Origin of the sequence: Paenibacillus maysiensis, assembly GCF_000520815.1 — a bacterium.
In the GTDB taxonomy this organism is placed as follows: domain Bacteria; phylum Bacillota; class Bacilli; order Paenibacillales; family Paenibacillaceae; genus Paenibacillus; species Paenibacillus maysiensis.
Genome location: NZ_ASRY01000201.1, coordinates 1 through 91333 on the forward strand (window position 1 = coordinate 1; position 91333 = coordinate 91333).

Here is a 91333-nt window from a genome sequence, read left to right on the forward strand (position 1 = left end):
CAGCGCTGATTTTGCGCTACATGATTGGCTAACGGGAAACGTTAGTTGAATGACAACAGAGGCAGACGCAAGACTTTATTTATCAAGTCTTGTGTCTGCCGCTGCTCCTTTTAATGGATCAGTCTAAAACTTATTTTTCAAAAGCTAACGATTCTTCAATTCTAAAATCGCGCTAAATCAACGACTCCAGTCTAATACTTTATTTTCTTCTGACAACCGATGCGTTAATTCAAACTTTTAGGACCTTTATGGTTGTGTTTCGCCGAGCTTAAGCCGCAGCAGCCCTTCTCTTATTGTAGGAGCTTCTCGGCTAGGCAGCTCCTTCCGCTCCTCGGCTACCGGGATCATGGGCTCCCATTTGTTTTCATCCGTCCGACTTCTTTCAAACCAGGTCCACTCTCCGGAGGTCAAATGCGGCGTCGGCATGATGATACGACTGGCATCGGGCGTTCGCTCAAGTACAGTTGTAAGGACAGGTCCGACCCGGAAGAAGACTTCCATTCGTTGTAACGCTTGAGTATAATATTTTTCCGGCAAGTTCAGTGCTTTGGCTGGAACCACGTCTGTATAGGAGAAAATCGATGCACTTGGATCAAAAAGCAAAGTCGCATAGATCGGTCTGTTCGTCAGTGGTAACTCAAAAAAAGAAGCTTCACCAATCTCCTCCAGATATGGAGAATTAGCTCGATTGGATTTGTGAACGCAATAGAACTTTGTATAATCGTCGTTTAAATAGTAACCAATTAACCCATCCTTGGGAGAGTACAGGTTGCCCAGTTTTACTTTGAATTTCTTCTTTACATAATCTGGGCGGTGGCGAAACAGTGGGAAGTATTTAGGATGAAATAAGTCTTCTCCATCCAACTCTAAAGATAACTTGACTCTGGCCAGAACAAGGGGCCTGCCAATTATGACGCTTAACGATTTGTCGAATGAACGCTCCTTTGGGTTAATCACCCACAACGTCTCATCAATCGCTGGCAATAATGCGCTTAATGCTCCGCCCTGGTCCGGCGCATGGGTCAGACCATGGATGAAACGCTCCAAATGCCGGTTGCGCTCGCGCCAAGCAAGATCAGACAAGGACTCAACTTCAGGAGCGGGTTCCCAAACAGTCGTTCCCAAAGATCCCACCCGTCCATTTAACCTCACTTCCCCGAGGATTTTACCGTACGGGTCATATAATGTCAGCCCCCTATCCAAATGGTTCGGAAGCACCCATCCACAAATGGGCTGTGCCTCGGGAGACGTGTTCAACTCATCTTCATCACGTTCGGACGACACCCAATGAAACTGAAGCCGGGCGCCCTGATCAATACGCGGCTTCAGTTCTACAATGCCCGGAGTATCGCTTTCGGTTCGCAAGGATTCGGCAATAAAGGTCGGCGTTAAGGGCATCTCAATCTCCTCAACTTGTCCAAAAGCATCGACTATTGCCAGTCGTTTCAGCTTAAGGTGACCGCTGCGGATCGGTTGAAACAAAGACTCCGGACTTCTGTCCGAAATACTGGCTGCAAAGGGCATGGCTGTGCTTTGGTTTTCCAGCAGAATGGCCATATCCTCCGCCTCCTCCCCAATGGGGATGGGATGCATTCGGGGATCGTGTTGCAAAAGTTGACGATGCAGCCCACCAAGTGTCTGTGACAGAACATCCCACTCTTTCATACCTGCAATGAATTCTCTAAGCTTTAGTGGAATGCTGATCGGTTCCGGATGATGGTCCACATAGTGTTGCAGCCGGTCTCTGATTGAGAATGCGGAGTGTGCTCCTAAATAGGTACGGCCGCTAAAGGTTTGAGCGGGTTGCATTGTTGGGTGATCGGCGCAGCGTAGCTCTCGTCCGTCGAATTGCCAATTGACGCTTGTGTATGGTATCGCTGTCCACTCTGCCTCCCACTCCAAAAAAAGCGGTTTCCAGGGTTGCTCCCAAATCTGCTTTGTATCATCGGGGATGGGGAGCAAGAGACCCTCGGACACAAATTCGGGCAACTTTCCTGCTGATGTTTCGGTAAAGTTTTCGCTAAATTCATAGACCACGCAATTGATATTTGGACGCGCGGGCAGATTCAATTGTTTGTGGTAACCGGAGATCAAAACCACAGGATCACTCGGTGACCAAAAACGGGGCATATCCTCACATGTCAATTGCTTTGTGCTCCCTATTTGAGTCAGATGGTCGTTGATTATAGCCACGAATTTCTCAACATCTTCAGACTGCCGAGTGCGCTGCCCAAGCTGGTGGCTTAAGATTTCAATAAACCTGGATAATTCAGCCGCCTCCGCACATCCGTCTCTACGGCATTTCTTCTTCCACTTCCACCAGGCTTCGTAGAGTTGCTGCTGTCTGGTAGATACGTTGCGGTATGTCTCGTCCAGTCCAAGCTGAAGAACATTAAGCTGTGCTAACAAATGACGAAGTTGAAAGCCATCATCCGTCTGAGCAACGGCTGCAGAAGGGCGTAGTTCTGGAGACTCCTTTCGGTCAACCAGTTTCCACACAATACCACCGCGTGAGCTGCGGAAGCCCGATTTATGAATAACATCATCAATCGTTTCCTCCCCTCCTGCCTCTTCCAGTGCGTCCAACTGTCCATACAGAAAGACCTCCAGCAGTTGACTAAATGACTGGGAGTTTGATCCACTGATACTTCCCATTAACTCACATATTGCGTCGGTTGATGTCATACCAATCGTCACCGTATGGTTGGGGTTATTATTACGTGGCGTACGGGCAGGATCGCCTGATCTGACCCACCGGACCTGCTCAATGTTTCCCTTCAGCAAGGTTCGGCGAGGGAGTTGACCGGAATCATCGATCTTCCATTGATACCTATTCAATATCAACAGTAGCTGCTCCCGCGAACGAACATGATGTAACGGATCTTCATGAGAACTGGAGAACCACCCCAGCACCGTATAATTGAGATCGACTTCAGTATCTTCCGGAATACCCTCCAATCGATCATGGATAGAGAAAACATTTTCATTACCCGGTTGAAAAGCCGAGAAGGAGAAGTCGCCGCAACCGTCGGCTGTTAAAAATAAGTCGGCGGGAAAACGCAGCTCCTCCCAATCTTCTAACCGCTTTTTCTCTCCAATGGAATTAAACCTTTCAAAATCCTCATTGAAGGTTCTATAGGGACTGCCCTTTGACGAAATACGCCATAATTTATCGCTAACAACAATCCACGAAGCGTCATACGGGGAGCTGTCAACTCCATGCAGCTTACGAGTAATCAGCCAGCGGTTGGGAACCAGCGGATAACGAATATCCGACTTGTCCTTTGATAAAATAACTTGAGTGAATCCGCTTGGCAATTCCCACTGCAAATAAATCCCGTTATTGTCCGGATTATTGCGGAAGTCGTCTTCCAGATCTCCGAAAGGAAGCGGCTCAGGAGAGTCCCACCGATCCAGCATAGCATAATCCATTCGATGCCTCCGAAAAGGCCGGTTTTGCCGGATATAATCGTTCACTACAAGCGCATCCAGCAGCATAGGCACGCACAATCCATTCTTCAACATGGCACAAGCACTCCTTTCAGGGTTGAATTTCAAATACGCCTTGATCGGCTCCGTTCAGTAATTGCAGGTTAAAGTGAGTCGGCATCCACTGGTCATCATCTGTGGCCTCGGGGATGTTAAGAATCAGCTCAGACATACATTCATTAGCTTTCAGGACTCCATTGTTTGGATTAATATAATTATTGATGGGGACTTTCACCGGTTGTCCTGTGCTATCATTGACAATGTCTCCGATCTGACCGGGTTCAATATGTCTGACCGTGATAGTTCCTTCATCATTCATCCCGTAGCTGAGTCCTTCATGGGGTTCCGTAATTGTGATTCTCTTCGGGACTTCCCGAAAAATCGTCAACATAACTTGCTCCTGTAGCCGCAGAGGGTTTTCCGTGCCGGCATCACCATGATCGTTATAGCCCTTAATCTGCAGAGCAGGCCAGCCGGAAACCAGCGCGGATCTTAACAGCATACCAAAAAGATGTTTTGTTCCAGGCGTCGCTACATTCCGAATCCTCTGATTCACAAATACATCAAATTTGGTTTGCACGCCGATACTTGTCGCTCCCTCGATAAAAAAACGGATCCAGGACGAATCGATCCGAAACACTCTCATATGTTCGGTGGGTAGCATCTGATCCATAGGCACCATGTGTGAGAGCGGGATATCCACATGTTCGGCCGCTTCCCTGATCCAATCAGTAACCTTCTTTTGTTCCTCACTCGAACGTAAGGTGTTAAAGTATGAAAGATCCCTGCGGTCCATTATCCGTTCGATGACTTTAATTGGGTTAGGTCTGTGCCTGCGGCGTTCCCTTCTCCAAGCCACTCGCTTTTGAGTCAAGACAGTTTGTTCGGTATTATATTTGAGCGCTTTCTGTACATTGTTAGCCCACTCTGGATTAAAAAATATGTCTTCAAACCGATCGCTGATTATGGTATCATCATCGTCCGTTAAGTAATGTTTGGCAAATAAAGAGGTCAGATTTTTCCTCCATTTCATGAGGTTGACCGTAAACTGGGTATCGGCCAGAGCCATTAATCTCCCCAATTCGAAAGCTACGGCATAGGAAAGATCGAACGTCCCGTACTCACCGTCATAAACCATCGCTTCTTGGGAAGTATAGCTGGAAATAATATCTGGCTCCGGCGGATTGCTTACGGGAACGAACGGTCCCCGGTACCAAGCAAGCGTCTCCTCTCCCGATCTCGTATGATAAACAAGCGGCACATAACCATCGTTTAATCTGTTCTTGATATGCTCAACGCCGCTTGTCGGCATAAGCTGCGGATATCTCAGCCAGGTGTCGTTTCCGGAAGTATGTTGAAGCAATTGTTCCATCAATTCATGAAAACTCTCACCATTGCTGGGGAATGAAGTGAACGACCAGTGATACAAACACAGCATTCGAACCTTTACTATCCCTGAAGGCCAATTATTTTCGAGACAAGGCTCCAAGCCTTCGAGGGAAACTAGGTATACTCTGAACTGGTTACCGTCGTCCTGATCGACCAGCGGGAAGCGGTGCGCCGTGATCACAGACATTCCCTGAGATTCATCCGTTTGATTAGTACGTGCTCCGACAAAATAACGGAGGCCTCGGGACTGGATGTCCGGCATGAGTTCCTGGAACTGCTGGACCGTAATTTCGATATATTGACAGAGTGTATCCGCTTCTTCCGGAAGCACATCTTCTAGCTGAGGGATGTAGAGAGTTGGATCCGAACTATGCTGAAACTGATTGACTGTTCCCTTCAGCGGCTTACCGTCTCCAGGCCATTCGCTTTCCCTGAGCATAAGCAGAGCAAGCCAAGGCAGGTTCTCCCCGGCGTTGTCACGAAGATTAAGCTTCTTCTGCCACAGCATACCCGGCCTGGTGATGGTCAAATGCGGCAGGATATTTCCAAATTTTCCTTTACTGTTATTAGGCGGGTGGATTCGGATTTCATTTTGATCCAGGGAAAACGGAGAACCTTTGACATGAAAAAATTGAGTGGCACTAGCTGGGATATTCCCAGTTGTGTGATACCTGACATCCTGTTCAGCGGTTAACTGATATTTTCCGGCATAAAGTCTGGGCCGACGTTGGTCGTAGAGATGCACCTCATCTGAGGTCAAAATCCGGGTTCTTAGCTTATACATATCAGCACATCTCCTCTCTTTAGGAAGTCCTAAGCATCATCGGCGGTTCTCGAAACAGTTCGGGGGCATGAACTGCAAGTCTGGACATCGAGTCATCGTGATTGTCGGGGTAGATTCCGGCATGTACCAAAGCTTCAATGATATGTTTACGTTCTTGAGGTGCTTGCCCTTGACTGATGGAATCTTTTATTAATGTGATACTATTGTTATTCTCTCTCGGAATCCCGCGTGTCTGTGTGGGAACGATTGCTGCAATATAAGCGGTGCCCATCAGTTCCATCTCATACTTCTGTTGAAGGTTGATGCTTGCCCGTGGCTGATCGGAAGGAGGCAGCGGAACTCCGGTGACACCCATAATATGTTGCATAAGTGTGGAGCCGGGCGATTCGCTTCCTCCAATTCCCCAGAGTGCTTGAGGTACACCGCTCTGTATTTTTATTAGATCAAAATTATTAAGCGGATCTGCATCTCCGGTACTATCGAGTGTTAAAGACAAAACGGATTCATCCATCTTGTTAACGCCCATTGGTTGAATTCCGGGCTCATCGCTGATCGCCGGCACCACATATTCTTTAGTCATATTTGCGCGCTGAAGATGTATTAGTGGGATACCTGTGGACACAGTAAATTGAAATTCTTCGGGTTGTACAATCCATTCCCCATTGGGCAGCTCACGAAGAAGCCCCTTTGAGGGTTGAATACGTACGAAGTGTTCTTTACCTGGCAGCATCGCTTTAAATTCGTTTTCGCTGATCGTGTCTGTACTGCTAGGTCTGTCGTCGCCAAATTCTATCGTAATGCCAAAATGTTTGTACCCCAAATACACCTGGCCGCCTGTGGGTTGACCCCATAATTGAAAATCCGCCCCAAACTCAACTTCGAGTGTGTAAGAGCCGATCCATTTGTGATGAAGCCGTACAGAAGCGCCGACATTCACTCGGAAGGAGGCATCAAAATAGAATGGCTTCCACTTTACAAGCACATCTGCTTGAGCGGTGAGCCAAGCTTTGATATCGCCGCCGCCGTAACTCAGTTCTAAGCTACCGCCGCCCATCACACATGAAGGCGTTAAGGCAAAATAGGAGTCCCCTTTGATCGTTCCCCATCCAAGCGGCCAATTCACAGAGATTCTTGACAATGAAGGATAGTGATCCGGCTTATGAAACTGCGGATGATAGCCTCCGGCCGATATGACAAAATCCCCTTTGTATGGCTCCTTGTACCAGAACCAAGCCGCATAACCGCCGGTAATGGTGCTGTCCTTACTAAAGAGGAATGAATTGTCCGTAATCTTGCCGGTGATGCCCACAAATCCTTCGGACGGCCGCCAATTGCCTTTGAGAACTGTTTCGATGAACACAAAACGGTTGTTAGCATCCGGCAATTCGAGAGTGGATTGACCCAGGAGAAGTAATTCGAGTTCTTTACCGAACTGTCCGATCAGCAGAACTTTGGATCGGATGAATTTAAAAGTGGTAAATTCCAGTCCGACCGCCAGCCAATTGGTGCCTATTTCATCCCGAAGCCATGGGCGGTGTGAATCTTCCAGCTCCTCCAAGGCATCATCAATTTCCTTCCCCTTTAACAACGGGAGCTTGGCCACATCTTCAATCGGTGGCTCCAGGAATCGTTTGTTGAGCCCAAAACCCAGACCAAGACTCTCAACATAAAAATAGGGGGGGCCTCCCAAATCCCCATTCGTTCTTACATAAACAAATAAAGAGGGAACGCCTCCCCGTTCAGAATATGACCCAATGGCACTGAAGCTGCGCCCAAATGCTTCCATGACTGCAAATCCGCTGTATCTGCCTGTGGCTGAGTTCTCCAGGAGCCCGCCGCTGATAAGCATGGGTGAAATGTTATAGGAAAGTTTCATCCCGCTCAAATGATAATCCGGTGTCCATTCCCAGATTGATGTGCTTACAGCAAGACCTTCCAGGTCGAGCTCAACCCCAGAGATCGCCAGCAATGCGTCAAGCATCAGATATAGCTTGCCTCGACTGTACTTCAACCCAATCCGGCGGAATGTAAGTGGGCCAACAGGGTATTGGAGATCGTACCATTGCTCTCTCCGATAATCGGTCTCCTCCAGTAAACGCCCAGGAGACCATAGCATTGGAGCGAAAGCGGCTGAGTCGTCACCGAAACCGAGGAAGAGATTAACCGAAATACCCTTTGGTCCGAGGACGAGTTCCCCCCTGATTCTAACACCGTGATACATCGTTTCTTCGGGAAAAAGCAGACTTGGGTCATGAGTAACCTGTTCAATCTCTTGGTTCCAACGACTTACCGAAGCGACCTCTCTATCTGCAAAAACAATATGCTGAAAGGTAAACGAGATAAAACCCAATTCAGGTATCTTTTTTCCAAAAAGCTCCATCTCGCCTAGCGAAAATGTGGAAGTGCCATTTGTCTGAAGCATCCAAGCATACGTATATCGACCGGAGATGAGTTCCGCATATAGAAGAAACTTTCCACGACCGTTCTTTTCTTCCGCTGTAACAATCCAGGTTGAACCAGGATGTTCAGGATATGCCTGAATATTCTTTAGTGGTATTCCGGCGATTTCCGACGGCATCTCAGGTATTTCGCTCGAATTCAAAAGCTGAGCCAGAATTTCCAAAATTGTTTTTTCCGCAGTGGCAATCACTATACCCATTACGATCCTCCCTAGCATACTTTAGTTGCCCGTATTATTCGATATTGATCGAGAAATATGCAGTATCACAAAAATTATGAACCGTATTTTTAGAGCTTTATTTAACGATCAGATGTGAGTAATGCTAAACCTTCTTTCACTGGACCTTTTCCCTCGCAAAATATAAAACTGGAAAGTTTAATTCGGCTGCCAACTTGGCCCACGCCGGTTGCAGGTAACTGGCAGCAGTCCTGAAGCCCACGTACTAATCCAGATAAGCTCTTGTGACGCATGATCATTTGCTGCCGACTGCGAGGAGCCTCTCTACCCCACGACTTCGTCAAGCACTTCCGGATCTGCCGCCATGTTTTACCGCGGCGGCCGGAGGGTGAAGCAGTTGCGACGAAGGAAATGTGAAGGCGGTCTCCTTGTTCTCCTCCTTCTGCGGAGGCCCGTCCGTCATCCAGCTTTTTCACCGTCCCGGTGCTTCGCTTCTGTTGCATGAACTTCAGGCCAATTGCCGTTGAAATTGTCTCGGTGTTGATGCTCCAGTTGGCCGAGACATGCTCTGGACGACAGAAAGTACTGCGACCGGCTGTTCGGCGGCGAACCACTCCCGTTGACAAAGAGGACGTTGTCACTTGGCACGCCCTTCTACCGCTATCCAACCGTTGTCGGTCTCTACCGTCATTTGCGGTTCCTTGGCTGCGCGTTGTTTCCTTCCTCATTCTCCCGTGCATCGCTGTTGATGCTGCTGGCAACGCACCGGTATACTGGTGATCCGGTCAGCCGGAAGATGTTCCCCGGATGCCCAGCAGCGTCCGCTGAAGCGCTGCTGGGATCAAGAGGACATAGCCATGCCCCACTCCTTAATATGAGGGTCTATCCACCACCCAGCTCTAAGCACCCTTTCTCGTTTCTCCTCCCTCTGCGCCTTTATCGCTTCTATTTCCTTTTGGGCTTGGCTTTGACGGTCAGAATACGCACTCCTTACCGATCAGTTAAATTCAAACATTTATGACTATTTCTTCATTAAGTAACGGGCAGGTTACTTTAGGATATAAAAGGAAAATATATTTTAGATAACGAACATTATATTGATAATTATAATTATGAATGTGAATTTTAAAAAAAGAGGGATTGTAATGGCTTCAATTGTTCAAATGATACTTAATGATTCTTATAAAATTCGTGACATCGACCGTTTGGAAACAATCAAATTGACGTACAAATTAAAGAACGGGGTACTAGAAGAAATAAAATCACCACATGAAATCTCCCAGATGGGAAGAAGATATTTATCTAGAGATAATATCCCGATATGAATATGAACTCACCAACGGTGGTACGGCTTTTGGAGCATTTGACGGGGATAAATGGGTCTGGTTTGGTGTCTTAGCTCGTAAGTTCAGGGGTTATGATAATGATAGGCTTCAGATTGGCCTCATGTATGTGACACGGGAATATCGAAGAAGAGGAATCGGTAGCCTAATTATGGAATCACTGAGTACAGTAGCAATTGAAAAAGAGGCAAAGTACTTATATATATCGTCTACCGAGACTGAATCTGCAGTGAAGTTTTATACTAGTCATGGTTCAGCTATTACATCAGAGATTGATTCGGAATTATTTGAAAAAGAACCTAATGACATTCACATGCTAAAGAAATTATAATCACCAGATTACAGTTGGTTATTTAGCTCTAACAGGAAACGTTAGTTGAACGACAACAACGGCGGCAGTCTAAGACTTTATTTATCAAGTCTTGGTTCGCCGCTGCTTCTTTTAATGGATCAGTCTAATACTTATTTTTCAAAAGCTGATGATTCTTCAATTCAAAAACCGCGTTAAATCAATGACTCCAGTCTAATACTTTATTTACTCAGTCTACAACTTTATTTGTCGAGTCTAACACTTTATTTTTCAGTCTAAAATTTTATTTTCTTCTGACAGCAGATTTCGGAAGTAAGAAAATGAAGGCTTTTTACGAGAAAATTTCTAAAGAAAACCTAACAAAGTTGCAAGATAACCTGCGTGAACAAGCAAAAATAGAGTCGATGGGCGAGAAAGTTGGATAGTGTTTCGTGAACAACGGTATACAAATACTTGACAACAGAATTGATGAGCAGTTTCTGGACGTAACCGGAAGTCTCTCCCTGTTCGGAGATCCGGTGAGCATCGCAAGTGAAATTCAACAAAAAGTAGTGTCACAAACAGGGATATGGATTCGTATCGGTATCAGTTCCAATAAAATGCTCGCTAAAATGGCGACAGATATATGGGCCAAGAAGAACGAAAGCGGCATTTTTGTCCTTCCTCCATCCGACATTGCAGCGTTGCTATGGTCTCAGCCGATTCGCAGTATGTTCGGTATTGGCTCGCGCATGGAACGGCATTTGGAGAGGCTTGGATTGCATACCATTGGAGACATCGCACGTACTCCCTTACCCCGGCTTCAGGACAAATTCCGGTCTCATTTCGGCAAGCAGTCAGATATTCAGGCAGAAGTTTTATGGCGAACTGCTAACGGTCTGGATCACAGTCCGGTCAAGCCGGAAACATTGGATACGCCCCCAAAATCCATCGGTCATATGATGACCCTGCCTCGGGATTATGTCCAGCCTGCGGAGGTGGAGACTATCCTGCTTGAGTTGACAGAAGAGGTATGCCGGGACTCCCGCCGCAAAGGATATATGGGCTCGGTTGTGACCGTTCATTGTATATGCAGTCCGCACGAGGCACCGACCGGGTTTTCCCGCCAGATGAAGCTGCCCGATCCTACAAACCGTACCGAAAAGATATATGAAACCGTAAAAAAAATATTTTATACCTTTTGGAACCATATGCCCGTGAAGCGTGCGGGTGTCACTTTAAGCGGCTTGATGAATGATCAGCTGTATCAGCTTGACTTTTTTGAAGATCAGGAGCGATCCCGGGCTTTGGAAAAAGTAACAGACACCTTAAGGGATCGATATGGTCAGGCGATCATCATGCGTGCATCGTCGTTAACAAACGCGGGGCAGGCTCTGGAGCGATCCGTCAAAATTGGCGGTCATTACAAATAAAATCTCTCTATTAACACCCAGACTATTACCCGGGGAATTAAATACGAACGAAGGCTACGGAATACACTATACTGAACAGAAAACAATCGGGAAATAGAGGAACAAGCAGAAAAGGACCGCCTGACATCAGGCAATCCTTTTCCAGCTTGGATGAGCATCGAGCATTCAGAGAGATTTTAGAACATCCTACGTATGTCCGGTTAACGAAACATCCCCCACAACTTGATCAGATGAAACGTGTTCGACGGATCGATTTTTTGCGCCAGCACGAAGGCCGTCAATTGTTCTTCCTGTGCAGCCGTCAGCCGCTCGTTCAAAATAGCAGAAGTGGACTTCACAAGTTGACGTACCTTGGCTTTGTTTTGCAGGTCCGCCTTGGTCACGCCTTCGATCTGCTGCTTAACCCGTTCCTTAAGCACACGATTTTTCATTTTCAACTTAATCCGCTCCACCAATTGCGGACTGATTCCATATTGCTGATAGCTCAATGTTACCGCACCTCCCATATCATTCGGTCATTCCCAAATATATGACGGCCAGCCTGTCCATTGTGCCTATCTGTTTAAAACTATAAAAACAGCCTTATGATTCAAGGTGTATTAGTCGATAAGATCACCCTGGAAAATCTGCTCTTTTTGCAAATAGCCACGCAATGCTTCATACTGCGGAGATGTCCAAAAGGACGAGTCCGCGATCAGAGCAGTCGCATCTTCACGGGCCTTTTCCAGCACCTCAAAATCCGCTACCATATCTGCTAACCGAAACTCGGGCAGCCCACTTTGCTTGGTACCGAAAAAGTCACCCGGCCCCCTCAAATCCAAGTCACGTCTAGCTACCTCAAAACCATCGTCCGTATCGGTCATAACCTTCATCCGCTCCTGACCAACCTCCGACTTAGGATCAGCGATCAGTACACAATACGAGGCATGTGCTCCCCGTCCAACTCGTCCACGTAATTGATGTAACTGGGATAACCCAAAACGATCCGCATCCATAATGATCATTAGCGTCGCATTGGGGACGTCTACCCCCACCTCCACAACCGTCGTTGAAACGAGCAACTGAACCTCATTCGCATAGAAAGAACGCATAACTTCTTCCTTTTCTGCGGGAGTCATTCGTCCATGTAGTAGCCCAACGCGGTAATGCGGAAAAGCCTGCTGCATTTGAATATGCAAATCGATGGCATTCTGTACATCCAGCTTCTCCGACTCTTCAATCAACGGACAGATCAGATAAGCCTGCCGTCCCTGATCCACCTCACGGGAAATAAGTCCGAGCACACGATCCATCAGATCATGCTTTACCCAATACGTAGAAATCGGAATACGCCCCTTTGGCCGCTCTGACAACGTAGAAACATCCATATCGCCAAACACAGTGATCGCCAGCGTACGCGGGATCGGTGTGGCCGTCATCGTCAGCACGTCGGGATTATAGCCCTTACGGCGCAGTACACTACGCTGGTTCACTCCGAATCTATGCTGCTCATCCGTTACAACAAGCCCAAGCTGGCGAAAATATACATCCTCCTGAATAAGGGCATGCGTGCCCACCACAATATCCAGCAGACCCATCTGGAGCGAAGCCAGTAGCTCCTTACGCTTCTTCCCGGTCGTACTGCCCGTCAACAACCCCACACTAATCCCAAACGGTTCAAATAACTTGTGAAGCGACCGCATATGCTGTTCAGCCAAAATTTCCGTTGGCACCATCAGCGCCCCCTGAAAACCGGAACGCACCGTAGCAAACAAACCAATGGCGGCAACAACGGTTTTACCTGACCCAACATCCCCTTGAAGCAGACGGTTCATACAATAAGGCGAGCGCAGGTCATGCAGTATTTCAAGCTCCACTTTCTTCTGAGCATCCGTCAGCTCAAACGGCAAGGCCCTCACAAATTCGCGAACCGTGGCATTATCCACTGTATGTACAACCCCATCTGCCCGGCCGCGGTTCAACGCACGGAATGCCTGCATTTTCAACTGAAATAAAAACAGCTCTTCATACACCATCCGGCGGCGGGCCTCTTGTCCCTCTCGATTGTCCTGAGGCTGGTGTATACCTGCAATAGCCTGCTTACGCGGCATTATACTGTATTTACGTACAAGTGACTCCGGTAAAATTTCGGGAATCATTTCACCAAACTGCTGGAGTGTCTGGTTCATCGTCTTGCGCATCCAGGTCTGCGTAATCTTGCCGCCTACGGAATACACAGGCTGAAGCGTCCCCGAACGAGCGACTCCTTTATCGGGAAACTCAGAATCTGCAACAGTCATTTGCATCCGTTTGAGGTCCCATTTACCAGTCACCACAATTTCACGACCTGAGGTTAGCTGCTCCTTCATGAAATGCCGATTAAACCACGTTGCTGTAAACATCCAATCCTCGGCCATCAATTTACAAGTCAACCTTGATTTGCGCCCGTAACGCTGAAGCACCGGAATGCCCATGATTTTAGCCTGCACTGTAATTTTATCTCCGTCCTTCACTTCGCTCAGCGAACGCAGACGGTAATCCTCATACCGGAACGGATAGTATTCCAGCATGTCCTGCACGTTAGAAATGCCAAAAGCGTGAAGCTCTCCTTCTTTGAGAGCACTCACGCCATGTATTTGTTTTAAAGGTATTTGATCCAAATGCAGCATATTACCTCTCATCTCCGGCCGGCCATACAAAAATGCCAATCGTTCCTGGTCCTACATGGGTCCCAATAACAGCGCCAAGTTCAGTATATATTCGATCTCCCAGCTCAAAGTGTTCTGCCAACTGTGCCTCGAACGCTTCTGCTGCCGAACGATCTGCCGTATGGCCTACAGCAATATTAATTTTTTGGCCCTTTAAATCCCGCTCCAGCAATTCAATGATTCTTGCTGTCGCTTTTTTATGTCCTCTTGCCTTGTCTGCCGAATAAATGATACCTTCCTTGTCCATCGAGAGAATCGGCTTAATATTGAGCAGGGTGCCAACCATTGCCGCTGCCTTGCCAATACGTCCGCCTTTTTGCAAGTATTCCAGGGTATCCACCAGGAAATACAAACAACGACGCTCCCCACGACGTTCCACAGCCCGAACAATATCAGCCGGGGATTGCCCGGCAACCGCCAGCTCTGCCGCATAAACCACTAGCATGCCGTATCCGTATGAAGCTGATTTGGAATCCACCACGGTCACTCTATGTTCATGCTTCTCCAGCATGGATTTACCCAGCAGAGCAGACTGATACGTTCCACTCACGCCGGAAGACAAATGGATGGAAACGATCTGGCTCTCGGGATGTTGCTCCAACAGCGTCGTAAATGTCTCCAAAAAGCGGGCTGGTGAAGGCTGTGACGTCGTAGGTAGCTCATCAGCCCGTACCAGTTCGCTGTAAAATTGCGCAGCAGACATCTCAATGCCGTCAAGGTAAGTCGTGTTTCCAAACATCACCGTCAGCGGCACAATGACTATCCCGAGACGGTCTACCAGTTCCTGTGGAATATCAGCCGTGCTGTCGGTCACAATGATGGTGTTACTCATCGGTCAGACCTCCTTTTGTGGTGAGCTTCTATGGACGCTCTACAGCCCATCAAGTTTCCACCGAAAACAGGTAAGGATAAATCGGCTGACCACCTTCATGAACTTCCACTTCAGCATCCGAATAATTTTCTTCAAGCCATGCAACGAGCAGCTCTGTATCTTCTTGCTTCGCATCCGAACCTGTGAGAATCGTAACAATCTCATCACCATTCACCAACATTTTGGTCAGCAAAAGACGAGCCGTTGCGATTAATTGTTCTTCAGTCGCTACAATTTTGGAATCCTGAATACCGATATAATGGCCGGCCGTAATGTGCAGGTCATCAAGCGTCGTATCCCGTACTGCATAGGTTACCTGCCCTGATTTCACGCGGTTGACCGCGTCCCGCATGCTGTCCTGATTGGCCTCAAAGGCTTCTTCCTCCTGAAAAGCGAATGCCGCAGCAATACCCTGAGGAATCGTCTTGCTCGGAATAACCGACACCAGGCGCTCCATCTCCAGTAGCTCACGGGCCTGCTCTGCCGCCAGAATAATATTGGAATTATTCGGCAGGATAAAAATGTGCTGAGCCGCAATCGAGCGAGCCGCATTAACAAAGTCTTCCGTACTTGGATTCATCGTCTGACCACCGGAAAGGACAACATCCACACCTAAGCTTCTGAAAATATCAGCAATCCCTTCGCCTGAAGCCACTGCTACGAAACCATAGGGTGCCAGCTCATGAGCCGGTGGCTCAGATGGCTCCTCCACACGTGCAGGCTCTGTCGGTATTTCAGCAAACCACTCAGGCTCAGGAGCGCCATCCATACCCGCAGACAACAAATCACGATGCTGCTCGCGCATATTCAGAATACGAATCTGTGTAATTTCCCCGTAACGTAGCGCCAGATTCAACACTTCGCCCGGAGCCTTGGAATGAACATGAACCTTAATAACATCATCGTCAGAAATAACAATGATAGAGTCTCCATCCACAGATAATGCTTTCCGGAAGGCTTCCTCATCAAAGTCCGTACCTTGGGCTTCTCCCAATTGTCGATTAATAAAAAATTCCATATCATATAAAAATTCAATATTTTCCGTTTCAAGCTTCGCCTGCGCCGAAATCGGTGCATCCGGTGAAGGAGCAATCACTTGCGCCGTCGGACTCTCAGATACATGAGGAGCATAAGCAGTGCGTACATTCTCCCCTTTTACAATTGGAACTGTCACCAATCCGCTTCCAAGCTGCTGCATGAACCCTTCATAAATATACACAAGTCCTTGTCCACCCGAGTCCACAACCCCTACTTGCTTCAGTACCGGAAGCATGTCCTGGGTCATGGCAAGCGTTTCCTTCGCTTTGGCAAGCACTTCTTCCATCAGTTCAGTAATGTCATTTGTCCGGCGTGAGAAAAACACAGCATGCTTGGCCGCTTCCTTCGCCACGGTAAGAATTGTACCCTCCACCGGCTTAACCACCGCCTTGTAGGCTGCATCCACCCCGCTCTGCAATGCCGATGCGAACTGAAGGGTATTCAATTCCTCGTATGGGGCAGCGTAACGGCTGAAGCCACGAAACAACTGAGACAGGATAACCCCTGAATTGCCGCGGGCTCCCATCAGCAAACCTTTGGATAATATGCCGGACATGACACCGATGGAGGAAGAATCCCCCCTCTTTAATTCTGTTACGCCCGCGCTCATCGTCAAATTCATGTTAGTTCCTGTGTCACCGTCCGGCACCGGAAATACATTAAGTGAATTGACGTGTTCCGCATGCTGCTGTAATTGTTCCGCCCCGGCTAAAACCATTGCGGTAAAATCTGTTCCATTCAAAGAACGATTACTCAAGAGAATTCCCCTTCCTAGCTTAATACACTTGTTTTGCTATCAACCTTCCGCATCGTCATGTTCATCTGTGCGGACAGGTTCAATTGAATTATACTAAAGCCAGACGACGAATACGAATGTCACACTTTCGTAAGCTTATCGTACCCACGGCCTGATCGGCCTTTCACAGGTCTATATATGAAAAACCAGTCAACCACCCGACACTGAAACATCGGCTGGAATGATAAATATGGTTCCGCCTCTGATCTGTCCGGCATGACTGGAATAAGAATTCACATTCCAACTATTACAAGAATATTCACAGCAATAGCTATCCCATATTGTACTATAATGCGTAAGAGAAATAAATAAAGTTTTTGAATCGGTTGACGGAGCTTTTTTGACTATGATATTATATATAAGTATTGTTTTGTTCAGGTTAGTGACTTACAAAGTCCGACTGACCCAGTCGGCCTGAAGAGCGACCCGTTCCATACGGAACTTGGTTATTTTCAGAATAGGAGGTGGAATCATGTCTCGTAAATGTTCTGTAACAGGCAAAAAGCCTGGCACCGGTAACCACGTATCTCACGCTAACAACCGTAATCGCCGTACTTGGGGCGTCAACGTACAGAAAGTTCGTATTCTCGTTAACGGTAAACCGAAACGCGTTTATGTCAGCACTCGTGCATTGAAGGCCGGTAAAGTAACTCGCGTGTAGTCGCAAAAAAATAACGTTATAAACAAAAGGCACCTCGTTTTAAACGGGTGCTTTTTTGGTTATTCAAAATGTTACATCCATCTGGTCCATGATGTCAAAATGTCAGGCATCTTCCCGCGCGTTCCTGCCGTTTGCTGTCGAGCTACCTGTCTGTCGTTGTGCCCGGGAAGCATGCCCTGTGTACCTTGCTCTTCATTTTGCATCCTGTGTGTACGTTACGTGCAATTCAGCTTTTCTGGAATGTATTCAGAATGGCTTTGACGAATCCACCCAGAAATCTTGGTAGCTTGATTGTATAAAACTTCATGCTTCACCCTCCCCATCATCCTCGTGCATCCGTTCTCTGTAGTTTATGCAACCTGTCAAGGGTTGTTGCCATACAAAAAAAGGCTACATGAGAATCCCGCTCATGTAACCATATTTATGCACATCTATCCCATGCTATACCATTAGACAAGTCCACGAACATACAGATATGCTGAGAGTATGAAAATAAAACAGCACAATCAGAACGGCAACGAGTGAAAGAAGAGCGTTCCAAGGAGCCTTCACCAGTGAGAAGCAACTTAGGATCTCACCTGTCACCATACTCGCTACCGTCATCCACAGCGCTTCGCTCAGCTTCACTTGGACGAATGAGCTGCACTGTCCCGAATAGCCGCAATAGCCGCTCCACGGTCCGCTCTGCCGAATACCGCACTACCAGCCACCAGAACATCAGCCCCTGCTTCAAATACGGCTGGTGCCGTCTCCTCCGCAATGCCTCCGTCTACCTCAATATGTACATCCGGACGGCCGATTTCATTCAACCATGTGCGAATCTGTCTGATTTTATCCAGCGTCTCCGGAATAAAAGACTGACCCCCAAATCCAGGGTTAACTGTCATAACCAGAATCATGTCTACATTGGGCAGCACTTCCTTGATCGCATATGGAGAAGTGCCCGGATTAAGGGCCACACCCGCAAGAGCACCTTGCTGCTTGATCAAATGGATGACCCCGTGCAGATGAACACAAGCCTCGGCATGAACGGTGACGATATTAGCTCCTGCCTTCACAAAATCGCCAATGTAACGTTCAGGATGCTCAATCATCAGATGAACGTCCAGAGGAAGACTCGTATGCGGACGAATAGCCTGAACGATAGGAGGCCCTAAGGTAATGTTGGATACAAAATGACCATCCATGACATCCACATGAATCCAGTCTGCTCCACCTGCTTCAGCTTCCGCAACTTCACTGCCCAAGCAGGCAAAATCAGCTGATAAGATCGACGGTGCTATTTTTAACATATGCTCAGTACCTCCGTTTTTTTTCTTTTAATTCCTGATAGAACTGCAAATAGTTATCATATCGGCCCTGCGAAATATGTCCTTCTGCCAAGGCCTCTCTCACTTTACAGCCAGGTTCGTGAATATGGGTACAGCCCCGGAACTTGCATCCTTCTGCATACGACTGGAATTCACGGAAACATGGAGATAACTCATCCACACCCAGCTCCAGGAAATCCAGTTGGCTGAAACCCGGTGTATCTGCTACAAAACCGCCATTGTCGAGTGGAATTAATTCTACATGACGAGTCGTATGCCGTCCCCGGCCCAGCTTATTGCTAATGGCGCTCGTCTCCAGCGTTAAGCCGGGTTCCAACGCATTAAGCATGGAAGACTTCCCAACACCTGACTGCCCGGAAAACACGCTGATTTGACCAGCCAACAGCTTCTTAAGCTCAGCCGTACCTTCCCCGGTACGGGCACTGGTCACCAGCACCTCATAACCAATCTTCCTGTACATTTCCTGAACAGCCAAAACCGTCCCATCCTCCGAAGGACTGCCCTCATACAAATCGCGCTTTGTCAGACAGATAATCGTATCCAGCCCGGCGTGCTCAATATGCACCAAAAATTTGTCCAGCAGCGGCAGATTTAAATCCGGCTCACGCAGGGAAAACAACAGTACGGCAAGCGTAGTGTTAGCCACTGGCGGGCGAATAAGCTCCGTCGTGCGCTTCCTAATCTCATTAACCATACCTTCCCCGTTTTCAGTCAGTTCGTAAACGACCCGGTCGCCGACAAGCGGCGTAATCTCTTTTTTCTTAAAAATTCCGCGTGCTCTGCATTGTACCGTAGCTTCGCCGGATACAGGCCGCCCATTCTGATCCAGACTGGAGACATAATAATATCCGCTGAGCGCCTTGACGATCAGACCTTCAGGCATGTGTAAGCCGTCCTCCTTTATATGTTTAAGTTCCAAAATTCGAATAATGAAAGCGAATAACGGACAGTATACTGACCTCCGGCAAGATTACTGGTGCTTTACAGCCTCAATGACTTCACCCTATTTTTTGTAAAGGCCCGTTTCCTTACCTGAATGGTTTGTGTGTTTAACGGCAAACTCACCACGTGTTACGCCCGTGGAGCCCGTTTCGGGGGCAAGAGCGGACGGTTCACCATTACCTTCGGTGCCATCCTGATTGATCGAGTCCTCCCCGTTATTACCACTATCATTTGAAGTATCCTCGCTATTCCCTTGTTCGCCGCTTCCACTGCCATTCTGTGGAGAAGTACCTTCTGGCGTATCCGTCGGTGTGGTCCCAGCAGGCGGAGCAATTTGAGGCATCGTCACCGTTCCATTCTTCGCGTCAATATAAGAAACGGGATACGTATCGACAAATTGTCCATCTTTGTATACAGAGACAACACTGTCCTTGTTCGGAGCCAGCAACAGATTAATAGTGAACACTTGTGTCGTATTAATCGTACGGCTTCCCCATTCCTGGTTTTCTCCACGTGCATCCGTATAAGTGATACGAATCTTGCTGTTTTTACCCTCTTCCTTCGGCGCAACTGGCACATTAAATGGCAGTGTAATCGCTTCTGGCGGATAACCAGTGCTTACATAAAACGTAATTTCCGTATTTGGAGGCAAATCACTGCCAGCCTCTGACGGCCACTGCTTGGTTACTTTGCCTTTTTCCTGCTCATAGCTGAATTCCTCTTTGACCGAGCCAACCTTCAATCCAGCACTTTTGACCTCATTTTCCGCTTCTTTCTGCGTCTTGCCCACCAGATTTGGCATTTTCACGGTAGCAGCGCCCTTGCTGACCGTTAGCACCACCTGTACCGTATCTTTATCAAAGGACTCATTCGCCGCTGGTGTCTGACTTAGGACGGTTCCCACCGCCTGATCACTGAACTGCTCATTCCGCTGAATCTGTGTCTCCTTGATCTGCTGGGAGGTCAACAGCTTGACAGCAGCATCATAGCTCTGTCCTTTGACATCCGGCATCGGAGTCAGCGGCTTGGCAACCCCGACTTTCAGTTCAATTTCTGTTCCCTTCTTAACCACAGATTCCTGTGGATAGCTCTGATAAAAAACAACTCCGGGTGCAACCCCGTCCTTATATTCATGCTTAATCGGGTCCTTAACGGTCAACCCGGACTGACTGATCAACAACTTGGCCTGGTCCTCGGTCTTGGTCAACACATTCGGCACTACAACGTCAGGAACGACGAGCAAATTTTGCACATAGTACACTACGCCACCCATACAAAGAAGCAACACAAGCACCAGCGTGATCCACAAGATCGGCTTCTTTTTACTTTTTTTAGCCGTTTGCTTGCTCTGAAGCTTTTCAGAATCGCCGGATCGAGCAGGCTCGTCGTCTCCACGGGAGGACATTCCCATTTGCTGAGGCTTAATAGCCGGAATAACCCGCGTTTGATCCTCGTCATCCAAATGTGTAAATTCCAGTTTCGATTCATTACGGCGTCCCGGCAGCAGACATGTCTCTAAATCTTTTAGCATTTCATCCGCAGATTGATAACGTTCCTCCGGATTTTTACGCATGGATTTTAAAATGACGTTTTCTACACTTTGCGGAATCAACGGATTAATTTTGCGCGGTTCCTCAAATTCCTCTTGCAGATGCTTGAGCGCCACACTGATCGGACTTTCTCCCAGAAAAGGAAGCTGCGCCGTCAGCATTTGGTATAAGACAATCCCTAGAGAATATAAGTCCGATTTCTCGCCGGTGACGACTCCCTTCGCATGCTCAGGTGAAAAGTAATGGACAGAGCCCACCACAGAGCCTGTCTGGGTAATCGTCGTTGACGTGACAGCTCTAGCAATCCCAAAATCGGTTACCTTGACCCGTCCGTTGCGCCCGATCAATATATTATGCGGTTTAATGTCCCGGTGAATAATCTGATTTTGGTGAGCGTGCTCCAGTGCATCACAAATTTGAGAAGCGATCCGTACCGCTTCATCCACTTGCAGCGGGGCACGTTCCTTAATAATTTCGTTCAGATTTTTGCCTTCTACGCACTCCATTACAATATAATGGATTTCATCCTCTTGGCCGACATCATAAATACTGACCACATTCGGATGGGAAAGCGAGGCCGCAGACTGCGCCTCACGCCGAAACCGGCGAATAAATTCATCATCATGGACAAATTGCTGACGCAGCACCTTGACCGCCACATTACGATTCAGCAGAATGTCTTGAGCCTTGTACACCAGCGCCATACCGCCGCCGCCGATGCGCTCAATAATTTCGTATCTTCCCCCAAGCAGGTGCCCGATCATGCGTCACACCCCTTTTCACTCAATGAAGCTGTGTCATCGGGCAATTCAAACAAAGCTACCGTGATGTTGTCGTCGCCTCCGGCAAGCAGCGCCAGATGCAGCAGACGATCCGCTCGTTCCTCCAGAGGGTTCTCGGCGGCACCTACTACTTTACTAATTTGCTCCTCCGTCACCAGATTACTCAGCCCGTCGCTGCACAGTAACAGCACATCTCCTTTTTCCAGGGAAATGGAGTCAATATCCACCTGCACCTCGGAATCAGTGCCCAGCGCCCGTGTTAACACATTGCGGCGGGGATGGTTCTCCCGCTCTTCCTTGCTGATCTGACCGTTTTTGAATAACTCATTGACCAGTGTGTGATCTTCTGTAATCTGACGTACCACTCCATTAGAAATCACATAGGCACGGCTGTCCCCGATATGTCCGATAATCCCGGAGGCATCGTTTAGCAAAACGGCTACAACCGTTGTCCCCATATTATGATACTTGTCATCGTGGGCAGCCGTCTGGAAGATAACTTCATTAGCATGCAAAATAGCGTCGCTAAGCGCCGCTGTCAAAGAATGCGCGGATAACCCGCTCTCCAGCGTCGCCAAATCAGCGGCAAGTGTTTCTACCGCGAGGCGGCTGGCCGTATCACCGGCCAAATGCCCGCCCATGCCATCGGCAACAATTCCCAGAATATATCCCTGCTCCAAGTGCCTGATCCAGGCAGAATCCTCATTCACCGAACGCACACGTCCGACGTGGCTGACATGAACTGTTTTGATCAAATGGTCTCACCCCAACTCCATATGCTTTGCACGCAACTGGCCGCACGCAGCGGCGATATCATGACCCTGCTCACGCCGGATCGTCACATTGACGCCTTTCTCGGCAAGAATGCGCTGGAAATTGAAAATATCGCTGCGCGATGTGCGCACATACTTGCGCTCAGGTACATGGTTAACCGGAATCAGGTTGACGTGGCACAGCATGTCCTTCAGCACGTCCGCCAGTTCTTCGGCATGTTCCGCCTGATCATTCACTCCGCCAATCAAGGCATATTCAAACGAAATTCTCCGGCCTGTTTTAGCAAGATAGTAACGAAGCGATTCCATAACATCCTGAAAAGGATAACGCCGGTTTACAGGCATCAGCTTCGAACGAAGCGCATCATTAGGCGCATGAATGGATATTGCCAGATTAATCTGGGTATCCTCGTCCGCGAATTTGTAAATATTCGGCACGATACCGCTAGTCGACACCGTAATGTGACGCTGACCAATATTGAGGCCCTTTTCATGAATCATTGTACGTAAAAATGTCATGGTCGCTTCATAATTTTCAAAAGGTTCACCCGAGCCCATAATGACGATGCTGCTCACACGCTCATTCGTCTTATCCAAAATTTTCTGTGCCTGAACGACCTGCGCGGTAATTTCACCGGCGGTCAGGTTACGTTTGAGTCCCCCAAGCGTCGAAGCGCAGAATGTACAGCCGATTCGGCAGCCCACTTGAGTCGTTACACAAATACTGTTTCCGTAATTGTGTCTCATAATAACTGTCTCGATAGCATGATCATCATGCAGACCAAACAGGAATTTTACCGTACCGTCCTTCGACTCCAGCTTTGTAATTTCATGAAGCGTCACAAAGCTGAACTGGTCCTCGAGCTTCTCTCTTAGCGACTTGGACAAATTCGTCATCTCACTGAAATCATTGACCCGCTTTACATACAGCCAGTCAAAAATTTGTCCTCCGCGAAAAGCAGGCTCGCCATTACGCTTGGCCCAGTCCTGCAACTCCTCCAGAGTTAAATCATATATAAAAGGTTTCATCAATGTTTGCACCCGTTCCTTCTTCATTAAGTTCTGTTTAATTCTCACAGACAGTGTTTTTCATTCTTCCTATTTTAGCACAAATCCCGGAGGGGGTAAAAATTTTTCATCTCAATGCAAAAACCGCCGGATGATATCCGGCGGAATGTGGAAATGTTGGTGGTTGACTGCCTGCGGGATTCTTACGAACTACTTCACCCGGCGCAGACGTGCGATATAAAATCCGTCGCTGTGAAAATGCTGTGGCAATAGCTGTACCGAGCCTGGCTGAGTATGGTCCATGCCATCAGTTACGTCCGGGAAGGAATGTCCTTCTGCCAGCTCATACTCGGGATGCTCACTTAAAAAGCGAGTGATTTGTCCCTCATTTTCATCCGGTTCAATTGTGCATGTACTGTACACCAGAATACCCCCCGGCTTCAAAAGCTCAGCTACGCTGTCCAGCAGCTCATACTGGAGCTGTGTGATGTCGCGGACATCCTGTGGAGTTTTACTCCAGCGCAAATCAGGCTTGCGGCGGATCACTCCAAAACCGGAGCATGGCGCGTCGAGCAAGACGCGGTCAAATGACGCCGGAGCATAACGAGTTTTCAACTCAAGTGCGTCCCCGGTGACCGTTTCCACGGCATCCAGTCCTAGCCGATCTGCCTGTTCCTGGATTAGCCGATGTTTGTGAGCATGCAGATCGTTGGCGATAATCCGGCCCTGATCCTTCATTAACTCAGCCATATGAGCTGTTTTGCCGCCCGGAGCAGCGCAGCAATCCAGTACCAGCATATCCGGCTCAGGTGCAACCGCCTCGGCGACGAGCATAGAGCTTTCATCCTGCACGGACAGCAAGCCGTCCGTATACCAGGAAGTGAGCGCCATATTTCCGCCGCTACGAACGACAATTCCGTAAGGGCTAACCGCCGATGGAACAGCATCCAACCCTTTCGCAAGCATCTCGTTCAAGAGTTGATCACGACTGGTCATTGTCGTGTTCACCCGTACGCTGACCGCAGGTGGCTCATTATTAGCGCGGCAGATGGCTTCCGCAATATCCACACCGTATTGCTTGATCCAGCGCTTAACCAGCCACTGCGGATGGGAATGCTCCAATGCAATCCGTTCCTCGGCTGACAGCCCGTCAGGAATGCGAAGCTTGTCCGGCTCACGCAGCATGCTGCGCAGCACGCCGTTGACCATCCCCGAAATCCCCTGGTGTCCACGCCGCTTGGCAATGGTAACTGCTTCACTAACGACTGCATGATCCGGAATACGATCCAGATATACGATCTGGTACACACTCATTCGCAGCAACGAACGTACCCAAGCCTGAAGCTTGGCCGTTCCTTTCTGAACAAACTTGTTCAGAAAATAATCCAGCGTATTTCGGCGTGCAACTGTACCGTATACAAGTTCCGTCGCCAAACCAGCGTCACTCGCGGACAAGCCCGCCTGTTGAAGCCGACGGTTCAGCTCAAGGTTGCTATATGCACCCTCCTGCTCAACTCCCGTCAGCACGTCCAACGCAACTTCCCTAGCCGTCTGTTTACGAGTCTTGCCTGCTCTGGCACCAGCCTCCCTGCCTTGGCCTCCCTGACGGGAGTGACCGCCGCTCACCCGAGCACCGTGCCCGGCTTCATCTGGCCGCCACGCGCAAAGTTCCCGGCTTCCATAACCTTCTTGCCTGCCGGCTGCACCTGTGTTAGCCAGAGCGTGCCCTTGCCCGTCTGTACTTCAATGCCACGGGCAGTCACTTGCAGAACTGTCCCGGGTGCCGGAGCATTTGCACTAGCTGCTTCACTATGGATGGAAGGCTGCTCAGCCGCCCATATTTTAAAAACATTTTCTTCCCACAGCGTAAATGCACCGGAAAACGGAACCAGCCCGCGAATCCGGTTGTATATTTGCTGCGCACTATCATTCCAAGGAATACGCTCATCGTCGCGGTTCAGGTTCGGGGCATAGGTTGCCTCATCATCGTTTTGCGGTGTACGACCCGATTGCCCTGCCAGCAGCTTGGGCAGCTCATCCTGTAAAAGCTTCGATCCAGCTATGCTCAGCTTCTCAAAAATCGTACCGGATGTATCCTCCGGTTCAATAGCAACCTCAACCCGCGATATCATATCGCCAGTATCCAGTCCTTCCGCCATATACATCAGCGTCACGCCCGTAACGGTTTCGCCGTTAATAATGGCACGCTGAATTGGCGCCCCTCCCCGATAACGGGGAAGCAGCGAACCATGCACATTCAGGCAGCCAAAACGGGGCAAGTCCAATACGGATTTAGGCAAAATCTGCCCATAGGCCGCTGTCACGATCAGATCAGGATGCAGCTCCGCCACCTGAGCCACCGCTTCCGGCTGGCGCAGGCGGGTCGGTTGAAGCACGGGCAACCCGCGCTTCTCCGCTGCTTCCTTGACTGGCGTAGGCGTCAATATTTTTTTCCGTCCCTGCGGCTTATCCGGCTGCGTAATAACACCGACTACGTTGTAGCCATTGTCCAGCAGCATGTTCAACGAAGGCACAGCGAAATCCGGCGTGCCCATAAAGACGATACGAATGTCTTGACTCATCGAACCTCACTCTCCTGTCTGACGGTTCGGTCCTGGCTGTTCCGGAGCAACCTCATATACTTTTTCCGCAATATCCGTGAACAAAACTCCGTTCAAATGGTCAATTTCATGTTGAAAAGCACGAGAAAGCAATCCTGTCGCTGTCACTGTAATCGCCTTACCCTCGCGGTCCAGCCCCTTGACGGTAACCTTCTCGGCACGACGCACATCACCATTTAACCCAGGAATACTCAGGCAGCCCTCAGCACCAAATTGCTCGCCTTCTTCGGACACAATTTCAGGATTAATCATTTTAATTAAACCGTGCTCATCCCCGGCATCCACAACGATTAGACGCTTCAAAATACCTACCTGTGGAGCAGCAAGACCCACTCCCTCAGCTTCATACATGGTATCTGCCATATCGTCGAGCAGCTTTTGCACATTAGGCGTAATTTTAGTAACTTCCTTTGCTACTTTGTGCAGCACATCATCCGGTTCCAACACTATAATTCTAATTGACATGACAATAGAACACCTTCCTCTTTATCCTTCATTTAAGCTTCGTCGTATTTACAACAAGCGCGACTGCTACATTATCCTATGTACGGACGGCTTGTCCGCATTAACTATGCCGAAAACTTTTGCGCATACACTACATAAGCATTTGCGGATCAACATCCAGACTGATCAGCAGCTTTTGGGCCTGTGCGGATTCCGCCATTTCATCAGCCACCTGCTGAGCCAGACCAATCGCGTCTATATTTCCACGCCATTTTATCATACATTGAAATCGGTATCTATTCTTGATTCTCGAAATCGGTGAAGCTACAGGTCCCAAAATGTCAAGCACATCCGATGTAAGCCGATCCATATTGCCGAACCAGCCCCTTTGTCTCGCCCTTCCCTGTAGAGTGGCTGAATAGTTCTCAGCCAGTCGAACCAGTACCGGGAGCTGTTCATGAGAAAAGGTCACCAAAATGAGACGGCAATACGGTGGATAATGCAGATTACGGCGGTGTTTCAATTCTTCCCTGACAAAAGAACCGTAGTCGTGCCGACTCGCGTGAATAACCGAATAATGCTCCGGTGTATAGGTTTGCACGAACACTTCTCCAGGCAATTGATGCCGTCCGGCGCGTCCGGCTACCTGTGTTAACAACTGGAATGTCTTTTCCGCAGCCCGAAAATCCGGTAAATTAAGCGCCGAATCCGCTGTAATGACACCTACCAGCGTCACATCGGGAAAATCCAGTCCTTTGGCAACCATTTGGGTGCCGAGCAGTACATCCGCTTTTTTATCACGAAATTGCTTGAGCAGCTTTTCATGGGCATTTTTCTCCGTCGTTGTATCGACGTCCATCCGCACGACACGTATACCGGGAAACAGCTTTGCCAATTCCTCTTCCACTCGCTGAGTACCTGTGCCAAAGTAGCGAATATGCTCACTACCGCATTCCGGGCAGACCTGAGGCACGGGCTCAGAATAGCCGCAGTAATGGCAACGTAAATTATTCGAACGCTGATGATATGTGAGCGAAATATCGCAATGCGGGCAACCCGCCACATAGCCGCAGCTACGGCACATGACGAACGTGGAATGTCCGCGCCGATTCAGCAGCAATACTGTCTGTTCCTTGCGCTCCAGCCGCTCTGCGATTCCGTTATGCAATGCACGGCTGAACATGGAACGGTTGCCAGCACGCAGTTCCTCACGCATATCCATGATATGCACCTCGGGTAATGAGTTCCCTAGTGCGCGAGTCGGCATTTCAAGCAGCAGCGGCGCAAACTCGTCACTGCTTTGCGAGCGAGCCGCATAATAGCTTTCCAGCGACGGCGTAGCCGAGCCAAGAATAACCACTGCCCCATGCTGATGGGCTCTGCGTACGGCCACGTCACGCGCGTGGTATTTGGGTGTCTCTTCCTGCTTATAGGAGGTTTCATGTTCCTCATCCATAATAATAAGACCCAGTTCACGAAAAGGCGCAAACACAGCCGAGCGAGCGCCAATCGCCACCTTCACACGACCCTCGCGTATTTTGCGCCACTCGTCGTAACGTTCGCCCCCGGACAGTCTGCTGTGCATCACCGCCACCTGATCGCCAAAGCGACCTTTAAAGCGTTCTACCATTTGTGGTGTTAACGATATTTCCGGAACCAGTACAATCGCCTGACGATTCTGCTCGATACAGCGCTGAATCGTCTGTAAATAAATTTCCGTCTTACCACTGCCCGTAACTCCATGGAGTAAATAAGCTCCTTGCTCACGCGTATCCAACTGCCGAATGATCCGTTCATACACGTATTGCTGCTCTTCGGTGAGCGGCAATGGCTGCGTAGGTTTGAAGTTTCTACCACGATAAGGATCGCGGAACACCTCTACATCCTCAAGCACCACATAGCCCTTATCCTCAAGCGCCTTGACCGTTGCAGCTGATACACTAAGCGAAGTCATGACTTCCTTCAGCGGCAGAGGCAGAAACTCGCTACGTTCCAGCAAAAAAGCAAGTATCTCCCGCTGGCGCTGCGCTTTGGCCGAAAACTGTTCCAGCGCCGCTGATGCCTCTTCTATGCTGATAGCCAAATCCACGGCTTTCATGGTCTTCTTGCCAAGCTTGTCTTTAATAACCTGACTCTCCTGAAGCACACCCCTGCGCAACAGCGATTTAATAACCTCCGCTTCTTCGGGGAAACGGCGGCTTAGCTGCTGAAGCGGGACTTGCTCCTTCTCCTGAATAAAGCTGACAATCTGGCGTTCAGCCGGGTCGCTCATGCCATCATCGGTAAGGAGAGCCCATTCGGGTTCTCCCCTCATATCCGGCCGCATGGCTCGATGTGTATCCGCTTCTGAACCGTAATTCAAAACGTCAGCAGCAGGCGAATGATCTGTGAACTCATGCTGCTCAGCGATAGAAATATAACGTTCGGCCTTGCCCTTTAACGCTGTAGGAATCATCACTTGCAGCGCCATAATCTGATTGCAGGCATAGCGTTCGCTCATCCATTTACCCAGTTCTACCAGATCCGGAGACAAGGGCGGTACCAAATCCAGCAGCTCCTGTATCGCCCTCATCCGATATTTCGGCGGCTCCTCAGCAGGTACTACCGAGATGACAAAAGCCTGCACCGTCCGTTTGCCGAACGGCACTGCAACCCGGCTACCCGGCTCAATCCATGGCCGCACCGACTCCGGGATCAGATAATCGAAAGTACGATCCGTATCCTTGGCGGGCACATCGACAATAACCTTGGCAACTAAATTGCCCATCTCCATTAATGCAACACCCCGCCCATACGTTCAGCCGCAATCGCAAGCAGCTTACGCGCTACTTCTTCCTTCGACTGCACAGGAATACGTTCTACCATCCCGCTGCGGTCGTAAATTTGTACAGCATTCGTATCGACGCCAAAGCCTGCTCCATCAGCAGTTACATCGTTAGCTGCGAGAAGGTCACAATTTTTCCGTTCCAGCTTATCCATGGCATACGTCTCCAGGTTCCCGGTTTCTGCAGCAAAGCCGATTAAAAATTGATGCTTCTTGCTGCGTCCGAGTGACTCCAGAATATCGACATTCTTCACTAACTCCAGCGTAAATGTACTATCTTTCTTTTTGATCTTGGTTTGTGCAGCCTCACGCGGTCGATAGTCTGCAACCGCAGCAGCCATCACGACCAAATCGCTGTCTTTCCACTCTCTGAGCACAGCGCTATACATGTCGTCAGCGGATTGAACTCTCTCAATTGAAATGCCCACAGGAGGCTCCACGCTTGTATTTGCAGCAATCAAATGCACATCGGCACCCATCGCCTCAGCCACTTTTGCAATAGCAAAGCCCATTTTACCGGAAGAATCATTCGTAATATAACGGACCGGATCAATTCTCTCGATCGTGCCTCCAGCAGTTACAATCACTTTTTTGCCTGACAACAGCCGTTCATCGCCATTCAGCAGCGAACCTTGCAATTGTCCACCCGAATCCACAGCTTCTCCGCCAAACCAACGTGGCTCCGGCTTGTTGGTGACGCCCTTACTTTCCTGCTCTTGCTGTTCAAAATATCGTTCTACCGTCTGTACGATGGTTTCAGGCTCTTCCAGCCGCCCTTTGCCAACATAACCACAAGCCAGCAATCCTTCACCCGGCTCAATCATCATGACACCGCGGGATACGAGCGTCTCCATATTTTGCATTACTGCGGGATGAGTGTACATATGCACGTTCATAGCAGGTGCTGCCATAATAGGTGCTGTCGTAGCCAGCAGCGTTGTAGACAGCATATCATCGGCAAGCCCATGCGCCATTTTACCGATGATATTCGCAGTTGCAGGAGCAACCAACACCAGATCCGCCTTGTCCGCCAGATGAATATGGGATACGACGGACGGTTCTCTTTCATCAAACGTGTCACTGTATACCGGATTACGAGAGAGCGACTGAAGCGTAAGCTCAGTAATAAACTCCTTCGCGGATGCCGTCATAATCACATGAACCTCGGCTCCCTTTTGCGTTAGCTTACTACACAGCGCAGCCCCTTTATAAGCGGCAATACCGCCGGTAATACCAAGAATAATGACTTTCCCCTTCAACATCGTTAACTCCCCCTGACCGAAAAAAATAACAACCTTGCGGTTGTCAAAGGAATTGGCATTGCGCCCGGTTATAATAATTGTCTATAATTCTTATTCGTCTTCGCCGCTTTCAAGACGCAGATGACCCTCGTAAATCTCTTCCAACGCCACTCCAACTTGCTTGTGGGATTTAGGATTCTTGAGAGTCGTCTTTTCACCCTCGCGCAACTGTCTGGCACGGCGTGAAGCCGCTACAACCAACGAATACTTACTATCTGCCTTTTTCATCATTTCATCAATGGAAGGATACAGCACGAATAGACACCTCTTCATGTAGTTTTGGGACTATACAAGCTGAACTCCAGTGTACATTTTCGAGTTCAGCTTGTATAGTAACTTTCTCTTTAAATACGCTTGGCATATGTAAAGCCCTCGTTTATGGATGGACCTTACAATGTTCGGCGATAATAATGGATTCTATTCGTTTACAAGCGAAATCAATCTCATCATTGACAACCGCATAATCATAGTGACGCAACAGATTCATTTCATCCACAGCTACCGACATGCGGTGATCAATGGTTGCCTGAGTTTCTGTACCCCGTCCCCGAATCCGATCCTTTAATTCATCCAGCGAAGGCGGAAGCAGGAAAATGAAAATGCCATCAGGAAATTTCTCCTTCACTTTGAGCGCTCCCTGAACCTCAATCTCCAGAAAAATATCTTTTCCCTGCGCAAGCGTCTGATCTACAAAATCACGCGGAGTGCCGTAATAGTTACCGACGTACTCTGCATGCTCCAGCAGCTCATCCCGTTCAATCATGCCCAAAAACTGTTCACGCGACTTAAAAAAGTAGTTAACTCCGTCCTGTTCACCCGTGCGGGGCGAGCGGGTTGTCGCGGAAACGGAGTATGTCAATTCCGGCAGTTTTTCACGCAGTGCGTTGCCTACCGTTCCTTTGCCGACACCCGAAGGTCCGGATAATACAAATAATAATCCCTTAGCCATAGTACACTCCATTTTTATTCGTCATTGTCATCATCTTTAGTGGATAGTCGATGAGCGACCGTTTCCGGCTGCACCGCAGACAAAATCACATGATCACTGTCCGTTATAATAACAGCCCGTGTCCGGCGGCCATAGGTAGCGTCAATCAACATATGACGGTCCCTGGCTTCTTGTATAATCCGTTTGATCGGAGCAGACTCCGGACTGACGATGGAGATAATTCGGTTGGCCGACACGATATTGCCGAAGCCAATATTGATCAATTTGATTGCCATATTCAGGTCTTTCCCCCTATACATGTGACTATTGCAGCCGTGCCGCTACCAGGTAGCTACTCGATGTTTGCAGCCTGCTCACGAATTTTTTCCAGCTCCGCCTTCATCTCCACGACTAAATTAACTAGCACAAGATGGTTGGCCTTGGAGCCGATCGTGTTGACTTCCCTGTTCATTTCCTGGATTAAAAAGTCTAATTTGCGGCCGGCTGGCTCGTCCGACAGCAGCAATCCCCTGCATTGCCCAAAGTGACTTTGAAGCCGGGTAAGCTCCTCATCAATACTGCTGCGATCCGCGAATAAAGCAATCTCCATTCCGAATTTATGCTCATCAAGCGTAAATGAACCGTCCTGAAGCTCAGTAAGTCTGTGTTTTAGCCTGTTACGGTAGTCGCTCACAACATGAGGAGCCAGCACCGTCATTTCATGATGCAGGGATTCCAGACGCGAAATGCGGGATTCCACATCCTGCGCCAAATGCCCGCCTTCTCGCCTTCTCATGTCCAGCAGTCCTTGCAACGCTTCATTCAAAGCTTGCTGAAGCTGCTCTTCCCAGCCCTCTTCCTCTCCATCGCAAGCCTCACCGGGCTCACCCAGAACGTCAGGCAACGCAAGAATATCGCTTATACCCAACGTTCCCTTCACACCGTACCGATCCGCCAGCTGCTCCGCTGCATGCAAGTAAGCCTGCACTACAGTGTCATTCAACCGTGCGGCGGGTATCTGTTCTTCATCACGTTCCCTGTGAATGAAGACGTCGACACGGCCGCGCTTGATCTGCTGTTGAACCGTTCTTCTCAAGCCATCTTCATAACGAGTCCATTCGCGTGGAATCCTCATCATCACTTCGCAATAGCGGTGATTCACCGATTTCAGCTCCAAGCGCACTTTATAGCCTTCATAATGAAGGATGGCTTGACCGTATCCGGTCATACTCAATGACATCGGCATCACATCCATTATACTATTGTAATTGATTATTATAGTCGAAACAAGGGGGCCTGCACACGGCTGGATTTTTGCCATACATAAGAAGTCAGCTCCGCCGTCATTTCATAGAACATAAATGGAGTCATTAAATAGATACCGTTAAAATGCTCCATCGCCGTATCAAGCAGCTCCTTGGCAATGGTTACGCCCATTGCTCGGCCTTCTGCACCCTCCAGACCAGACATACGCGCACGAACCTCGTCGGACAACTGAATCCCGGGTACCTCATTGTGCAAGTACTCCGCATTGCGCCCGCTGGCCAGCGGCATAATACCGATAAAAATCGGCACCTCTAAATGACGAGTCTGTTCCGCCATGGATATAATCAGTTCGCGGTCGTAAACGGGCTGGGTCATAATGTAATCCGCACCGGAAGCAATTTTCTTCTCCAGCCGCTGCACAGCTTTACCCAAATGCTTGACATTGGGATTAAAGGCGGCCCCCACCACAAAATTAGCTTTTTGCTTGAGTGGCTTGCCAGAAAAAGCGATACCGTCATTCAACTGCTTGATCATACGTATAATTTCAAAAGAAGTCATATCATACACCGAGCTGGCACCCGGCAAATCACCAAACCGCGCCGGATCTCCCGTAACGGCCAATACATGATCAATGCCCAGCGCATCAAAGCCCATCATATGGGACTGGGTACCAATCAGGTTACGGTCACGGCAGGCAATATGAATTAACGGGCGCAAGCCCGTTTCAAGGCTCACCAGATGTCCAAGCGCCATGTTGCTCATGCGAGTAACCGCAAGTGAATTGTCTGCGAGCGTAAGCGCATCGGCCCCGGCCGCTTTCAACGCCTGTGTCCCTTGCATGAACCGCGTAATGTCCAGATCGCGCGGAGGATCAAGCTCTACAATGACCGTATGCCGTTCCTTGACCAATTCCACAATGTTGGGTTCGCTGGCGTTTCTACCGTTGCCCTGTTCCCCTTCACGTGCAATCTGTTCCGGCTCAGCCACAATGACTGGCCCATCCAGCAGTAACTCTCTTGGAGCCAGCGGAGGAGGCTGCAAACCATTCAAAGCTTTAGAAATGGCTGAGATATGCTCTGGTGTGGTACCGCAGCAGCCACCGATGATTCTCGTACCCAGCTCTATGAAGGAAGCGGCGCATTCCCCAAAATATTCAGGCGATGCACCATACACATAGTGACCATCCACATAATCCGCCAGACCCGCATTAGGATATACCGACAGCGGTACAGACAGCGGACCATCCAGTTGCTCCATCACGCTCATAATCCCCTGCGGACCGGAGTGGCAGTTAAATCCGAGAATATCCGCCCCCTCATTACGCAACACCGTAAAAGCCTCCGCCACCGAAAAGCCTTCCTGTGTACGACCAACCTGATCGACCGCGAACTGACAAATCACCGGAATACTACTGTATTTACGTACACCACGAAGCGCAATGCGCACTTCATCCAGCGAATAGAACGTTTCGCACAAAATGCCGTCTACCCCTTCGGAGAGAAGTGCATCAATCTGCTGATCATAGTTACGTGCCAGCTCTGCCTTGGATATATTAAGTCGTTTGCCACCGCATATGGAACCTACCGCACCCACCACATAATGCTCCGGGTCAGCCGCTGCTCTGGCAATTCTCACCCCGGCACGGTTAATTTCTTCCACCTTGGATTCCAGCCCGAATCGGGCCAGCTTATAATCGTTTGCAGAAAACGTATTGGTCTCCAGCAACCGTGCTCCCGCTTGTAAATACTGACGATGCACGTCTGATATGACGTCAGGCGACGTTATATTCAGCTCTTCGTAAGAAGTATTTACCGGAAATCCAAGCTGATATAAAAAGGTTCCCATTGCGCCGTCTCCGACAATAATTTCACGATCCAGTACAGTACGCAAATCCGGTTTCATATCCTCTTCTCCACCCCGCTCTTTATTTTCATACTAATGTAACATAAAGAGACTGCAAACATAAGCCAAAAACAAAAAAAGCCACCCCGCTCCCCATTATTATGCGATCAGGAGCGAAGCAACTTGACTCATCATTGCTATTTTCTACTACATTTATTGCAATTTCCCACCAGAAGAATGAAGAGAGAATGCGTAAAAAGTTCCTTTTTTATTCACTTTACCCACAATAGAGGGCGTTCCCTTTTGCTTTTTGGAAAATGTATATGCATTTCCTTGGATTCCCACATTATAATCGGATAAATCGATGTTAAATAACAGCTGAACCTTGGGCTTAGCCAGCTTCAAAGCTTCAGAGGCCGTATATTTCGGGCTGGCAAACGACTTTTTGAAATCCGCGTCATCGTTCCAGTCCACCCCAAAGGTGGATACAGCCAGCACTTTGCCGGTTACTGCGCCAATTTTGACCTCACTCGCCTCGTTTGCATCCTCAAACGACCAATAAGAAAGCCCCTTTGCCTCGTCCTTGTAACGCGAAGCATGCTGCACCGTGATACGCTGTCCGCTAACGCGCTTGAAGCTGTTCGCCGCACGCTTTAGCAACATAGGGTCCACCTGCTTCAGCGGGTAGTCGGCATTAATGGTGATGCTGTTGCCGCGATCCACATCAACGTACAATGAGGAAGCCTTTTCCCCTGCACCCCAGAATACCCAATAATTCGAAGGCTTGTTAGATTGGAAAGGGGATTTAACCCGCCAGAATGCCTCAAATTGCATAGGACGCTTGCTATCAAACGCTTTGGCGCTGTTCAGCACTTTAGTTTTGAGTGGCGCGTCCATCGCCTTTGCCAAGCTGCTTATTTTATATCGAACGGTTGTAGAATCCACTCTGTTTTTTTCCTTATTATATTCCGTCTGAAACGTAGCTGTTCCATCCTCCAGTCCGCCCTCGACAATCCAGGTTTTACCCATATCCGTCACATCGTCAAATTGAAATGCCGTCTTCGTACCGATGAGTTCCTGTACTGCCTTTTCCAAACGTTTCACGACAGTAGGGGTTAGCGAGCCGACCTGCTTATCAGTCGTTTTTTCCGCAGTAGCAGGAACGATCGCGGCCTGAGCCGGAAGCGCGGCGACTACAAATAAAAGGGCTGCAAACGCTGAAATCCAACGAAATTTCCGCACCATGAACGGCCTCCTTATCGTTTTCTCATTTTCTATATTATACATGGTTCAGACGTCAAAAAAAGACAGAATATTGCTTCGCTCCCCGTATTCCCTTCATTTCACACGAAAAAAGGCAAAAAAAAGAAGACCCGCTAAGGTCTTCATCACACTTACCTATATCATTCTTTATCGCACACTGTATTCGCTTATTTCAGGACAAACGACCATCGTACACAACCTCAGCCGGACCTGTCATATATACATGATTGTCATTCTCGTTCCATTCGATATCCAGATCGCCGCCCTTTAGGCTGACAATCGCGCGGCGGTCACTGTATCCGTTCAGTACAGACGCTACAAGCGTAGCACAGGCTCCAGTTCCACATGCCAACGTAGGCCCGGCTCCCCGCTCCCATACTCTCATGTCAATTTGGTCCCGGCTTCGTACCGTAGCGAACTCAACATTTGTTTTTTTGGGGAACAACGGATGGCATTCCAGCTTCGGCCCCCAGGCTTCCAGATCAAAGCTTGGCGCATCTTCAACATAAATGACACAGTGCGGATTGCCCATAGATACAGCTGTAAAACGAAAGCCATTGCCTCCAGCTTCGATGGACTGGTTGATGACACTAGCCAGATCCAGCGTAGTAGGAATTTTCAAACCCTCCAGAATCGGCTCTCCCATATCTACCTTCACCATACGTACAAGTCCGTTCTCTACAGTCAGTTCAACCTTCTGCACACCTGCACCCAGCGTCTCGATCGTAATCTCTTCACGGTTGATATGCTTGCGGTCATACACATATTTGGCTGCACAACGGATGGCATTTCCACATTGCTCAGCCTCCGAGCCGTCCGAATTGATAATGCGCATGCGGAAATCCGCTTTTTCAGATGGCAATATATATACCAGACCGTTAGCGCCGACACCAAAATGTCGGTCACACAGCCGAACAGCCAATTCCGAAGCGTCAGAAGGCAATTCCTGATGCCCAAACCAAACGATAAAATCATTACCCAATCCGTGCATTTTTGTGAATTCCATAGCTTCCCCCCGCCATTGCTGCTAATCTCATGCTCCTTTATGAAGCTTTGATTCCATGATAGCATACAGAGCAAAAAGGGAAAAGTGATACATGGGTGTCTGTACCCGAGTAGAGCCGGAAGCTTAAGCCGAAAACTTCGTACGTCCCGGAGCTAAGCGGGTATGTCCGCCACGACGATGGTTGCGTCTGCCGCCCCATACGCTTCCCGCCCCCATCAGGAAGGTCGGAATACCGGCAGCGACAATGGAAAGCGCCCATTCGCGGAAGCCGAGCGGCACCGTTTTGAAAATAGGTTGCAGCACAGGTACGTACATAACCACCAGCATTAGTACCACCGATGACAGCACGGCAAGTACGAGATAACTATTTTGAAACGGATTACGGTGGAAAATAGAACGGGAACTGCGGCAATCGAACACATGAATGAGCTGTGCCAGCACCAACGTAGCGAAGGCGACCGACTGTGCCTTGACCAGTTGTCCTGCGTCATCAGGCGCGATACGCAGCGTCAGCCAGAAAGCCGCAAGCGTACATAAGCCGATCAGCAGGCCGCGACTAATGATTTTCCACCCGAGACGGCGGGCGAAAATATTTTCCTTCGCGCCGCGTGGCTTGTGCTCCATGAGATCCTTTTCCGGCTGATCCACACCCAGAGCCATCGCCGGAAGCCCGTCGGTCACCAGGTTCACCCATAAAATCTGAATCGGAAGCAACGGCAACGGCAGACCCGCCATCATTGCGAAAAACATCGTCAAAATTTCACCGACATTGGAGGCAAGCAGATAACGGATAAATTTACGAATATTTTCGTAAATGTTCCGCCCTTCCTCAATCGCCGCTACAATCGTCGAGAAATTATCGTCGCTGAGCACGAGCGCAGCCGCTTCCTTGGTCACGTCCGTTCCCGTAATGCCCATCGCAATACCGATATCCGCCGCCTTGATCGCTGGCGCGTCATTCACGCCGTCTCCAGTCATGGCTACGACATGCCCGCGTCTTTGCAGCGATTTGACAATCCGCAGCTTGTGCTCCGGGGACACCCGCGCATACACGGAGACAATGTCAACTGCTTTGTCCAGCGCCGCATCATCCATCACAGACAGCTGCTGTCCAGTCAGCACATGCGAGCCGCGCTGAAAAATGCCTAGCTGCTGCGCAATGGCCTCGGCCGTTGTACCGTGATCGCCCGTAATCATCACGGTGCGGATACCCGCACGTCGGCACTTGCCAATGGCTTCGCGGGCCTCTCGGCGCGGCGGATCAATCATGCCTGTGAGGCCGATGAAGATGAGCTGATTCTCAGCCTCTTCCACCGAGACGACACGCTCATGCGAGCGGATATCCCGGTAAGCGACGCCGAGTACACGTAGTGCCTCTGAGGCCATTCCTTCGTTGGCTGCCAGCACCTTTTGGCGCAACGTGCCTGTCAGGGGAACGACATTTCCTTCCCATAAAATGTAGGAGCACTGACCCAACAGCACATCCGGCGCGCCTTTGGCAAAGACGATCTGCCCTCCCTGATGCCGTACAAGTACAGACATCCGTTTCCGCTCCGAGTCAAAAGGAAATTCGCGTTCCCGTGTATACAGCTCATACAGCCCTTGGCGCGTAACCCCGCCCTTGGCGGCTAACGTGACAAGCGCCCCCTCCGTCGGGTCGCCTTTCAGCTCCCAAACAGCGGTCGGCGTCACCTCCTTGGCTTTCTTTTTCGAACGCAGCTCATCCATGTCGGCTTGAACAATTTCCGCGTTGTTGCATAGCACGCTTGCTTGCAGCAGTCTGCGAAGTGATTGTCCGTTTTTGAGATCCGCAGGAGTATCCCTGTCCATAATATGTCCGTGCGGGTCATAGCCCTCTCCCGTCACTCCCCAGAAGCGACCGTCCACCCATAGCTTGGTAACCGTCATTTTGTTCTGGGTCAGCGTACCCGTTTTGTCGGAGCATATGACAGACGCACATCCGAGCGTTTCAACGGAAGGCAGCTTACGCACAATCGCCTTGCGTTTGATCATACGCTGCACGCCCAAGGCGAGCGCAATCGTCACAATGGCAGGCAAGCCTTCCGGTATAGCCGCTACAGCCAAGCTCACCCCGGCCAGGAACATACTCATCGCTGGCTGTCCATGCAGGATACCTGCAACGACGACAAGCACCGTTAACGCCAGTGCTACGATGATCAGAATTTTGCCCAGTTGCTCCAGTCTGTGCTGTAGCGGGGTCTCCTGAGACTCCGTATTTTGGATCAAGTCTGCGATTTTGCCCATTTCCGTATTCATGCCTGTACGAATAACGACCCCCTGAGCTGTACCTCTGGTTATCATGGTGCCCATAAAGCCGATGTTCTTTTGATCTCCCAGCGGTACCTCGGCAGCATGAATAGGGCGGCAATGCTTGCTCACTGGAACCGATTCGCCAGTCAGGGCGGATTCCTCCACATCGCAGCCGTTCGTGCTCAGCCATCTTATATCCGCGGGAATACGATCGCCGCTTTCCAATAGCACGATATCACCCGGTACCAGCTCTCTGGCCTGAATCTGAATCCGTTTGCCTCCCCGCAGTACTTTAGCGGTCGGAGCGGACAGCTGCTTCAAAGCTCGAAGTGAACGTTCCGCTCTAAACTCCTGCACAAAACCAAGAATTCCATTCAGCACAACAATAGCAATAATGGTAATCGCATCCAGATATTCACCGAGCAGGCCGGATATCAGTGTGGCTCCCATCAGTACGAGCATCATAAAATCCTTGAACTGATTCAGCAGCAGCAGGATCGGCGAGACACGCTTCCCCTCACTCAGCTCATTCCATCCTGACCTTTCTCTTCTTTCCGCGAGCTGTTCCTCCGAAAGACCCTGCTTCGGGTCGACTTCCAGGCTTGTTGAAAGCTGTTCATTGCTTAATTGGTGCCAGTGTGTTTGTTCCATTCTCCCCAATTCCCTCCCGGTCAGATAGTCCGTTTCCGTCGGTAGTGCGTAGGATGGCTGCCCGTTATTGCGTTTTTGTGCCCCGAATGCTGATAAGCTGGACAGACTTTCTAGATTCAATCTATTCGGACAGGACCTGAAATATCACAATGCCGCTTAAGTTTTGTCCCAAAGTTATGTATCATAGAAGGAAGGCAAAAATATTTGCTTCAAAGGAGAACAGACATTATGGCATTGGACGGAATCGTAACCCGCGCTATCGTACACGAGCTGCAAGGCATCCGGGGCGGGCGCATCAATAAAATACATCAGCCAAACGATCACGATATCTTACTGAATCTGCGGGCTCAAGGTGGGAGCGTCAAGCTGCTGCTGTCGGCCAACCCGACATTCCCGCGTGTACATTTTACAGAACAAAGCTTTCTCAATCCGACGGAGGCCCCTATGTTCTGTATGCTGCTTCGTAAGCACTGCGAAGGTGGTATCATCGAGAAAATAACTCAGGTAGGTATGGAACGTATTATTCACATGGATGTGCGTCAGCGCGATGAGCTGGGGGATATTTCACTCAAGCGGATTATCATTGAGCTGATGGGCAGACACAGCAACATTATTTTGCTTGACCCGGAAACAGGCGTTATGCTGGACGGCATCCATCATGTCACACCGTCCATCAGCAGCTATCGGATCATCATGCCAGGCTTTCAATACACGGAGCCTCCTGAACAAAACAAGCTGAATCCGCTGGAAACGGAAGAAACGGCTTTTGCATCCTCATATCAGACAGCTATCGAAGCCGAAGAAGCTCCCAAACGCTGGATCGTGAACACCTTTACTGGACTGAGTCCCCTCATTGCCGAGGAGATGCTGACCCGAGTTTCCAACGAAGCACCTGCTGACGATTATCGTCCGCTGTGGAATACATTCAGTCACATCATGGACGACGTGCGGAATCATCGTTTTCAGCCGGTATCCGGTCTGAACGCACAGGAAAAAGTGATATTTTCAGCCATTCCCCTCACGTTGATTCAAGGAGAGCGCAAAGAATACACTACGATCAGCGAGTGTATGGAGGACTTTTTCGGTGAAAAAGCAGAACGGGATACGGTCAAGCAAAAGGTCAGCGACCTGCTGCGCTTCCTGCAAAACGAACGGACCAAAAACGTAAAAAAACTCGACCATCTGCATCAGGATTTAGCTGAGGCGGAGGATGCCGATCAATTTCGCATTTATGGGGAGCTGCTGTTCTCTTCGCTGCATGAAGTGAAGAAGGGCGACAAGGAAGTGACGCTCACTAACTTTTATGATGAAGAACAGCGTCCGATGACCATCCCGCTGGACCCGTTGCTGGGCCCATCGGATAATGCGCAACGGTACTTCAAAAAGTACAATAAATATAAAAACAGCCTGGCTGTCATTGATGAACAACTGGAGAAAACACACGAAGAAATTCGGTATATGGACAATCTCCTACAGCAACTGGCTCATGCCTCCATGAACGATATCGAGGAAATACGTGAAGAACTGGTTCAACAAGGCTATCTCAGAGACCGGGTCAAAAAAGGGAAGAAAAAGAAGAAAACTGACCGTCCAACCTTACACGTATATACGTCATCCGAAGGCATCGAGCTGCTGGTCGGCAAAAACAACTTGCAAAACGAATATGTAACGAACCGACTAGCCGGGCCTAATGACACGTGGCTGCATACAAAGGATATTCCGGGGTCACACGTCGTTATTCGCGCCGAGCAATTTGGAGATGCAACGCTGGAGGAAGCTGCTCAGCTCGCTGCCTATTTCAGCCAGGCCAAACAGTCCAGCAGCGTGCCCGTAGACGCCACCTTAATCCGGTATGTGCGCAAGCCTAGCGGAGCCAAACCCGGCTTTGTCATCTATGATCATCAGCGTACGCTCTTTATCACACCCGATGAGAATCTGGTCAAAAAGCTGCCGAATCGCATCAAAAACGGCTGAGAAAAACCGGGAAATATTGTAAACCATTATCCATTCAGGAACGCCCGCCTCGAAACACAGCATAGCGGACAAGTCCCTTGAATCGACCCAAGGCCCCTTATCTTGTGCAAACCACACTTCATGTGTGCAAGCACAAGATAAGGGGCTATTAGTGTTAGCCAATATGTGCACTTACTTTTGTCCAACAGCAGCCTTTCTCAATTCCTCCACAACCTGACTCTCCACAGTGCGGCTGCCCAGATCACCGTGAAAAATGACGCCTTGGCGCGCACCATGAAAATCCGAGCCACCAGTCGGGATCAGCTCGTAATGTGCCGCCATCGCGGCGTATCGACTCTCAGCCTCCGCATCATGGTCTGAATGTCGCACCTCCAGGCCCGCAGGCTTTGCCTCCTCTACAATGGAGCGAACCAGCTCATCATTGCCATACAATCCAGGGTGAGCCACCACAGGTACCCCGCCTGCTTCCCGAATCCAGCTTATGGCCTCCGCAGGCCCCACTCGGGGCACAGACACATAACCGGGCGCTCCCTCTGCCAAATAACGGTCAAACGCATCCCTCATATCCTTCGCATAGCCTTTTTGTACCAGCGTATCCGCCATATGCGGACGTCCAATGCTTTCATCCGGGGCCAGCGGCCTGCCCATCGTAGCTACCACCTCATCGAGTGTGATTTCCACACCCAGGCTACGCAGCCGACTCAAAATCAGATCATTGCGAGCATCCCTCGCCTGACGCAGCTTTTCCAACCGCTCCAAAAAAACTTCATTACGGTAATCCATAAAATAACCGAGTATATGAATATCCTTACCGCCTGCCCGTGTGCTAATTTCCACACCCGGCACCACTGTAATGCCCAATCGCCGCCCTTCCTCAAGAGCTTCCTCCAGCCCGGCTACCGTATCGTGATCCGTAATTGCAACCCCTGCCAGTCCTTTTTCCTTGGCCCAACGCACATTGTCCGCTGGTGGCTGCATTCCATCAGATGCCTGAGTGTGAGTGTGCAAATCGTATCGTCCCGAATTCGTATGCTCCTTCATTACGCATTCTCCTCCTCTTTCATCTCTGCAAGCTCGTTCACCGTATCCCCGGACACATCCGTTCCCTGATCATGACGACGCAAGAATGACAGAAAGGTTACCACCGGAATCGGCAGCAGTGCTGATTTCAGATGGATGGCATAAAACTCGCGTTTGAAGGTGATATCGGAAATATTTACAATTTTAAGCAATCCGAGTGTAACCTCATGCTTCACCGAAGAAGGCGATAGCATCGTAATGCCTAATCCAGCCTCAACTGCCGATTTGACCGCTCCAGTGCTGCCCATCTCCATAACGATGGAAAGTCGGGACGCATCAACACCGCGGCCTTTCAGCTCATCCTCTATCACCTGCCTTGTACCTGACCCCTTTTCTCTTGCTACAAAAGGATGCTTAAATACATCCTCCAGAACTACCTTCTTGGCCTTGGCCAGTACATGTCCCGAAGGAACAATCAGCTTCAGCTCATCCTGCATCACAGGCTCCACCACGATATCTGGGTGCTGAATCGGTGCCTCAATTAGCCCCAAATTCAACTGATGCTTTAAAATATCATCCATAATTTGAGTCGTATTCATTACATTCATCGCCATACGTATATGAGGGTACTCCTGACCAAACGGCCCCAGCATTCTCGGCACAATATACTCGCCAATCGTAAGACTTGCCCCAATATGTAATCTTCCCTCCAGCATGTGAGTAAAAGCAGACATCGCCTCATCAGCTTCGCGGATAAGCTGCATGCTTTTTTTCGCAAAAGGCAGCAGTGTCGCTCCTGCCTCCGACAGCTCGATTTTTTTGGTGGACCGATGCAGTAGCTTCGTACCAAAATAATCTTCCAAAGACTGAATTTGCATCGTCACGGCAGGTTGCGTCATATGCAGCGCTTGTGCCGCTGCCGAGAAGCTCCCCCGCTCCGCTACCGTATAAAAAATATGTAGCTGATGAAAGTTCATACTGACAGCCCTCTCCCCTCTGATGTTCTTATTTTAACATAAGAATAACGTCTGTCGAAGAATTTCCAAGAAAACACACTGAAATTAGGGGTTTTTTATTATAGATACTATACAAAAAAAAAGTATGCAGTTGATTCCTGCATACTTCTGCTAGATAAAATACTTGACGATATGCCTTCCGCCAAATCAACGTCTATTTCCGCTTGCGAGTGCTTTTCATCAGTGTCATACGCCGCGAATGGCGCAGCCAGGAATAGTATGACTTCAAATCCCGCAGTTCAATGGTCTCTGACATCCGACCCAAAAAGGTAATGACAATCATTTTGTGGAGCGGGTTACCCGCAATATCCATTTCGCCAGGCAACTCACCAAACTCGGCCACGACCACCAGGTCACCATCAATTAAATATACATCCTCTTCGTTGTGATAATAGGACTCCATCCTGTTTTGCTTTAGACATTCCCAAAGCCAGGCGGCGATATGATTCGTTTCGGACTGTTTCTGTTCTATACGGTCTAAGTAGCGTGTTTTCGCATGATTTGTAATCACAATATCGGCGACCTTCTTGTCGCCCATCTCTACGTAGAACGGCTCGTATGTACTCCATCGCTGCATTGCCTTGTCACGCACGGGATCACTCTCCCCACCAGATAGGTCTTTATATCTACCAATATATTCATATGTTACCTCAATAGACCCGGGACTACAAGTTACAAAATTGAAGTTTATCACTAATTTTTAAAGATAATTTTAGGTCTATCAGCATTAAGACTATTATGCAAAAGTCCTGACTTTATAAAAAAAAGCCAGCCCAAGGGCCGACTTTTTTAAGAAAAATCGAAATTCACACCATTTAAAGATTATATTTCATACTCTTTTAATTTTTCCTTATCGTCGTTATACTCCGTCCTGATCTCATTTCGGAAGGAGCGTTCGACCTTGCGCACATAGGAAAGCCTGCGAATATTTTTAACGGTATCCTCTGCCCGATCTGCATTCATATAAATGACAACATAATGCATACGCCTCGAAATATAGTGGACATTCCCGTATTTCTCCAAATTGCGGGCAGCCTTGATATCGCTTACCCAAATGATGTACCCTGTCCGCTCGGCAAACATTCGCTTCATCTCCCCTCCATTCGATATCATCCCTGTGGCCTATCCGCAGGAGCACTTGCCTCCGCTACCGCAGCCACCCTTTTTCACGTTCGGATCATTGCTCGGCACCTTAATGGTGTCAGACACAGAATAAGCAATCGTTTCGGACATGGCATGGAGCATATCATCCAACGCCCTTTCTGCCCGTTTGAACTCCTGAACCTCCTGAAATTGTTCAAGCTCCAGTTCGACAGCCTGCACTGCATCCTTCGCTTCATGAAAGTTTGGGTGAAAATGCCCAAAGCGTTCCGTTTCCGCGAACAGCTCTTTTTTGGCATCCAGCTTGCGTACACACGCCTGAATCGACGGATTCAATTCCACACGCTGTTTCCAATATAAATAATCCGATACCTCAAAGGACCGGTTGACCATATCGCCCAATTCATAGGCGTTAATAAGCACTTCTGCCATATTGACCGTATTCAATTCGGCTACGCTCATGAATGTTCATCTCACTTTATATAAAGTTCTACTGGTAAAGTAGACTCATTTATCATACCACATCCTTCTTTTGAGAAGAAGGAGTTTCATGCACATCCTGGCTCTTCTATGTAAAAGGAACCAGCAGGCGCATATCCGACCATTCCCCCGGCTGTAAAGTCGTGCGGGGCAACGTTTCACCGTCCATTCCGGTAGCATACCAGCCAGTCACACTCCACGGTTCACCGGAAACCACCGCTTCCGGTATCCATTTGACCTCTTTTTCACCGATTCGCAGCCCTACCGCCGCTTGCCAGCGAATTGCCTGTTCCATAAGCTGCCGGGCAGTGGATGTATGGTAGCTTCTCCATTCCTTCGTCCATGACGCAGGTACTGCCGATTTCTCTGGAAAATAATCGGCTGGGTCGGGTAGCGTATGCTCCCGTTCATAAAAATGTAACGTTCGGCCCGTGTAAACCAAGCCAGCCCTTCCCTCTTGTGAAAACATCGGCCATTCCTGATTCGAGGCCGCCACCATTGCGCCAGCCGTTTCGCTATTCGTCGTTTCTGTATCCACCGCCCTGAATGTGCTGTCGGAGCTATCCGGACAAATTCCCTCCGTTTCCGCAACCAGCGGATAACGGTGAACCAGCTCGTCTCCCCCCTCCGGCTCCCGGCGCGGACTTAACCCAATCGTAGCAAGCGTCTTGCGGATTTGGGCAGCCGAACGTGCCGGAATGATAAAGTCCCTTTCGCCGATCCGTTCAAGCAATCCAGCCAGCCCGGGGTGCCGTGCAGCAGTGTCTGCGTCTTCTCGGGTACCACAGCGCAAAAGTGTTACCGTTGCAAACGCTGTCCGTCCCACATCCCCTGCCCACTGCTCCACTGCCACGCGCACATGGTCAGGCACGCCTGTCCGGCTATACTTATCCAGAAGTGCAGGAATGGCTTTAGCCTCCATCCCCAGCTCGATCGCCTCTGTAACACTTTCCTGGGTGATCCGATATACCACCATACGGTCCCCCGTCACACGTTCACAGAAGCATCCCAGCTTCCAGCGCACATCATAAGCTACATCCGGCGGCACCAATATTTCAAAATCCGGCTGTACATAAAAGGTACCTCGCTCCTGAACCGCATCCTTCTCATCATCGGAACGAAGCATATCCAGCGCTGGTACGTTCCAGCGAAAACACAGTTCTCCCGACGCGGTCAGACCCCAATCACCCATTCCAAAGGCGGTCAGCGCTGTCACCCAGCCCCTAACCATATCCATGTATTGTCCGTTAAGATTGAAATTAGATGCCGTGTTTTCCTCAATCCTTACGGGGCTTGCATGTATAGCAGAAAATTCCAGATAATCACCGCTTTTACGGTCCGATCCGCTCAGACTCTCCTGCGAAATCAGTCCTGTCTGAGTCATCCATTGGAGCAACGGCCCGATATGAATCCAGCCTTCTGATCCCGCGTGAGTGGAGGCCACACACAGCATATAACGAAAATGCTGCATAGACGCTTCGGCCTTGCCGTACCTTTCCATGAGCGTGACAAGAATATGCTTGCGCATTTGCCAAGCGGACAAGCGAACCCACGCTGCCAGCTCAGCTTCCTGAACATGAAAAGAAGCAGCTTCCTTCACCAGCAGACCTAAGCTGAGCAGCAGGTCCATCATCACCACCGTTTGCACCGGATACAGCTCGGCGTACGCATATTGTAGCCCAAGTCCAGTCAAATCTTTCGGATGAAAGGGAGTCAGCTCATTTAGCTTTTGCAGCGACCGTTTATGAATAGTCCCTTTCACTGTCAACGGAACTCCTTGCACTGCAATACGTGATAACGCATGCAACAGCTCCGCTTCCAGTCCCGTCATCGCTTCATGCACCGTCACCAGTTGATCCGAATCCATCGCTTTCATCGTACTTTGACGTTGCTCCAACAGCATTTCGTACAGATCCGGCAACCGATGAACCGGAATATATAACATTCGTTCGCCCCACGATTTGGTAACCGCCTCCAGCCAGCCCCGGTCGCGCAGTCCGTGCAGTGCCAGCTTCGTTTCGGCTCCGCTCAGCGCTCCCCTGGTAAGCCGTAATGGCTCTTCTTCCTTCATGGGCTGTCCCGCGTGCCGGATAAAACATCGACGTAGCACTAACAGCTCATCCGATGCAAGCTCCTTCCAGCCGCCTTCCGTGTTCGTTACGCCCATTTTTTTGATCACGCCTCCCTTTTCTTTCCGCCAGCTTCAGCCTCATCACCCAGGTTCCCGATAAACTCCCCCGAGCTAAATCTGTAAATCGCATATTCATAGCCCTGCTCAATCAAAAACAGTTGACGGCGGGCTGCAAAATCCGTCTCCTTGCTGTTCTCTGTCACCAGCGCATAAAAATAAGCCTTATTTTCACCAGTCTTGGGTCGCAAAATGCGGCCAAGCCGCTGTGCCTCCTCCTGACGGGAACCGAAGCTGCCCGATACCTCAATAGCCACGGCCGCATCCGGCAGATCCACAGCAAAGTTCGCCACTTTGGACACCAGCAGGGTCCGAATCGTACCATTGCGGAATGCATCGAACCACCGCACTCGTTCTGTCTGGCTCATTGACCCGGTTATCAACGGCACGTTCAGCTCCTGAGCCATTGTACGCAATTGATCCAAATATTGCCCGATAATAAGCGTGGGCATGTCCTTGTGCTGCTGCATCAGGCTGCGCACCGCTTCCAGCTTGGCCGGATTTTCGGCGGCGATCCGGTACTGCTGCCTGCCTTCAGCACGCATACTGCGCTCCAGAAGTGCAGCCGACATGGGAAGCCGCAGCTCCACACAATCGACCTGAGCGATCCAGCCCTGTCGCTCCAGCTCTTTCCATGGCATGTCGTACCGCTTCGGTCCGATCAAGGAGAACACATCCCGCTCACACCCGTCCTCCCGAACCAGCGTCGCGGTTAAGCCCAAACGGCGGGTAGCCTGAATATCCGCCGTTGCTCGAAATACCGGCGCGGGCAGCAAATGCACCTCATCATATACTATCAGCCCCCATTTGCGCTCGCTCAGCAGCTTCATATGCTCAAATTCCCCATCTTTGGTACGGCGGTGCGTCAAAATCTGATAGGTCGCCGCCGTAATCGGACGCACTTCCTTTTTCTGCCCACTGTATTCTCCAATGGAATCAACAGGAATATCCGTCTTTAGCTTTAATTCCTCAATCCATTGCCGAACAGATGTCGTATTAGAGGTTAAAATAAGCACCTCGCATTGGAGACGCTCCATCACCGCCATACCGATCACGGTTTTTCCCGCTCCGCATGGAAGCACCAGCACACCGCTGCCACCCAGACCGTCAGTCCCCTCAAACGCATCAGCCGCCTCCACCTGATAATCACGAAGCCTCAGCTCCGTTGGTCCCTGACCCAAAGAAAAATGGAGCTGATTCCCCTCAAGATAGCCTGCCGTATCAATGACCGGAAATCCAAGTCGGGTCAGTTCCTGCTTGAGCAGTCCCCGATTTTCTGGCGGAACCGACACGGTCACTTCACTCTCACGAAGTAAATCAAGCTTCCCAAGATCCTGCTTGAGCAGCAGTTCATCCAGTAAAGCCGGGCTGTCCGCCGTCAGTATCAAGCGGTCGACCGCTGTAACCCTGTAAGCTGTATCCGTCTCCATGCCTATAGTTACATCTTTCTCTATACTGTTCAGATCAGCAGTATCTGTGCTGTAACGCCCCTCTTTTTCTGCTCTCGCCCGTGACAGCGTCAACGTCCCGTAACGGGAGACGAGTTGTTCAATATCCTTTAACAAATCACGGGGAATATCCCAGCGTGACATGGAATGTAGACTATTTTGAACATCCGCGGCACTCCACCCAAGGGCAGCCGCATTCCACAGAGACAATGGAGTGATGTGATATGTATGAAAAGCGGACGGGCTTTTAACCAGCTCCGCATAGACCTGCAACTGTGAACGTGCATGCTCCGAAGCGGGCAGTCCGATTTCCAGCAAAACGGTAAAATCGCGTTGTACAATACAAGGGTGATCCGGATTCATAATTACCTCCCGTCAATCTATAACGCATCATCTTAAATTCTATATAACAAACAGTTTATCCGTTTATTCGCAGATCAACCGGAATAGCAAGAAGTCCAACCCCTATGCGGGTTGAACTCCTTGGTCATTCATGCTAGGCTTGCTTTTTTAACCTAGTGAACCTGCTCGGAAATATGGCTAAGCGCCTCTCCAGCATTGTCTGCAAAAATATTACGTACGGCCAGATCGCCAATCGAAACAATCCCGATCAAACGATCCCCTTCCGTTACGGGCAGACGACGGATTTGCTGCTCCGCCATCAGCTCGGCTGCTTGATCCACCGACATGTCGGCTTGAGCTGTACGGATACCTGTCGTCATCACTGCGTCGACCGAACTAGAGCCGGAATGCTTGCCCGCATAACCGCGAACGACAAGGTCACGGTCTGTTACCACACCGATAAGCTTGTCACTGCCTTCGCTCTCTACAACCGGGATAAAACCGGTGTCGTTATCCTTCATTTTGAGCGCAATTTCATAAATATTGTCTTGCGGGGTAACTGTTACACATTTTTCAGTCATAACTTCCTGAACCTTTTTCATGGGTACTCCCTCCTTTTCAAGAGTAGGGTACCCCATTTCATTCTGCTCATACGCCGAATCAGCTCATCCAGATTCAGCTCACGTTAGCTGTTAGCGGATGGAATTTTCTATTTTTCGCTCCGCAGCATATCCGGTAGACATCGCAATAAACAAACGAACCGCCTTAATCATCGCGTCCTCGTCAAAATCAAACTTAGGATGGTGATGCGGATAAACGGCTCCTTTAGCAGGATTACCCGCTCCCACAAACATAAAGCAGCCTGGCACACGTTCCAAATAATAAGCAAAATCTTCGGCAGGCATCAGCTTCGACGCTTCCTGAACTTTTCCCTCTCCGAAAACGGGTCCTGCTTCCTTAAAGAAACGCGAAGCTTCGTGCGCATCATTTACAACAGGCGGGTAACCCATAATATAGCGGATATTGGCTGTTGTTCCGTAAGTTGCCGCTGTAAGCTCCGTAACCGCATGCAGCCGGTCCTTCATCACCGTCCGGGTTTCCTCGTCAAACGTACGGATCGTCCCACTCAGGCGGCATGTTTCCGCAATCACATTTTGTGCAGCTCCCGCTTGAATTGTTCCCACCGTCAGCACAGCAGGCTGCAAAGGGTCCACTGAACGGCTCACGATGCTTTGCAGCTGCATAACAAGAGCTGATCCCGCTACCACACTATCATGGGTGGACTGAGGCATACCGCCATGACCACCCTTGCCCGTAATTTCAATATAAAAATCGTCCGCCGCCGCCATCAACGGTCCTGCGCAACTCGCAGCCGTTCCGACCGGGAACGGTGTCCATAGATGAATGCCATAAATAACGTCCACTCCTTCCAGCACGCCATCCTTTAGTACATTGACCGCGCCACCAGGCAACAATTCCTCCGCAGGCTGGAACAACAACCGTATTTCTCCTTCCAGCTCATCCTGATGCAGACTGAAATAGTAAGCCGTTCCGAGCAAAATGGACGTATGTCCGTCATGTCCGCAAGCATGCATGGCTCCGTCTACGCTGGAGCGATATTCGCATTCTTTCTCATCCTGAATGGGAAGAGCATCCATATCCGCGCGCAGCATCACAACAGGCCCGGGCTTGGAACCACGAATGGTACCGACAACACCGTGCCCCCCTACATGACGGCGAACCTCAATACCCCAGCTCTCCAGCTTGTCCGCTACAAAGGCTGCGGTTTTGCTTTCCTGAAAAGAGATTTCGGGATTTTTATGTAAATATCTGCGCCATTCCACCATATGGTCTTGTAGCTGGTCAAACCAGGTTTTATCTGTCGTGTGTTGTGTCATATTGCTCCACCTCTCCTTTTAAAACACTGGGCAGCTCCCCGATAAATCTCGCAGATTCATAACGAATGTGCCACTGCTCTCAAACCTTATTTGTATTCTATTGTAGCAGATATGGAATTGTTGCGATATCCATTGCAGTATGGAGGTTGCAGAAGCCCTCCAAACATACTATGATTAAATGGATAAACGATAAAATAAAAATGATAAACGTCTGCGAGGCATACCTTGCGGCGAATACCGGGGGAAGCTGATATGAGAAATACGAAGCCGGAGACTCGAAGAAGAGGCACACCGGATTTCCAATTGCTGATCCTCACCTTGTTGCTGGTTGGATTCGGTGTAATCATGGTATTTAGCTCCAGCTCCAGCGTAGCTCTGCTGAATAAAGATTACAATTTTGACTCTTTATATTTTGTGAAGCGTCAAGCTGCGTTTGCTATACTTGGACTTTTCATCATGTTGGTAGCTATGAATATTAGGATGGAAAAATATAAAAAGCTGTTTGTACCTTTATTTTTCATTACTGTTTTACTGCTGGTCATCGTTCTTTTTACAGGCTCTCTCAACGGCGCAAAAAGTTGGATTAGACTTGGTGGCGGCCTTAACTTCCAGCCAACCGAGCTTGCGAAAATATCCATTATCCTGTACTTATCCGCGCTGATTGTCAAAAAAGGGGATCGCTTTAGAGATTTACGAACCGGCTACATACCCGTGACCGTCATTGTAGGCTTTGTTGCAGGACTCATTATGCTTCAACCGGATTTTGGCTCCTGCTTCATTCTGGTAGCCACCAGTGGCCTGATTATTTATGCCGGGGGAGCCAGTGTGAAGCATATTACGGCTTCGATTGTTCTGCTCTTACTGGGCGCCGCCCTCGTTTTTGGTGTAGGCTCGTTGTTTGGAGGAAATTCTGAAACAACAGATGGACAAGCCACAGCCAAGCAAGATTATAAAATCGGACGTTTTCAAGCCTTTCTAGATCCTACGGAAGATAAACTGGGGACTGGATATAATCTGATGCAATCCTTGCAAGCTATAGGGGAAGGCGGAATAAGTGGGTCTGGATTTGGCAAGGGCATTATCAAGCTTCACTATCTGCCTAACTCGTTTAATGACTTTATTTTTTCCGTGATTGGTGAAGAATTTGGATTCATTGGAACCGCGATATTCCTGATGCTGTATCTGTATTTTATTTGGCGAGGGATGATCATCGCCTTGCGTTGTCATGATCCGTTTGGGACATTGGTAGGTACAGGTATTATGGGACTGATCGCTATCCAGGCGTTCATTAATATCGGCGGTGTAACCCAGACTATTCCGATCACCGGGGTCACGCTTCCTTTTATCAGTTTTGGTGGATCGTCCCTTCTTATTACGATGTTCTCCATGGGAATTATGCTTAGCATCTCCCGCGAAAACACCAAGCAGACAGTACAGGAACGTACTAAAGGAGTAGCAGTTCGGACCGAAGTCCCTAATCGTTTTCAAACCCGGAGAGCCAACCGTTCCCGTTAAAAAAAGAACTTCCCAGATCACCGATAACGGTGGTTTTGGAAGTTCTTTTGTATATGTATATACATGCGTTCAATCTGGCGGTATAGGCTGCAACTTATCTACAAACAAAAACTGGCGTTTCTATAAAATCGCCAGTTTTTGTGTTCTCATCCATATCTTCGCGGGGAAATCCCCTTCATGTATAAAACTGGCGAAAAACGTCGATGTACCCACCTCGTCTTTTTTACACCGCGTCGTCCTTGAAAGCGACACCCTCTACTTTTACGTTCACTTCCACAACCCGCAGACCTGTCATGCTTTCGACAGCTTCCCGCACATTTTGCTGAAGAATTCGGGACACCTCATGAATTGGTGTTTCGTAGAGCACAATAATGCGAAGATCAATGGCAGCTTCCAACTGTCCAACCTCCACTGATACGCCTTTTTGCACATTTTTACCACTCAGTCTTTTGGCCCAGCCTTCGGATAAGCCGCCTGACATTGCAGCAATACCGGGCGTCTCCAGTGCGGCCATCCCCGCAATTTTACCTACGACATCGTTAGAAATCTTGATGTTTCCTGCTTCCAGTTGTTGAATTTGCTCTGCCATGACCTATGTCCCCCTTCATCCATCCTCTATTTGTATTGTAAAGCCTCTGCCACTGCAAATGCAAACCTTACGTATGAAAAACAACTTTCGTTTACAACCTATATCATTTTGGGTATATTAATTTAGAAAATCAGTACAAGTGACAGCATTCATCAAACTTGTACACATCCATTGATATCGAGGTGCTTTTCATTGAAAAAATGGTTATCTTCCAGCTTGCTTATCGCAACCTTTGTCCTTAGCGCAGTTGCACATTACACACATTGGAACGCGATCGCCCAATTCGTCATTTGCGCAATCTCTGTTGTGTTCGTAGCCGGGTTTCTCGGCAGAGCCACCGAAAGCGTAGCACATTATGCAGGCCAACGTCTGGGCGGATTTTTGAATGCCACCTTTGGCAACGCAGCCGAACTGATCATCGCCATCTTTCTCGTCAAAGAAGGTCTTTACGATATGGTGAAGGCGAGTCTGACCGGCTCAATCATCGGCAATCTGCTGCTGGTGCTTGGAGCAAGCCTGTTCGCTGGCGGATTGAAATACAAAGTGCAAAACTTTAATGTATCGCTGGCTGGTTTAAGCGGTTCGTTGATGATTGTGGCGGTCATTGCCCTGTTCGTTCCGGCTGTATTTCTAAATACACATGTCATTACGGATAGTGAATCGGATACGCTCAGTCTGATTGTCGCGGGCACACTGATTGTGGCTTATATTGCGTGGCTTATTTTTTCGATGATTACGCACAAAGACTACTTATCTGACGTGACTGAACAAAAGGACGAAGAATTGCCGCATGAGCATGCTCCCGTGTGGTCCAGAAACAAATCCATTAGTTACCTGGTAATCGCTACCGTCATGGTTGCCTTTGTCAGCGAATGGCTTGTTGGAACACTGGAGGTATTCACGACCCAGTTCGGACTCAGCGAATTGTTCGTGGGTGCATTCCTCGTTGCCATTATCGGTAATGCGGCTGAGCACAGCGCAGCCATTTTGCTGGCGATGAAAAACAAAATCGGCGCATCTGTCGAAATCGCAGTCGGCAGCAGCCTGCAAATTGCGTTATTCGTTGCACCTGTGTTGATTTTTGTCAGCTACTTCATGGGAAATACAATGAATATCGTTTTTACTACGATTGAGCTGGTCGCCATTGCTGTCGCTGTATTTATCGCCAAGTCCATTACCCAAGACGGCTCAACCAACTGGTATGAGGGATTGATGCTGCTGGTTGTGTATGTTCTGTTAGGCGTATCTTTCTTCCTCGTGTAAACACCTTTCAAGGTTTTAAAATGTACATTAGGATGGTAGTGACCGCTTCACGTTTCATTTGATCTTCTGATCACTGTTGCCCTTGAATTTTTTAAGATGATATAACTCCTTAAACGGTTAAAATTCAAGGGCAAAGGTGAACGCTTACGCTTCTCCAGATTCAAATGAACCGCTACGCTGCTGCTATCTCCTGAAAGAACATTTTAAAAGATAGGTCGACTCGTTCCCATTTCATATGTAAAGGCATCAAAAAAAGCATGCTCTCAGACTCCGCATGCTCTCATCAATTAAACCGTCTTCCTAATTGGCCTTATTGTTCATGGCCTCATATAGAATAGCCAGATTGCGTTCCAGCTCACTGACCAGCTGTTTACCTACCATTTCCGGAAGAAGGCCGACGCGAACCGCGAAATCCACTTCCTTGGAAAATCCGTACATCTGAGTATCCAGCACTTCCTCATAGAGAGGGCAATAACGGGTTGCCAGATTCTCCATCTGTACTTCAATAAGCTTCTTTATTTTATCTGCGTCATCTTGAAGCAGATTAATAGCCTTAATATTCAATTGTTCCTGTAAATCAGATGAAGTCATGGATTCTTCCCCCCTATCTCTCAATGTCGCACAAGACGTTCTAACCTTAATATTAGACCAAATTGCAGGCTAATACAAGAACCTGACAAAAAAAGCATCCCTACAGTTACAGGTAGGGATGCTTTTGATCCAAGAATATAGTCAGGAGGCTACCGATATGTGTAGCCCGTGCTTCTGGAACACTTCAGTGATCGCTTTCTTGGCTTCCTCCGCGTCAGGTCCATGAACGTGCAGCTCATAGCTGTGGCTGCTGACTAATGTCGTAAACAAGCCAAGTATACTTTTCACGTCAATATACTTATTTTCGGAATGAAGGACGATGGAAGAAGTAAACTTGCTCGCTGTCTGTGCAATTTCAACAATCGCCGCGTTACTATTAGACATAGAGATCCCTCGCTTTACTGGATTATCATGTATCATTACTCATCCATTATAATACATTGAAATCGTTTTCTCAGCAAGGATAGATATCGTTATTTTAAGTTCTCGGGATTTAACGGCTCCAGCTCAGGCAGTAAAAAAATGCCATCCTTGCGGATCAGAACATCATCAAAATAAATTTCACCACCACCGTATTCCGGACGCTGAATCAAGACCAAATCCCAATGGATCGAAGAACGGTTGCCGTTATCTGCTGTTTCATAAGCCTGACCCGGCGTGAAATGCAAGCTGCCTGCGATTTTTTCGTCAAACAGAATATCCTTCATCGGATGCAAAATATACGGATTGAACCCAATTGCAAACTCGCCAATATAGCGTGCTCCCTCATCGGAATCCAAAATATCGTTTAACCGCTTCGTATCATTACTCGTTGCTTCTACAATTTTACCATTCTCAAAGCGGAATTTCACATTTTCAAAGGTGATACCGTTGTACAGCGTTTGTGCATTATAGCTAATAGTTCCATTAACGGAATCTCGAACAGGGGCACTATATACTTCGCCATCTGGAATATTGCATTGACCGGAGCATTTGATGGCGCCGATTTGCTTAATAGAGAAATTCAGATCTGTGCCCGGTCCGCTAATCCGAACCTTATCTGTCCGGTTCATCAGGTCAGCCAGCGCATCCTGCGCCTTATCCATTTTCGCGTAATCCAGATTGCACACATTGAAATAAAAATCTTCGAACGCCTCTGTGCTTGTATTCGCCAATTGCGCCATGCTGTCATTCGGATAACGCAGCACTACCCATTTCGTATGCTTCACCCGCTGCTCGCTATGTACCGCATGCTGATAAATCGAATTATACAATTTCATCTTGTCTTCCGGCACATCTGACAAATCATTGACATTTTCACCAGCGCGAATCCCGATGTAGCAATGCATTTGTTTCATCCGGTTGAGGTCTATTTCAGCCCAGGTTTGCACCATTTCCTTTGTCGCATGACGAAGCATGGCGCTCTGTACCTTACGATCCGTGAGCTGAACGAAAACGTTGCCGCCTTTTTTGCCTACCTCATGAATAATGGCGTTAAGCAGGTCCCGCTCTGTACCGATCATTTCAACCAGCACGTTCTCACCCGGCTGTACTTCAACAGAGTAACCTACCAGATTTTCTGCCAGTTTAAGTATTCTGGGATCTTTCATTTGTTGTCTCTCCTTCTCTGTTACATTCTTTTTGAACAACGGTTAATTCGTAGTCCATTGTATCATGCCCGTTGCGTTACTTGTAGCCCTCAAAAGCAACTCTGGTAATCAGAGCTTCCTCATGCTCCTCTCCATTTGCCTCCTGCCGCGAAATTTTGCATTCCGACGACAACTTCAGGGGCACGCCTGTTTGGCGATCTATCGTCAGATGATACACGGCATGCACATCAGAATGTTCTAATTGGCTACTCATATTCTCGCAGCTCTGCGCCCATATTCGATTCAGCTTTTGCTGCACCTCTTGATTCTTCCCGTTCTGCTTCATGTTTGCTTGCAGGAGTTGAGGGTTTATGGCATCCATTTCTTTCATTAAACGGTCTTTCAACCATCGCTTGGCTGAGGACGATTCTGGCTCAATCCTCACTACCCAGGTCCCCCGCGCGGCCCCGGCCTCTATACGAATGGTTTTATTCAGTGCATTCAGTTCCTCCAGCTCCTGAATCGGATTAAAACGATTTAACATCCCTACTCCATTCATAGCTATACGACCGGGCGTCACGGCAATCCATTTTCCATCCAGACGAAGAAAACGCTCCTGTGTTACCCCATCCCCGGATGCGCCTTGTTCGAGTGCAGCATAGCTTGACTGCTTGTTAAAAGCCCCCGCAGTACCCCAATGCATGGTCAGTTCATCGTGATTGCTCACCTTACCATGATATGCGAACTGTTTATCCACCAACATACCATTTCTAGTTATGACACCAGCCTGACCTTTGAACGTTAACGTTTCTTTGCCCGCTATCCCCGCAACGGCTCTTTTAAAAATCTGATCCGGCGCATTTTGCTGTTCTGCAAGTGTACATCCACTTAACGAGCACATCATGAGCAACATACAAACCAGCATACTCCACTCTCTTCTCCAATGCATCCAATCATCCGCCCATCATATCCTGATATAACCCCTTGAGTTTGTTATTGATATAGGGTTTCCTGACTACAAAAGGTTATGCACAGCAAAAAAAGAGAACATTCCATAAGGAACATTCTCTAGGCATCGCCCACATGATCAATAACAATCCGGTTGCGACCTTCATTTTTCGCCTCATACAAAGCCATATCCGCCCTGTAAAATAAAGATTCAATGCTGATCTGCTCATCCAGCCAGTTCCATTCAGCAATCCCGCAGGAAACGGTCACCTGAGGCTGGGTTTCATGTTGTACGCGATAGCGGATTTTTTCCGCATACTCCAGCGCCTGCTGTACTCCAAGTTGTGGCAAATAAATTGCCAATTCCTCACCGCCCCATCTGGCACATACATCCTCGCTACGGGTCGCCGAACGAACAATATCACTGACGCTTTTCAATATTTGATCACCTGTCTGATGCCCGTATGTATCATTCACCTGTTTGAACTGATCAATATCCACCAAAATGAGAGAACCGCAAAAATCTTTCTCCTGATGTCGCTGAATCACCTTGTCCACATAATGACGTACATACAGACCTGTTAGCATGTCCATATTGGCCAGACGCCGTACCTCAGCATGCAGCATGGCATTTGTTACCGCCAAACCGATATGGGGGGCCAGCATTTGCAGCATTTTGTAATTATCGTACGAAAAAAAGTGAGGGAGCTTGCTCGACAATAAAATAGCCCCTCTCGGTGTACCGCTGGTTTTCATGGGTACCGCCATCAAAGAAAGGGAATCGGTCATATCCATAAAATCGGAGGATATCTTCCCTTCCATTCTGTAATCTGACACGATGACGGGCTCTCCTGTTCTGCGTATCAGCTCTGCAAACCCATCCTCGCCAGAGTAACTGTGCAGCCCCAAACTTTCTACGTTGCTTGACGTGACCTTAAAGCAATTTCCTTCCTGATCGAGTTGCACAATACAGCAAAAGTCAGCCAAGAACATTTTCAATAATTCCTGCACAGCAAACTCGAATATTTCATTCAGCTTAAGGCTTTGATTCAAGCGCTGAACCAGTTCATTAATGAGACGCAACTCATGGATGAGCACATTGGATTGCTCCAGCAGCTTTGCATTTTCAAATGCGGTGCCTGCTGTGTCCGCCATCATGGCGATCAGCTCCACATCCACTTTCTTCATGCTTTCGGCACCTGATGGAAGAATCATATGAAACACACCATATACGCCTTGCTTGCCACGTAAAGGAATGCCGATTTCGGTCACTTCTCCTTCTGTACCTAGAGGCTCATTTACAGCCATTTGGCCTTTCATAAATGCACGCACACATACATCCTCGTCCCGCTCGTGCAATAACAAAGGTTTGACCTGCGGATTACGACTGTGCCGATCCTGGCTCATATACAACGTGATATCCACATGCGGAAACAAGTAAGCTATGCTGCCAAATACCTCGTCCAGCACGCCTTCAACATCAATCTTGTCATGCATCCGCTTTACAATCTGAAATAAAATAGAGCGTCGCCTGCCTTCGCGGTCGCTCCGTTCCTGCATCCCGAGGATATCTTCCATAAATATATACTCAAATCTCGTATAAAAGCAGGATCTAAAATGCAAAGTTGCCGCCAATAATGCGTCCTGCTCGGAAACTGAATGTTGAGCAGACAGTGTAAAACGAAGAGCAGCAAAAGCCTCGCCCTTATGATTACGGCGAAATACAGGAACCATGTACACAAATGCAAGGCTTCCGTCCCGAAGTTTGCGTTGACTTATTTTCATTTTTCTGGACAAGCAGCAACGTTCGACCAGCTCCAAATCCTCGTCATCATCCTCTTCCCTACCTGCAACCCGAACACCTGTAAAATTAAAAACGGCGGATTGTTCTTCATTAATCCACGATATACCATTGCTCTGCTGCAACCAGTTCCGATATCCTTGGACAAGAAGCTGATTAATATAGGGGAAATCAAATGGTGTCATATCCATGTTTTGGAGCCAGGCAAAAGATGTATATTCTTTATCATCAAACAGCGGAGCACTACTAGCCTTGGCTGTTTTACCGTCAAGCGTTTGCTGATCCGTTGTTGAAAAGTCCGACATATTAAGGCGCTCCTTTACAGCAAAGTTAGCTGTACCAAGACAGCGGCTACACACCACTATAGCTTATAATATGACCTATTTTACTCTTAACTCCAGAAATTTGCATCCATTTTTCAGAAATTCGTCCCCCTTTTTTAGTTCTAAAGCCCTATCGACAAATTTTGACGTTTTCATTCTTTTTCTCTTCTTGACATTGACCCACTATTACATATAGTATATATTAATGAAAAAGACTGTACGGCAGAACTATCTACTGTGCGGATCTTAAATTTTGGGCGTAACAGTTTGTGTCACCCTCATCTTATTTGTTGCTAACAGGACAGCGGCTGAACTTTTCTGTTAGTAGTGCGCATCACCTTGATTGGTAGCGCCGAACAAATTGGAGCGCAAAGAGAGCCCCAACTCAAATTTTAATTATGAAGGAGTTAACTCTATAATGGCACGTTACACTGGTCCTAAATTTAAATTGAGCCGTCGTCTGGGGATTTCCCTGAGCGGTACAGGTAAAGAATTGAAACGCCCTTTCCCTCCGGGACAACATGGTGCAAACCAACGGAGAAAAATCAGCAACTACGGTATGCAGCTTCAAGAAAAACAAAAGCTGCGTCACATGTACGGCTTGGGTGAAAAACAATTCCGCACTCTGTTCAACAAAGCTCAACACATGCACGGTATCGCTGGTGAGAACTTCATGTTCTTGCTGGAAAGCCGCCTGGACAACCTCGTGTTCCGTCTTGGCTTTGCTAACTCCCGTGCAGGCGCACGTCAATTGGTAGCACACGGTCACGTTACTGTGAACGGTAAAAAAGTTGACATCGCTTCTTACCAAGTAAGCCTGGGCGACGTGATCGGTCTTCGTGAAAGAAGTCGTTCCCTGTCTTCCATCAAAGAAGCTTTGGAAAACCGCAACCACTTGGCAGCTTACCTGGAGTACAATGACGCAGCTCTGGAAGGCAAATACATCCGTTTGCCTGAGCGTGGCGAATTGTCCCAAGATATCGACGAAAAACAAATCGTCGAATTCTACAACCGCTAATCCTTGTGATAGCATCGAAAAGCACCCGAACCTCGTTCGGGTGCTTTTTTCGTGTTACTGTAGCGTGCAGCTTGCAACATTTTATTCGATCGGTATATATACCTTAATATCCAAATGATCGGGAAAGGAGGAATTCATCACGTCAGTGATTTCAAAATCAGGTCCTTCCCTACGCTCAAAATTAGAATTCGGGAGCCATGTACCGTAGATATAGTTTCGCACATCCTGGACCCGACCATTCGGACCTGAAGCGTTAAATTCGGCATACTTTCCTGCAGGAATCTCCATATAGATAAACCCCTCTGCCAAATCTTCCGATTCTCCCTCAACTTCCTCGCCAATCACAAATGAAAACTCACCATTATCTTGAAAAGAGCAAGCAATACCGTACGACATCCCCGGTGCAATTTTATTCGGAATACGCATAAAATGCTCATTCGTTCCAAAGTGTTCATAAAATCCTGGAATCTCATTATAATGCTGCTCATGATTCAGGTTTGTTTTGTACTCATGGCCTATGACCTTAATCGTATCGAATTGCAGCATTACCGGCTTATTCACATCCAACTCCCCTTTGGTGTTTTTTTGATAATCCAGAAAATTAATCTTGTGTTGCTGAGAAATATCTATATCACCGTTCCGGTATTTTCCCGGGGTGACACCAAAACTTTTTTCAAAAGCACGTGTAAACGCTTCTTGCGAACTGTACTGGTATTCAAGAGCAATATCTAATACCTTTTGATTAGACTGTTTCAGCCCTACAGCCGCCTCCGATAATCTTCTCTTCCTTATATACTGTTGAACCGTAAAACCCGAAATCGCCTGAAAAAGCCGCTGAAAATGAAAGGCTGAAAAGCAAGCTTGCGAAGCAATTTCCGTAATTTTCAACTCCTCCCGAAGGTTCATTTCAATAAACTCAATCGCACACTGTATTCTTTTAAAGTAGTCCATACGATTCTTCCCCTTACTTGTCATGGTTTGACGATTCATTCGCCAAGCGAATTTAGCAAGACTTCGTAATCCATTATGTACAATCCTGCACATGCCTGTTTGATCATTTGTGCTAAGTTTACCACGGCCTGCCTTTTTACTTCAGTAGAAATAAAAACAACGCAGAAACACTATGCATGTCTCTGCGTTGTTAAAATAAAGGTGATTAACGGCAGGCAACAACGAAGCGGCCTGATTTGAATCTGGAGAAGTCCAGCGATGTAGACTAAATCGAACGCAGGACTACCTCTCTCCCACCATGTATCTCACATTTTTATCAGCCCAGCTTGATTTTGGCGAACTTACGTTTACCCACTTGCACAATATCGCCTTCCTGCGGCGTGTATGCTTCGTTTACATCGGTCCATTTCTCTTCATTAATTTTGACCGAGCCCTGTTGAATGCTGCGTTTGGCTTCACCATTGGAAGCCGCAAAGCCCAAATGAGTCAGCAATTGGATGACACGGATGCCGCCATCTTCCAAATGATCGGCCGTCAAAGTGAACTCTTCAATATCGTCAGGCAGCGCTCTTTGCTGGAATACGGTCACAAAATGCTGCTTCGCTGCTTCCTCTGCTTCCTTACCGTGGTACATACGTACCAGCGTTCCAGCCAGCTTCATTTTGGCGTCACGCGGATGCACTGAACCGTTCTTAATGCCTTCCGCCAGCTCAGCCAGTTCCTCATTGTTCAAATCTGTTGCCAGCTCAAAATATTTAAGCATCAGTTCATCAGGAACCGACATGGATTTTCCGTAGATTTCGTTCGGCTCCTCATCAACACCAATGTAGTTGCCCAGGCTTTTGCTCATCTTCTGCACGCCATCCAGCCCTTCAAGCAGTGGCAACATAATGGTGGCCTGGGGCTCCACTCCGTATTCCTTTTGCAGAGTTCTGCCCATCAGCAAATTGAACTTTTGATCTGTCCCCCCCAGCTCGATGTCGCTTCGGAGTTCCACAGAATCCATCCCTTGCATCAACGGGTAGAAAAATTCATGGATGCTGATCGGCAAGCCGTTTTGGTATCTTTTCGTAAAGTCATCCCGTTCCAGCATACGTGCGACAGTTACTTTAGCGGCCAGCGTTACCACATCGGCAAAAGACATGGGAGCCAACCAATGGGAATTGTAGTATACCTTTGTTTTTTCGGGGTCCAGAATTTTGAATATCTGCTCCTTATACGTCTGCGCATTGCGCTGGACATCTTCCTCGGTCAGTTGCTTACGAGTTTCCGATTTGCCTGTCGGATCACCAATCTTGCCCGTAAAATCACCGATGATAAGTTGTACCTGATGACCAAGCTCCTGAAACTGGCGCAGCTTATGCATAACGACCGTATGCCCGATGTGAATATCCGGCGCCGATGGGTCAAGTCCTAATTTAATTTGGAGCGGCTCACCGCTAACGACCGATTTTATAACCTTACGCTTCAGCTCGTCCTCTGGTACAATTTCCGCCACACCACGTTGAATCACATTTAATTGGCGCTCTACCTCTGCCTGCTGCCCAGGCTTCATCTCTTCCCACTTCATCCTGTATACCTCCTGTTTTCATCCAAAATATTACATATTAAAAAAAACAAAAAGCCCCTTTCATCCCAAGGGACGAGAAGGAGCTGCTCGCGTTACCACCCTAATTAAAGAAACGTATGCCAAAGACAAGCGTTTCTTTCACTTCATTCCTATAACGGGCCTACACCCGGTACTGGATTACTATGGTCAGCTTCGCAAATCTGCAAAAGCTCTACCATTCATCCAGACAGCTCCAGACGGTAATTCAAAGGAGGGTCGTTACCGATTCGCACCAACCATCGGCTCTCTGCACAACGTGATTCCACCTTCTACTGAAGTCTTTCTCTGCTTTTCACGATATTTACTTTGACCTATTTATAACACACCACTTTTATAGAGTCAACGACACCAAAAGACAGGCTTTTTAGCATATGGGTTCATTTTGTAATTTTATGCTATAATAATGGCTGTTATAAAGGAGGAAGACTTAATGGTTGAAGAAAAAAACAATGTGTCAGAGCCAAAGCCTTCCCGCTTACGGACAACCATGCGGAGGCTCGGCCGTGTCATAAAGTGGGTCGTCATCATCGGTTTTATGGGAGCGCTGTTCGTAGGAGGAGCCGCAGCCGGCTATGTAGCCTCTATCGTGAAAAGCGAGCCTGTACGCTCCAGATCCATGATTGAACAGGAAATAGACAAAAATGCAATTACAGGCTTTGCTTATTTCAATGATGGCTCCCCTATTGGACAGCTCCGGACAGAAGAAGACCGACGTCCTGTCACGTTTAAGGAGATTCCGCAACTCGTCATTAACGCAGTCATTGCTATTGAAGATAACCATTTTTACGAGCATAAAGGTGTCGATCTGTCGGGAACGCTGCGGGCTATAAAACAAAAAGCGCTGCATGAATCCGTACAAACCGGGGGAAGCACCCTGACCCAGCAGCTTGCCCGTCGTGTCTTTCTAAATCTGGATCGCACGGATGACCGCAAGGTCAAGGAAATTTTGCTCTCACTGCGCCTTGAGCGATTCCTGAGCAAACAGCAAATTATTACGGCCTATCTCAATAAAGTACCTTTTGGTAACGGGTCTAGTGGTTATAACGTCTTTGGGATCAAAGCAGCTGCCAAAGGTATTTTTAACGAGAATGATCTGAGTAAGCTGAATGTGGCTCAAGCCGCCTATCTGGCAGGTCTGCCACAGCTTCCTTCCTCTTATTCCGCTTACAACGGTAAGGGCGAATTTAACGAGTCCGGCTTTAAAAGGGCGATCAACCGCCAGCACCTGGTACTCAGCCGAATGCTGGAGGAGAATAAAATCAATCAGTCACAGTATGATGAGGCGATGGCTTTTGATATCAAAAATTCGCTTGCTCCACGCACCGTTAAAGCCTATAACACGTATCCGTATCTTATGATGGAGATGGAACGTCAAGCTGCGCAGGCACTCATGTCGGTCACAAATCCGGGTCAAGCGGCCAATGCCAGCGCAGATGCCAAAACCAAGGATGATAACGATTTGTTCAAAGAAGCTGAACAGCAGCTTCGAACAGGTGGTTATATGGTATACACCACTATTGATAAAAGCATCTACAAGTCGATGCGCCAAATTGCAGAGAATAAGAATAATTTCTCTGCCACAAGTAAAACCAAGGGTGACGAGCAAGCAGCCGCGATTCTAATCCAGCATAAAACAGGCGCGATTCTCGGTATGATGGAAGGCCGGGATTTCCAAAAGGAACAGATGAATTATGCTACCCAGATGGTACGCCAGCCGGGATCGGCTATGAAGCCGATTGCCGCCTATCTCCCTGCATTGGACAGCGGTCTCGTGCAGCCTGGCAGCATCGTGGATGATGCACCTATTATTTTGAAGGATGGCAGCAACGGGTATCATATCCCTAAAAACTCCAATAACCGCTATCAAGGGCTGGTTACGGCCCGTTACGCGCTGAATCAGTCACTAAATACGATAGCACTCAAGTTGTTTAACGAAAAAGTAGGTATCAGCAAAGCTTGGGATTTTGCCAAGAAGCTAGGCATTACCACCTTGGAACCAAGCGATAACAATGCCCAGACGGGTGTACTCGGCGGCTTGGCCCACGGGGTCACAGTCGAGGAACTGACGAATGCTTATGGTTCGATTCCAAATGGCGGTGTATTTAATGACGCCTACATGATTGAAAAGATTGTGGACTCGCAAGGCAATATTGTTTATAAGCATCAGCCTAATCCTGTACAAGCCTTTACACCACAAACCGCCTATCTGATGACGGATATGCTGCGTACAGCCGTGTCGGAAGGTACAGGCAGACTGGTGAAGCGTAATTTCGATCAAGCTGGCAAGATTCCGATTGCCGGTAAAACAGGCACTACACAATCCTATACCGATGTATGGTTCGAGGGCTTTACTCCTGACGTCACACTAGGTGTATGGGTTGGTTACAAGCAACCTGTCAATAAGCTCGAAACAAAAGCACAAAAAGAGCGGGCACGTCGCCTGTGGGCGCAAATCATGAATGAAGTAACCGCAAAGGAGCCAAATTTGTTCCAAACCGACAGCTTCAAGCGACCAGACGGTATTGTAACAAGAACAGCGTCCGCATACGGCTCGGATATTTACAACAGTAAGTATCCACCCAAAAACAGTGAAAATGGTGTCACTCGTGCCAAATATATTACCTACCAAGGTGTGAATTATATTCCACGCGATGGTACACCGGATGATATGTTGTATGAACGGACCGTTAGGAGACGGGAAAAGCCAATCTCAGAATTGATTAAAGAGCTTCAGCAAGCCTTTAAGGTGATGAGACGACATAACTCGTTGTCCTACTATCTGCCTCAGGATGCAGATAAGACGGCTCCTACCCGGATTGATCCGCGTAAAGACGATGGAGCCGATCCTAGTGCTCCGTCTAACGTTAGCGTAAGCTATAGTGACGGCAAAGCTATGATCAGCTTTAGCCCAAGCGGAAACAGCGATGTCGTAGGATACCGCCTATATCGTTCTACGGATGGGGGCAGTTTTCAACGGCTTGGTAAGGTCGTCATGGCTGACGGCTCTAAAGTGTTCTCTGACAGCCCGGGTGGCAGCAGCTCCAGCTACTACGTAACCGCCGTTGATGTAGGTGGACATGAGTCAGGGCCAAGCTCCCATGCAAGTGCAGCACCTATAGTGGCCCCTGTTGATCCTGGGAATCCAGTTGTACCGGGTGAAGGAGATGGAACGGGTGCGCAGCCTACGGAGATTCCTACCGCTCCAGGGCAGCCTCAAGCAAAAGCAGCAGGCTCAGCCGTAGTGCTCCAATGGAGTGCAGGAAAGCCTGCTGATGCGATTACAGGCTATAAAGTGTATTATAGTAAAAGCGGTGCGGAGCCTTTTACAAACATCGGCTCCACCGCATCCACCAGCTTTCAATATAAAGCGGGCAGCAAACCGAAGGGTTGGTTCCGCATCACTTCCATGAATGCCTTGGGGGAATCAGCTCCTTCCGGAGCCGTTCGTCCATAACAGCTCACAACAGCAACAAATACTGATATTTGGTGAAAATCCACTTTATCAGCTCAACAAAAAGGGAGTCTCTCAGCCATCACGGCTTTGGAGACTCCCTTTTTTGTATCTTACTAAATGAGCATTTCAATCCTCTATGGTAGACAAATCTCCTGTAGGAAGATTAAGCTCCCAGGCTTTGAGTACACGTCTCATAATTTTACCGGAACGGGTTTTGGGCAGCTTTTCCTTAAACTCAATTTCGCGTGGTGCAGCATGGGCAGACAGCCCTTCTTTGACAAAGCGATAAATATCCTGCTGCAAGGCTTCAGAGGGGGTGTAGCCTTCACGGAGTGCGATAAAAGCTTTAATGATCTCTCCCCGCACAGTATCCGGCTTTCCGATCACTCCAGCCTCCGCTACAGCGGGATGCTCCAGAAGCTTGCTCTCGACCTCAAATGGACCGATTCGCTCCCCGGACGAATTAATGACATCATCAATACGCCCCTGAAACCAGAAGTATCCGTCCTCATCCATATAGGCAGAATCACCGGACACATACCAGCCGGAAAAACGGAAATACTCCTGAAATTTGTTCGGGTTGTTCCATATACGGTTCATCATAGAGGGCCACGGTGTACGTATCGCCAAGTGCCCCATTCGATTAGGGGGTAGCACTTGCCCTCTGTCGTCCAGAATAGCCGCCTGAATACCAGGCAAGGGCTTTCCCATCGAGCCGGGCTTAATCGGTAGCTCAGGGTAATTACAGATCATTTGGCCACCCGTTTCCGTCATCCACCAGGTATCATGAATACGCTGCTTGTATACCTGCCAGCCCCAGCGCACCACCTCGGGATTTAGCGGCTCTCCTACGGATAGCACATGCCGCAGGCTTCCGAGATCATATTTGTCAACGATATCCTCCCCTGCGCTCATAAGCATCCGAAACGCGGTAGGAGCGCTATACCATACGGTCACCCCGTGGCGCTCAATAGTGCGGTACCAGTCCTCGGGGCTAAAACGACCGCCACGGATCACATTTGTTGCTCCATTCAGCCACGGGGCGAAAATGCCGTAGGACGTTCCTGTAACCCAGCCGGGATCGGCTGTACACCAATACACATCATCTTCACGCAAATCAAGCACCATTTTACCGGTATAATAGTGCTGAATCATCGCGTTTTGGACATGATATACGCCTTTAGGCTTCCCCGTTGAGCCTGACGTGTAATGAATAATCAGCCCATCCTCACGACTCAGCCATTCCGGTTCAAGTTCCTCGGAGGACGTAAGCATTTCCGTTTCAAAATCAATAATCCCTTGCTCCCGTTCGTCCACATCGCCAACCACAAAAATATGCCGCAGCTCCGGAAGTTCCTCACGTTGTACGCGCGAGAGAAGTGCAGGCGTGGTCACCAGCGCCACCGCCCCGCTATCTTCCAGCCGATCCTTGACCGCCGTTTCCATAAACGCCTCAAACAAAGGCCCGACGACTGCTCCTACCTTCAAAATGCCAAGCAGACTAATGACCAGCTCAGGTGAACGCGGCATGAATATAAATACCCGTTCCCCTTTGCCAATTCCGTATTTACGCAGCACATTGCCAAACCTGTTGGAGTTGGCACGCAACTGAGAAAAGGTGTAGGCTTCATGGCGGTTCGCGTCATAATACAACAGCGCCGTTTTATCACCTCTCCCTTCCTCTACATGCCGGTCAATCGCTTCGTGCGCCATGTTCACCTTGCCTGATTCATACCACGTAAAATGACGCTCTGCATCTTCCCACTGAAAGCGGTTGTAAGCTTGTTCATATGGGCCCATGTTGGATGTGGGAACTACAGCCTGGAGTTCTTCAATCTTCATGCGTTCAGCCTCCTCACGATATAATGAGAATAATACAGAACATGATAACGCTTACAAATTCAATACAAGCCTGTCAATTCCTTTGTTTAACATCTGATAAAAGCGACTAATTGTGAACAATTTATGTCTAAAACAGTATATCATAGGTGAGGATGTGACGACCATCCTTTTCATTTATTTGTTTTTTTGCTATAAGTAGGGGATATGGAGAGCTAGGTCACGGTAAACAAGGAGGCGCATGTATGCAGCATTTAAAACTGCACCATTTGGACACGCTGAGTCATAACGGACAAAAGATCTACGTAGAAGGCCCCGTATCCGCTGATCAACTGCGTTCATTTCAAATGCATCCACAACTGGACGCCTTTCGCAAGCCGAAGGAGCAATTCGACGCGCTGGTGGATATTTCGGGACTGCCGGAAGGCAGGATTATCATCGCTCATGATGGGGAAACCATTCTCGGATACGTGACTTTTCACTATCCGGATGAGATGGAACGCTGGTCGGAAGCCAGAATGAAGGACCTGCTGGAGCTTGGAGCGATTGAGGTAGCCGACGAATATCGCGGACTGGGTCTGGGAAGCCAAATGATTCGGGTCGCCTTTGAGGACGGACAACTGGAATCCTATATCATTTTTACGACCGAGTACTATTGGCATTGGGATTTAAAAGGCAGCGGTCTCTCCGTATGGGAATACCGCCGCATGATGGAACGTCTGATGAAAACGGTGGATATGGTCTGGTACGCTACGGATGATCCTGAAATATGCTCCCACCCGGCGAATTGCCTAATGGTCCGAATGGGAGAGGATGTCCCCCTCACATCACGGGAACAATTTGACCGTATCCGGTTTGTGAGAAGGTTCATGTATTAAATGTTACACCACTAGCCATTTAACCCAAATGCTTCAGCATATACTCCACAATTCGATGCGAACGATGGGAAGATGCTACTGTAAATTCGCCAAAATTAACGTGAGCAGATCCGTCTGCCTTATCAGACATAGAGCGGAGGACAACGTAAGGCACAGCGTTCATATGGGCTGTCTGAGCCACTGCTGCGCCCTCCATCTCGGTACAAGCACCGTCCATCTCCTGATACAATGCAGCTACCAGTTCACGGCTGGCGATAAACTGGTCACCAGAGAGCACCTTGCCGATAATATAATGATCGCCGATGGATTGACAGGCTTGCTCAGCCAGACGAACAAGAACAGGATCAGCCGCAAACTCCGAGGTATCCTGATAAGGAATGACTCCTCTGGCATAACCCAAAGGCGTTACATCCATATCATGCTGCATACACGTCGAGGAGATCACGATATCTCCAATATTTAAATCCGGATGCACGGCCCCTGCCACTCCTGTAAATATGATTTGTTCCGCTCCAAAGCTATCGATAAGAATTTGTGTCGTTACCGCAGCATTGACCTTACCTACACCAGACTTGCATACGACAACCTGTTGACCGTGAATGACTCCCTTTGTATAGGTGATTCCAGCCTTGACCGACTTACTAGTTTCAGTCATTGCAGCAAGCAGCAGCTCAATTTCTTCATCCATGGCGCCAATTAATCCATAGATTCGACTCATCTCAAATCCCTCTATTCTTTGTTTAATGATGTGCATTAGACTATGTATTCACGAAAAAAGCTCCATTAAAGGAGCTCATCGAAGGTCTATCCTGTTAACAAATCTGTCTAGTCTAGATAATTAACCGACAACCGCAAAATCGTTTCATGCGGCAAAATGACGCGAGGATTTTCCACGTTTTCCTTCTTCATTAGCTTGGTCAGCAAACGCATCGCTACTGCACCCAAATCGTACATCGGTTGCGCCACCGTCGTAAGCTGCGGACGAACCATGGAAGCCATACGAATATTGTCCACACTGATGACAGAAAAATCGTCCGGTACTTTCAAGCCTTCATCCTGAATGCTATGAATCGCACCAATCGCCATTTCATCTGTAGCCGCAAAAATCGCGCTTGGCTTCTTCTTGAGGCCCAGGAAATACTTCATTGCCTCCACACCGGACTCATAACGATAGTTCCCGATGCGCACGAGATCTTCCTGATACTCAATTCCTGCTGCTTCCAGCGCTCTCTTGTAGCCTTGGAAACGTGCATAGCCGTTCGCAGGGTCCTGAAGCGTACCACTAATCATCGCGATTTGACGGTGCCCGTGGCGGATCAATGTATTCACTGCATCAAAAGCAGCGGCTTCATGATCAATATCAACCGAAGGGTAGCTGCCTTTCTCATCACTCGTTGCGCACAGAACGATAGGAACCGCAGCCGTATGAAAGGCCTGAATATGCTCATCCGTTACTGTGCCACCCATGAACAGAAGTCCATCAACCTGCTTTTCGAGCAGCGTATTGATGACACGAATCTCTTTTTCTTTCCTCTTATCGGCATTACACAAAATAATGTTATAGTGATACATATTCGCAATATCCTCAATGCCCCGCGCAATCTCTGCGAAAATTGAGTTTGATATATCAGGGATAACCACGCCGACGGTTGTTGTCTTCTTGCTGGCCAGACCTCTAGCCACCGCATTAGGCCGATATCCCAATTGCTCAATCGCTTCATATACCTTCTTGCGTGTCTGAGGTTTTACGTTAGGATTATTGTTAACTACACGGGACACTGTCGCCATTGAGACACCAGCTTCGCGAGCTACATCATAGATCGTTACCGTCAAATTCCTTCTCTCCATTGCCAATAAATTTTCAACCGAATCCAAGAACAACTAATTAGAACCATGATACGACAAAATACTACTTTATGCAACGACAGCGCTCATTCTATCTATACCAAATGATCGTGAAGCGCACGCGCAGTGATATTCGAATGGGATGTATGCCAGACAACCTCTCCGCCCTTGATCAAAATGGCCTGCGGTGATTCATGCTGCAGCTGGAGCCTGTTGGCAGCCTCATTGGACACTGGCCGGTCTTCTACTACATAAATGATACCGTATTCAATATTTTCGTTGGGAGTGCCTTGCAAATAGGACTCCAGTTCCTGATGTGCGCCAGAGCTAATCGGACAGCGCGTGCTATGTTTAAAAAGAAGCAATGCCTTGTCTGATGACGCTTCCAGCGCCGCATTTAATTGTTGAACAGTAGCCACTTTTGTCATCGTCGCCATTGGATATACATTCCTTTCCGCGTATTGTCGTATGTCCTATTCACATCCTAACAAAAAGAACATGTAAAATCCAATGGTGACCATGAAAATTTTCATTTTTTTAGTTTTTTGTATTCATAAACACCGATTCACTGGTAAAACCGGATAATTGCACCAATCTTTTCTGTACATCGTTCATCCAATCCTCATCTCCCAGACTTCTCGCATAACGATAAAGGTCCAGCAGCAGGTTGATTCGAAACTCCATTCGCTCCTCCAAAGAGGATTGCCAGTCCACATTGGGATTGTCCGCTTCCTCCAGTACCAGCTTGCGAATAATTTCAGCCAGCTCGTTGTTACGGGCAAAGGAAATGCGCCGAGCCGTAGGCTTGCTCCCCAAATTTTGCAATAGCTCCTTGATATCCTTCGTTACATGCTGCAAAACCTCACTGGAGAAGCATGAAGGGCATGAAAATACGGGAACATGTAAAATTTCAACCTTGTCCGCATATATCACATTTCTCAACTCCAGCCCCATCGGTTTACCACAATGGCATTGCTTATGCATTTAACCACCTCATTACGTAGGATCAAGCTATATGAGGATTTCATCAGAATCCAGATATATCTATCTACTAGTCTATAAAAGATTTGTTAACTCTATAAAATTTTTCACACCCTTTTTTATTTCGACTTTGGGACCTCAAATCCTTCCACAGTTTGCAGCTATGAACAAATTATCAAAGGTTTAGCAGGTTACGAGAAAGGTGATGCTGGCATTGAAGGAGCTTGTCATTTACCAAGAACGTACAGAGGAATGGACTTCCGGCGATCTTTTTCTTAAGATGTATAAGGTACAGATTATAAAACAGCAGTGTCATCAAGTGACGCACGAAAGGATGGTTAGATGTCGAGACTTGCCGGAAAAAAGGTTATCGCCCTGGTAGATGAGGAATTCGAGGATCTGGAGCTATGGTACCCCGTGTACCGTGTTCGTGAAGAAGGCGCAGAAGTGCATTTGGCCGGTGCTGAAAAGGGTAAAAAATATATCGGAAAATATGGCGTACCTGCTGAAGCGGAATATGCCTTTGAAGAACTGAACAGCCGCGATTATGACGGGATTCTTGTCCCCGGAGGCTGGGCGCCGGATAAACTGCGCCGCTATCCCAAGGTGATTCAACTCGTACAGGAGTTTCACGCCGCCCAAAAGCCTATCGGGCAAATCTGCCATGCAGGCTGGGTGCTGATTTCCGCCAAAATTTTGGACGGTGTCACTGTAACATCCACACCGGGTATCCGTGATGATATGGAAAACGCAGGCGCCATCTGGAAGGACGAAGCTGTCGTGACGGACGGACATATCGTATCTGCCCGCCGCCCACCTGACCTTCCGCCATATGGAAAAGCGTTTTGCGATCTGTTGGCAAACAATGCTCAAAAATAAGTCAGTTCCAATAAAATGAGCAAAAGCACCTTCAAAACCATGGCTAATGTGGTTTTGAAGGTGCTTTTTTTATTTCCAAACAAAATGCACAGCTAGTGCATGATTACTGGCTTCCTGGCCCGGCCGGAATATAGCCGACATTAACTGCGGTCAGCTTATCTTCGATCGCCGCGCCGGTAGACATGCTGAAGCACGCCTGGGCAACCAGCGTTGCCTCTGCTGCGGACGTGTTCAGTACACGATGCTTGACTCGCAGCAAGGACTGGGGAGACATGCTAAGCTGATGTATTCCGAGCTCCAGCCACAGGGGAATGGAACGTTCATCTCCTGCCATTTCACCGCACACACTCACATCAATCCCTGCCTGATGAGCAGCCTGCGCCGTCATACGCAGCATCCGCAGCACCGCCGGATGGTATGGATGGTACATATGCGCAATCTGCTCGTTCATGCGGTCTACGGCCAGCACATACTGTACCAAATCATTCGTGCCTATACTGAAAAAATCCGTTTCAGCCGCCAGCAGATCGGCAATCATTGCTGCCGCTGGCACCTCAATCATAATCCCTTGCTTGATATGCGGGTTATAGGCAAGTCCTCTCGCATCCAAATCCGCCATAGCTTCCTTCAAGATCGCATCCGCCTGACGGATCTCCTCCACCGATGAAATCATAGGATACATAACCTTGATATTCCCTGCCGCACTGGCACGTAAAATAGCTGTCAATTGAGTCTTGAATAATTCCTTCCAATCGAGACTGATACGTATAGCGCGATAGCCTAAAAACGGATTTTCCTCCTCCGGCAGTTGAAGATAGTCCAGCGGCTTATCCCCGCCGATATCCAATGTACGGATAACAACGGAGTGGTTTCCTGCCTTTCCTGCTACCAGCCGATACACTTCATACTGCTCATCTTCATCCGGTGCGGAGTTTCGATCCATATATAAAAATTCCGTGCGGAACAGTCCCACACCCTGCGCTCCATGCTTCAATGCCACCTCCAGTTCCTTGACAGAGCTGATGTTGGCTGCCAGCCTCAGTTCAGTTCCATCCTTGGTCACGGCTTCCACGGAAGCGAGCACCTGAAGCTGTTCTTTTCTGCGGCGCTGCTCATCACGTAATGCCGTATAATGATCAATAATGGATTTTTCTGGGTTCACGTAAACCTTCCCAAAGTCTCCGTCGACAACCATCATATCTCCCGTCTGGACAGGCAAATTGAGGTTGCTCTCCAGCCCCGAAACGAGCGGAATGCCCATCGCACGGGCCATGATCGCGGAATGCGATGTTTTACCCCCATTCATAGTCACAATTCCTAATACATAGCTTGGATTCAAGTGGGCCGATTGAGATGGAGAAAGCTCCTTGGCTACCAGAATGTAAGGCTGTGTGTCCTTCGGAAGAGTTACTTCCGGCGCACCCAGCAAATGCTTGAGCAGCCGATTCCCCACATCCTTGATGTCGATCGCCCGCTCCTTCATATACTCATCATCCAGCAGATCAAACATCGTCACAAAATGGTCAATTGCTTCCTTAACGGCCACCTCGGCTGCTTTGTATTGGCGCTCGATGATTCCACGAACCTCGTTCATGAATTCAGGGTCCTCCAATATAGCCAGATGCGCATCAAAAATGCTGGATTCCTCCGGTCCCACCATTTCCCGAAACTCATCCTTAATAAACTGGATTTCACTTTTGGATGTGCGTATCCCTTCATACAACCGTTCAAATTCCTTTGCGAGATCTACCGCATCCATTTTTTGATCAGGTAAATCCCACTCCCAGCTCGGCAGGACAAATGCCTTCCCGATTGCCACACCTGCTGCGGCGCCGATGCCTTCTATCATGTCTCTACCCCTCCAACATTCCTGTCATGCAGCACAACGGACATTACCGAGGCCTGACCTTTTTTCACTGTTTTAAACGGAGCAAAGCTCCATGACTTCACGCGATCCGGGTTCGTAATGACCATAGGGGTCACTAACGATGGAGCTTGTTCCCGCAGTGCCTGCAAATCAAATTTAATCAGCAATTGTCCCGGTTCCACCGTATCGCCTGCTTCTACCATAGCAGTAAAATTCCCTTTTAGCTGTGAAGTATCAATCCCTATATGAAGCAGAACTTCAAGTCCCTCTCGTGTAGAGATGCCTAAAGCATGCATGGTCGGATACAGATGCATAACCGTACCATACACCGGAGACACAAGTTCACCTCGTTCGGGAACAAAAGCAACTCCGTCCCCGACCAGCTTCGTTGCAAAAATTTTGTCCGGTACCTCGTGAATCGGCAGCATTTTTCCATGCACCGGGGCGTTGAACAACACTTGAGGAAGATCGCGCTCCATAAGCTTCGCGATTTCCTCACGAATCAGCTCCGAATACGTCCCAAACACAACCTGCAAGTTGCCCCCTCCCAGGTTGATGAGTCCAGCCGAGCCCAAAGCTTTTATCGCTCCGGTATCAATCAGCCGATCATTGTGGACGGTGAGGCGCAGCCGTGTAATGCAGGCTTCCACCCGAACAATATTTTCCTTCCCTCCAAGCGCCTCCAAAATGAGCGGTGCGCTGTAGGGAATATTGCCTGCCCAATCCTCTAGAACCGAACCTTCCTCGCGGCCTGGAGTGGGAATACGGAACCTCCGAATCGCCCAGCGGAATAGCACATAATACACCAGCCCATACGCCACGCCTAACGGAATCAACAACCAGGCGTTATGTGACAGATGGAAATTGAGTACGTAATCTATAAAACCCGCTGAATATGAAAAACCGTGATGTATATCCAGCTCAAAAGTAAGCCACATGGCCAGACCTGACATGACTGCATGAACGAGGAACAAATAAGGAGCAGCAAACAAAAATGCAAACTCAATTTGTTCTGATACACCAGTAAAAAAGCAGACGAGTGCAGCAGTCAAAAACGTCTTTTGCACCTTTGGTTTCAAATCTTCACGCGCTTCCTGAATAATCGCCAGCGCAATGGCTGGAATCGCAAACATCATAATCGGAAACAACCCTGACATAAAATAGCCCGCCGTCGGATCGCCAGCAAAAAAACGGGGTAAATCCCCCTGCACTATGTCGCCTGACGGCGTTTTATATGTACCTAGTTGAAACCAAAATATATTATTAAGCAGATGATGAAGGCCAAAAGCAGCCAGCACCCGATACAAAATACCGTAAATAAACAATCCGAAGCCGCCCAGACTCAATTCCAGACCTGCTATAAATTGTAATCCTCTCTGAATGAGTGGTGCCACTATCAGCATCAGTCCTGCGAACACGGCGGAGAACAAGCCAATCAGCAGCAAAACAAATCGAGTCCCTCCAAAAAATTGGAGTACCTCAGGAAGCTTAATGCTTTTGAAGCGGTTATACGCCACCCCTGAAATGACACCCAAAATGATGCCAATGAGCGTCGCGGGATGAATGAGTCCGTTTCCAAATCTCAATGTGACCTGATCATATATAGCCATACCAGCCAATGCCGCCAGTCCTGCCTGACCTGCCTGATTCGACATGCCGAGTGCTACACCAACCGCAAACAAGTACGGCAAAAAATAAAAAATCCCACGCCCTGCTGCATTAGCCATTTCAGACACCATTGGAAATCCCCACGTGGACCAGGGAAGGCTTCCGAGACTTAGTAATATAGCAGCAGCCGGTAACACCATCGTCGGGAGCATGACAGCCCGACCAAGCTGTTGTAAGGATCCGAGCCAGTTCATGGCATTCCTCTCCTTTCTATCCCTGATGGTAAGTCGAATAAATACTTTTGTCAAAGCGATTCTCTTGCTTGATAAAAAATACTATTATACGCTTTTCAGGTCTGAATAGCTCTATTCAAACGTCTTATTTAAGTTATATTTTGCGTGTTTATCAGCTTGGACCATATTATTCTGAAACAAAAGGAGATGCAGCATGAGTGAAATACTTTTTAAAAAAATATGGATCAACGCGCTTTAACAGCACAGACACTCGCCTCGACAATATGGAGCAGCGGTTCGACATCATGGATTCACGTCTGGATGGTATGGAGGACTCTCCACTTGAGGGTATAGATCACAATACTGTCGATTGAGCTCATTCACCAAGATAATATCACAAAAATGGCATACATACATTATATGGATTCCTGTAAGCATAATATAGCCCAATTTCCACACACCAAAAACCTTCTCCCCGTATTTCATAGGGGCGAAGGTTTTTTTCTTCATGTCCAGATTATCCTTTACGTACTGCTTGGGTTATGGAATCCTCTACCTTGATGCAACGATCCATAATAACCGTCATTCCATGCTCCTGCGCAATGTCAGCGGCTTCCTGGCTGATAATGCCCTGTTGAAGCCACAAAACCTTCGCACCTATAGCAGCCGCCTCACGAGCAACCTCCGCGCAGTACTCACTGCGACGGAATACATTGACCAACTCGACAGACTCGGGCACTTCTTCGAGACTTGCATAGCAAGTTTCTCCTAAAATCGTTTGCCCCGCTGCCGCAGGATTAACCGGAATAATACGGTATCCCCGCTTTTGCATCGCATAAGACACCATATGCGAGGTCCGGTCTGCTTTATCAGACAAACCTACAACCGCAATGTTGCCCACTTGTTCCAAAATGTTTTTGATCTCTTCCCTTGACGGATTTTCAAAAGCCATCCTTTTCCCTCCTGTCCACTTTTAGAACTTACTTTTATTTTACCCACTCTACAGAGGCGCCAAGCGTCGTCAGATGGTCAAAATATTGCGGATATGATTTGGCAACATGATGCGCATCCTTGATCACCAGCGGTTTCTGTGCCCGCAGACCGACAACTGTCAAAGCCATAATAACACGGTGGTCAAAATGCGCGTTAATTTCAACACCGCCTTCAACCCCCTCCGGTCTGCCATATACGATAATTTCAGCCTGACGTTCCTCCACCCGAGCTCCGGCCTTGGTCAGTTCGTTCAAATAATCGGTAATGCGATCACATTCCTTGTACCGCAAATTTTCCACATTATAAAAACGGGACGTGCCGTCAGCAAATACAGCCGCAGCCACCATCGCCAGCACCGCATCGGTTGCAGCATCACCGTCAAATTCAATGGCCTTCAAACGGCCATTCCCCTTCACGACAACGGTGTCGTTCTCGTGCGTCAGCGGTACTTCCATCATACGAAGTACATCTACAATAGCACGTTCTCCTTGCTTGCTCTGCTCCTTTAGCCGATGGATGGTGACATCCGAGTTCGTGACCGCAGCCGCCGCCAGCACCGCGGCGCTGCCCGGATAATCGCCCTGCATGGTATATGTGCGTGGCTGATAAGATTGTCGTCCGGGCACACGGAAAGACATATAATCATCACTTGCATGAATGATAATGCCTGCCTCTTGAAGCACCTCCAGCGTCTGACCAATAACCACCTTGGATTTCAGATCATGCAGCACCTCAATTTCGCTATCTTCCTCCAATAACGGCGTGAGGAATAGCAAAGCGCTCAAATATTGCGAGCTAACCGAACCGGATACCTGGATTTTGCCGCCTTTGGGCTGACCGCCCTGAATGCGGATCGGAAGCTTACCTTCACGATGATCTACCTGTACACCCAGTTGACCCAATGCGTCGATCAAATCATCATGTGGTCGTTTTCCCAGCGAATCGGGATATGTATTGACGAAAGTAACATCCGGGCACAGCGATGCGATCCCCATCAAAAAACGAAGCACTGCTCCAGCGTTACCTACATTGAGCTCCTTCACAGCACGAGGATGGCTGCCAAAGCCCGTGATGACTATTTTTTCATCATCCTCTTCCAGCACTGCCCCCAGATCAGCGATACAACGACGCATAGCATCACTGTCCTCACTGTGTGCCGGAAAATAAATGGTACTTTGTCCATCGGCAAGCGCTGCTGTCAGCAAATAGCGTGTAGTGTAGTTTTTGGAGGACAAGGCCCCAATCTCCCCTTGCAACGAAGGGGTAGGTCTAACGATAACATCCATAATGTACATGCTCCTTTTCGGATTTTAACCAACTCGTTTTACGTTAATTATACAAGCTGTGATGTTCATTTCTCCACCAGAAAAACACTGAATATCAAGCAAAGCCTGCCCGAGTTTCATCCCGGCGATTCATTAATCTATACCCGCCTTTAGGATTAGCCCGATTGACAGCTTGCAGATAGCTTGGATATCATACATAGAGTGTATAAGAGGTTTGGTATAAGCCATTAACACACGAGTCACCTATTTTATATTCAGAAAAGAGGTCCGGCCATGACGCAAATCGCCCTGATTGAACCTTCTGAGCTTCGTGCACGCCTGCAAGCAGGCGAACAATTGCAACTGATCGACGTTCGTGAGGCAGAAGAAGTAGCGGAAGGCATGATTGACGGTGCCAAGCATATTCCGCTCGGACAGATTCCAAGTCGTCTTGAGGAAATTGAACGTACCGGTGAAATTATCTTTATTTGCCGGAGCGGTTATCGCAGCCAACGAGCCTGCGAATATTTACAACAACTCGGTTATGAAGGCTGCACTAACATGACCGGCGGCATGCTGCAATGGTCACAAGAGCAGTAAAATGCTGCACACCAAATGAGACGGGATCTTCCCGTCTTTTTTGTCGTGACTCAAAGCTTAGACGCGGTGATGTATTAAAATAACTATTCCTATCATACCACAGTGCCGAAAGCTAAGACAATCCACTAAAAAAAACGGAAGCTTCCTCCGCCACAGAGGGCAAAAGAAGCTTCCGTTGTATTACATTGCTGTTATCCTAGCATATTCGCCATTTCCTTAGAACCATTGGTGATGGAATACGCCTTCTTTGTCCACACGTTTGAACGTATGCGCACCGAAGTAGTCACGTTGTGCTTGCAGCAAGTTTGCTGGCAGACGCTCAGTACGGTAGCTGTCATAGTATGCAAGCGCACTGGAGAAGCCTGGCACTGGAATACCTTGAGATACAGCTACGGAAATTACCTGACGCCATGCGTTTTGGTAAGTTTCTACTACATTTTTGAAGTAGGAATCCAGCAACAGGTTTTTCAGAGCAGGATCGTGATCATACGCTTCCTTGATGTTTTGCAGGAATTGCGAACGGATAATGCAACCGCCGCGGAAGATCATAGCGATTTTTCCGTATTTCAAATCCCAATTGTATTCATCGGAAGCTGCACGCATTTGTGCGAAGCCTTGAGCATAAGACACAATTTTACTTGCGAACAATGCTTTACGTACGCTTTCGATAAATTCTTTTTTGTCGCCGCTGAAGGATTCAGCATTAGGACCGCTCAGCACTTTACTTGCCGCAATACGCTCGTCTTTCATAGCAGACAGGAAACGGGAGAATACGGATTCGGTGATCATGGACAATGGAACGCCCAGATCCAGCGCGCTTTGGCTTGTCCATTTACCAGTACCTTTTTGACCCGCAGCATCCAGAATAACGTCTACCATTGGTTTGCCTGTTTCGGAATCATATTGGGAGAAGATGTCAGCCGTGATTTCGATCAGGTAGCTGTCCAGCTCGCCTTTATTCCATTCTGTGAAGATTTCATGAAGCTCTTCCGCATTCACATTCAGGACCGATTTCAACAGGTGATAAGCTTCACCGATCAATTGCATGTCACCGTACTCGATACCGTTATGCACCATTTTTACATAGTGACCAGCACCGTCAGGACCGATATATGTGCAGCATGGGTCGCCATTCACTTTAGCAGAGATTGCTGTCAGAATCGGCTCTACCAGCTTGTAGGCACTTTCTTGTCCACCCGGCATGATGGAAGGACCGTTCAAAGCGCCTTCTTCACCACCGGATACGCCTGTACCAATAAAGCGAAGTCCTTTTTCCTCCAGCTCCTTACTGCGGCGCTGTGTATCAGGGAAGTAGGCATTGCCTCCGTCTATAATAATGTCGCCCTTGTCCAGATGAGGCACAAGCTGCTCAATCGTAGCATCTGTTGCTTTACCCGCTTGAACCATGATCAGGATTTTACGGGGTGATTCCAGAGAGTTCACAAATTCTTCAATGGAGAAAGTACCCGTCAGTTTTTTACCTTCTGCTTCTTTGATAAGATCGTGCGTTTTTTCTGGAGAGCGGTTAAAAACCGAGACGGTGAAGCCTCTGCTCTCAATATTAAGGGCCAAATTCTTACCCATTACTGCCAGACCGATCACACCAATCTGCTGTTTTGCCATCTGGTTCCTCATCCTTTGCAACATATTTTTATTCTAAATCGCCGCTTTACCGCATTACACTTTGAGTGAATCGGAACACGTGCAATTCTATTTTAACGTTTTTGGTGTCAGAAGTGAACCCCTGTCTATTCGCAGATCAAAACACCCCATTTTCATGAGGTGTTCAGTTATACTAAATCTACATCATTATGCTTCCATCATCAGTAGTTGGCGGGATAGCGCTTGCAGGCGTTCATGGCAGTTCCCGGCTCTGGCCGTATCTCCCTCTGTCATTGCCGTGAAAAGCCTCTCCAATTCAATATCCACTTCCATTCTGAGCAGCAGCAGTCGGGTCTCTCCCTCATTGGAAAAGTACATATCCTCCATCTCCTGCGCTGACAGCACTGGTCCCTTCTGATAAATAACGCGTTGCTTAAAACCGGTAACCTCGACCAGACGAATGACCTCACCGAACAAAATATTTTCCACCAAAATATGATGGTCCTTAACTCTTTTGACAATGGCATGGCCTCGGGTGCTTCCGATCAGCTTTTCCAACCACTCCGCCAGCTTGGCGTCGCGGATCACATAATCTCCGGCCAACTTGTAGTGCCCTGTACGCAATTGTTGAAAACGAAGCTTCACCAGCTTGCGCCCGGTTCTTACCGACAGCACCAGGTACGACTCATCCTCGCTCCAGTACAGCGAATACCCTTCCGATATCAAATCCTTGATCAGATTATGGATATGCCGACGGCTAAACCGGAGCTCCAGATTGCAATATTCTACCTCGCAGCCCTTGTTCACGGCATTCCCTCCTTTTTCAAGTCCGATTCAAGAAGTCCGGCTACAGCAAGCCTGCGGCTTTCCCGCTTGATCTTCCCTTGCTCTATTTTATACTTCATTTTATGTAAGGGTACTTGGTTATTTGACCTATTTTTATGAGTAACAACGCACAATCCTACTTTTGACTTATGCGCTTGTCCCAAACCCGGCCTAAAGTCGGTCAAGCCTGCTGACGTTATGCTATAATCGGACATATTACGCCACACGAAATGGCTTAACCCAGTTACAGGAGGAAAAGGTATGACGTTCAATGGATTTACAGCAAAGGACTTTGATGTTTTTGAAATACCGGGGCTGGAGCCTCGCATGGAGGTACTGATTGAACAGGTTCGACCCAAACTGGAAGCGATTGGTGCGGAGTTGGCTCCTTTCCTGACGGACTTGTGTGGCGAGCCTATGCACGTTCACGTTGCAAAGCATGCACGGCGCAAAGTGAATCCTCCCAAGGATTCCTGGGTAGCTTGGGCGGCAAACAAGCGTGGATACAAGGCGTTGCCGCATTTTGAGGTAGGGATGTTTTCTTCTCATCTGTTCATCATTTTCGCGATTATTTATGAAAGCCCGAACAAAACCACGTTTGCCCAGGCACTCAAAGCCAATCTGAGCGATGTCCGCACTAGCCTACCGGGTCATTTTTACTGGTCCATGGATCATATGGCCCCGGAAGGTACGGAGCAAAAGCAAATGGACGAGAAGGATTTTCAAACGATCATTGACAAGCTGCAACAGGTTAAAAAAGCCGAGGTCATGTGTGGTATCCGTATTGACCGGGAAGATCCACTCGCCAGCGACGGGGCTGCATTACTACAGGCAGTGCGTTCCACTTTTGAGCGTTTGCTGCCGCTGTACCGAATGGCTTTCCCGAAAGAGTAACCAGCATTGGCCAATCAAGCTACCAATCAGGCTTCAGCCGTCTTTCTGCGCGGATTACGTGCCAAAGCCAGATGACAGCCGAACATGAGCAGCATTACAACTCCGCTGATGATAAATGGAGCTGTGTGTCCTGCGCGGTCCCACAGCACTCCTGAAACGAGCGGACCGATGACCATACCTGAACCTTGGAGTGTCAGAAAAAAGCCCCATATCGTCGCTCGCTCGCTTTCTGGGATCAATTTGGCGAGGAACGTGTTCCATGCAGGCAAAATGAGCGCATAGCCCAAGCCGATGAGGGCTACGGATACAAACACAAGCGGAATGGATCGGACGGCGGAAAAGAAAAACAGCGTAATCCCGGCAAGTAAAAAACCGGCGTGCAGAAAGTATTCTGTTCCGAGCCGATCCACCAGCTTTCCGCAAGGAATAAGCGCCAGCACCGTTACCCCGCCGCCAGCAATTAGAAGTACACTGTACAAATTCGGCGAAATTCCGAGGTCCGTACGGGCGTACAGCGTCAATACCGGGCTGATTAAACCGATAACAAACGATTGTAAAAACAGAGCCGGGTAAATCAATGGGTTTACATTTAGTTTTGTTTTGAGTGTAATGATCGTCTCCTTGATTCCTCCCAGCAGCTTCGGCTTTTGATTTGCAAGACCGTCGGAGGACACCAAAGCGCTCCGTTGCAGCGCCCCGTTGTCGGCAGACTCTTTCCGTCCGGGCAGCATCAGGGAGACCAACAACAGCACAATACTGCATCCTGTCAAAATCATAAACACCCTTCCGTAAGAATGACCATAATGTGCCATAGCGAAATTCATAACAAGCGGCCCCATTCCTGTTCCGCCCATGGACGCAATTTCCAATGTACCCATCGCCGCACCATTGCTGTTATTAGGCCCGGACATTTCAGTCGTTCCAGTCATGGCACAAGGCCAGAGCGGAGAAGTGCCCAGACCGAGTAACAGACAGGCAACTACGAGCCACACTGGCTCTGTCAGCACGCTTAGCATGATCACCGCAACAAGTGTAAACAGCAACGCGGTCGACATCGTTCCCCGGTAGCCGAGCCGTTCAGCTATCCAGCCCGCCGGTGCCCGGAACGCATTGTCACCAAAATACTGGAGCGAAAAGGCCAGACCGATAATTCCGGCTGACAGTCCGAGCGTTTCTCCCATATATACCGGCAGGATAGCTACCAGAAGAGATCCCTTCATAAATTCAACCAGAAATACCAGTACCCATAATTCCGCAAAAAAGGGAGACCATAACTTCCGAGGATTTTTTTCTCTTCCGATTTGTTTCATCTGTCCCACATCCTTTGCCTTCGTTTTTTCGTCATAAAGTCCGGGTTGTCTCCATACTCCTCTCATTCACAAATAAAAGCACCATCAACCGCTTGCATTCCTACTTCAAACTGCTATACTCAATTTTGTTCTATTATCACTTGCCAGGATTGTCGAAATCCTGCACGAAAGGTTGTGACAACACTAATGAATCAAAGCAACACCCCGCTTTTTACTGCTTTGAAAAAGCATGCTCAGAGCAACCCGGTTCAATTTCACATCCCAGGTCATAAAAAGGGAGTGGGCGCAGATTCGGAATTTCGCGAATTTATGGGTGATAATGCCTTTTCCATAGATATGATCAACATCGCTCCATTGGACGATCTGCATCAACCTACGGGTGTCATCGAAGAAGCCCAAAAGCTTGCGGCAGAGGCCTACGGAGCAGATTATACTTACTACAGTGTACAGGGTACAAGTGGAGCTATCATCACTATGATTATGTCCATCTGCTTGCCAGGTGATAAAATTATTGTACCCCGAAATGTACACAAATCTATAATGTCTGCCATTATATTGTCTGGAGCAAAGCCTGTATTCGTATCTCCAGTCAGTGATGAAAATCTTGGTATTCACCACGGGATTACAACCAAGTCCGTACGCCGGGCACTGGAACGCCATCCTGACGCCAAGGGCGTCCTCGTCATCAACCCGACATATTACGGTGTGTGCGCCGATTTGAAAGAAATTGTTGATCTCGCTCACAGCTATAATGTGCCGGTCCTGGTCGATGAGGCCCACGGTGTACTCATTCATTTTCATCCTGATCTGCCGATGTCCGCCATGGAAGCGGGAGCAGATATGTCAGCTACAAGCGTCCATAAGCTAGGCGGTTCCTTGACACAAAGCTCGATTCTGAATGTGAATACCAAAAACGGATACGTCAATCCGCAGCGTGTGCAGACAATCTTCAGTATGCTGACAACGACTTCCACTTCCTATATCCTGCTGGCTTCTCTGGACACATCACGCCGCAATCTGGCTCTCAATGGCTATGAAATAGCGCAACGTGCGCTTGATTTAGCCGAATATTGCCGTGCAGAGGTCAACAAGATTGAAGGATTATATTGCTTTGGCAGTGAAATTCTCGGTACAGAGGCAACCTATAATTATGACGCGACCAAAATCACCATTCATATTCGTCATCTAGGCCTTACTGGGTACGACGTTGAAAATTGGCTGAGAGAAAACTACAATATCGAGGTTGAGCTTAGCGATATGTACAATATCCTCTGTCTGGTGACCCCCGGGGATACGAAAGAGAATATTGAGATTTTATTGAAGGCTCTGCGTGAACTGGCTGCTATTCATTATTCTACAGGTCAGCAGCATGAACTGGATGTAAAAATACAGGATATCCCGCAGCTCTCCCTGATTCCGAGAGACGCTTTTTACGGAGATACGGAAGTGGTACCATTCAAGGAATCTGCTGGACGCATTATTGCAGAATTCATTTATGTATATCCACCGGGTATTCCCATCTTGCTACCGGGCGAGGTCATTTCGCAGGACAATATTGATTATATTGTCGATCATGTGGAAGTAGGCCTGCCTGTAAAAGGACCGGAGGATCGCACCGTGCATCAGGTGAAGGTTATCGTTGAAACAGACGCCATTTCCTAAGCCTCCTGGGCCGTAACAAGCTTGGAAAATCTTATGAGCATCTTAAAAGCTTAACAAAAAAAGCCCCCGTTTGGGGGCCTCTTCATTAGCTTACAAAGTTGTAACAGCCAATAGATCCAATGCTATTCGTATTGGGCAACCAGCTCGCTGTATGCCTCTTCTACACGTTTCCATTCATCTTCGTCCTCGATATTGTAAAGCACCATTTCTTCGTTTTCTTCTTCCATACGAAGAATAATGCCGTCTGCTTCAGGATTGCCGCGCTCCAGCAGGAGAGCGTAAACGTGATTTTCTACGTCAAAGGTCTCTACCAGCACCATTTCTACATCTTTGCCATTTTCATCAGTTAGCGTAAGAACCATTTCTTCATGTTCGTGGTCATGATCGTGGTTGCAGGCTTCACCGTGTTCATGTTTGTGATCACTCATGGAAATACCTACCTTCAAATTGTTTTATTTTCCCCCGTATCGTAACATGATCAAGGGTGCAGGTCAATTTGTGGTGTGCCTAATTTATCGCTGTAATGACTTTTTCGGACACCAGTGTATAACTGCCGTCTTTGCTCTCTTTAATGTAGAAACCGACCCGATAATTCCCTGCTGTTTTGAAATCATACGTAAAGTCGTTTGTACGAAACCAAAAGTTATCCTTTTGTGCTCCGCTGATATCCTGGGACTGAATATCCTTTACGTTGCCCGAAGGGTCGGTGATCGCCACCTTCACTCCGGAGATATCCGTTTTCAAGGTATCAATTTGACTGAATACATTGAACTTCACTTTATTGCCTTTATTCACGTTACCAAACACAGTATCCCCCTTGAACAGGAACATATGCACGTTCGGTTGGTCGAAAACAACCTTTCCACCGGACGGATCAAAACTCACAATCCCGTTAAAATCCCGAATGGGCACATACGTCTTGCCGTCAATGACAACCGCGCCATCCTTCGACACCTCTCCGTTAATAATCAGCTTCACTTGGTCCTTGACGGATTCTGCCGAAATAACGGTCCCTCCCATTATCGAAAAGGCCATCACTAGGGCCATAACTTTTCTCCACTTCATCGCTAGATATCCCTCCATCATCATCTGTTAAATAACTTCTGTCTTACATTTATACCTAGCTCAGTTCCACAAGTTGCGCTGTGCATCACAAATTGTCCAAAGTTTTTGATATGGCGTAAAATCTTTAATTTCTAACAGCATCGATGGTAAGATACGACTGTAGAGAATTTATAAACATTTAGCCTGGAGGGTGAAATACGAATGAGCCTGACCATACAAATGCTAGGCACAGGCAGTGCCTTTGCCAAAAACTATTACAACAATAACGCACTGCTGGATAGTGGAGAAGGCAAGCTGCTAATCGACTGTGGAACAACCGCTTCGCTGGCTCTGCACCAAATGGGTGTCCCATTGCCCGAAATTGACGCCATTCTGATCACCCACATTCACGCCGATCATGTCGGAGGTCTGGAAGAGTTTGGATTTCAAATGAATATCCTACATGGTCACAAACCTGTGCTTTGTATCGCAGAACCGCTAATTCATCCATTATGGGAAAATACGCTCAAGGGGGGCATGTCACAGCAAGGAATGATTGGCAAGCTGGAGGATGTGTTTGAGGTAAACGTTCTGACGCCTGGTGAATCCACCAGCTTAATATCTGGCATCGAAGTTGAGCTCATTCCTACCCGTCATATCCCCGGTAAAGACAGCTACTCCCTGTTCATTAATGACCGTCTTTTTTATAGTGCGGATATGATCTTTGATCCTGGCCTGCTGAATCAACTGGTACACGAGCGGGGCTGTCGCAGCATTTTGCATGAGGTTCAATTACAGGGTGCAGGAGAAGTCCATACGACGTTGGACGAGCTACTCAGCTTGCCAATCCTGCTTCAAGAGCGGATTCGTCTCATGCACTATAGTGACGACATGGAGCAATTCAGGGAAAAGGCTGGAGTCATGTCCTTTCTGGAGCAGCAGCGCGTATACAACATTGTGGAGTTGGAACGCACGGAGCAAAAATAATACTGGATACAAAGTGAAATAACAAAAAGCCGCCGGGTTTCCAACTGGAAAAAGAGCCCGGCGACTTTGGCATATACTTGCGTGCAGTTATGTGCTTAGCGTAGATGCTTGAAATAAACGTCAGAACAACGGCAACTGATCCAAATTATTCGTAGGATCTCCATCGGCATCTCCGCGAATCCGCTTGCTTCCATCCTTGGCTTTGAATACATTGACCCCGGCAATCGAGCCTGCTTCAATTTCATTCAGAGCCTGACTGTAATCCAAAACCCGTCCGGTAGACGTCTGAAATGACATCAGATCACCATCACCGTTTTTACGTACTGCCGTAATTTGTTCCCGTTCTGCATTAGCCATGCTGCATCGCTCCTTATCCATAGTATAGTAGAGGAACTTTTACTAGCGTGCACCCTATGCAGAATTATATGCATCTTTGTACTGCCACCTACAGCTTTTTGCGCATACGCACATGTGGAATCCCGGCATCGTCAAAAGGTTCTTCCGAAATCGTCTCGTAACCGAGCTTCTCGTAAAATTTTTCAGCTTGACATTGAGCATCCAGCAGCGAATGCCGTAGCCCCAGCTCACGCGCACGTTCCTCCAGAGCCAGCAGTAATATACGTCCGTAACCCCCTGAACGATGCTCCTTGAGAACCGCAATACGTTGCATTTTAGCTGTATCTTCCTCATAGTAGGTCAAGCGTCCCGTTGCCACCATCTTACCATGATCAGAGATCAGCAAATGATGTACAGTATCCCCCAGCTTGTCATAATGGTCGATTTCTAGATCGAGAGGAACCTTTTGCTCTTCGACAAACACTTTGGTACGGATCAATATTGCCTCCCGTAGCTGCTCCTCTGTTGTTACACTTATAATTTCTGCGGCCATCATCCGCTCCCCCTTATCATTGCTTCATTTTGAAAACTCACTAAATTTGAATTATATATAAAAATGGTAATGAAGTACAATCTAATTTCTATTTTTCTACTTTACATTTATCGTTAATACATGATATTATCTAATAACCGAAGGACGGTAGCTCAGCGGGAGAGCATTATCTTGACAGGGTAAGGGTCATGGGTTCGATCCCCATCCGTCCTATACGTCAAAAGCCTTGATACTCAAGGCTTTTTTTGTTTATTTAGAGATGAATTGGGTGCTATAAGAAGAGCAAAACAGATTACCTATACATATTGAGTCAATTGTTTAACGATTCTTCGTTAATCATACTTAGAAGATAAAAAGCCGACCAGAAAATAGGGTCGGCTTTTCTGTATGCTCAGCTTAATATACACAGAAACCTTAGATTACGATATAAACAGCTCCGCTCTCATTGTCAATCTCCGTGGGGTAAGCGGTCACACATCCAGTATCCGGCTCTAGCGCCCTTCCGGTGGATAGGTCGATTTTCCAGTCATGGAGCGGACAATGGACTGCTGATCCACATATCATTCCTTCAGATAACCGTCCCCCCTTATGCGGGCAACGGTTCTCAAGCGCACGCACGCTGCCGTCGCTCAGGCGGAATACGGCTATCTCTGTATTATGAATGCGAACTGTCCTTGCTCCACGTCGGTCAATTTCGTTCAGATCGGCTATCCTGATTCTGCTGGTTGTGGTATTGGTCTCCATTGTAATCAGCCCCCTATTCCGTTACTGGCTTAAGTTCTGGCAGCCGCACAAAATTCTTGCGTAGCTCTTCGTCATGAATGATTTCGTGCCACGGATCAGTCGTCGTGCTTAGCGTTTCCTCAATTCTGCTCACCAGTTGCTGTCTCGTCTCCTCATTTGCAAGTGCCTGCTTGATGGATTCCAACCCGACTCGTTCCACCCAGTGGGCTGTGCGCTCGTTCCAATTCGCCTGCTCACGATAATATTGCAAGTAAGCACCGGTCCATTCCATCACTTCATCCTCCGTTTTAACGGTACAAAGTAGTTCAGCCGCCCGTACCTTAATACCGCCGTTACCCCCGACGTAGATCCCCCAGCCACCGTCAATAGCGACAACGCCCAAATCCTTGATCGTCGCTTCGGCGCAGTTCCGCGGACAACCAGACACAGCCAGTTTAACTTTAGATGGCGCATTCAGACGTTCAAATGCCTTTTCCAACCGGATGCCCATGCCCATAGCGTCCTGAGTGCCGAAGCGGCAAAAGGTGTTACCGACGCATGTCTTAACCGTTCGCAGCGTCTTCCCGTAGGCATGCCCAGACGGCATATCCAACTCGGACCAGATACCCGGCAAATCCTCCTTTTTCACACCGAGCAGGTCAAGACGTTGTCCGCCCGTAAATTTCACCAGAGGCACATTGTATTTCTCCGCGACAGCAGCAATTTTCTTCAAGTCCGCAGGTGAAGTAACTCCTCCGTAAATACGGGGTACGACGGAATATGTGCCGTCTTTCTGGATATTGGCATGGTACCGTTCATTCGTGAATCTGGATTCCTTCTCATCTGCGTATTCCATCGGCCACAGCATACCAAGATAATAATTGAGGGCCGGGCGGCATTTGGTGCAGCCTTCAGGTTCGTTCCATCCCAGCACATTCATAACTTCTTTGACGCTCTTCAATCCCATTTTCCGAATACCGTCAATGATCGCTTCCCGATCAAGCGTTGTACAGCCACAGATACCCTCTTTAATCGCTTCCCCGGTTTCTGCACCTGCGTACAGCTGTAACAGCCCCTCCACTAATGGCTTG

General features: G+C 48.3%; 77 protein-coding genes, 1 tRNA gene and 1 other annotated feature. Of the genes, 16 read left to right on the forward strand and 62 right to left on the reverse strand.

Translation table 11 applies throughout. The features are described 5' to 3' along the window. Positions 1-246: 246 nt before the first annotated feature. The 4 genes from L696_RS0114070 to L696_RS0114085 form a co-directional block, all read right to left on the reverse strand. Positions 247-3525: a hypothetical protein gene (locus L696_RS0114070; RefSeq protein ID WP_025684207.1), complete on the reverse strand. Its 3279-nt coding sequence runs from the start codon at positions 3523-3525 to the stop codon at positions 247-249. Between the two features lie 16 nt (positions 3526-3541). Then, positions 3542-5662, reverse strand: coding sequence for a hypothetical protein (locus tag L696_RS0114075; RefSeq protein ID WP_025684208.1), 2121 nt, complete (start codon positions 5660-5662; stop codon positions 3542-3544). Between the two features lie 19 nt (positions 5663-5681). Beyond that, positions 5682-8321 carry a DUF6603 domain-containing protein gene (locus L696_RS0114080; protein ID WP_025684209.1) on the reverse strand — a complete coding sequence of 880 codons (2640 nt, stop codon included), beginning with the start codon at positions 8319-8321 and terminating at the stop codon, positions 5682-5684. A 101-nt stretch (positions 8322-8422) separates the two neighbouring features. Next, positions 8423-9028, reverse strand: coding sequence for a hypothetical protein (locus tag L696_RS0114085; protein ID WP_155985396.1), 606 nt, complete (start codon positions 9026-9028; stop codon positions 8423-8425). A 541-nt stretch (positions 9029-9569) separates the two neighbouring features. Between L696_RS0114085 and L696_RS0114090 the strand changes: the two genes are divergently transcribed. Together L696_RS0114090 and L696_RS0114100 are read left to right on the forward strand one after the other, a co-directional pair. Next, on the forward strand, positions 9570-9974 hold the full coding sequence (locus L696_RS0114090) for a GNAT family N-acetyltransferase (RefSeq protein WP_245233365.1): 405 nt from the start codon (positions 9570-9572) through the stop codon (positions 9972-9974). A 410-nt stretch (positions 9975-10384) separates the two neighbouring features. Continuing rightward, positions 10385-11365, forward strand: a complete 981-nt coding sequence (locus tag L696_RS0114100) for a DNA polymerase IV (protein WP_025684211.1) — start codon at positions 10385-10387, stop codon at positions 11363-11365. 200 nt (positions 11366-11565) lie between these two features. On the opposite strand, the gene L696_RS0114105 is transcribed toward L696_RS0114100, so the two are convergent. The 4 genes from L696_RS0114105 to L696_RS0114120 form a co-directional block, all read right to left on the reverse strand. Beyond that, positions 11566-11853: a stage VI sporulation protein F gene (locus L696_RS0114105; protein WP_010345577.1), complete on the reverse strand. Its 288-nt coding sequence runs from the start codon at positions 11851-11853 to the stop codon at positions 11566-11568. A gap of 111 nt (positions 11854-11964) precedes the next feature. After that, entirely contained in the window at positions 11965-14013 is a 2049-nt protein-coding gene (gene recG / locus L696_RS0114110; protein ID WP_025684212.1) for an ATP-dependent DNA helicase RecG, read from the reverse strand. Position 14014: 1 nt separating this feature from the next. Then, a complete protein-coding gene (locus L696_RS0114115; RefSeq protein WP_025684213.1) occupies positions 14015-14884 on the reverse strand; it encodes a DegV family protein in 870 nt (289 codons plus the stop codon). A 49-nt stretch (positions 14885-14933) separates the two neighbouring features. Then, positions 14934-16718 carry a DAK2 domain-containing protein gene (locus L696_RS0114120; RefSeq protein WP_025684214.1) on the reverse strand — a complete coding sequence of 595 codons (1785 nt, stop codon included), beginning with the start codon at positions 16716-16718 and terminating at the stop codon, positions 14934-14936. A gap of 511 nt (positions 16719-17229) precedes the next feature. Between L696_RS0114120 and rpmB the strand changes: the two genes are divergently transcribed. Continuing rightward, positions 17230-17418: a 50S ribosomal protein L28 gene (gene rpmB / locus L696_RS0114125; RefSeq protein ID WP_014282288.1), complete on the forward strand. Its 189-nt coding sequence runs from the start codon at positions 17230-17232 to the stop codon at positions 17416-17418. Positions 17419-17644: 226 nt separating this feature from the next. On the opposite strand, the gene spoVM is transcribed toward rpmB, so the two are convergent. From spoVM to L696_RS0114220, 19 genes are all read right to left on the reverse strand, one after another. Further along, positions 17645-17725 (reverse strand): stage V sporulation protein SpoVM, encoded by an 81-nt coding sequence (gene spoVM, locus L696_RS28630; RefSeq protein ID WP_014282289.1) that lies wholly within the window; start codon positions 17723-17725, stop codon positions 17645-17647. 316 nt (positions 17726-18041) lie between these two features. Next, positions 18042-18710 carry a ribulose-phosphate 3-epimerase gene (gene rpe / locus L696_RS0114135; RefSeq protein WP_025684215.1) on the reverse strand — a complete coding sequence of 223 codons (669 nt, stop codon included), beginning with the start codon at positions 18708-18710 and terminating at the stop codon, positions 18042-18044. A 4-nt stretch (positions 18711-18714) separates the two neighbouring features. Then, positions 18715-19632, reverse strand: coding sequence for a ribosome small subunit-dependent GTPase A (gene rsgA, locus L696_RS0114140; RefSeq protein ID WP_025684216.1), 918 nt, complete (start codon positions 19630-19632; stop codon positions 18715-18717). Between the two features lie 120 nt (positions 19633-19752). Continuing rightward, entirely contained in the window at positions 19753-22005 is a 2253-nt protein-coding gene (gene pknB, locus L696_RS0114145) for a Stk1 family PASTA domain-containing Ser/Thr kinase (RefSeq protein ID WP_049827388.1), read from the reverse strand. Beyond that, positions 22002-22778 (reverse strand): Stp1/IreP family PP2C-type Ser/Thr phosphatase, encoded by a 777-nt coding sequence (locus L696_RS0114150; protein ID WP_025684217.1) that lies wholly within the window; start codon positions 22776-22778, stop codon positions 22002-22004. The genes pknB and L696_RS0114150 overlap by 4 nt, the downstream gene beginning before the upstream one ends. 6 nt (positions 22779-22784) lie before the next feature. Continuing rightward, positions 22785-23825 carry a dual-specificity RNA methyltransferase RlmN gene (rlmN, locus tag L696_RS0114155; RefSeq protein ID WP_025684218.1) on the reverse strand — a complete coding sequence of 347 codons (1041 nt, stop codon included), beginning with the start codon at positions 23823-23825 and terminating at the stop codon, positions 22785-22787. A gap of 189 nt (positions 23826-24014) precedes the next feature. Next, the gene (gene rsmB / locus L696_RS0114160) at positions 24015-25430 is read right to left on the reverse strand and encodes a 16S rRNA (cytosine(967)-C(5))-methyltransferase RsmB (RefSeq protein WP_025684219.1); all 1416 of its coding nucleotides are present in this window, start codon (positions 25428-25430) and stop codon (positions 24015-24017) included. After that, the gene (gene fmt / locus L696_RS0114165; protein ID WP_025684220.1) at positions 25427-26386 is read right to left on the reverse strand and encodes a methionyl-tRNA formyltransferase; all 960 of its coding nucleotides are present in this window, start codon (positions 26384-26386) and stop codon (positions 25427-25429) included. The genes rsmB and fmt overlap by 4 nt, the downstream gene beginning before the upstream one ends. Positions 26387-26392: 6 nt before the next feature. Next, positions 26393-26890, reverse strand: a complete 498-nt coding sequence (gene def / locus L696_RS0114170; RefSeq protein ID WP_025684221.1) for a peptide deformylase — start codon at positions 26888-26890, stop codon at positions 26393-26395. A gap of 130 nt (positions 26891-27020) precedes the next feature. Further along, positions 27021-29642, reverse strand: coding sequence for a primosomal protein N' (gene priA / locus L696_RS0114175; protein WP_025684222.1), 2622 nt, complete (start codon positions 29640-29642; stop codon positions 27021-27023). Next, positions 29642-30955: a bifunctional phosphopantothenoylcysteine decarboxylase/phosphopantothenate--cysteine ligase CoaBC gene (gene coaBC / locus L696_RS0114180; RefSeq protein WP_025684223.1), complete on the reverse strand. Its 1314-nt coding sequence runs from the start codon at positions 30953-30955 to the stop codon at positions 29642-29644. The genes priA and coaBC overlap by 1 nt, the downstream gene beginning before the upstream one ends. Before the next feature lie 90 nt (positions 30956-31045). After that, positions 31046-31249, reverse strand: coding sequence for a DNA-directed RNA polymerase subunit omega (rpoZ, locus tag L696_RS0114185; protein WP_025684224.1), 204 nt, complete (start codon positions 31247-31249; stop codon positions 31046-31048). A gap of 121 nt (positions 31250-31370) precedes the next feature. After that, entirely contained in the window at positions 31371-31943 is a 573-nt protein-coding gene (gene gmk / locus L696_RS0114190) for a guanylate kinase (RefSeq protein ID WP_025684225.1), read from the reverse strand. Positions 31944-31957: 14 nt separating this feature from the next. After that, positions 31958-32218 carry an extracellular matrix/biofilm regulator RemA gene (remA, locus tag L696_RS0114195; RefSeq protein ID WP_005548256.1) on the reverse strand — a complete coding sequence of 87 codons (261 nt, stop codon included), beginning with the start codon at positions 32216-32218 and terminating at the stop codon, positions 31958-31960. A gap of 56 nt (positions 32219-32274) precedes the next feature. Then, positions 32275-33162, reverse strand: a complete 888-nt coding sequence (locus L696_RS0114200) for a YicC/YloC family endoribonuclease (RefSeq protein ID WP_025684226.1) — start codon at positions 33160-33162, stop codon at positions 32275-32277. A gap of 35 nt (positions 33163-33197) precedes the next feature. Then, complete coding sequence (locus L696_RS0114205) at positions 33198-35090, reverse strand: bifunctional homocysteine S-methyltransferase/methylenetetrahydrofolate reductase (protein ID WP_025684227.1); 1893 nt, start codon at positions 35088-35090, stop codon at positions 33198-33200. A gap of 153 nt (positions 35091-35243) precedes the next feature. Further along, on the reverse strand, positions 35244-36272 hold the full coding sequence (locus tag L696_RS0114210) for a hypothetical protein (protein ID WP_025684228.1): 1029 nt from the start codon (positions 36270-36272) through the stop codon (positions 35244-35246). A 193-nt stretch (positions 36273-36465) separates the two neighbouring features. Further along, positions 36466-37299, reverse strand: coding sequence for a diaminopimelate epimerase (dapF, locus tag L696_RS0114215; RefSeq protein ID WP_025684229.1), 834 nt, complete (start codon positions 37297-37299; stop codon positions 36466-36468). 123 nt (positions 37300-37422) lie between these two features. Further along, complete coding sequence (locus L696_RS0114220; RefSeq protein WP_025684230.1) at positions 37423-40221, reverse strand: calcium-translocating P-type ATPase, SERCA-type; 2799 nt, start codon at positions 40219-40221, stop codon at positions 37423-37425. A 228-nt stretch (positions 40222-40449) separates the two neighbouring features. Between L696_RS0114220 and L696_RS0114225 the strand changes: the two genes are divergently transcribed. Further along, complete coding sequence (locus L696_RS0114225) at positions 40450-42195, forward strand: Rqc2 family fibronectin-binding protein (RefSeq protein WP_025684231.1); 1746 nt, start codon at positions 40450-40452, stop codon at positions 42193-42195. A gap of 171 nt (positions 42196-42366) precedes the next feature. Here L696_RS0114225 and L696_RS0114230 read toward each other — a convergent pair whose 3' ends face one another. The 9 genes from L696_RS0114230 to L696_RS0114270 all read right to left on the reverse strand — a co-directional run bounded on the left by L696_RS0114230 (position 42367) and on the right by L696_RS0114270 (position 51688). After that, positions 42367-43236: a PHP domain-containing protein gene (locus L696_RS0114230; protein ID WP_025684232.1), complete on the reverse strand. Its 870-nt coding sequence runs from the start codon at positions 43234-43236 to the stop codon at positions 42367-42369. After that, positions 43236-44192, reverse strand: a complete 957-nt coding sequence (locus L696_RS0114235; RefSeq protein WP_025684233.1) for a selenium metabolism-associated LysR family transcriptional regulator — start codon at positions 44190-44192, stop codon at positions 43236-43238. Before L696_RS0114235 ends, L696_RS0114230 begins: the two co-directional genes overlap by 1 nt. Before the next feature lie 193 nt (positions 44193-44385). After that, entirely contained in the window at positions 44386-44823 is a 438-nt protein-coding gene (locus L696_RS0114240) for a hypothetical protein (protein ID WP_025684234.1), read from the reverse strand. A 230-nt stretch (positions 44824-45053) separates the two neighbouring features. Beyond that, entirely contained in the window at positions 45054-45314 is a 261-nt protein-coding gene (locus L696_RS0114245) for a YlbG family protein (RefSeq protein ID WP_014282311.1), read from the reverse strand. A 39-nt stretch (positions 45315-45353) separates the two neighbouring features. Beyond that, entirely contained in the window at positions 45354-45794 is a 441-nt protein-coding gene (locus L696_RS0114250) for a YlbF/YmcA family competence regulator (protein ID WP_025684235.1), read from the reverse strand. Positions 45795-45900: 106 nt separating this feature from the next. After that, the gene (locus L696_RS0114255; RefSeq protein ID WP_025684236.1) at positions 45901-47979 is read right to left on the reverse strand and encodes a helicase-associated domain-containing protein; all 2079 of its coding nucleotides are present in this window, start codon (positions 47977-47979) and stop codon (positions 45901-45903) included. 8 nt (positions 47980-47987) lie between these two features. Then, positions 47988-49811: a DNA repair helicase XPB gene (locus L696_RS0114260; RefSeq protein ID WP_025684237.1), complete on the reverse strand. Its 1824-nt coding sequence runs from the start codon at positions 49809-49811 to the stop codon at positions 47988-47990. A 152-nt stretch (positions 49812-49963) separates the two neighbouring features. Beyond that, positions 49964-50392, reverse strand: a complete 429-nt coding sequence (locus tag L696_RS0114265) for a CBS domain-containing protein (protein ID WP_025684238.1) — start codon at positions 50390-50392, stop codon at positions 49964-49966. Positions 50393-50482: 90 nt separating this feature from the next. Beyond that, complete coding sequence (locus tag L696_RS0114270; RefSeq protein WP_025684239.1) at positions 50483-51688, reverse strand: M20 metallopeptidase family protein; 1206 nt, start codon at positions 51686-51688, stop codon at positions 50483-50485. Between the two features lie 252 nt (positions 51689-51940). Between L696_RS0114270 and ftsW the strand changes: the two genes are divergently transcribed. Continuing rightward, positions 51941-53203: a putative lipid II flippase FtsW gene (gene ftsW / locus L696_RS0114275; protein ID WP_025684240.1), complete on the forward strand. Its 1263-nt coding sequence runs from the start codon at positions 51941-51943 to the stop codon at positions 53201-53203. Positions 53204-53426: 223 nt separating this feature from the next. Here the strand turns inward: ftsW and L696_RS0114280 are convergent, their stop codons facing one another. After that, complete coding sequence (locus tag L696_RS0114280; RefSeq protein ID WP_013310912.1) at positions 53427-53792, reverse strand: Asp23/Gls24 family envelope stress response protein; 366 nt, start codon at positions 53790-53792, stop codon at positions 53427-53429. A gap of 192 nt (positions 53793-53984) precedes the next feature. Between L696_RS0114280 and cax the strand changes: the two genes are divergently transcribed. Then, positions 53985-55055, forward strand: coding sequence for a calcium/proton exchanger (cax, locus tag L696_RS0114285; protein ID WP_025684241.1), 1071 nt, complete (start codon positions 53985-53987; stop codon positions 55053-55055). Positions 55056-55355: 300 nt separating this feature from the next. Here cax and L696_RS0114290 read toward each other — a convergent pair whose 3' ends face one another. The 5 genes from L696_RS0114290 to L696_RS0114310 all read right to left on the reverse strand — a co-directional run bounded on the left by L696_RS0114290 (position 55356) and on the right by L696_RS0114310 (position 60268). After that, complete coding sequence (locus tag L696_RS0114290) at positions 55356-55646, reverse strand: Fpa/YlaN family protein (protein ID WP_025684242.1); 291 nt, start codon at positions 55644-55646, stop codon at positions 55356-55358. 141 nt (positions 55647-55787) lie between these two features. After that, complete coding sequence (locus L696_RS0114295) at positions 55788-56030, reverse strand: HPr family phosphocarrier protein (protein ID WP_025684243.1); 243 nt, start codon at positions 56028-56030, stop codon at positions 55788-55790. An 89-nt stretch (positions 56031-56119) separates the two neighbouring features. Then, on the reverse strand, positions 56120-57235 hold the full coding sequence (locus L696_RS0114300) for an aminopeptidase (RefSeq protein ID WP_025684244.1): 1116 nt from the start codon (positions 57233-57235) through the stop codon (positions 56120-56122). A 76-nt stretch (positions 57236-57311) separates the two neighbouring features. Further along, positions 57312-58163 carry a hypothetical protein gene (locus L696_RS0114305; protein WP_025684245.1) on the reverse strand — a complete coding sequence of 284 codons (852 nt, stop codon included), beginning with the start codon at positions 58161-58163 and terminating at the stop codon, positions 57312-57314. A 119-nt stretch (positions 58164-58282) separates the two neighbouring features. Further along, complete coding sequence (locus tag L696_RS0114310; protein ID WP_025684246.1) at positions 58283-60268, reverse strand: sensor domain-containing diguanylate cyclase; 1986 nt, start codon at positions 60266-60268, stop codon at positions 58283-58285. Positions 60269-60704: 436 nt separating this feature from the next. On the opposite strand from L696_RS0114310, the gene rpsD reads away from it, so the two are divergent. Further along, entirely contained in the window at positions 60705-61304 is a 600-nt protein-coding gene (gene rpsD, locus L696_RS0114320; protein WP_025684247.1) for a 30S ribosomal protein S4, read from the forward strand. Positions 61305-61385: 81 nt separating this feature from the next. Here rpsD and L696_RS0114325 read toward each other — a convergent pair whose 3' ends face one another. Together L696_RS0114325 and tyrS are read right to left on the reverse strand one after the other, a co-directional pair. Next, positions 61386-62255: an AraC family transcriptional regulator gene (locus L696_RS0114325; protein WP_025684248.1), complete on the reverse strand. Its 870-nt coding sequence runs from the start codon at positions 62253-62255 to the stop codon at positions 61386-61388. Between the two features lie 316 nt (positions 62256-62571). Further along, positions 62572-63825 carry a tyrosine--tRNA ligase gene (tyrS, locus tag L696_RS0114330; RefSeq protein WP_025684249.1) on the reverse strand — a complete coding sequence of 418 codons (1254 nt, stop codon included), beginning with the start codon at positions 63823-63825 and terminating at the stop codon, positions 62572-62574. Positions 63826-63890: 65 nt separating this feature from the next. Next, positions 63891-64159: a binding site (T-box leader), on the reverse strand. Positions 64160-64294: 135 nt separating this feature from the next. Between tyrS and L696_RS0114335 the strand changes: the two genes are divergently transcribed. Continuing rightward, positions 64295-67318 (forward strand): transglycosylase domain-containing protein, encoded by a 3024-nt coding sequence (locus tag L696_RS0114335; RefSeq protein ID WP_025684250.1) that lies wholly within the window; start codon positions 64295-64297, stop codon positions 67316-67318. A gap of 126 nt (positions 67319-67444) precedes the next feature. On the opposite strand, the gene acsA is transcribed toward L696_RS0114335, so the two are convergent. Further along, the gene (acsA, locus tag L696_RS0114340) at positions 67445-69160 is read right to left on the reverse strand and encodes an acetate--CoA ligase (protein ID WP_025684251.1); all 1716 of its coding nucleotides are present in this window, start codon (positions 69158-69160) and stop codon (positions 67445-67447) included. 242 nt (positions 69161-69402) lie between these two features. Here acsA and L696_RS0114345 point away from each other — a divergent pair, with 242 nt between their 5' ends. After that, a complete protein-coding gene (locus tag L696_RS0114345; RefSeq protein ID WP_025684252.1) occupies positions 69403-70035 on the forward strand; it encodes a GNAT family N-acetyltransferase in 633 nt (210 codons plus the stop codon). Positions 70036-70054: 19 nt separating this feature from the next. Here the strand turns inward: L696_RS0114345 and L696_RS0114350 are convergent, their stop codons facing one another. The 4 genes from L696_RS0114350 to L696_RS0114365 all read right to left on the reverse strand — a co-directional run bounded on the left by L696_RS0114350 (position 70055) and on the right by L696_RS0114365 (position 72864). Next, a complete protein-coding gene (locus L696_RS0114350; protein ID WP_025684253.1) occupies positions 70055-70753 on the reverse strand; it encodes a 5'-methylthioadenosine/adenosylhomocysteine nucleosidase in 699 nt (232 codons plus the stop codon). A 107-nt stretch (positions 70754-70860) separates the two neighbouring features. Then, complete coding sequence (ccpA, locus tag L696_RS0114355) at positions 70861-71868, reverse strand: catabolite control protein A (protein WP_025684254.1); 1008 nt, start codon at positions 71866-71868, stop codon at positions 70861-70863. A 107-nt stretch (positions 71869-71975) separates the two neighbouring features. Further along, on the reverse strand, positions 71976-72317 hold the full coding sequence (ytxJ, locus tag L696_RS0114360; protein WP_025684255.1) for a bacillithiol system redox-active protein YtxJ: 342 nt from the start codon (positions 72315-72317) through the stop codon (positions 71976-71978). Between the two features lie 100 nt (positions 72318-72417). Then, positions 72418-72864 carry a hypothetical protein gene (locus tag L696_RS0114365; protein ID WP_025684256.1) on the reverse strand — a complete coding sequence of 149 codons (447 nt, stop codon included), beginning with the start codon at positions 72862-72864 and terminating at the stop codon, positions 72418-72420. Between the two features lie 339 nt (positions 72865-73203). Here L696_RS0114365 and L696_RS0114370 point away from each other — a divergent pair, with 339 nt between their 5' ends. After that, positions 73204-73740: a type 1 glutamine amidotransferase domain-containing protein gene (locus L696_RS0114370; RefSeq protein ID WP_025684257.1), complete on the forward strand. Its 537-nt coding sequence runs from the start codon at positions 73204-73206 to the stop codon at positions 73738-73740. Between the two features lie 103 nt (positions 73741-73843). Here L696_RS0114370 and ptsP read toward each other — a convergent pair whose 3' ends face one another. Further along, entirely contained in the window at positions 73844-75589 is a 1746-nt protein-coding gene (gene ptsP, locus L696_RS0114375) for a phosphoenolpyruvate--protein phosphotransferase (protein WP_025684258.1), read from the reverse strand. Next, positions 75586-77469, reverse strand: coding sequence for a glucose PTS transporter subunit IIA (locus tag L696_RS0114380; RefSeq protein WP_025684259.1), 1884 nt, complete (start codon positions 77467-77469; stop codon positions 75586-75588). Before L696_RS0114380 ends, ptsP begins: the two co-directional genes overlap by 4 nt. A 197-nt stretch (positions 77470-77666) precedes the next feature. Between L696_RS0114380 and L696_RS30480 the strand changes: the two genes are divergently transcribed. Continuing rightward, entirely contained in the window at positions 77667-77822 is a 156-nt protein-coding gene (locus L696_RS30480) for a hypothetical protein (RefSeq protein WP_155985397.1), read from the forward strand. 143 nt (positions 77823-77965) lie between these two features. On the opposite strand, the gene L696_RS0114390 is transcribed toward L696_RS30480, so the two are convergent. Both L696_RS0114390 and aroA read right to left on the reverse strand, forming a co-directional pair. Continuing rightward, positions 77966-78400: a CoA-binding protein gene (locus tag L696_RS0114390; protein ID WP_025684260.1), complete on the reverse strand. Its 435-nt coding sequence runs from the start codon at positions 78398-78400 to the stop codon at positions 77966-77968. Between the two features lie 34 nt (positions 78401-78434). Then, a complete protein-coding gene (gene aroA / locus L696_RS0114395) occupies positions 78435-79727 on the reverse strand; it encodes a 3-phosphoshikimate 1-carboxyvinyltransferase (RefSeq protein WP_025684261.1) in 1293 nt (430 codons plus the stop codon). A gap of 273 nt (positions 79728-80000) precedes the next feature. Here aroA and L696_RS0114400 point away from each other — a divergent pair, with 273 nt between their 5' ends. Next, positions 80001-80306 (forward strand): rhodanese-like domain-containing protein, encoded by a 306-nt coding sequence (locus L696_RS0114400; protein WP_025684262.1) that lies wholly within the window; start codon positions 80001-80003, stop codon positions 80304-80306. Positions 80307-80522: 216 nt separating this feature from the next. On the opposite strand, the gene gndA is transcribed toward L696_RS0114400, so the two are convergent. Together gndA and L696_RS0114410 are read right to left on the reverse strand one after the other, a co-directional pair. Next, on the reverse strand, positions 80523-81929 hold the full coding sequence (gene gndA, locus L696_RS0114405) for an NADP-dependent phosphogluconate dehydrogenase (RefSeq protein WP_025684263.1): 1407 nt from the start codon (positions 81927-81929) through the stop codon (positions 80523-80525). A gap of 186 nt (positions 81930-82115) precedes the next feature. After that, positions 82116-82715, reverse strand: coding sequence for a hypothetical protein (locus L696_RS0114410; protein ID WP_025684264.1), 600 nt, complete (start codon positions 82713-82715; stop codon positions 82116-82118). Between the two features lie 279 nt (positions 82716-82994). On the opposite strand from L696_RS0114410, the gene L696_RS0114420 reads away from it, so the two are divergent. Continuing rightward, the gene (locus tag L696_RS0114420) at positions 82995-83627 is read left to right on the forward strand and encodes a YktB family protein (RefSeq protein WP_025684266.1); all 633 of its coding nucleotides are present in this window, start codon (positions 82995-82997) and stop codon (positions 83625-83627) included. Between the two features lie 26 nt (positions 83628-83653). Here the strand turns inward: L696_RS0114420 and L696_RS0114425 are convergent, their stop codons facing one another. Then, positions 83654-84937 carry an MFS transporter gene (locus tag L696_RS0114425; protein WP_025684267.1) on the reverse strand — a complete coding sequence of 428 codons (1284 nt, stop codon included), beginning with the start codon at positions 84935-84937 and terminating at the stop codon, positions 83654-83656. A gap of 186 nt (positions 84938-85123) precedes the next feature. On the opposite strand from L696_RS0114425, the gene L696_RS0114430 reads away from it, so the two are divergent. Next, the gene (locus tag L696_RS0114430; protein ID WP_025684268.1) at positions 85124-86599 is read left to right on the forward strand and encodes an aminotransferase class I/II-fold pyridoxal phosphate-dependent enzyme; all 1476 of its coding nucleotides are present in this window, start codon (positions 85124-85126) and stop codon (positions 86597-86599) included. A 122-nt stretch (positions 86600-86721) separates the two neighbouring features. Here L696_RS0114430 and L696_RS0114435 read toward each other — a convergent pair whose 3' ends face one another. Both L696_RS0114435 and L696_RS0114440 read right to left on the reverse strand, forming a co-directional pair. Then, a complete protein-coding gene (locus L696_RS0114435; RefSeq protein ID WP_025684269.1) occupies positions 86722-87027 on the reverse strand; it encodes a DUF1292 domain-containing protein in 306 nt (101 codons plus the stop codon). Positions 87028-87106: 79 nt separating this feature from the next. Next, positions 87107-87664, reverse strand: a complete 558-nt coding sequence (locus L696_RS0114440) for a hypothetical protein (protein ID WP_025684270.1) — start codon at positions 87662-87664, stop codon at positions 87107-87109. 201 nt (positions 87665-87865) lie between these two features. Between L696_RS0114440 and L696_RS0114445 the strand changes: the two genes are divergently transcribed. Beyond that, the gene (locus tag L696_RS0114445; protein WP_025684271.1) at positions 87866-88630 is read left to right on the forward strand and encodes an MBL fold metallo-hydrolase; all 765 of its coding nucleotides are present in this window, start codon (positions 87866-87868) and stop codon (positions 88628-88630) included. Between the two features lie 120 nt (positions 88631-88750). On the opposite strand, the gene L696_RS0114450 is transcribed toward L696_RS0114445, so the two are convergent. Together L696_RS0114450 and L696_RS0114455 are read right to left on the reverse strand one after the other, a co-directional pair. Continuing rightward, positions 88751-88987 carry a DUF3892 domain-containing protein gene (locus L696_RS0114450; protein ID WP_025684272.1) on the reverse strand — a complete coding sequence of 79 codons (237 nt, stop codon included), beginning with the start codon at positions 88985-88987 and terminating at the stop codon, positions 88751-88753. A gap of 88 nt (positions 88988-89075) precedes the next feature. Beyond that, a complete protein-coding gene (locus L696_RS0114455) occupies positions 89076-89519 on the reverse strand; it encodes a GNAT family N-acetyltransferase (protein WP_025684273.1) in 444 nt (147 codons plus the stop codon). 141 nt (positions 89520-89660) lie between these two features. Between L696_RS0114455 and L696_RS0114460 the strand changes: the two genes are divergently transcribed. Then, positions 89661-89732: transfer RNA gene (locus tag L696_RS0114460), tRNA-Val, on the forward strand. Between the two features lie 201 nt (positions 89733-89933). On the opposite strand, the gene nirD is transcribed toward L696_RS0114460, so the two are convergent. Both nirD and L696_RS0114470 read right to left on the reverse strand, forming a co-directional pair. Next, a complete protein-coding gene (gene nirD / locus L696_RS0114465; RefSeq protein ID WP_025684274.1) occupies positions 89934-90263 on the reverse strand; it encodes a nitrite reductase small subunit NirD in 330 nt (109 codons plus the stop codon). 13 nt (positions 90264-90276) lie between these two features. Continuing rightward, on the reverse strand, positions 90277-91333 hold a 1057-nt coding region (locus tag L696_RS0114470), incomplete at its 5' end, for a (2Fe-2S)-binding protein (RefSeq protein WP_025684275.1).

What these genes read in the sequence shown, in the direction of transcription:
- recG (WP_025684212.1), bottom strand. Translation starts at nt 14,013, where the DNA reads ATGCTGCATTTGGATCAAATACCTTTAAAACAAATACATGGCGTGAGT.
- L696_RS0114080 (WP_025684209.1), bottom strand. Translation starts at nt 8,321, where the DNA reads ATGGGTATAGTGATTGCCACTGCGGAAAAAACAATTTTGGAAATTCTG.
- L696_RS0114430 (WP_025684268.1), top strand. Translation starts at nt 85,124, where the DNA reads ATGAATCAAAGCAACACCCCGCTTTTTACTGCTTTGAAAAAGCATGCT.
- L696_RS0114425 (WP_025684267.1), bottom strand. Translation starts at nt 84,937, where the DNA reads ATGAAACAAATCGGAAGAGAAAAAAATCCTCGGAAGTTATGGTCTCCC.
- L696_RS0114400 (WP_025684262.1), top strand. Translation starts at nt 80,001, where the DNA reads ATGACGCAAATCGCCCTGATTGAACCTTCTGAGCTTCGTGCACGCCTG.
- rsgA (WP_025684216.1), bottom strand. Translation starts at nt 19,632, where the DNA reads ATGCCTGAAGGTCTGATCGTCAAGGCGCTCAGCGGATATTATTATGTC.
- L696_RS0114390 (WP_025684260.1), bottom strand. Translation starts at nt 78,400, where the DNA reads ATGGCTTTTGAAAATCCGTCAAGGGAAGAGATCAAAAACATTTTGGAA.
- L696_RS0114365 (WP_025684256.1), bottom strand. Translation starts at nt 72,864, where the DNA reads ATGCATAAGCAATGCCATTGTGGTAAACCGATGGGGCTGGAGTTGAGA.
- rpsD (WP_025684247.1), top strand. Translation starts at nt 60,705, where the DNA reads ATGGCACGTTACACTGGTCCTAAATTTAAATTGAGCCGTCGTCTGGGG.
- rpe (WP_025684215.1), bottom strand. Translation starts at nt 18,710, where the DNA reads ATGTTAAAAATAGCACCGTCGATCTTATCAGCTGATTTTGCCTGCTTG.
- L696_RS0114255 (WP_025684236.1), bottom strand. Translation starts at nt 47,979, where the DNA reads ATGGGCGTAACGAACACGGAAGGCGGCTGGAAGGAGCTTGCATCGGAT.
- L696_RS0114265 (WP_025684238.1), bottom strand. Translation starts at nt 50,392, where the DNA reads ATGAAAAAGGTTCAGGAAGTTATGACTGAAAAATGTGTAACAGTTACC.
- L696_RS0114115 (WP_025684213.1), bottom strand. Translation starts at nt 14,884, where the DNA reads ATGAGTAACACCATCATTGTGACCGACAGCACGGCTGATATTCCACAG.
- L696_RS0114250 (WP_025684235.1), bottom strand. Translation starts at nt 45,794, where the DNA reads ATGAGCGTAGCCGAATTGAATACGGTCAATATGGCAGAAGTGCTTATT.
- L696_RS0114450 (WP_025684272.1), bottom strand. Translation starts at nt 88,987, where the DNA reads ATGGCTAATGCAGAACGGGAACAAATTACGGCAGTACGTAAAAACGGT.
- L696_RS0114325 (WP_025684248.1), bottom strand. Translation starts at nt 62,255, where the DNA reads ATGGACTACTTTAAAAGAATACAGTGTGCGATTGAGTTTATTGAAATG.
- L696_RS0114435 (WP_025684269.1), bottom strand. Translation starts at nt 87,027, where the DNA reads ATGAGTGATCACAAACATGAACACGGTGAAGCCTGCAACCACGATCAT.
- tyrS (WP_025684249.1), bottom strand. Translation starts at nt 63,825, where the DNA reads ATGAAGTGGGAAGAGATGAAGCCTGGGCAGCAGGCAGAGGTAGAGCGC.
- rpmB (WP_014282288.1), top strand. Translation starts at nt 17,230, where the DNA reads ATGTCTCGTAAATGTTCTGTAACAGGCAAAAAGCCTGGCACCGGTAAC.
- L696_RS0114290 (WP_025684242.1), bottom strand. Translation starts at nt 55,646, where the DNA reads ATGACTTCATCTGATTTACAGGAACAATTGAATATTAAGGCTATTAAT.
- L696_RS0114245 (WP_014282311.1), bottom strand. Translation starts at nt 45,314, where the DNA reads ATGTTTGCCGAGCGGACAGGGTACATCATTTGGGTAAGCGATATCAAG.
- L696_RS0114445 (WP_025684271.1), top strand. Translation starts at nt 87,866, where the DNA reads ATGAGCCTGACCATACAAATGCTAGGCACAGGCAGTGCCTTTGCCAAA.
- L696_RS0114305 (WP_025684245.1), bottom strand. Translation starts at nt 58,163, where the DNA reads ATGCATTGGAGAAGAGAGTGGAGTATGCTGGTTTGTATGTTGCTCATG.
- L696_RS0114370 (WP_025684257.1), top strand. Translation starts at nt 73,204, where the DNA reads ATGTCGAGACTTGCCGGAAAAAAGGTTATCGCCCTGGTAGATGAGGAA.
- acsA (WP_025684251.1), bottom strand. Translation starts at nt 69,160, where the DNA reads ATGAAGATTGAAGAACTCCAGGCTGTAGTTCCCACATCCAACATGGGC.
- L696_RS0114310 (WP_025684246.1), bottom strand. Translation starts at nt 60,268, where the DNA reads ATGTCGGACTTTTCAACAACGGATCAGCAAACGCTTGACGGTAAAACA.
- def (WP_025684221.1), bottom strand. Translation starts at nt 26,890, where the DNA reads ATGTCAATTAGAATTATAGTGTTGGAACCGGATGATGTGCTGCACAAA.
- gmk (WP_025684225.1), bottom strand. Translation starts at nt 31,943, where the DNA reads ATGGCTAAGGGATTATTATTTGTATTATCCGGACCTTCGGGTGTCGGC.
- nirD (WP_025684274.1), bottom strand. Translation starts at nt 90,263, where the DNA reads ATGGAGACCAATACCACAACCAGCAGAATCAGGATAGCCGATCTGAAC.
- L696_RS0114380 (WP_025684259.1), bottom strand. Translation starts at nt 77,469, where the DNA reads ATGAACTGGCTCGGATCCTTACAACAGCTTGGTCGGGCTGTCATGCTC.
- L696_RS0114280 (WP_013310912.1), bottom strand. Translation starts at nt 53,792, where the DNA reads ATGGCAGAGCAAATTCAACAACTGGAAGCAGGAAACATCAAGATTTCT.
- L696_RS0114260 (WP_025684237.1), bottom strand. Translation starts at nt 49,811, where the DNA reads ATGAATCCGGATCACCCTTGTATTGTACAACGCGATTTTACCGTTTTG.
- dapF (WP_025684229.1), bottom strand. Translation starts at nt 37,299, where the DNA reads ATGGAATTCACAAAAATGCACGGATTGGGTAATGATTTTATCGTTTGG.
- pknB (WP_049827388.1), bottom strand. Translation starts at nt 22,005, where the DNA reads ATGATCGGGCACCTGCTTGGGGGAAGATACGAAATTATTGAGCGCATC.
- L696_RS0114345 (WP_025684252.1), top strand. Translation starts at nt 69,403, where the DNA reads ATGCAGCATTTAAAACTGCACCATTTGGACACGCTGAGTCATAACGGA.
- L696_RS0114225 (WP_025684231.1), top strand. Translation starts at nt 40,450, where the DNA reads ATGGCATTGGACGGAATCGTAACCCGCGCTATCGTACACGAGCTGCAA.
- L696_RS0114270 (WP_025684239.1), bottom strand. Translation starts at nt 51,688, where the DNA reads ATGACACAACACACGACAGATAAAACCTGGTTTGACCAGCTACAAGAC.
- L696_RS0114075 (WP_025684208.1), bottom strand. Translation starts at nt 5,662, where the DNA reads ATGTATAAGCTAAGAACCCGGATTTTGACCTCAGATGAGGTGCATCTC.
- spoVM (WP_014282289.1), bottom strand. Translation starts at nt 17,725, where the DNA reads ATGAAGTTTTATACAATCAAGCTACCAAGATTTCTGGGTGGATTCGTC.
- L696_RS0114420 (WP_025684266.1), top strand. Translation starts at nt 82,995, where the DNA reads ATGACGTTCAATGGATTTACAGCAAAGGACTTTGATGTTTTTGAAATA.
- L696_RS0114085 (WP_155985396.1), bottom strand. Translation starts at nt 9,028, where the DNA reads ATGAGGAAGGAAACAACGCGCAGCCAAGGAACCGCAAATGACGGTAGA.
- L696_RS0114455 (WP_025684273.1), bottom strand. Translation starts at nt 89,519, where the DNA reads ATGGCCGCAGAAATTATAAGTGTAACAACAGAGGAGCAGCTACGGGAG.
- coaBC (WP_025684223.1), bottom strand. Translation starts at nt 30,955, where the DNA reads ATGTTGAAGGGGAAAGTCATTATTCTTGGTATTACCGGCGGTATTGCC.
- L696_RS0114070 (WP_025684207.1), bottom strand. Translation starts at nt 3,525, where the DNA reads ATGTTGAAGAATGGATTGTGCGTGCCTATGCTGCTGGATGCGCTTGTA.
- ytxJ (WP_025684255.1), bottom strand. Translation starts at nt 72,317, where the DNA reads ATGGCGACGATGACAAAAGTGGCTACTGTTCAACAATTAAATGCGGCG.
- ptsP (WP_025684258.1), bottom strand. Translation starts at nt 75,589, where the DNA reads ATGATAGAAGGCATCGGCGCCGCAGCAGGTGTGGCAATCGGGAAGGCA.
- L696_RS0114350 (WP_025684253.1), bottom strand. Translation starts at nt 70,753, where the DNA reads ATGAGTCGAATCTATGGATTAATTGGCGCCATGGATGAAGAAATTGAG.
- L696_RS0114200 (WP_025684226.1), bottom strand. Translation starts at nt 33,162, where the DNA reads ATGTCATTGAGTATGACCGGATACGGTCAAGCCATCCTTCATTATGAA.
- L696_RS0114230 (WP_025684232.1), bottom strand. Translation starts at nt 43,236, where the DNA reads ATGAAGGAGCATACGAATTCGGGACGATACGATTTGCACACTCACACT.
- L696_RS0114335 (WP_025684250.1), top strand. Translation starts at nt 64,295, where the DNA reads ATGGTTGAAGAAAAAAACAATGTGTCAGAGCCAAAGCCTTCCCGCTTA.
- L696_RS0114220 (WP_025684230.1), bottom strand. Translation starts at nt 40,221, where the DNA reads ATGGAACAAACACACTGGCACCAATTAAGCAATGAACAGCTTTCAACA.
- remA (WP_005548256.1), bottom strand. Translation starts at nt 32,218, where the DNA reads ATGGCAATCAAATTGATCAATATTGGCTTCGGCAATATCGTGTCGGCC.
- fmt (WP_025684220.1), bottom strand. Translation starts at nt 26,386, where the DNA reads ATGAGTCAAGACATTCGTATCGTCTTTATGGGCACGCCGGATTTCGCT.
- L696_RS0114205 (WP_025684227.1), bottom strand. Translation starts at nt 35,090, where the DNA reads ATGAAACCGGATTTGCGTACTGTACTGGATCGTGAAATTATTGTCGGA.
- ftsW (WP_025684240.1), top strand. Translation starts at nt 51,941, where the DNA reads ATGAGAAATACGAAGCCGGAGACTCGAAGAAGAGGCACACCGGATTTC.
- rlmN (WP_025684218.1), bottom strand. Translation starts at nt 23,825, where the DNA reads ATGAAACCTTTTATATATGATTTAACTCTGGAGGAGTTGCAGGACTGG.
- L696_RS0114235 (WP_025684233.1), bottom strand. Translation starts at nt 44,192, where the DNA reads ATGAACTTTCATCAGCTACATATTTTTTATACGGTAGCGGAGCGGGGG.
- gndA (WP_025684263.1), bottom strand. Translation starts at nt 81,929, where the DNA reads ATGGCAAAACAGCAGATTGGTGTGATCGGTCTGGCAGTAATGGGTAAG.
- priA (WP_025684222.1), bottom strand. Translation starts at nt 29,642, where the DNA reads ATGGAGATGGGCAATTTAGTTGCCAAGGTTATTGTCGATGTGCCCGCC.
- L696_RS0114440 (WP_025684270.1), bottom strand. Translation starts at nt 87,664, where the DNA reads ATGAAGTGGAGAAAAGTTATGGCCCTAGTGATGGCCTTTTCGATAATG.
- L696_RS0114300 (WP_025684244.1), bottom strand. Translation starts at nt 57,235, where the DNA reads ATGAAAGATCCCAGAATACTTAAACTGGCAGAAAATCTGGTAGGTTAC.
- L696_RS0114090 (WP_245233365.1), top strand. Translation starts at nt 9,570, where the DNA reads ATGAAATCTCCCAGATGGGAAGAAGATATTTATCTAGAGATAATATCC.
- L696_RS0114295 (WP_025684243.1), bottom strand. Translation starts at nt 56,030, where the DNA reads ATGTCTAATAGTAACGCGGCGATTGTTGAAATTGCACAGACAGCGAGC.
- aroA (WP_025684261.1), bottom strand. Translation starts at nt 79,727, where the DNA reads ATGGATGTTATCGTTAGACCTACCCCTTCGTTGCAAGGGGAGATTGGG.